Raw genomic sequence first — 94998 nt, forward strand, 5'->3', positions numbered from 1 at the left:
AACAGCAGCTCACTCGCGAGAGGCCGGATACATTTACGCAAACTGCGCCCGACAGAAATCCAAATCCCTTGCAACGCCGGGGCGGACCATACATTTTTTGAGGTGACATCCTTCAGGATCGCATTGTCGAGCATCTGCTCGGCCAAGAGCTTCTTCAGCCGGGCGTTCTCGTCCTCCAGCGCCTTCAGGCGACGGGCGTCGGACACATCCATCCCGCCGAACTTCGCCTTGAACTTGTACAAGGTCGCAGCCGAGATGCCATGCTTGCGGCAGACCTCCGTCGTCTTCGCTCCGGCTTCCTGCTCCTTCAGCATCCCGATGATCTGTTCCTCAGTGAACCGCGAGGCTCGCATCGTCCGTCTCCGTGATCGACGGACTCTACCCAATTCTGGAGGAAGTTCAGGGTCTCAGGTCATCAGCTAGGTCACGATTAGAAAAATTCTGCTCTCGAAAATCTTGACTGCCGACATCGTTCTCCTAATTTTTTCAAAACGAAAGGAGAGAGGAGGACGGATTAGTTTTAGAAATCGTTTCGATCTAGAGCTATTCTAAATATATCCCATTTCCCACCTAATTCTGCGACTGTATGCATACGGAATTAGGCGACGTCTTGGGGGCATTTATGAGCTACTGGCTCGCGCGCTTTGTTCAGCGCTCATTTCTTCTTTCAACGAGCGCCGTGGTCGCGTTTGGCGCCGGAATGTTGGCGGACAGCGGCTCCACGTTTGCACAAGAATCGCGATCGTCCGACACGACATTGCCGAAGGTGACGATTGATGCGCCAACGCAGACACAGCCCCGGCGTCGTCGCGCGTCAACTGCTGCACCGAGAACTGTAAGGTCGAGCCGCCAGGTCGCTGCTTCCGCGCCCACGCCTAAACATATGCCGAGCGTGAACAGCCAGGACGCTAAGACAGGGCAGTCGGGTTACATCACCCAGAGCATGACCACTGCAACGCGGACGAACACACCTCTCATCAACATCCCCCAGTCGGTCTCCGTGCTGACGAAGGAATTCATCAAGGACACAGCCATCCTGTCGATCGGCGAGGCCACGCGGTACGTGCCGGGCGTGATCTACCATCAAGGTGAAGGCCATCGAGACGATCTCGTAATCCGTGGACAGCGGACCAATGCAGATTTCTTCACAAATGGAATTCGGGACGACGTGCAGTATTTCCGCGATGTCTACAATCTCCAGCGGCTTGAGGTTCTGAAGGGCCCCAATGCTATGATCTTCGGACGTGGCGGCGGTGGCGGCGTGGTCAACAGAGTGTTGAAGGAGGCCGATGGCACGTCGGTTCGGGAGTTCACGGTCTGGGGAAATTCCTATCCGGGCGCGCGCATGACGGCCGACATCGGGCAGGCCATCAATGAGAATTGGGCGGCCCGTTTCAATGCAATGTATGAAAACACCAGCAGCTACCGAGATTTTGTCCATCTCGATCGCTGGGCAGTCAATCCGACCGTCACTTTTGCACCAAACGATACCACGACGGTCAAGCTGAGCTATGAGCATCTGCACGATAATCGGACCGTTGATCGTGGCGTCCCTTCGCAGATCCGCCCAGGCAACGCATTTCCGCGATTTCCATACGACACGTCGTCATCGACCTTCTTCGGCAATCCTCTTCTGAGCTATGCAATCGCTGACGTCGATATTGGTATGGCGATTATCGAGCACGATTTCGAAAACGGATTCGCAGTCCGTAACGCTACTCAAGCGGCGAATTACAACAAGTTCTATCAGAACGTTTTTCCGGGTGGCGGCGCCAATGCGGGCGCGGTTAACCTTGCTGGTACATCCAGCAATCTTTCATCTTACAATAACGAAACGGACCGGTCCAACCTCTTCAATCGGACAGACGTAACCTACAAGTTCGATGCCGGTTGGACGCGCCACACGGTCCTGTTCGGAGGAGAGCTCGGTCGTCAGAGCGGTCTGAACTTTCGTCAAAGCGGCTTCTTCAACGGCGTGGATTCGACGATCACTATCGATCCAAGAAATCCTGTTTCCTATGTCCCCGTGACATTCAGAAACAACGGGACTACGGATGCAAACAATACCTACAACCTTAATCTTGGCGCAGCCTTCCTTCAGGATCAGATTGAAATCACCCGCTATCTGCAATTGATCGCTGGCGTGCGGTTCGATCATTTCGACCTCTCGTCACGAGATCGGCGGACCAACGTGGTGCTAGGCCGCGTTGACGATCTTGTGTCGCCGCGTGCGGGCATCGTTTACAAACCGATAGACAATCTGTCGATCTACGGCAGCTATAGTGTATCGTACCTGCCGAGCGCTGGAGACCAATTCAGCGCGCTCAGTCCCGGATTGGTGATCGCACCGCCAGAAAAATTTGTGAACACCGAGATCGGGGTCAAGTACGATATCGTGCCTCGGCTTCAGTTTGCCGCCGCTGTGTATGATCTCGATCGGACCAACCAACGTATCGCGGATCCAGTCAATATTGGGTTCTTTCTCCTCAACGGGCAGACAAAGACACGTGGCTTTGAGGCGTCCCTTGCCGGTTACATCACGGATGCTTGGCAGGTCACTGGTGGGTATTCCTATACGGATGCGCGGATTGCAAACAATCTCTCGGCAACCATTGTTGCCGGAAACCGCGTAGGGCTCGTTCCCTATAATACCTTCTCCGTCTGGAACAAATATCAGTTCGATCCCATGTGGGCCGGCGGTATAGGCGTGATCCATTATTCGAACTTCTTCGCCTCGTCCGACAACACCGTCCGCCTTCCGGAATTTACGCGCGTTGACGCCGCAGTCATCCTGACTTTGAACCCGACGTGGCGCGCTCAGCTGAACATCGAGAACTTGTTCGATCAAAAATACTTCTCGACCGCCGATGGTAACAATAACCTCATGCCCGGATCACCGCGTGTGTTCCGGCTGCAGGCCACAGCGAGGTTCTGAAGCACAAAGTCACCAATCTGAATGTGACGGCGAGCCGATATAATTATCGGCACGGCGGAGACCAGACGCAATTCTCTGCCACTCTCCGAGGTCCGAAAGCCCTTCCTTGATACAGAAGCGCATTTGAGGTCAAGCGTGTTTGACTCAACGCTAACCCCACAAGGTGACGAGAATATCATCCAATATCATCCAATATCATCCTCTATATTCTGTGGCGCAGTCATCATCGCGCATCACCACCAGCCCGCACTCTCACAGTTGCTATTAGCGCATGGAAAAAGGCAGGCGGTCTCTAGCACAGAGCCGGTCATCTGCTCGGCCGGAAAGTCGTCACTTGAGATTCCACAGTTTGGAATTGCTCGAAACAACCGGTTTTCGCTTGCGTTTCACAGGGCCTAACAATATCCAATCGTAGTCGTTATCGTAACGGGTCCCGTTTGATGATCGTTTGTTCCTGTAACGTATTGACCGATCACGACGTTCGCGCTGCCGTCACTGCAACAAATGTTTTGCCGCGCTCCGCGAAGCAGGTTTACGGATGCCTGGGATGCAGCGCTGAATGCGGCCGATGTGCCCGGACCATCAAGACGATTATCAGGGAAGCGCTCGGCGCGTGTGCGCGGGAATGCTGCGCCGGCTGTCCCGCTCCCTAATCCACGCAATCCAGCAGATCCAATCCGAAATCACATGTGACCGCCCATGGCGCTTCGTTACCGCTTCGGCGCCCTGCATCCTGCGGCTTCCGCCTCTTCCTCCGAGCAGAACCCGGGCCGATCCGGCTTATCCATCTTCATTTTCGCGTACCAGCGATCACCGGTCCGGTGATAGATACACTCGCCGTTGTGCACGCCAGCCTTGATGGTGCAGTCAGGATCCGGAGCTTCCAGTGAAGATACCCCGTCCAGCAAGAGCTTTTGAGCAGTCACGGGGACTAAGATGGATCCGAGAATGACGGTCTGTTTATTCCGTGATCGCCAATCCCAAGGGGCGATAAACGCGCCTGACCAAAATCCGGTATGTAAAACACGGGCCCACTTTTCATCGAAGCCGTAGCGATCGGAATACTTCACGAACGCTAGCGCCCATCCACGCTCGATGCTCCGAAGTATGCAGACGAAAGCAGCTGGAATTGGTCTGATCCGACCCGCACCAGAGCAGTCGACGATTATTATACCGGACTGACATAACTCATCTGTTACGGGGCCCTCGAGTCATCGTTCCAGAAGCTCATTGCATTGCAATTCATCGATCGCGCTCTTACACCTGATACAGCGCAATGGCGAAAGGCTTGCAGCATGAGCACGGTAGAGAGCATCTGCGCCGATCTCGGAATAACGATCGCCCAATGTCATGAGCCGACCGGTCCATTGCGCACCAAGGCTGGCCAGACGCTTCGCCGAATGATCCTCGAGCACGGCGAAGGACATGTCATCATCACACTGCGCACCATTGTGGAATCGGCTGGGAATGAACGCGCGCTGACGGCGGCCGGAATTCAGGGCGTCAGTGATATTATCCTTGCGCATCCCTCTTGGTCTGACCGCGGACTGGCCTGGATCGAAGCATTCGACAATATCGATTTGATCGAGCTCGCCAACATGGCGAAGGCAAACCGAGGGGCCGTCCCTAAACGTGAGGCGATGGCGGCGATGCTGTACGAGCGCTTGGCGCCGATTTTTGATCCGCCCTCGAAGCCCCGCAAGCACATCAGAACGACGCCACGACAGGCGCATCCGGAGCCGTCGATTATTGGAACGTGAGAAGCTAGTCCCTCGGGCTTCGATTGGTGGGCCTGAGTGACAATCCTTCGCTGTGCACCTTCCAACGGACCGATGCCTCGGTTCTCTTGAGCTTCATCGCGATCAAACGGGTCGGGGTGTTTTGTTTAATGAGGGTTTTGAGCTGCTTAAGATCGTCCTTCGACCAGGGCCGAGGACTTGAGCGGCCGTCGCTCTTTTTGGCACTGCCTTTTTTCGTCCCCACGGTAGCGGTTTTCTTCGCCGTCTTTTTTACGGGCTTCTTCGACGCCTTCGTCGTCGACTTCTTTGCCTTTTTGGCCATGGTCACTCCTGAGATTTGATGACCCCGTTTAAGTGATTCGCGAGACAGGCGCGAAGCCATCGTCGCGCCGACGGTCACCGGCTCAGGCGGCGAACGCTCCGAACATTCATTCCGGTAGCGACTGTCCGACGTCGACCTCCCTCACCAGGGCGGCACGATGGAACGAACGTGTTACCTGGTGGTTGAGGAATTCCTCGCAGCGGCCGAACGGAGCGTCACAATGAGCATATTTGGAAAGATCATGGGCGCCATCTTCGGCAGCCACGCTGAAGCTGCGACACCGACATCAAAACCCGAGACAGGCGGCGGGTCTGCTGCGACCCCGGCCACCTCTACCTCAAATGGAACGGCCGCCGGCAGCTCTGTTGACGTTGCAGCCATTCTCGACAAGGCTGTAGCGAAGAAAAACGAACAGCTGGCCTGGCGGACTTCGATCGTTGATCTCATGAAGGCTCTCGACGTCGACTCCAGCCTAGAATCTCGCAAGGAGCTGGCGAAGGATCTGGGCTTTCCCGGCGACATGAATGACTCCGCGACGATGAACATTTGGCTGCATAAGCAAATGATGGCACAGCTGGCAGCTAACGGCGGCAAATTACCGTCTGATCTCACCCGCGCAGCTTAGCAGGAGGTTCGCTTCGTTATTCATGCCAACAGGAGTTCGACAAGTGGCGATTGGTACTGTGAAGTGGTTCAACGGGCAGAAGGGCTATGGATTCATCGCGCCCGAGACCGGCGGCAAGGATGTCTTCGTTCACATCTCGGCCGTGGAGAAGGCAGGCCTTAACTCGCTCAACGAAGGAGACAAGGTGAGCTACGAGGTCGTCATGAACCGCGGGAAAGAGAGCGCGGAGAACCTTCGGGTCGGTTGATCATTTGATTTTTGTGAGCTGAGCCGGATGTACGCTGGCTCGCGATGTGAATGGCCCTGAGCAATGCTCCGGGCTATTTGCATTTGGGGATTTTCGGCGTTTTCGTTGAGGGTCGGCGCCCCTAATCCGGTACCCTCACTTCCTTCTCTGGGCAGAATTATCTGAGCCCTATCGTGACCGGGTGCGGTACGCGCGCGGAAGACGTTACCCTTTAACCGAGGTCGTGAGCCATGCCGAAGTCGCAGATTGTTGATGTTGTCGCGGAGACCGGACATGCAATTGAGCCTCCGCCTCCGGAAATTTTGGAACCGGAGGCGGGTCTCTCGCCGGAAGAGATTGAGCAGGCACGCAGGGACTATTTGCTCACGCGATTCTGGATCAGCGCCAAAGGATTTTGGGGTGTCAACGGCGGCAAACTGGCGTGGGTGTTGTCTCTCGGCCTGATCGCCATGATTGTTACCAACGTCGCGTTTCAATACGCCATCAATGTCTGGAACCGCGCGATTTTTGACGCCATCGAGAAACGTGACTCCGCTACGGTTTTCTATTTGACGGGGGTGTTCTTCCCGCTCGCGATCGGTAGCGTGGCGCTCGGCGTTTTTCAGGTGTTCGCACGCATGGGCATCCAGCGCCGCTGGCGCGCGTGGCTGACCGATTCAGTGGTGTCGCGGTGGCTAACCAACGGCCGCTACTATCAACTCAATCTTGTCAGCGGCGATCACGAAAACCCGGAATACCGCATCGCCGAGGATCTGCGAGTCGCCACCGACGCGCCGGTGGATTTCGCCTCTGGCGTGATATCCGCGTTCCTCTCGGCTGCAACCTTTATTGTCGTGCTCTGGACCATCGGTGGCGCTCTAACCCTGACAGTTGGCGGGTCGACATTTACCGTGCCCGGCTTCCTGGTGGTGGCGGCGGTGATCTATGCCGGAGTTACCAGCAGTTCGATGGTCTACATCGGACGTCACTTCGTCGCGGTTTCGGAGAGTAAAAACCAGGCCGAAGCCGAATATCGCTACGCGTTGACGCGCGTTCGCGAGAACGGTGAAAGCATTGCCCTGTTGGGAGGTGAGGAGGAAGAGCGCCACGGAATCGACAAAACGTTCGCCAGCGTGATCAAGCAATGGGCCCTTCTCTGCGGTCAGCACATGCGCACCACCATCGTATCGCAGGGATCGAGCCTGATTGCTCCGGTCATCCCGCTTTTGCTATGCGCGCCGAAATTCCTCGATGGCAGCATGACGTTGGGACAAGTGATGCAGGCGGCATCAGCCTTCACCATTGTGCAGAGCGCGTTCGGCTGGCTTGTCGACAATTATCCTCGTCTGGCTGACTGGAATGCCTGCGCGCGGCGAATTGCGTCGCTCATGATGTCGATCGACGGGCTGGATCGGGCCGAGCGTGGCGACGGGATAGGTCGCATACAGCGCGGCGAGACCGAGGGCGATGCGATGCTCAGCCTCAACGACTTGTCCGTGACGCTCGACGACGGCACCGCCGTGGTGGGAGAAGCGGAGGTGATCATCGAGGCCGGCGAGCGCGTGCTGGTGGCGGGCGAATCAGGGACCGGAAAAAGCACGCTGGTGCGTGCTATCGCTGGTCTGTGGCCATGGGGTGGTGGCAGCGTCAGCTTCCATACCGACCGCCGGTTGTTCATGCTCCCGCAAAAGCCGTACGTGCCCTTTGGCACGTTACGTCGCGCTGCAGCCTACCCCGCGGCCGCGGAAGACTGGACTCTCGAGCAAATTGGCACTGCTCTGGACAAAGTAGGACTTGCTCACCTAAAGGGTCGACTTGAGGAAGAGGCGCCCTGGGACCAAACGCTGTCGGGGGGCGAAAAGCAGCGGCTCGCCTTCGCCCGGCTGTTTTTGCATAACCCCGATATTGTCGTGCTGGACGAAGCAACATCTGCGCTCGACGCAAAGAGCCAGGACAAGATGATGGAGCTCCTCAATAAGGAGCTCCCTAATGCTACAGTCGTCAGCGTGGCGCATCGCGTCGAACTCGAAGCCTTTCATACTCGAAAGGTCGTTCTGGTGCGCCGCAAGGGTGGCGCGAAGCTAGTCAGCGATATCAATCTCATTCCACATAAGGGAAAACGCCGCTTGATGGGTCGTTTCCTGCGCCAGCGCCACCGCAAGGCATCTCGTTGAAATGATGCACGGCGACGTGCGTCCATCGCACCAAATCGTCCCGTAACAGAGTGGCCTGGAAACGCGCGAGCCCAAGCGAGGGGCACTGGCCTGGTGGGTACACGGGTAAAGGGTGCAGTCCCGTCCATGAACCAATGGCTGGGCTCCACATCCGTTCGGGCAATGCCGGTCACAAACTTTGCCGAGTGAAATGTAAAACGGCCCGCCGGCATTGGGCACAGCGCGCTAAAGGTCCGCGCTTGCCGAGTGAGCCACTTACTCAAATGCCATTCACCGACATTTGGGATAGGTTCCAGGCGGAGCCGCGGATAAAGGATTCGCGGTTGCTGAGTTCCAAGCTCATAATTCCGCCAGCACTGAGCGGATCGCGGCTTCTTTCGGTGATGAGAACGCCTGATTGCGCTGCCGCCCTTCCTCTCACGGATAGGAGCAGCGATATGACCCCGCGTAAACAGACCACATCGCTCCAGGACCGCCTTTCGGTATTCGTCGCGGAGTCGCGCGCCGAGGCGGCCCGCACGCCGACCAGGGCGGATCCTTTCCCACTGCTCAAGAAGGTTCGGCAGGCCGAGAAGGCCGCAAACATTGAGAGATGGGCGAATTCGCCGGAATTGCAGCCGCCGAATAGCTGCGACGTTATAACGAGGCTGCTGTAGCAACTAACGCGTCGCGCCCGCGTTGGCGCGCATGCCTCAACTTTTCATCTTTGCAATCGTGGCCGGCCTGCTCGTGCTCATCGCGTTATTACTTTGGGTTTTCTTCTTCCCAGTGGCGGTTTGAGTCGTGCGACCACCAAAAAGGCCCGCCGGATGGGTGTCACGGCGAGCCAATTCGGGTCCGGGAGCCAGGTGCGGTAATATCCCGTTCCGGGCGATTCAATGCTGATCGCGGGAGAGCGTTCCTTAATAGTGAGACGTTCGAGCGTCCGGTTTTTAACCCGCCTAGTTGCGATTATCTTCCGGCTCCTACCATTGCACTTCTTGCAGCTTACCCGACGCGATAAGCGCCTCTAGCAGGCTGTTGAAGAAGTGTTCCGTCTGGCTTTGGGGATGGCTTGATCGCCGTTGTGATAGGCGAATGCGATCTGGATCGAGCCGCCGTCGAGCAGTTTGGCGTGGCCGTGAGACGGCGCGGTCATGCTGGCGCCGCCATGAGCTTCGGCAGTCGCACCAGATTGTAAGCGGCGGCTGCGAAGGTGAAGGCCCATTCGACGCGGTCGCGGCCACGGAAGCGGGTCTTGTCCTGGCGGGCAACCATCTTGATCCAGCCGAACGCTTCCTCAATGCGCTTGCGGATACGCTGGCTGATGGCATAGCCGCGGTGCCGCGTCGTGCGCCCGTCGAACGCCGAGCTTCGGCCGCTTGTGTTCTGCGCCACGTGCGGCGTCACCTTCATCGCGCGCAACTCGTTGACGAAGTCCTCCGTGTCATAGGCCTTATCAGCGCCAAGTGTGATGGCCAGGGGCCGGTCGGCGCGAGGTTCGATCATGTGCAACGCCGCCACCCGCTCGGCATGTCCGCCGGCCAGCGTCAGGCAGGCGTCGACCAACAGGCCATGGCGGTTCTCCATCAGCCCATGACCCATGAAGCATAGCTTCGCCTCCTTGCCCTTGCCCTTCTTGTAGAGCCTTGCGTCCGGATCGGTGATCGAGGCATGCGTGTCGTTGGTCCGCTTCTCGCCGTGGAAGTCGGCTTCGGCATTGCGCCCGACACCGCCGGCCGGCGGCTCGCCAGAGCCGTCCTTCGGTTTGACACTTCTTCATCGAAGCCCAGGCCTCGATCAGCGTGCCGTCGACCGAGAAGTGATCGTTCGACAGCAGCTTCTTCACCTTGGGCTGGGCCAGCACCGCACTCAGGAACTTTGCCGCGATGTCGCCCTCCAGCAGCCGATCGCGGTTCTTCGAGAACACCGAATGGTCCCAGGCTGGATCGTCGACGCCGATGCCCACGAACCAGCGGAACAGAAGGTCGTATTCCAGCCGCTCCATAAGCAGCCGCTCCGAGCGGATCGAGTAGAACGTCTGCAAGAGCATCGCCCTGAGCAACTTCTCGGGTGGGATCGACGGCCGCCCGAGCGGCGAATACAGCGCCGCGAACTCCCGCTCCAAAGCGACAAGCGCTTCATTCACAATGACCCGGATGGCGCGAAGCGGGTGATCGCGCCGAACCCGCGCCTCCAGATCAGTAGCTGAACAACTCGCCAGTCAGATTGTCACCACCGCGCACTCATCATCTCCAAATCGCTTCGGAGCAATAAATCATGCTCACAGCGGTTGCTTCGAAGCTACGATCAAGCACATTTGGTGCGACGCCGGTGGATTGCCGTTCGCCGAGATCAGGCGGCGGCAAATGCAGTATAGAGAGCAGCCCGCCAAGTACTTAAGGCTGCGCCGGGGGCGGGGGTATTGATCGCGCTTGTCCCGATCGCGGTTACGGTGCCTGCCGCGAGGCTCGCTAGAAAGAAATTTAGGGTCCATGCAAATATCCGACCGTTGCGGGCATTATGAGGCGGCGTGAAGTTTTTGAAACTGACCGTAATCAAGGCCAGAGCCGGAGCGAACCCGGGTTTTCGTTTCTGCACTTGGATATCGTCTCGTGTCCTCATTGGGGCATGCGCGCTATTGATTCACCTCAAAGCCATCCTCCGCACGGCTGCATAGCTTTTCGAAAATGATGTGGGCGACTTTGTCAGGAATTCTTCCTTGAGCCACGCGGACGTTGGTACTCACCTCAGGATCGTCGTCACCGCATTGGTTGCAGCCAGCGTCGTAGTTTGGATCGGAATCGCGGCCCGGATTTCGCCAGCACCGCTCATCCAACGGATTGACGGGCCGGCGAAACCGGCAACCGCTCCGGAACCGATGCAGCCTTCGGTGATCGTTCTGGCCGAAAGTCAACGCTTTTGATGGGGATCAATGCGGCGCCCAAATGGGGTCTATTGAATAGAAATGCAAAGCCGTGCTTCAGACGCCAATTTTGCTAGCCGCGATTATTAAAAGAGCTGAGAATGTTTGGTTTCAAGACCGCGGATCAGGGATAGATCAATCAGACTTCCGATAGTGAGCTGTTGTAGAACGTCATGATTTCAGCCGTCGGGCAAGAACCAGAGATCGATTTTCGTCCAGCTGTTGCGGATGATTGCCGGGACATCGCTCGATTCATCTGCATCGCTGGTGGCGGTCTCTATGAGTTTCTCTTCGACGATGTCCTGCCTGTCTTGACCACGGTGGACTTGCTGGCGATCGGTGTCTGGGGCGATCGGTACCCCATTTCATTTCGCAATTGCCAAGTGGCTGTCGATAGAGCGACCGGCGGGGTCGTTGGCGCCGCCAATGCATTTCCGATCAATGATCTCAAAGACGAGCAATATGAGATGGTACCCGCCGCGCGGCGGCAGCATGTCCAGAGAATGCTGGATCTACAGGATTGGGGCAGTATGTTTTTAAATGCCCTGGCGATCAGTAAGGAATGTCGAGGATTTGGCGTCGGCACCGAGTTGCTGCGGTGGGCGCAAGAACGTGCAAAGGCAAACGGCTTCGACCGCCTCAGCCTCCATGTCTGGGCAGACAACAAAGCTGCATTGGAATTCTACGAGACACGCGGTTTCGTCGTGGTAGGAAATGCCCCGGTGGGCACGCATCCGCGGCTGGCGCATAAAGGCGGAAGTATCCTGATGCGGCAAACAATTACGTCGTTTGGCGTTGTTGAGTCGTTTTAGGGTTGGGACCCATAAAGTTATTCCTTCGGCGCTGAGTTTGTGATTCACGGTCTTCGACAGGAGGCCGTTGATGAATCGCGATTGCTTTTGGCTAACGAAGGATCAGTTCGCTGTTCTCAAGCCACTTCTGCCTAACGATACGCGCGGTAAGCCGCGAGTTGATGATCGGCGGGTGATCAGCGGCATTATCCAGGTTCTGAAGTCGGGTGGACGCTGGATCGATGCGCCGGAGGTCTATGGTCCGCGCAAAACACTCTACAATCGCTTCGTCCGCTGGGCAGCGAGGGGCGTATGGGTAGACATATTCCACGCACTCGCAACGGCCGGTGGACCTGCTGCGCAGTCGGCTGAGTTGTCGGCCGAAGCGGGATGAGTCGCGAACCTGGATGGTAGAATCGGGTGAAACGAGCGGTGCCGTGTGGTATCGACCCTAAACAACGTTATTGCGGTTGAGGATATCAGCGCATAGGGACTCGTGACCACGACCATTAACATCAACGCTTATAGCGACGCTCTGGTTGTCCTTGGCACTGCCGGCGTTGTGGTGCCGATTGTGCGCCGTTGGGGTATCAATCACGTTCTGGGCTATCTCGGCGCCGGTGCAATTCTCGGCCCGCTCGGGCTCGGCTCTTTCATCCCGACCTTTCCGTTCCTGCACTGGTTTACAGTCAAAGACGCCCAGAACGTCGATGGAATTGCTAACCTTGGTGTCGTATTCCTGCTGTTCTTGATCGGGCTTGGACTATCCTTCCGGCGGCTTGTAACCATGCGGCGGCTGGTGTTCGGGCTGGGCAGCCTGCAGGTGCTGGTGACATCCGCACTCATTTTCGGTGCAATCATTCTGACGGGCCAGAGCTCCGATGCCGCAGTGATCCTTGGCGTGAGCCTTGCGCTTTCCTCGACCGCGATCGTGCTCGAACTCCTGTCGGGCGAGCGACGTTTGACCACGACCGCCGGCCGCGCTAGCTTCTCCATACTGCTAGCCCAAGATCTCGCGGTGGTCCCGATCCTCGTCTTCATCTCGGTGCTGGAGGCGGGCAACGGCGGCTCGATTGCGATGCAAATCTCAAGCGCGCTGCTCAAGGCGGTGATAGCGGTAGCTCTCCTCACCTTGATCGGACGGCTGCTGCTGCGTCCCCTATTTCAAATAGTCGCTAGCGCGCATTCGACCGAGTTGTTCGTTGCAGCAACCTTGTTCGTCATCGTCGGCGCGGGCCTCGCCGCGCACCAGGCTGGCCTATCGATGACGCTCGGCGCCTTCGTCGCCGGGCTGATGCTAGCCGAGACCGAATATGGCAAGGCGGTCGAGGCTACCGTCGAACCCTTCAAGGGCCTGCTGCTCGGCATTTTCTTTTTCACGGTCGGCATGGCGATAGATTTCCGCGTGTTTGAGCGTGATCTCGGCTGGGTGCTGGCGGCCGTCGTCGGCTTGCTGGCAGGCAAAGCCCTGGTTGTCATCATCCTGGGCCGCCTCTTCAGTCTTTCGTGGCCTGCGGTGATCGAAAGTAGCCTGCTGCTGGGTCCTGTCAGCGAATTCGCCTTCGTTAGCATCGGCATGGCTTCAACGCTGATTGAGCCTCACTTGGCGAGCTTTGCCGTCGCCGTCACGGCAGTGACGATGGCATTGACTCCGCTTCTCGGCAAACTCGGAAAGCGCTTGGCGACGAAACTGTCGGTCAAGCGAATTGTCGACCCCGAGCTTTCCGAGCGTCCGGCCGGTCAGGAGCCGCAAGCCATCGTGGTGGGGTACGGCAGGGTCGGAAAAGTCGTTGGCTCGTTGCTCACCGCCAATGGCCTGAAATACATCGCGATCGATCAGGAGGCTACCGTTGTGGGGCGTCATCGTCGCGACGGCCATAAGGTCTACTATGGCGACGCGACCGAGCCGGGCTTTCTCGAAGCCTGTGGCCTGATGCAGGCGACTGGCGTGATCATCACCATTCCGTCTAGAATCTCGATCGACGCCGTCGTCCGGCGCATCCGCACGGTGCGGCCGGACGCGCTGATCATCTCACGGGCGAGGAATGCCGAACACGCCCGCCAGCTCTACGCGATCGGAGCGACCAATGCGGTCCCGGAAACTGTCGAAGCGAGCTTGCAGCTGTCCGAAGCGGCGCTCATCGGTCTGGGGATTCCAGACGCATGCGCGATTGCCTCGGTACACGCGAAGCGGGATGAATTCCGGCTCACCCTGCAGCAGTCTGCCCTCACGGCGGAACAACAATTGTAAGAATGTACCTTACGGACTTGGGAACTTCCTTGTCCGTTGGCAGAGATTTTGAAGTGCCTGGCGGGATGAGGGGAGGTTCCGGCACAAGGCAGCACGTTCGCTCTGCGGTTGGCGCTTGACAGGAAACGCCGCATCGACACTGCCTTCAATGTCGCCAGCCGCGCGATTCATCATATCCCGGCCTAAATTGGAAAGCGAGCAGCCTGCTCTGTAAAGGGCGATCCCCTAGCGAGACTTTTTCGCACCACCCGACACAAGCGATTGCTTCAGTAATTCGGTGCGCCAGTCTGCGAGGAGGTGAAAAGAAGGTCGAAGGAAGCTCGGCAACGCAAGCACCGGGGATCTTACTTCAGCGAACGAATGTACTTGGCCAAATCGGAAATTTCAGACCTATTTAGCGATAGCTTGGGCATATTCGGGTGTGGAATCAGCAGCAGAAAGGCCAGCTTGTTCTGATCGAAGTCGGGCCTCTTCGCCAGATATGTGAACGGCGGCGCCAGATCGGTGGAGTTCCTTTGCCCGCTCTCGACGAGATGGCAGCTTGCACACCAGCGTTCGGCGATATCCTTGCCGTTGGAAGGATCCGCAGCCCGGCACAGGAAGTTGGCGCGGACGGTCGGATCGTCGCCTCGGCCGTTTGCGTCCGGGCGGACCGATCCCAGAACCCTTTGCCGACATCTACTTTTCGCAGATTCCCCTCGGATTTTCTGGCTCGGGAGAAAATCGCAGTAATGGTAATGGTCCGCGTCCGCGCCCGACCCCTCCGTCGTGAACGCGATATCTATACCGAGCTTGTGTTTGCGCCTTGAGGCTCTCTGCGCGCTGCCGGGCTTCGTTCATCTGTCGGACGCGATGGCTGACGGCCCGACACCTTGCGCCTTCATGGCTCGCATCTTTTCAACATCGATGCTCGGCTCTGTGAGAGCCCATCGCTTTACGAAAAGCGCAGGGCTTCTGGCCCTCGAACGAGCCGCTCGGCTATCGCAAAGTGACGCGCGAGGACGGCCGCAAGATCACATCGCGATCCGCTGCTGAATGATCGGATCGATGAGCTATTGGGCAGCGGGCTGACCATGACCGCGATGCTTCCGCTTCGCGCTCGACGCGCCGAGATCATCCGAGACCTTGACTGGCTTAAGTGGATGCTGGCCATCAACAACCTGTTGCTGCTGGCCGTTCGAAGATCAACGCGGGCGCGCTCTAAGCAGAGCTTTCGGGCATGGCTCTTTTTTGGCATAATTCGGTGCTCAGGGCGGGACCGCGTCGGAGAACTGGGCGGATGATATAGGAGCGCACGTGACCGACATCGAAGCAATCCCGAGCGAGACGATCCCCGAGACTTTAAAGCCGTGTCCGTTCTGCGGCGGGCGAGCCTACTTCGTGCGCACCGGCCATGGCCTAGGCTACGCGATCAGGTGTGGCCAGTGCTCCGCTCGCGTCGAAAGCGACGCGGGCAAGAACGACGCGATCAGGCAGTGGCAGAGCCGTGCGCATGAGCGAGCGCCCTGACGGCGATCGAGAGAGCGCGGCCAGGCGCGGCTATAGCGAAGCTCTCGACCAACGCCAAGACGATTGAACGACAGGATGGCATGAAGGAAGACTTGTTGTTCGCGCTCGACGAGAAGCGGCGCATCGACACCGCGTTCGACGTCTATCTCGGTCTCTATCAGCCGATCATCGGCCGGGAGGAGCGGCAAGCTCTATCGCGAGTTCTCGCCCGGCTTCTTCGAGCGGATCGTCATCGTCTTTAGCGAATAAGTGAAAAACGTCTCGCCAAAGTAGTCGGTGTTGGAAACGTACCCGGTTTCGTTGGGCGTAGCGAAATACAGCGGCCACGATGCTTTTCGGCATTTCTTCACGTCTGGTGTATCAACCGCAAAGTCGATGGCGGCCTCGAACTGCCGGCTAAATTCGTACAGGGTCGGTCGGTCATTCTTTAATTGTCATGACGCTCGACGTTTGCGGCCGTTTGTTTCCTTGCGTGAGTATCTTTAGCGATCTCGTGCGGCTTACCTTTTCCCAGTGACGGCCCTTTTTTGCCTGCTAGCCGTAAAGCTCGCTCCGGCGGTCATCTAATTAGGAGGTGGCAACCGACCATCCAGCCAATCCTGCTCTTCCGCAAGTGCGACCCAAGCTTTCGCCTCATCGGCGAGTTCACCGCATTTGCGGGCGTTCTCTCTGTACTCTTCCGATTTGGTCAACATGACGCGCACTCTGAATCCTCCACTCATTTCGAGCTAAAGCTTCCGCGGTGTCGAGCAAAGAAAACGGCCGGCAAACTTGCCGGCCTTTTCCTCGTCAGTTCTGATTAGATCAATATCCGGGCGCCATTGGGGCAACCGGAGCACCCCAGTTGAAACGATAGTTCAGGCCGACCTTGATGGTGTGCTGGTCGTTGCGGAAGTTAGCAACAACGGGTGCGACCAAGTTCACAGTGCCGAGATCGTAGTACTGGTACTCGACCTTGCCCGACCAGTTCTGGGTGAACAGGTATTCGAGACCGCCGCCGACGGTGTAGCCGTCACGGCCACCATTGCCACCGAAGCCGTTGGTGAAGCGCGAGTCAGCCCAGCCATAGCCGCCCTTGACGTACAGCAGCGCCGGGCCCCAGGTGTAGCCGAGCCGGCCGGTGACCGAGCCGAGGCCGCGGTTGGCGAAGAAGCTGCCGGTGTCGAGGAAGCTGTAGTTGGCTTCGAGGCCGAAGACCCAGTTCGGCGAGAACTGTGTGTCGTAGCCGACCTGCACACCGCCCATGAACACGCCGTCGTTATTGTTGTTGAAACCGACGACACCGGGCGCAAAGATGTTATTGTTGCCACCGAAGGCGCCGCCGATGTGACCACCGAGATAGAAGCCGGTCCAGTTATAGATCGGGGCGGGCGGCGCATAGGGCGGAGCTTTGGTGTACGGACGTGCTGCCAAATCAGCGGCGGAAGCAGCCGATGCACTGATCAGCACAGCTGCAGTGGTTAGCAAAATCTTTTTCATGAGCGGACCCTTTAGGTTGGAATCGATACCTTGTATTATAAAAATAACCTCTGCGGTTGCTGTAGCTGCTCTGCCACACTTCGGGAAATGTCGACGGCGCGCGGTTGCAAAAAAAAGCCCCGCCATTCGTGGGCGGGGCTAAGGATGATTCGATTCCTGGACCGGACGGTTGCCGGCTAAGACAAAAAAACACAGGTCCATTCGATTTCCAAGCAAAATTGCATTGGGCTCAGTGCGATCTGCGACACTCTTCGCTTTCATCCTTAGCCATATCTCAACTAGCCGCCGAATCGCTTCTGATCAGGATGAAAGGGCGAGGTTTCCGTCCGCACCATCCTCACCCCTCCGCAGACTGGGCCGGGCGCTATGATATGATATGATGAATTTGTGGGATGCTTTCAGCACCGGCACAGTCTCGGTTGCAGTCAGGTGGGAAATCTTCCCACCTGCGCCCACCGTTCCGCGCCAGTCATGACTCTCTTCCGAACGGCTTTTCTCACATCCAGCGCCGCACCCTGGCAATGTAATCATCATAAGCCGCTCCGAACTGACGACGCATTTTAGCTTCCTCGAAGGGGATATGGACCCAGTTGGTCGTGGCGAATACGGCGGCGGGCGCGATGAACATCGGCCAAGCACCAATCCAGATGGCGATTCCCAGGGTCAGAGTTATGAGGCCCAGATACATCGGGTTACGGGTGAACTGGTAGGGACCGCTGATAACCAATTTGCGATTGGACGGCGAAGTTGGCTCGATTTCGGTGCGCTCACGCCTGAAAAGAACGAAGGCCCAGACTGCCAGGATGAACGATAGGACTACCAAGGCCATTCCCAGCAGCGGCAACGGCAGGCCGGGAAGGCTCGGCCAGCCGAGCGACCAGCTGAGCGCTACACACAACAGTAGATAGATTAATGCCCAGATTGGTGGAGGAAGCTTGAGCATGTTCGAACCGGCTGAATTGACGGTCTGGATAAAAACAAAATAGCTCGGATTTACGTCGAGAATCGATCACTCAGCGAAATGGATTTTGAAACGACGCCACCGCCGAACCGGCGCGCTCTTTTTATCAGGTTAGTGAAGGCGAGAGCGCAATTGACCGTTTCTCATCTCAGGTAAAAGCCAGCGAGCCATCCGCACAATCTGCATCGCTCGCAAAAAAACACGGGACAGGTTCAACAGGACAAAACATTTTGCAGGTTTGGTGTGGTGTCGCGGACCGTGCGACGGAATTTGCGGTCCTAAGCGCGGTCAGGATCTTCTGCGTCCGCACCGTCCGCATCGGCTGCTTGGCCGCGAGCTGCCGTTCTTGAATAAAAGAACTAGGCGCGTCGCCGCGGAACCTGATTTCCGACGTGTTGACGAAGGGATCCGAGACCACTTGGCCATTAGAATAACTATCCGTAAATCGCTGTTTAGTCGTTTGTTGACAGCAGCTGTTGATTGCGTGTAAACTGAAACCAAAACAGGGCACGGAGCATGAAACCATGAAGACGGGGAGGGAGAAGTTCGGCCCATTCATCCGCCGGGAGCGGGAGGCGAAGGAGATAGGGTTGCGGGAAATGGCCAAGATGATCGGGGTGAGCCCGACCTATCTGTCGAAGGTGGAACGGGACGAGTTCGCGCCACCGGCCGAGGACAGGGTCAAGGCGATCGCGAAGGTCATCGATTGTGACGTGGACGAGCTTCTGGCGCGGGCGGGCCGCGTGTCGAGCGACCTGTCGGATATCATCAAGCGTCACCCGGTCGAACTGGCGGCGCTGCTGCGGACCACGAACGGATTGACGACCGAAGACATCGCCCGACTGGCGCAAAACGCGCAGAGGGCGAAGGACAAATGAGCGCCTGATTGGGGGATGATGGTTTCAAAAATGCAGATGAGGATCGGCGATCAATGACCAGGTTCGTTTCCTATGTGGCCGACGAGGCGATCGAAAAGGACGCGCAGGCGCTCCTGGCCGGGTATGCCTATGCGCGCGGCGTCCCGATCGAACTGCCCATCGCGATCGACGACATCATCGAGAAGTACCTGAAGATCGGTATCGAGTTCGACGATACACACCGTCTGTTCGGCGTACCGCGTTCGGGCATCGGGTTTGACCCCGATATCCTCGGCGCCATGTTCTTCGAGCAGAAGCGGATCGTGATCGACGAAAGCCTCGATCCTGACGCCAATCCGGCGAAGGAGGGGCGCTATCGCTATACGGTGGCGCATGAGGTCGGACATTGGCAGCTTCATCGGGCCTTATTTGGCAAAGACCCGGCGCAAATATCGCTTCTTGAAACCAATTCCGCGCCGAGCGTCGTTTGCCGATCCAGCCAGGCCAAGGAGCGGATCGAATTGCAGGCCGACCTCTATGCCTCCTGCCTGTTGATGCCGCGCAAGCTGGTCTTCGCCGCCTGGGACGAAGTCTTCCCCGACCGCAAGCAGCGGGTGCTTCAGCCATCCGAACCGATTGACCATCCCTTCGTCGAGATCGCACGCTTCGAAAGCCGCATTTCCGATCGTGCCTTCGCCGAAAGCGATGATCAGGCGCTTGAACGCTTCGCCAAGCCTTTCGCCGAGAAATTCCTCGTCTCTCCAATCGCCATGCGCATCCGACTCGAAAAGCTTGGGCTGTTGCACCGCGCCGTGCCACTTCAGGGGCTTCTGTCGGAGGGCGTGTGAACCCATTTTTTTGAGGAGATCGTCAAGTGTTAACTGAACGAGCTATCAGCAAGCAGCCGAACCGGATAGACGCCGCATTTGAAACGCGCGATTTCTATCTCGCCTGTTTCCTGCGTTGCCTCGGCTACGAGCTGGTGAATCTGCGCGACGAGGGCCGGCGCAAGGTGTTCGTCTTTCGCGATCGCGCCACGCGGCGCGCCGATGTGATGGCCTTCTATGGCGACGCCACCACCGTTCGTCCGCTGGCTTTCGCCGCAACCATCAAGGACATGAAAGGACTTCTGCACAATGGCTGAGAAGCTCATCCATTTCAACGCTCGCGAGGCGAACGGATCTCAACTTCGCGAAGCCCTAGAACAAATCTACGAGGTTGTCCTCGATGGTCTGCACCACGGTCACTTCCGCTGCTCTATCTCCAGCGCGATCGGTAAAGGCAGTCGTCGAGACCTGGTGATCGAGGCGGGCAAGTCGCACAAGTTCACGATTCCTGAGGATGAATTGCCGCGCTAACGCGGCGAACAAGCCGGCGATCCCTGAGACGGGGACGCCTCAAGATGCAAATCCCTGTTGGGTCCAGCGTCATCGGTGGGATTCCGAGACCGGAGGCCAGGAGCACGGAGCGGCAGAAACGCCCGTGAGTCTTCGATGAACCGTCTCGACGCTGCAAACGACAATGGCGTGGGCAAGCAGATTGCCCGGGCCCGGCAAGTCTGGCAAACGCGCATGGGGCGCGACCTCATTGACGAGGACGCCCGCCAAATCATGCACAATGTGACTGGCTTCTTCGGCGTGCTACGCGAGTGGTCGCGCGCTGAAACACTCGCTGCCGCCAATGACGAGGCGGCGCCCGCCAAGCCGAACGACGGCGAGGCGCGCCATGACCGCTGAAACCATCGCCAAGGCGCTGGGCGGGCATCGCGCGGGCGCAACATGGATGGCTCGCTGCCCGGTGCATGAAGACCGTAGCCCAAGCCTTGCGATCAGCGCCGGCAAGGATGGAAAGGTGCTCGTACGCTGCCATGCCGGATGCGACCAGCGTGATCTGATCGCCGCGCTTCAAAGGCGCGGCCTTTGGCAAACGAACGAGCGGTCCGGCTTTGCCTTCAATCATCGGCGGCAGATTGCCGAAGAACCCGACGCCGATACCCTGAAGCGCGGCGCGGCAGCGCTGGCGATTTGGCAGGCATCGCACCCGGTCGAGGGAACGCCTGTCGCCAGCTATCTGCGTTCGCGCGGGCTCGACATTCCGGCTTCGCCCGCTCTGCGCTTTCATGCCGGCCTAAAACATCCGTCGGGCGGCGTCTGGCCCGCAATGGTGGCGCTGGTGACGCACGGCCTCACCGGGTCGTCGATCGCTATTCACCGCACATTCCTCGCCCGAAATGGTGGCGGCAAGGCGCCAGCTGAACCGGCGAAGATGATGCTCGGGCCTTGCCGCGGTGGCGTAGTGCGTCTCGGCGAGCTCGGCGGCGTGCTGATGGTCGGCGAAGGCATCGAGACCTGCCTTGCCGCGATGCAGGCGAGCAGCCGTCCGGCTTGGGCGGCGCTCTCGACATCGGGCCTTCGCGCCCTCGACCTGCCGGACGCGGTTCGCGATGTGACCGTGCTCGCCGATGGCGACGACCCCGGCGAAGCGGCAGCGCAGGATTGTGCGCGACGCTGGAAGCGCGAAGGGAGGCTCGTCCTGATCGCCCGCCCGCCGCAAGGCACGGACTTCAACGATCTGCTGATGCGCCGCGCGCCTCGCATCCAGGAGGGCACGCGATGAGCACTTTGGACACAGACTACAATGACGATCCGGTTTGCGCGGCTATCCATGCTGCCGAGGAGGTTCGCGATCCGCTGGAGGGCATCGTCGGACGGACGGGCACCAATCCCGGCGCCGCTTTCGCGCCCGAAGTGCTCGAACGCCTCGCGGCGCTCAAGCGCCATGATCGCGCTGCGTTCGAGGCGGTGCGCGCGCAATTGAAAAATGCCGGATGTCGAGTGACAGCACTTGACGATGCAGTTTCCGAGGAAAGCGCCGAAGCGGGCGGGCGCAGCCCGAAGCAGGCCGATATTTTGATCGGCCTCGCCCAAACCGCCGAGCTGTTTCGCACGCCGGACGGCACCGGTTTCGCCGACCTCGACATCAATGGCCACCGTGAAACCCGGCCGATCCGCGCCAAGGGTTTCCGGCGCTGGCTTGCGCGCCGTTTCTTCGAGGAGACGGGCGGCGCGCCGAGTTCGGAAGCTCTGCAATCGGCGCTGAACGTGATCGAGGCCAAGGCGCATTTCGATGCGCCTGAACGGCAGGTCCATGTCCGCGTCGGCGGGCTCGACGGGCGGCTCTATTTAGACCTCGGCGACGAAACTTGGCGTGCGGTGGAGATCGACGCCACCGGCTGGCGTGTCATCGACAATCCGCCCGTTCGCTTCCGTCGCGCATCCGGCATGAAGCCCCTGCCGGTCCCGTTGCGCGGCGGCTCAATCGAGACCTTGCGATCGTTCCTCAACGTCCAGACCGACGCCGATTTCGTTCTGGTGGTCTCGTGGATGTTGGCTTGTCTCCGCGATCGCGGTCCCTACCCGGTGATCGTCCTCTCTGGCGAGCAGGGTTCGGCGAAGTCCACCTTTTCGGCAATCCTTCGGACGCTGCTTGATCCGAACACCGCGCCGCTGCGGGCCTTGGCGCGCGAGGATCGAGACCTGTTCATTGCTGCCACCAACGGCCATGTGCTCGCCTTCGACAATGTGTCGGGCTTGCCTGCATGGATTTCGGACACGCTTTGCCGCCTTGCCACGGGGGGCGGCTTCGCGGTTCGCCAGCTCTATTCGGACCAGGACGAGGTGCTGTTTGACGCCGCTCGGCCGGTGATCCTGAATGGCATCGAAGATATCGTGACCCGGCCTGACCTCGCCGATCGCGCCATCTTCCTCACGCTTGAACCGATCCCCGAGGAGCGCCGCCGGCCAGAGCAGGAATTGTGGGCAACGTTCGAGCTTGAGCGCCCGCGCATTCTCGGCGTGCTGCTCGACGCCGTGGCGAAGGGCCTCGCCGAATTGCCGCGCACAAAGCTCGACAAACTGCCGCGCATGGCAGATTTCGCCTTGTGGGCGACGGCCTGCGAAACTGCGCTCTGGCCCTCGGGCACATTCTGGTCGGCCTATTGCGGCAATCGTGACGAGGCCGTGGACGGCGTGATCGACGCCGATCCGATCGCCGCCGGCGTGCGCGCTTTGATGACTACGCGGACGGAGTGGACGGGAACCGCCTCGGAGCTTCTGGGCGCCCTTGCCGATATGGCCGGCGAGCGCATCGCCAAGGCGAAGACCTGGCCCGATAGCCCTCGGGCGCTGGCGGGCCGGCTACGCCGGGCGGCGACCTTCCTGCGCAAGATCGGCATCGACATCGACTTCGATCGCGAGGGCCGGGCGCGGACGCGGATCATCCGCATCACCACCCGGCAATCGTTCACGACAGAAACCGGCCGGGCGCGACCGTCCGCATGGTCCGCCCCGTTTGCCGATCGGCCAAAACTCATTCCGGCCAAAGGCTTTGGGTCCCACGGCTTGCGGACGGTCGGCGGCGATGCGGACGGATCGAGGACTGACAGCGGTTCAATCGTCCGCGACAACTCATTGAAAATCAACGCTGAGACCGATGCGGACGGTGCGGACGCAAATTGCCGGCTACGTTCCGAGCCGGAAAAAACGGGTACATTGGCCTGGAGGGCGCGGCTATGAGGGCCGTCCAAGCCCTAAAACTCGCACGAGCGGCAGGCGTTCGGATCGGCATCGATGGTGATGCCCTCACGCTCACCGCCGAGGCCGCGCCGCCTGCGGACGTGCTGGATCTGCTTTCGTGTCACAAGGCCGAGGTGATCGCGCTGCTGCGCACGGGCAACGATGGATGGTCGGACGAGGACTGGCTGGCCTTGTTCGATGAACGCGCGGCCATCGCCGAGTTCGATGGCGGCTTGCCGAGACAAGAAGCTGAGGTGCGTGCCTTCGATTGCTGCGTCGTCGAATGGCTCAACCGCAATCCCGCGCTCTCGCCGTCCGGCCACTGCCTGAACTGCGGCGGAAGCGGAAACGCTCGCGACGTGCTTCTGCCGTTCGGCACCGAACCGGCAGGACATGCCTGGCTGCATTCGCGCTGTTGGCCGGCATGGCACGCCGCGCGCAAAGCCACGGCGATCGCCGCACTGACGAATATGGGAATCGGCCAGCAGAGGACACATCCATGACCGGCAAAAAGATTGCGAAGGAAACCAAAGCTCCGACCTTAGTCGTCAACGATCCCGATGACTTGAAGGGAACGCTTAAGAACATCGGCGGCTCGCGTTCAGACCACTGGAATAACATCCTCGCCAACCAGACCGTGCGGGCTCTTTGGCTAAAGCACTTAGGTCCGGAGGAGAAGGACAGGCAATATGCCGCCACCGTCGCTGCGCTCACCGGAATTGAGCCAAAGGACGAACTCGAAGGGATGATGGAATGCTACCGCCGCGCCATGATCGGTGAGCAGACCTTCGAGGGTCGGCGTGAGAACCTCGCCCAAGCAAACAAGCTATCCCGCACCTATGCCACGCTCCTCGAAGCCCTCAACCGTCATCGCGGCAAAGGCCAGCAGAAGGTCACGGTCGAACACGTCCACGTCCATGCCGGCGGACAGGCAGTGGTGGGGGTGATGGAGCAGGCGGGGGGCGGGGATCGCGCGAAATCGGAGGATCAACCCTATGCAAAGCAGATTGCCTATGCACCACAGCCAACGATGCGGTGCTCGGACGAGGGCCGGGAGCCCCTGCCGGTCGCCGGCGATGCCGAACGGCCGCTGCCGGCTGCACGGCGGCCTGTCGCCGGGCGCGCCGAAGGGCAATAAGCACGCGCTCAAGCACGGCCGCTATACCGCCGAGGCCATCGCCGAGCGACGCCAACTGATGGCCCTTTTGCGGGGCATGAAGGGTCTTGTCGAACAGGTGGATGACCACGAATAGGCCGTTGGGCCATCCTTTCGAGGGCGGGCCGGTTAGGTTCTTCCCCGCACATCCCGATTGCGGGGCGGCTGCGGCTCGATCTGCCGCCGGCGGAGGGCTGCGAACCAGACGCACACTTGTGGTTCGCGAACTCGCACTTGATGCAATCGGCGCGCATCCGTGCCAATACTCAATTTTGACTTGCACGATTGAAGGACTCGCCTGCGGCAATGGATAAACGAAGCCTCACCGAACGCGACATCTGCACGAAGTTCATCCTGCCGGCCATCAAGCGCGCTGGCTGGGACGCGATGGTGCAGGTTCGGGAGGAGGTCTATTTCACCAAGGGTCGGATCATCGTGCGCGGCAAGCTGGTGACACGCGGCAAGGCGAAGAAGGCCGACTTCGTTCTGTACTATAAGCCGAACATCCCAATAGCGCTGATCGAGGCCAAGGACAATGCGCACAGCGTTGGCCACGGCATTCAGCAGGCTCTCGACTACGCCACAACGCTCGATATCCCATTCGTGTTTTCCTCAAACGGCGACGGCTTCGTGTTTCACGACCGCACGGGCCGAAGCGTTCCGATCGAAACGAATCTTGGGCTCAACGCCTTCCCGCCGCCGGCCGACCTGTGGGCACGATATCGCGACTGGAAGGGCCTCGACGCCGAGGCCGAACAGATCGTGCTTCAGGACTATTTCGACGATGGCAGCGGCAAAGCCCCGCGCTATTATCAGGTGAACGCCGTCAACGCGGCGATCGAGGCCATTGCCAAGGGCCGCGACCGCGTGCTGTTGGTCATGGCGACTGGCACCGGCAAGACATACACGGCGTTTCAGATCATTTGGCGCCTGTGGAAGGCCGGCTACAGGAAGCGCATCTTGTTCCTTGCCGACCGCAACGTCCTGATCGACCAAACGATGGTCAACGACTTCCGACCGTTTGGTGCGGCAATGGCGAAGCTTTCAACCGATGCCAAGACCATCGAGCGGCAGGACGGCACCACCGTTGATCTGACGCTGGCCCTTGATAGAAAACGGCGCATCGACACCGCCTTCGAGGTCTATCTCGGGCTCTATCAGGCGATCACCGGGCGGGAGGAACGGCAGAAGCTCTATCGCGAGTTCTCGCCCGGTTTCTTCGACCTGATCGTGATCGACGAATGCCATCGCGGCAGCGCGGCCGAGGATTCGGCCTGGCGTGAAATCCTCACCCATTTTTCCGGCGCAACGCAGATCGGTCTCACCGCCACGCCGAAAGAAACCGAGTACGTCTCTAATACCTGCTATTTCGGTGAGCCAGTTTTCACCTATTCGCTCAGGCAGGGGGTCAGCGACGGCTTCCTTGCGCCCTACAAGGTCATCAAGGTTCATATCGACCGCGATGTGGAAGGTTATCGTCCCGAACTCGGCCAGCTCGACCGCGATGGCAACGAGGTCGAGGACCGCATCTATAACGCCAAGGATTTCGACCGGCACATCGTGCTCGACGATCGAACGGTGCTGACCGCAAAGAAGATCACTGAGTTCCTGAAGGAAAGCGGCGATCGCTTCCAGAAGACCATTGTCTTCTGCGTCGATAGGGAGCACGCGGTGCGGATGCGGCAGGCGCTAATCAACGAGAACGCCGATCTGGTCGCCGAAAACCAGCGCTATGTCATGCGCATCACCGGCGATGATAAGGAAGGGCAGGACCAGCTCGGCAATTTCATTGACCCGGAGTCGAAATGGCCCGTGCTGGTCACCACGTCGCGGCTCTTGTCAACCGGCGTCGATGCACAGACCTGCCGGCTGATCGTGCTCGACCGGGCGGTGGGCTCGATGACCGAGTTCAAGCAGATCGTCGGACGGGGCACCCGCGTTCACGAGGACTCCAAGAAGCTCTTCTTCACGCTGATCGACTTTCGCGGCGCGACGGCGCATTCCCGATTTCGACGGCGACCCGGTGCAGATTTACGAGCCGGGCGACGGCGATCCGATCACGCCGCCAGACGTTGCACCACAGGGTGACGACACCATCCCGCCAAAGCCCGGCGACGACGAAACGGTGGTCGATCAGCCGAGCTTGCCATTGTCGGCCGGTGGACAGATCCGCAAGATTTATGTCGATGGCGTTGGCGCCCGCATCTTGGCCGAGCGCGTCGAATATCTCGACGAGAACGGCAAGCTCGTCACCGAATCCCTGCGAGACTTCACCAAGACGGCGCTGAAGAAGCGTTTCGCCAGCCTCGACGATTTTCTCAAGCGCTGGAAATCGGCCGAGCGCAAGCAGGCGATTATCGAGGAATTGGAGGCCGAGGGTCTGGCGCTCGATGCCCTGGCGGACGCACTCGGCAAGAACCTCGATCCCTTCGATCTGATCTGTCACGTCGCCTTCGACAAGAAGCCGCTCACCCGTCGCGAGCGGGCCGAGAACGTCAAGAAGCGCGATGTTTTCACCAAATATGGGCCGCAAGCTTGCGCCGTGCTCGACGCGCTACTCGAAAAATACCGCGACGAGGGAGTGCTTAATCTGAACGACGCCAACGTCCTGAAGGTGACGCCCTTCGCCGCGATGGGCAGCGTTATCCAACTTATCAATGCGTTCGGCGGCAAGGAGGGCTTCGAGGCGGCCGTTCACGAAATGCAGGATGCGCTTTATCAGCAAACGGCATGAAGAAATGAAGAAGTCATCCTCCGATCGAGACCTGAGAATCCCAGTCCGCTTTGTCGATGATCGTTGGGAATGTGCGTACGGCGGCGTTGTTCCTGTTGTTAACGGTAGCGAGGCTGAACTCGTCATCAACGGTCGGGCGATCAGCGAACAATCGTTTCTCGGGCGAATGAAGGCGAAGGACACCATCCCGGTGCTCGATCAAGACGCGGCGCTGTATGCCTATCTTGCGACGAAGGACCAAAGAGATCTCAGCGAGCAATCGAAAAACCATTTGATTGCATGGGAGACAATGAGCCCGAAGATTGCGATAGAGCGTATCGAAAACTGGAGCACCGGAGGATTGAGCCTCGTTAAGATTACGATCGGAAAGCCGACAGACCAACAAGCAAAAAAATTTCAAACCAGCAAAGGCGGGCTTTGGCTGCTGACTGAAGGACCGAAAGCCGTGGGACTTCAATCGACGACGATTTGCCTTCCCGCGCCCGTATTCAAGAACCCGGTAAACAGCCTAAACCATGCCTTCACAAAACTTTCTGAAATGTATGAGCCTTGGCGCATCTCCCATACTGGAAACGTATACCAGCGCTTTTTGTACGAAGAGAAGGATGGGAGATGGTATCCGCTCGAGCTTCTGCGAAATACGGCTTTAGCCAAGAAGGAACAGGAGATTGCATACCAACTCTGGCAGGATTTCATGGAGCGACTCTCGGCCCAGACCAAGGCCAGGGAGGAATAACCAATGATCGTCCGCACCACCGTCAAATCCATTCAGGACATCATGCGCCAGGACGTGGGCGTTGATGGAGATGCACAGCGTATCAGCCAGCTCACCTGGCTATTCTTTCTAAAAATCATCGACGATCAAGATCAGGAGCTCGAACTGACCAAGGACGGCTATCGCTCGCCTATCCCTAAAAAATTCCAGTGGCGCAAATGGGCGGCCGACCCGGAGGGCATTACCGGGCAGGCGCTACTCGACTTCGTCAACGGCGAGCTGTTCCCAGCATTGAAGGGATTGCAGGTTTCGGCCAAGCCTGGCGACCGCCGCCGGGTCGTGCGCGACGTGTTCGAGGACGCTTATAACTACATGAAATCCGGGCAATTGATGCGGCAGGTGATCAACCGCATCAACGAGGTGGATTTCAACGACCTCAAGGAGCGCCGCGACTTTGGCGAGTTCTATGAGCAATTGCTCAACGATCTTCAATCCGCCGGCAATGCTGGCGAGTATTACACGCCGCGCGCCGTCACAGCCTTCATGGTCGATCGCATGGACCCGCATCCAGGCGAAATCCTGTTCGATCCCGCCTGCGGCACGGGCGGGTTCTTGACCTGCGCGATTCGTTACATGGAGAACAAGGGCTACGTCCGCACGCCGAAACAGCGCGAGAAGATGCAGGCAAGCTTGCGCGCGGTGGAGAAGAAGCAACTTCCGCACATGCTCTGCGTCACCAACATGCTGCTGCACGGCATAGAGGACCCCAGCTTCGTGCGCCACGACAACACGCTGGCCCGGCCGCTGATTTCGTGGAGCAAGGACGAGCGCGTCGATATCGTTGTCACCAATCCGCCCTTCGGTGGCAAGGAGGAAGATGGCATCGAGAACAATTTCCCGACCTTCCGCACCAAGGAGACGGCCGACCTGTTCCTCGCGCTGATTGTGCGCCTGCTCAAGACTGATGGCCGTGCCGCCGTGGTGCAGCCCGATGGCACGCTGTTCGGCGAGGGCATCAAGACGCGACTCAAGGAACATCTGATGGAGGAGTGCAACCTCCACACTATTGTTCGCCTGCCCAATTCGGTGTTCAAGCCTTACGCCTCGATAGGCACCAATCTGCTGTTCTTCGAGAAAGGCGCGCCGACGAAAGACATCTGGTTCTACGAGCACCGCGTGCCCGAGGGCCAAAAAGCCTATTCGATGACCAAGCCCATCCGGCTTGAGCATTTCCGAGGCTGCATAGACTGGTGGGGCGGCAAGGAGCGAAAGGGCCGCAAGGAGACGCCACAGGCGTGGCGTGTCACCGCCGACGAGGTGAAGGTGCGAGGCTACAATCTCGATATCAAGAACCCGCATGCGGTGGCCGGCGATCATGGCGATCCGAAAACGCTGCTGGCGGATCTTGTCCGCGCCGAGGCCGAGACAGCGAGCTATCGCGATCAGTTGAAGGCGATTCTCGCCGAGGCGCTGGCCCGATGAACGCCGAACGCCTGCTGGCGCAGTACGAGAAGATCGCCGAGGCGCCCGACGCCATTGCGCGGCTGCGCCGTTTCATTATCGATCTGGCGGTGCGCGGCAAGCTTGTGCCGCAGGATGCCACCGACGAACCGGCCCCGGAACTACTGAAGCGGATCGCGAAGGAGAAGGCGCGGCTAGTGAAAGCGGGCAAGCTCCGGGATCGACCGGAGCTTTTGGTCGTAGCCGATGACCAAGCGCCATTCGGTGTTCCATCGACTTGGCTGTGGGTTCGTTTTTCAAGCATCGCTGATTTCTCTGCCGGCAGAACACCGTCACGGCATGATCCGTCGTTTTGGAACACAGGCGACCATGCGTGGGTGAGCATCGCCGACATGGAGGACGGACACCTTCTATCTGCGACGAAGGAGACAGTGAGCGACCGAGCGAAAGAACGTGTCTTTGGCTCAGAGCCCGAGGAGCCGGGCACTATCATCATGAGCTTCAAGCTCACAATCGGGAAGATTGCTCGCCTCGGTGTTCCAGCGTTTCACAACGAGGCAATTATTTCGATCCACCCGCATGTGGCAGGCTTTGACGGATACCTGTTTAAGGTTCTCCCGCAATTTGCGCGTCAGGGCGAGATCAAAGGCGCGATTAAGGGTGCAACGCTCAACCGCGATTCGATTTCGAATATCCTGCTTCCCCTCCCACCACTCGCCGAGCAGCACCGCATCGTCGCCAAGGTCGATAAGTTGATGAGCCTGTGCGACCGGCTGGAGGGGGCGCGGGCAAGCCGCGAGAGGTCACGCGACCGGCTCACGGCGGCAAGCCTCGCCCGCCTCAACGCACCCGATCCCGAAACATTCGAGGCCGACGCCCGCTTCGCGCTCCATGCTTTGCCGGCGCTGACCAGGCGCCCCGACCAGATCAAGGCCCTGCGCCAGACCATCCTCAACCTCGCCGTGCGCGGGAAGCTCGTGCCGCAGGACCCGAACGACGAACTGGCGTCGGAATTGTTTGCACGGATGGTCAAGGAACGGAAGGAAATGGTTGCGAGGCGCAAGATCAGAGGAGCGACGCCCCCAAAGCCACCGTCGGCCGAGAAAGAAGGATTTGACCTCCCGGCCTCGTGGCGGCTTTGCGCTCTCGGTCAGATCACGCTGATTACCGATCCAAACCCCAGCCATCGCTACCCTGACTATTCGGGCGGAACAGTTCCGATCCTCTCCACACGAGAATTTCTCGGCGACGACGGATGGAATCCGAAAACCGCTAAGCTCACTACTCAAGCCTTTTGGGAGTTTCAAAAAGAGATATGTGACTTCGCCGAACACGACATCATCTTCGCAAGAAAGGGCCGACTTGGGCTTCCCCGCTTCCTTCCGCCCTTCGAGAAGTTCACGTTCAGTCACACTCTATTTTCTATCAAGCCGATGACAGGGCTCGATCCGGCCTACTTGCTCTGGCTTCTCCGCCGAGACGAGGTAGTGGCTTGGCTGACCAATGAAATGAACCAAAACACCGGCGTGCCTCGCGAAGCCTGCCTTCAACCCGCCGAACTGGCTGTTCGCGCCGGTTTGGACTCTGCTCTACATCCTGATCGCCATCGCCGGCTGGCGTGTCTTTGAGCGGAATCGCGATGGCTTGCCGATGAAACTTTGGTGGCTATCGCTTTTGCTCAATTTCCTTTGGCCGCCAACTTTTTTCTCGGCGCACCAGGTCGGCGCCGCGCTTGTCGTCATCCTGCTGCTGCTGGCCACCATTGTTGCTTTCATCGGGACGGCTTGGCGGCGGGATCGCGTGGCGGCGTGGCTGTTCGCGCCTTACGCCGCCTGGGTGGCGTTTGCCTCGGTGCTGAACGGCTCGATCTGGACGCTGAACTGATGCGCGCGTCACGGCGAGGGCCTCGCCGTCAACATGGAGCGCGTTATGCCCCATCGACTTGCAATAGCGTTTGTTTAGGTTACACTAAATGAAATGAAAAGAGCTGCCAGACTCGCACCCGCCGCTGATCCCGCCCGCAAGCAGGCGGTGATCTATGCCCGCGTCTCCTCGAAGGAGCAGGAGAAGGAAGGCTTCTCAATCCCGGCCCAGCTTAAGCTGCTGAAGGAATACGCCTCCGCGAACGGCTTTGCGGTGGCGCAGGAATACGTTGACGTTGAAACCGCCAAACAGGCCGGCCGCGCCGAATTTGGCGAGATGGTCGCATATCTCAAGGCGCACCCATCCGTTCGTGTGATGCTGGTCGAGAAGACCGACCGGCTCTATCGCAACCTGAAGGATTGGGTGACAGTCGATGAACTCGACGTCGAAATGCACTTCGCTAAGGAAGGCGTTGTGCTGTCGCGCGAGTCGCGTTCCTCGGAAAAATTCATGCACGGCATCAAGGTGCTGATGGCGAAGAACTACATCGACAACCTTTCGGAAGAAACGCGCAAGGGCATGACCGAGAAAGCGGCGCAAGGCTTCTGGCCCTCGAACGCACCGCTCGGCTACCGCAACGTGACGCGCGAAGACGGTCGCAAGATCATCGTGCCCGACGAGGAAGCCGCGCCGATCATCCGCAAGATGTTCGAATGGTATGCGTGGGGCGATATGTCCACGCAGGAGGTGACGAAGAAGGCTAGGGCGGCGGGCCTCGTGTTCAAGAAAAGCGGCGGGCGCATCCCGAAAAGTACCGTCGCCGCGATTCTGCGCAACCGCATCTATACCGGGCGCTTCGATTGGGACGGCAAGACCTATCAGGGCCGTTACGAGGCCATCGTGCCGACCGAACTATGGGAACGGGTGCAGGATGTGATGGACGGCCGCAATGCCCGCGGCGCCAAGAAGGGCAGGCGGGATTTTGCCTTCTCGGGCCTAATCGCCTGTCATGCCTGCGGCTGCGCGGTGGTCGGCGAGATCAAGAAGGAACGCTACGTCTATTACCATTGCACCGGCTACGCCGATAAGTGCCAGGGCAAGCCCGCCGACTGCCGCCGCAAATATGTCCGCGAGGAAGCCATCGAATCACAGTTCACCGAATTGCTCGGCCGGCTACGGTTCGATGACGAGGTTCTGGAATGGGTGCGCGATGCGCTCCACGCCAGCCACGCCGACGAACGCCGCGAGCACGAGGAAGCGATCAGGCGGCTTGAAGCGGAAGCGAAGCGGCTGAACGATCGCATTCACGCCATGTATGTCGATAAGCTCGACGGACTGGTGGATGCGGCCTTCTTCGAAAAAATGTCGAACCAATGGCGCGAAGAGCAGGAACGCTGCCAGCGCGAGATCGAACGGCACCGGAGCGCAGACAAATCTTATCTTTCCGAAGGAGTCGCTCTGCTGGAACTGGCGCGGGACGTCCAAAGGCTGTTCGCGAAGCAGGAGCCGCGCGAAAAACGCCGCTTGCTCAATTTTTTACTATCGAACTGCACTTGGGATCACGGGAAGGTGGTCGCGAACTTTCGCCAACCCTTTGACATGCTTGCGGAAACGGTCATCGAAACCAAAGGCGAACACGCCGCTGGAGCCGCTTCTACGCCCGTTTTGGAGAAATGGCTCCCCGGGCTGGATTCGAACCAGCGACCATTCGATTAACAGTCGAATGCTCTACCACTGAGCTACCAGGGAACACGCGAAGCATCCTTCGCAAGAAGGCAGCCTATAACAAAGCCCCCAACGCTTGCAAAGCAGAAAAGGGCGACCCGGCGCCTCTGGACAAAGGTAAGGTGAATCCGGCGAGGATCGTGCATTTCCTGCGACCGATGGAAAACGCTGCGACAAAATGCGACGGCAAATCAGGCATGCTTAGCAAGGGCTTGCATCGACCATGGGGGTGTCTTAGTCCTCCGAGAACTTTGGCACGGGTTAAGGATCGCTGATGTCTGATTTCTCGACCGCTCGCGGGAAAATGGTTGACGGTCAGGTGCGGACCAGCGACGTCACCGATCCGCGGATTATCGACGCGATGATGGCGCTTCCGCGGGAGATTTTCGTTCCCGAGGATCGCCGCGCGCTGGCTTACCTGGATCTCGATCTGGACGTCAGCGAAAGAGGGGCGCCGAAGCGGTATCTGATCAAGCCCATGGTCGTCGCCAAAATGATCCAGGCAGCTGAGATCAAAAGCACCGACAACGTCCTCGTGGTGGGCTGTGCTACCGGCTATACCGCCGCGTTGGCGGCGAAGCTCGCGGATCGAGTGACGGCGACCGAGAGCGACCCGGCGCTGGCGGCGAAGGCCTCGGACATTCTCGCAAGCCTCGGACTCGGTCACGTGACCATCGTTACGGCGGCGGCGTGCAAAGGAGCGCCCGCCCACGCACCTTACGACGTCATCATTTTGGAGGGTGCGACCGAGATTGCCCCAGATACGCTTTACGGACAGCTCGCTGGCGAGGGTCGCCTGGTTGGCGTGTTTGCCATGAGTGGCGCACCTCGGGCGGTCATCGTTACCCACTCGCATTCCGATTTCGGACGCAGGGCTCTCTTCGATGCGTCGGTTCCGGTCCTGCCGGGCCTCGAACAACCACCAGCCTTCGTATTTTAACGAAGCAGTTCCGACGTCGCGCGCGGTCCGGTCAAAAGTCATAGGGTTATCGGGTTCTTATTGATGCCCGCCGGACCTGGAATCCTTGTTTTTGCCAACCCTCGGGCATACGTTCCGCATAGCTTCGGCCAAACGCCGGCCGCCGACTTGGAGGGTTGCAGATGGGTTCACTGAGCATCTGGCACTGGATCGTGGTGGTCGCGGTGATCCTGCTGCTGTTCGGCCGCGGCAAGATTTCCGACCTGATGGGTGACGTCGCGCAGGGCATCAAGGCCTTCAAAAAGGGCATGAAGGATGATGAGAATACTGCGGAAAAGCCCGAACCCGTGAAGACGATCGATCATAATGCGGATGGGTCCGGTGCGGCACGGTCTAACACCGGCAGCAAGGTCATCTAACGCAGGCTCCGCGCGAGGCCGTTTATCCGCAGTGATACATAATCGAGGCGCGACAACCAGGGATGCGGTACTATCGAAACACGTCGATCCCTGTGCCGGCTTAAAGCAAGATCTGACAAGACGGGACGTCGGCTGCGGTGCGGAAACCGACGCAAGCCTCGCGTGAGCGGAAAGTTTCATGTTCGACATCGGTTGGAGTGAACTGCTCGTCATTGCGGTCGTCGCGCTGATTGCCATCGGCCCCAAGGAGCTGCCTGGCGTGCTGCGCACGATCGGCCAGTGGATGGGCAAGGCGCGCAGGATGGCGGCTGAATTTCAGGGTCATTTCAACGAGGCCATGCGTGAGGCCGAAATGGCCGACCTGAAAAAATCCTTCGACGAGGTGCGCGACGCGACCAGCGGTCTGACCCGTGGCAACCTGATGACCCGTCTAACCGACTCGCTCGGCGAGCCGCCTAAGCTCGAGGACCTCGACAAGCCATCCACAACCGCCAACTCCGCTTCCGTGAGCGGATCGGCCGCGCCGGAAGCCGGAAACCCTGAGACTTTCACGCAGGCGGACACTGGGGAGAGCGCATCCGGGCCGCTGGTGATTACGCCGAAGGTTCAGGATGCGACTCCTGTTGAACCGCCTGCGGCTGCGCCAGAAACGCCGCATGAGGCGGGCAGGGACGAGACGATCAGGGACGCCAAAGCGTCATGAGCGACGAAGACATCGAGGCCAGCAAGGCCCCCCTGATGGATCATCTGATCGAACTGCGCTCGCGGTTGATCAAGGCGCTGGTCGGCTTCGGTGTGGCATTTATCGTCTGCTTCTTCTTCGCCAGGCAGATTTATAACGTCCTGATATGGCCGTTCGTCTGGGTCGCGGGGCCGGAGAACTCGAAATTCATCTACACCGCGCTGCTCGAATATTTCATCACCCAACTCAAGCTCGCGCTGTTCGGCGCCGCCTTCATTTCGTTTCCGGTCGTGGCGACGCAGATCTACAAATTCGTGGCGCCCGGACTCTACAAACATGAGCGCAACGCTTTCCTGCCTTACCTGATTGCGACCCCGGCCTTCTTCGTGTTGGGCGCAACGGTGGTGTATTTCGCGGTGCTGCCGATGCTGGTGCGGTTCTCGCTCGGAATGCAGCAGATGGCTGGTCCCCAAACCGCGGAAATCCAGTTGCTGCCCAAGGTCGGCGAGTTCCTGTCGCTGACGATGTCGTTGATCTTTGCCTTCGGCATCGCCTTCCAGTTGCCGGTGATCCTGACGCTCCTGGGGCGGATCGGCGTCGTCACAGCAAAAATGCTGCGCGCCAAGCGTCGCTATTTCATCGTCGGCGCGTTTGTCATCGCGGCGGTGCTGACGCCGCCAGATGTTCTGAGCCAGATGTCCTTGGCGCTACCGCTGCTCCTGCTTTACGAAGGCTCGATTCTCGCCGTGGCTGTCGTGGAGAAGAAAGCGGCCAAGCCGTCTGCCTCCGCCGCCACCTCGCCGCCAGCGGAAAACCCGGCGGAGTAGAGCGCCACTGTTTCCAATCGCAGCCGTTCAGGCTACTGAATGCCCGTTTTCGCGGGCAAAGACCTTCGTGGACTTCAACCGCTTTCTTTCCGGGGCCGATCTTCCATGCACGACATCAAAGCGATCCGCGACAACCCGCAAGCGTTCGACGCCGCGCTGAGGCGGCGGGGACTTGAGCCGCTGTCGTCGTCGCTGCTCGCGATCGATGAGAAACGCCGCGCGGCAATTTTGGAGTCGGAGCAGGCGCAGGCGCGCCGCAACGCGGCCTCGAAGGAAATCGGCGAGGCCAAGAAGGCCAAGGACGATGCGCGTGCCGCGATTCTGATGGCGGAGGTCGCCGAACTCAAGACCACCATGCCGCAGATGGAAGCGGCGGTGAAAGCGGTAGACGAAGAATTGCGCAAGGAGCTTGCGCAAATTCCGAACCTTCCGCTCGACGAGGTGCCCGACGGCACGGACGAGCATGGCAACATGCGGCGTCATGTGTTCGGCAAGAAGTGCGACTATGCGTTCACGCCGAAAGCACATGACGATCTCGGCGGCGCGCTCGGCGACATGGATTTCGAGGCGGCGGCGAAATTGTCAGGCGCGCGCTTCGTCGTGCTGAAGCGGGGACTGGCGCGGCTCGAACGCGCGATCGGTCAATTTTTCCTCGACGTGCATACGGGCGAGCACGGTTATACCGAGGTCAATCCGCCGCTGCTGGTGCGCGACGATGCGATGTTCGGCACGGCGCAGTTGCCGAAGTTTGAGGAAGATCAGTTTCCCGCGGTACGCAGATATCAAAATCGAGAGAAGACTATCGCACTTCTGGCGTCTATTGCTGCGGAGAAAGCTTTGGTCGGAGCAGGCGTTGATACTTCCGGTGTGAATATTGATGACCGATATCCGAAGCTGATCGCGGCCTTCAAGGCCAATCTGGATGTTGGGCTACCTCTGGATGATCATCTATGGCTCATCCCCACGGCCGAAGTCTCGCTCACAAATCTCGTTCGCGATTCCATCCTCGACGAAAAAGAACTGCCGCTGCGCCTCACTGCGCTGACGCCGTGTTTCCGCGCCGAAGCGGGCGCGGCGGGACGTGATACGCGCGGCATGATCCGACAGCACCAGTTCACCAAGGTGGAGCTGGTCTCGATCACGACGCCGGAAACATCAAAAGACGAGCACGAGCGCATGTTGTCATGCGCGGAAGAAGTGCTGCGCCGGCTCGACCTGCACTACCGCGTGATGACGCTGTGCACGGGCGACATGGGATTCGCTTCGCAAAAAACCTACGACATCGAGGTGTGGATGCCGGGGCAAGGTGAGGGCGGCGCCTATCGCGAGATTTCGTCCTGTTCGGTGTGCGGCGATTTCCAGGCGCGGCGCATGGACGCGCGTTATCGCGCAAGCGACGGCAAGCCGCGCTTCGTGCATACGCTCAACGGCTCAGGCACCGCCGTCGGCCGCGCGCTGATCGCGGTAATGGAAACCTATCAGCAGGCCGATGGCTCCATCGCCGTGCCCGATGTCTTGCAGCCTTACATGGGCGGCCTGAAGGTGATTGCTAAAGGCATGTAGTGCGCGGGACCTTTGGCTCTCGGATTTGCCGGGACGGCGAGTTTGCCAGCCTCGGCCGGGCCGGATATGAGATGTCCCCGAACGGCTAGAGCCTTTCCGCTTCTGATAGAACAGAAGCGGGGCTCTATGGTTTTGATTTGACGCGTTCTCTTCACGCGAACCGCTATCCACTTCGCTCGAAAACGCTCTCGCGGCGGCCGAAAGAGGCAATCTCACGAATGCGGATTCTCTGTACCAATGATGATGGCATCCACGCACCGGGCCTCGAGATCATCGAGCAGATAGCAAAGGAGCTGTCCGACGATGTCTGGGTGGTCGCACCCGAGCACGATCAGTCCGGCGTCTCGCATTCGCTGACGCTCAACGATCCGCTGCGGCTGCGCGAACTCGGACCCCGCCATTTTGCGGTGAAGGGCACACCGACCGACTGCGTGATCATGGGATCGCGGCACATTCTCGGCGACAAAGGGCCGGATCTCGTGCTGTCCGGCGTCAATCGCGGCCGCAACCTCGCCGAGGACGTGGTGTATTCCGGCACCATCGCGGGAGCGCTGGAGGGCACGATGCTTGGGCTGCCGTCTTTCGCGCTGTCGCAGGAGTTCAGCCTGGAGACCGGCGACAGGCCGGTGTGGGAAACCGCGCTTACGTTCGCGCCGCAGATCCTCCGCAAGGTGATCGATATCGGCATCCCGAAGAACACGGTGGTCAACGTCAATTTTCCGGCCTGCGCGCCGGAGGAGGTGGCCGGGGTTCTGGTGACGCGGATGGGGAAGCGCAATCTCGGTTTTCTCAAGATCCATGAACGGCGCGACGGCCGCGGCAATCCGTACTTCTGGATCGGATTCGAGAAGGCCGACGCCGTGGATACGCCCGCGTCGGGCACCGATCTCGCGGCGATCGCGGCGCAGTGTGTCTCGGTGACGCCGCTGCGGTTGGACCGCACCGACGATGCGTTCGGCGAAATCTTGAAGGCGCGCTTCAAGTAGACTTGCTTGGTGTCTTGTCGCTTGCAGAAGATAAAGACGCCCGACTTCAAAGCGGCCGTTCGCCGCCTTGTTCGGCTGGCTCAGGCCGCGGCGCTGCCCTTGAGCGTGCGCTGGATCACGGCGGCAAGACCATCCATCTGGAAGGGTTTCTGCAAGGATGGACGGTTGCGATATTCGGGCGGAAGCCCTTGCGTGCCATAGCCCGTTGCGAAGATGAAGGGCCGGTTGCGGCCCGCGATGACCTCGGCCACGGGGGAAATCAGCTTTCCGTTGACGTTGACGTCGAGAATCGCGACGTCAAAGTTAGTGGTATGCGCGAGCTCCAGAGCTTGCTCGATGTCGCCCGCTTCGGCGGCGATGCTATAGCCGAGTTCCTCCAGCATATCCGCAACCATCATACGGATCATCACCTCGTCTTCGACGAGGAATACCGAGCCGCCGGGCGGCCTTGTTGATACCATGGTAGAAATCTCGATCTTTCGGCCAACGCAGGGTCGCAAATTATGCGGACGAACGCAATCCGTGCCGTTGTCGCGCCCGGGCAGGACGGCCTGAGCCGTCGCGCGGGCTGTTTCCGCCGGAACAAATACTTGTCCCGCCGGATTGACCCGGCGGGTGATCTGCGCAGATTGCGTCAACTTATCGTGGTAATCGTTCGGCGAAGCGCCAGCGCTTGAGAGTTCGCCCATGTCCCCCGCGGATCGTTTGCCGCCCGAAAAGATGATGTTTCAGCTAAACCTGCGGCGACGCGGTATCAGCGATCAGCGCGTGCTTCGCGCGATGGATAACGTCCCGCGCGATGCTTTCGTCGAACAGGACGATCGCGAGGATGCCTGGTGCGATACCGCGCTCGGCATCGCCTGCGGGCAAACCATCAGCCAGCCTTTCGTTGTCGCCTACATGACCGAGCGGCTGGAATTACGTGACGATGACCGGGTGCTGGAGATCGGCACCGGCTCAGGCTATCAGACCGCTATCCTGTCGCGCCTTTGCCGCAAGGTCGTGACTATCGAACGATATCGGGTGCTCGCGGATCGCGCCCGTGTCCGGCTGGAGCAACTCGGTTACGATAATATAGAAGTTCTGCTGGGGGATGGCTTCGACATTCCTGCCGGAGCAGGGCAGTTCGACCGCATCATGGTGACTGCGGCAATGGAGCAGATTCCAGAGGCGCTGACGACCCGGCTTGAGCCGGAGGGGCTTTTGATAGCACCTGTCGGTCCGCAGAATGGACGGCAGACACTGATCCTCCTGCGACGTGCCGCCGCTGGAATTATCCGCAAGGAGCTGATCGACGTCCGCTTCGTGCCGGCGCTGCCGGGTATCGCCCGCGAACTCTAACCCGGCCCCCCGTCCGGCGGCTGCCGCAACACATTGTTCCAGCGATGTTAATTTTGAAGGCCGCGGCGTGTCAGGGTTAAAGGCTTGTTTACTGCCGGGGGTGTTTACTCAATTTGTATCAAGTTGCGTATGAGTGAGTAACATGTCCCGTGTCGTCGAGTTGCTTTACTCGCGTCGCGTACCGCAAGTAGCGGTGCTGGCGCTGGTGTCCATCGGTTTTGCCGGATGCAGCGCGGACATGTCCTCGCGCCTCGCTCAAATCGACCCCCAGCAATCAAATTTCGGATGGCAGCGCGACACGACCGGCGCGGTGCCTGCGGCGCCCGCCGCTCCCGTGGCTCCAATTCAACGCAACGAGTTGCCGCAGTATTCGCGCCCGCAATACCAATCCCAACCGCTGCCTCCGATATCGACGCCAAAATCCTATCCGGTTGCATCGGGCAATGAACGCAGCGTCGTTTCGCATTCGGCTCCCGTGCACCCGATCGAGCCCGCCAGTGCTGTCACAGCGCGGGACGGCTGGAATCATAGCGGCAGCACCCCGATCATTGTCGGCACCAGCGATACGCTGGAAGGATTGTCGCGCCGATATGGCGTATCCACTGCTGAAATCCTGAAGGCCAACGGCTACCACGGTCCTCGCCGGTTGCAACCTGGCCAGCGGCTGATCATTCCGAAGCGCGCGTCAGTGGCGGAGACCCAAACTGCTCCGGCCGCGAAGCCTGTGGGCGCTATGGCTGCGTCCGGTACCCACTACGTCAATCGCGGCGACACGCTGATGAGCATCGCGCGCCGCAATCACGTTTCCGTCGGAGAGCTTGCTCGCGCGAACGGATTACAATCGGGCGCGAAACTGACGACCGGCATGAAGATCACGGTGCCGACGAAGGTTGCTGTGGCGTCCACGCAGCCTGTTGCCGTTTCGACCGCACCTCTTGCTACACCTGCGCCTATGCCGGCAGTTCACGCGGCTGCTGCGCCCGCTGGTCCGGTGCAGAAGGTCAACCTCGCGGTTGCGACGGCGACACCCGAAGCAGCCGTGGTCAAACATGCGGTGAAAGACGCAGAGGCAACCGGCGCTTTGCCGACATTCCGCTGGCCGGTGCGTGGCCGCGTGATCACGGCCTATGGCGCCCGGACCAACGGCAAATCCAATGACGGCATCAACGTCGCCGTACCCGAGGGCACACCGGTAAAGGCTGCCGAGGATGGCGTCGTTGCTTATGCCGGCAACGAACTTAAGGGATACGGCAACCTGGTTCTGGTTCGGCATTCCAACGGCTACGTGACCGCATATGCCCATGCGAGTGACGTGCTGGTGAAGCGCGGAGATTCCATCAAGCGCGGACAGGTCATTGCCAAATCGGGTCAGTCGGGCGAGGCGGGGTCGCCGCAGCTTCACTTTGAGATCCGAAAGGGATCGACACCGGTTGACCCACTGAACTTCCTTAATGGGGCATGAGATTCTAAGCGGTTCCGTTAGTCCAGATTATTATACACCTGAGTTGGCCGCGAAGTCCGCTTCGCGGCCAACTCCGTTTTGATACTCGCTGCAACGATGTTTGCGCGATCGAATCGTGAATTCCGGATAAATATAACGCTTACGGCAGTATAGGTTCAGGATGACGTCAACTGAGACGGATTTGGCGCACGAAGGGTGTCGGGCCGGGGACCATTGAACTTGTGGGAATCAATGCTCATGGCAGGTCCTATCGCATGACGTCCCATGTGCGTGGGGAGCGGCGCGCGGTCGAGGTATTTGCGGCATTTTTGAAGCTCGGCCTGACAGCGTTCGGCGGTCCCGTTGCTCATCTCGGCTACTTCCGCGATGAATTCGTGATCAAGCGGAAATGGCTTGAAGAAAAGGACTTCGCCGATCTTGTCGCGCTGTGCCAGTTCCTGCCGGGCCCTGCATCCAGCCAGGTCGGCATAGCCATCGGTCTGGCGCGCGCCGGTTACGCCGGAGCGGTCGCGGCGTGGACGGCGTTCACGCTGCCGTCGGCTCTGGCACTGGTTACATTCGCCTACGGCATATCCTTGTTCGGGAGCGCGTTGGGTAGCGGGTGGTTGCATGGCCTGAAGGTGGCCGCCGTCGCAGTGGTGGCGCTCGCGATTCTCGGCATGGCGCGAACGCTGACGCCCGATCGCGAGCGCGCCAGCGTCGCGGCGTTGGCAGCCGTCACGGCGCTGGTGATCGATTCAGTCTGGGGGCAGATCGGCGCGATCGTTGTCGGTGCGATCGCCGGCATGACCGTGTTGAAGCGCGAGGCCGTACCGGCGGATCACTTCGGTGCAACACCGCGGACGAACAGGGCGATTGCGATATTCGCGCTGGCGGTATTCGCCATTTTGCTCGTGGGATTGCCTGTCGTGTCGGCCGTCTCGGGCAATGCGGACTTGCGGCTCTTCGATACCTTCTTCCGCACCGGTTCGCTTGTGTTCGGCGGCGGACATGTGGTGCTGCCGCTGCTCCAGGCGCAGGTGGTGCCGCCGGGATGGGTGAGTAACGATGCGTTCCTGGCGGGCTATGGCGCTGCGCAAGCCGTGCCGGGGCCGCTTTTCACGTTTTCCGCCTATCTCGGCGCGGCGATCGGCGGCTGGAAAACGGCTGCGCTGTGTCTTGTTGCGATCTTCCTGCCGTCCTTCCTGCTCGTCATCGGCGTGATGCCGTTCTGGGACGCATTGCGGCGGCGGACCGCGACGAGGGCGATGCTGCGCGGCATCAACGCCGCGGTCGTCGGCCTTTTGTTGGCCGCCTTTTACAATCCGGTCTGGACTTCGGGCATTCTGTCCAAGGGAGACTTCGGGCTGGCTGTGGTTGCCTTTGTGTTGTTGCTCGTGTGGCGAACGCCGCCCTGGCTGGTCGTTGTCGGTTGCGCCGTCTGCGCGGAGCTGCTGGCGGCACTGTGAATTGCAGCAGGTGGATTACGTCGCGATCCGCACGCCAAGCCGGCCTGCGAGCCCTTGTGTAAATTGCCAGGCAACGCGGCCGGAACGCGAGCCGCGCGTGGCCGACCATTCCAGCGCCTCCCGTTTCAGTTCAGCATCGTCGAGCCTGATGCCGAAGTGGGAGCAATACCCGCGCACCATCGCGAGATAGTCATCCTGGCTACATTGATGAAAGCCGAGCCAAAGGCCGAAGCGGTCGGATAGCGAGACCTTTTCCTCGACGGCCTCGCCGGGATTGATCGCGGTCGATCGCTCGTTCTCGATCATGTCGCGCGACAGCAGGTGACGACGGTTTGATGTCGCGTACAGGATGACGTTGCCGGGGCGTCCTTCGATGCCGCCCTCGAGCGCGGCCTTCAGCGACTTGTACGAAGCGTCATTGCCGTCGAACGACAGGTCGTCGCAAAATACGATGAAACGAAACTCAGATGAGCGAAGCAGTTCCATCAGGCCGGGCAGGCTTTCGATGTCCTCGCGGTGAATTTCGATCAGCTTGAGCAGGCCGTCGACTTCGGCATTGACACTGGCATGTGCCGCCTTCACCAGCGACGACTTGCCCATGCCGCGCGCTCCCCAGAGCAGGGCGTTGTTCGCTGGCAGGCCCTTGGCAAAGCGAACAGTGTTCTCCATCAGGATGTCGCGCACTCGGTCGATGCTCTTGAGCAGGCCAAGATCGACGCGGCTGACTCGCGAAACCGGCATCAATCGTCCGTCAGGATGCCAGACGAGTGCGTCGGCGCGCGTCATTGCAGCGCGATTGTCGATCCGTTCAGCGGCGGCAGTCGTGGCGGCGGCGATCACTTCGAGAGCACAGGCGATCCGGTCCGCGGCATCGGATGCAACGGCCGCTTTCCGACCTTTTGTCGCGCCCCCCCGACGACCGGAGTGATCTCCTGGCACCTTAAGAGGGGTCTTTCGAAGGCTTGTTTTCCGAGACTTTTTTGCCATCTTTGCCTTTCCTGAGCGCGCACCCTTAGCGAGGTGACCTGGCTCCTGCAAGCAGCGGAATAATGAGGCCCGATCAAGGGTCTGGTGGCGTTGCAATTGGGACCGTGGCCGTTATAGTCCGCGCGAATTTGCCCTTGATCGGCCTGACTCTGTGCTCGTGCCGGTTTGCTCCCAAGGAATAGCCCGAATGTTTATTACCCCTGCCTTTGCCCAGGCCGCCGGCGCCACCGACACCAACAACTTGTTGATGTCGCTGCTGCCCTTCGCGCTGATCTTCATCATTATGTATTTTCTGATCATCCGGCCCCAGCAAAAGAAGGCGAAAGAGCACAACGAATTGGTGAAAAATATCCGTCGAGGTGACACCGTCATCACGTCAAGCGGTCTCGTCGGAAAGGTCACCAAAGTGGTGGATGACGACCAGATCGAGTTCGAGATCGCGGACGGCGTCCGGGTGCGGCAGATGCGGCAGATGATTTCGATTGTCCGCGCCAAGGGCGAGCCGGCCAAGGGCGAGCCGACAAAAGGTGAATCGGCAAAGGGCGCCGCTAAAGGAGATGGCTCCAAGGACGACGCCGCGGCGAGCTAGGTGGCCCAGGCGATCATTCCTCGAATCTGACGAGTTATCTCGATGTTGTATTTTACACGGTGGAAGGCGCTGGCGATCATCATGACCGCTCTCGCGATCTGCCTGTGCGCCGTGCCTAACTTCTTTCCCGAGGCACAGGTCAAGACATGGCCGAAATGGGCGCAACGCCACATCGTGCTCGGACTCGATCTTCAGGGCGGTTCATATCTGCTGCTTGAGGTCGATTCCAACTACGTCAAAAAAGAGAAGCTTGATCAGGTTCGCGATGACGCCCGCAAGGCGCTACGCGACGCACGGATCGCTTATACCGGCCTTGCCGCCAAGAATGGCGCCGTCGAGGTCCGTATCAGCAAAGAGGAGGAATTCCAGACCGCGCTAGGCAAGTTGCGTGAGTTATCGCAGCCGCTTGGAGGTCTGCTCGGCTCGAACGGCCAGCGTAGCCTCGAAGTCAGCAGCGCGGACGGCGGGCTGGTCCGCCTGACGGTGCCGCAGGCTGCCATCACTGACCGCATCCGCCAGTCGGTTGAACAATCGATTCAGATCATCGAGAAGCGCGTCAACGAGCTCGGCACCGTCGAGCCCCTGATCCAGCGTCAGGGCGCCGACCGCATTCTGGTACAGGTGCCGGGATTGCAGGACCCGACGCGGCTAAAGGAAATCCTCGGCAAGACCGCCAAGATGGACTTCCGCATGGTCGATTCGAGCGTTTCTCCTGATCAGGCCGTGCAGGGCCGGGTGCCTGCCGATTCCGACGTGTTGATGAGTTCGCAGGCGCCCAAGACGCCTTACGTCATCAAGAAGCAGGTGCTCGTCTCCGGCGGCGATTTGACCGATGCTCAGCCAGGATTCGATTCGCGTACCAGCGAGCCGATCGTGACTTTCCGCTTCAACAGCAACGGCGCGCGAAAATTCGCCCAGGCGACAACCGAAAACGTCGGACAGCCGTTCGCCATCATCCTCGACAATGAGGTGATTTCGGCACCGGTCATCCGTGAACCGATCACCGGCGGCTCCGGTCAGATTTCCGGGAATTTTACGGTGCAGGAGGCCAACGATCTTGCGATCCTGCTACGTGCCGGCGCGTTGCCGGCGCCGCTGACAATCATCGAGGAGCGCACAGTCGGACCCGGCCTCGGACAGGATTCGATCGAAAAGGGCGAACTCGCCGCCTATGTCGGATCGATCATGGTGATCCTGTTTATGCTGCTGACTTATCGGCTGTTCGGGGTATTTGCCAACATCGCCGTCGCCATCAACGTTGCCATGATCTTCGGCGTGCTATCGTTGCTGAACGCGACACTGACGCTGCCCGGCATTGCCGGCATCGTGCTGACCGTAGGCATCGCGGTCGATTCCAACGTGTTGATCTATGAACGCATCCGTGAAGAAATCCGGGGCGGTCGTACTGCTATTTCGGCCATCGACGCCGGCTTCAAGCGGGCGCTGGCAACGATTCTGGATTCCAACATCACGACGTTCATCGCTGCCGCCGTGTTGTTTTATATCGGCACCGGCCCGGTGCGCGGGTTCGCCGTAACGCTCGGCATCGGCATCATTACAACGGTGTTCACTGCATTCGAGGTGACCCGGCTGATCGTCGCGACCTGGGTGCGCTGGAAGCGACCGCAAACCGTGCCGATCTGATGACCCGGAGCCGGCTGTGACCCAATGGATCTTAATCGGGCTCGGTGCCCTCATCGTCGTACTGACCATCGTCAGTTGCTTCGGCCTGCTGCCTTCGCTGCGGATCGTTCCCGACGACACGCGTTTCGATTTCACGCGCTTCCGCCGCATCAGCTTTCCGATTTCCGCCGTGCTTTCGATCGTCGCGATCACGTTGTTCTTCACGCATGGCTTGAATTTCGGCATCGACTTCAAGGGCGGCACGCTGCTCGAGGTGCAAGCCAAGTCGGGCGAGGTTGACATCGCGGCGATGCGCTCGACGCTGAACGGTCTCGGCCTCGGCGATGTCCAGCTTCAACAGTTCGGCGGCCCGACGGAAGTTCTGATCCGCGTCGCAGAGCAGCCGGGCGGAGACGCCGCACAGCAGGCTGCGGTGCAGAAGGTGCGCGGCGCGCTGGGCGACAGCGTCAACTATCGCAGAGTCGAGGTGGTCGGGCCGCGCGTGTCCGGCGAACTCCTTGCCTACGGCATGGTCGGCCTGATGCTGGCGATCCTCGGCATCCTGATGTATCTCTGGTTCCGGTTTGAGTGGCAGTTTGCGCTCGGAGCCATGGTCGCGAACGTCCATGACATCGTGCTGACCATCGGCTTTATGTCGATTTCGCAGGTCGACTTCGACCTCACAAGCATCGCGGCGCTTTTGACAATCCTCGGCTACTCGCTCAACGACACCGTCGTTATTTACGACCGGATCCGCGAAATGCTGCGGCGTTACAAGAAAATGCCGATGCCCGAACTGCTCAACGCGTCGATCAACTCGACGCTTTCGCGCTCGATCATCACTCACGTCACGGTGACCCTGGCGCTGGTCGCTTTGCTGCTGTTCGGCGGACCGGCCATCCACAGCTTCACCGCGGTGATGACCTTCGGCGTGGTGCTGGTCGGTACCTACACCTCGATCTTTATCGCGGCTCCGATTTTGATCTACCTTGGCGTCGGTGAGAGCCGTGCCGATGTCGAGGAGAAGCCGGCCAAACCCGAGAAGCCGGCTAAATCGCAGAAGCCAGCAAAGCCGTGAGTGCCGACCCGCCGGGCGTGCCGCATCTTCCGCGGCCGGCCGTCATCGAGGCTTATGGCAACGGTGGCTTTCGCTTCGACACCATGTCGCATCGCGGTTCGCTGCTTTGCCTGCCGGACGGCGTCTGGGCGTGGCCCGTAACGCGCGCGGATGACATCGACCGTCATGCGCTGGCGCGTGTGTTTGCGGGCTCGCCTCTAATCGATACGCTGTTAATCGGTACCGGGACAGAGGTCTGGCTTGTTCCCACCGAGCTGCGTACAGCCCTGCGCCGCGTTAACATCGGAGTGGACACCATGCTCACGGGACCGGCGATCCGGACTTACAACATCATGCTGGGCGAACGGCGCAGGGTCGCGGCGGCGCTGATAGCCGTTCCATGATTTCCTCCCGCCATCGGCAGCGCCTGACGGCGCTGATAGCCGTTCCATGACAAACGCTAAATCAAGGCAGCGCCTGACGGCGTGATCGCCGTATAGTGGCAAGCGTCATGTTGATGAGCTCCCTATAGGTGAAAAACTCTAGCGCGCATGATTGTGGTGTCATGAACGGTACAACGGAGAACACGTCCGCGGCGTTTTGCGCGGAACTCGTGCGAACTCATGACTTCGACAACTATGCGACGACTTTGTTCGCACCGCTCCGGTGTCGTCGTGCTCTGCTGGCTCTCTATGCTTTCAACGTGGAGATCGTCAGGGTACGAGAGCAGATCACCCAGCCGTTGCCGGGCGAAATCCGCCTGCAATGGTGGATCGATATGGTTAGCGGCACTGGACATGGCGGCGTTGAAGGTAATCCAGTCGCGGCAGAACTTTTGCTAGCGATCCGGGATCATGGTCTGCCGGTCGAGCTGTTGTCGCGACTGATCGAAGCGCATCAGTTCGATCTCTACAACGATCCGATGCCGGACATGACGGCGTTAGAACGATACCTCGGCGATACATCGTGCGCGCTGTTTTCGCTCGCCTCGCGCGTCGTCGGACACCGATCAGACGAGACGGATCATCTGGCGCGACACGCTGGTCTCGCGGACGGCATGGCGCGGGTTATCGCCAAGTTCGGTTTTGACGCTTCGCGGCGGCAGTCGTATGTGCCGCTGCCGTTGCTGGAGCAGCACGGCGTCGATCTGGAACAGATGTTCGCGGGCCGGGACACGCCTTCACTTCGCGTGGCCATTGGCAAACTGGCCGATGAAGCACGATCGCATCTGGAGGTGGCGCTGGGTCTACTGCCCAATCTGCCGCCGCAGTCTCGGGGTGTCTATCTTCCACTCGCGCTTGCGCGTCGCGCGCTGAACGATGTCACCGGCCCTGACATCAATCCCTTTGTGCCGCGGCCCGTATCGCGGCTGCGTATCTTGTGGACCATGTGGCGGGCATCGCGCACTCGGCCGTTTCGCGGTTGAACGAGGTCAGGACGGCAACGCCCGGTCGGTCGATTCGAAGTTGAAGCGGTCTCGAAGGTTTTTCCGGCTACCCAGGATGTCGCGGAAGAATTCACGATCTTCCGGACTAGTGATCAACGGCTCAATCAGATCGATCTGATTCATTGCGATGAGTTGCAGGATTTCGGTGCGCACTTTGCCGCCGGCACCGCGTGGCAGGCGCGAAACGACCTGGATGTGCTCGGGGGGTTTCGGCTCGTTTGCAGCGGCGAGCGTGGAACGCAACCGCGCTTCGAGCCCGGGCAGGTCTGCCTCGACAAAGGCGTAAAGTCCGACACCGCTGCGGCGGTCCGCGAAGGCAACAATGGCGGCATCACGGACCGCAGGATTTTCCCTGATGCGCGCGACCAGCACAGGAGCATCGTTGACAAGACGTCGGCCCCCGCCTTCGCGGTCGGTGAAACTGAACAGGCCGCGCGTGACGGCTTGGTAGACCTTTTTGCCGGTCATCAGCCAAATGCGCGCAATGACCGACTTTCGCTCAAGTAACTTACGCTCGCGTGGCGTCAGGGCGTCGGGCGCATAAGTGCGTTTGTGTTTGAGAAGGTGCCGCAGGTCTTCGTAAGCAGCGATGCGAAACAGGCGTGATCGTCGTTTGAAGCACGCGGCGAGCTGGAAGTCCGTCAGATAGGCGTTGCCTTCGTTGCCGCGCAGCCAGTTCTGTTCCTTGGCAAGATCATTGTGGCATATGCCGGCGCGATGCAACTTGCGCAGCGCTGCCTTGGCCGATCGGAAGTAGGATAAGTCACCGTGGGGTCTGGCGAGATGCAGCGCCACGCCATCGATGAAGTCTCGCACCAATGCGCTGCGGCCGCTCCACAAAAGTTTTGGGCCGACGCCGAGATCGCGAGCGAGTGTCAGCGCCTTACGTTCCCGCTCGAACAAATGCCTCGCCACAAGGTGCGACCACCAGGGCACCTGATCGAGGCGCCGCAGCACCGCGTTGATCTCGCCGGAGGCTGTCCGAAGCCGCCCGCGCTCCACGGTCGAAAACACGTCGCGCTTCAGCAGGACTCCTTCAGTCCAGCTCATGGACAGGAATGCTGCGTCCTGCTTTGGAAGTGACATGAATGATCCTGGAGATGGCGTGTTGAACCTATGCCGCTGCTGCCGGACGAAGCGCATTCGCGATCCAGCGATCGAGGTCCGACAGCGCGCGCGCGCAGATCGCCTGTTTTTTTGCGATTGCCTTTTCGTTGCCGCGCAAACGAGTGCCGTCCGGCTTTTTGTTTGGTGGACTAGCGAGCGGGGGAAACAATCCGAAATTGATGTTCATTGGCTGGAACGAGCGTGGTCCCGCGTCAATGGTCTCGATATGGCCGCCCGTGATGTGGCCGAGCAGTGCACCCAACGCTGTGGTCTGCGGCGGGGCTTCAAACGTATGTGTCCGCGCATCCGCGGCGGCATAGAGTCCGGCTATGAGTCCGATAGCGGCGGATTCCACGTAACCTTCGCACCCGGTCATTTGTCCCGCAAAGCGCAGCCGCGGCTCGGCACGCAGCCGTAGCTGGGTGTCAAGGAGCTTCGGCGAGTTCAGAAATGTGTTGCGATGCAAGCCGCCGAGGCGGGCAAACTCCGCGCCTTCAAGACCAGGAATGGTACGGAAGATGCGAGTCTGCGCGCCATGTTTCAGTTTGGTCTGAAAGCCAACGATATTGTAAAGCGTGCCCAGTTTGTTGTCCTGGCGCAGCTGGACGACGGCGTAGGGCTTGGTGGTGGGATCGTGCGGATTGGTAAGGCCTACCGGCTTCATCGGACCGTAGCGCAGAGTTTCGCGGCCGCGTTCGGCCATGATCTCGATCGGCAGGCAGCCGTCGAAGTAGGGGGTATCGGTTTCCCAGTCTTTGAAGTCGACCTTCTCGCCCTCAAGCAGCGCGTCCACAAAGGCGTGATACTGCGCTTCGGTCAGCGGACAATTGATGTAATCGGCGCCGCTGCCGCCCGGACCAGCCTTGTCATAACGAGACTGGAACCAGGCTTTCGACATATCGATGGAGTCGCGATGAACGATTGGCGCGATTGCGTCGAAAAAGGCGAGCGCGGATTCGTCGGTCAATGCGCGGATCGCGGCGGCGAGAGGGGTCGAGGTGAGGGGACCCGTGGCGACGATGACGTTGCTCCAGTCCGCGGGCGGCAAGCTATCGATTTCGGCACGGTCGATCTCGATCAGCGGATGGGCGTCAAGGGTTTCGGTGACCGCAGCGGAAAAGCCATCGCGATCCACTGCGAGCGCGCCGCCTGCCGGGACCTGATTTGCATCGGCGCAGCGCATGATCAGCGACCCTAGCTGGCGCATCTCGGCATGTAAGAGTCCGACCGCATTGTTGGAAGCATCATCGGACCGGAACGAATTTGAACAGACCAGCTCCGCCAGCCCGTCGGTCCGGTGCGCCGCGGTCATTCGGTGCGGTCGCATCTCGTGCAGCATCACTCGAACGCCCTGACTCGCGACCTGCCAAGCGGCTTCCGAACCGGCCAGGCCGGCGCCGACGATATGGACCGTAGCGCGGGAGGATTCAAACTGTGTCATGGGACGAGGGGTAGCGCGTTTTCAAGCCAAAAGGAACGCGTTAGCGCGAGTAGCGGCGACGACACTCTCGTTTCCTTGTATGATCCGCCTTGGATCTGGAACAGAAATGGATGCTGATCCGGCACTTGCAACGCGTGGACGGTATTCGCGTCCGGACTTGGTCTGCCAGGAATGCTGACTGTGGAACGCAGCGGCTGCCTCGGTTGGCCAGCGAGCCAGTTCAAAAGCTCCCGACACCGAGACAGCCTTGCGAGAACGAACGTCTTTCGTCAATCCGAACTATCGAAGAACCGGTGCTTGCGCCCGTATGGGGGCAACAAGACGGACGGGAAATCGGCCGCGTAGCGCTTTTCTTTCTCCGTTTCCGGAGGCTCGTGTGCTGACGACGTTAAAGGGCTCTCGATCGCTTTACGATAGAGATGCCACGTCGCATGACCCAGCAACGGCATGACGATCGTGAGGCCGAGGAAGAAGGGAATCGACCCGAGCGTCAGCAGGACAACAACGATCAGACCCCATTCCGCAGCTGCGATCGGATTCTTCGCAACCACGCGCATTGACGTCAGCATGGCGTCGCTCATGTCGGCGTGTTGATGAAGCATCAGCGGGAACGATACAATGCTGATGCACAGCGCGACGGCCGCGAACAGGAACCCGACGCCGACACCGATCATGATCATGCGCCAGCCCTCGGACGTGGCGAAGACCTGCGTGAAGAAATCGGGCATTGCCGCTGCCGGAGTGTTACCGAAGGTGGACACGTAGATCGCGTGAGCCACTGCCACCCACACGAAGAAAATGACCAGGAGCAAGCCGCCCAGTCCAAGCATCGATCCAAACGACGGCGCCCGTAGCACTCCGAACGCATGCCAGGCGGAGGCTTCTTGGCCGAGTTCGCGCCGATAGCTCAGTTCATAAAGTCCTAGCGCCGCAAATGGCCCAATCAGGGCAAAACCGGCGGCGACCGGAAACAGGAGCGGCAGGACCGAGTAGCCAAGCGCAATTCGCGCTAAAACAATGCCAATTATGGGATAGATAACGCAAAGGACGATGGCGTGGCTGGGAACCGCCTTGAAGTCTTCCCAGCCCAACCTCAACGCATCGAGGAGGTCGGGTAAGCCGATGTGACGGACCACAGGTCTGTCTGCGCCGGCCATTCCCGAGTGTGACGTAATGTCAACAGGATAAGTGGCCATGTTCGTTGTCTCCCTTTCGCGGGTCGATCTCTGGCCGCCGGAAGGCGCGAGTTCGCCCCTTCGGAAACGATCACGATCAAGACCAGACGCAAGGGCAAGCAACCTGGTCTTGCCGCGACCTGTAAGACCATTCTAATTCCGATCTGCGATTTTAGTTGCTCACGGTTGAGTGAATTTTGATGTCACTCTGCGCCGGGTGACCGGCATGCCGGCACACGTTGGTTCAACTGCCTGCCGTTTTTGTTGTTGCAGCGGAGTGTGCAGGTTTGAATACGACTGGTGCCGAATGCGCTGCCAGCATGTCCGCATTGGCAAGCCACAGTGAGCCGGTTACTCTTTTGGCGATCCGGCGGAAATAGACGCGAGGTTCCGCCGCGAATTTGGTTCAAAGACTGAAGCAATTGGGAGCGGCACAATGAGCATATTTGGGAAGATCATGAGCGCCGTCTTCGGCACGCACGCCGAAGCGGCAACACCGACAGGTGAGGCGGGTAGCGGTGCTGCGCCCTCGTCGGAGGGCTCGGCATCGAAGGGCGTCGATGTCGCGGCCATTCTCGACAAAGCCGTCACCGCCAAGAAGGAAAAGCTGGCATGGCGGACCTCGATCGTTGATCTGATGTAGGCGCTTGATGTCGACTCCAGCCTGAGTGCTCGCAAGGAACTGGCGAAGGACCTGAAATACCCGGGCGACACCAACGATTCCGCGGCGATGAACGTCTGGCTGCATAAGCAGATGATGGCTCAACTGGCAGCTAACGGTGGCAAGTTGCCGCCCGACATGAAGCACTGATGGGATAGAAGAGCGCATCTGGACGGTCCGCTGATGGACACGTCGTCTCGATAAGAGAAAGGCGTGCGTTTTGATGAGGCTGCGAACGCATGCGTTAGACGCGGCCTCATTCCACTCGGTTGGCTTCTTCCGGATGCTTGTCGAGATAAGCGGCCACGAACTCGCAGCGGGCTGCGACCTTGAGGCCCTCAGCCCGGATCAGCGTCAGCGCGCCCTTCACCAACGTCGAGGCGATGCCACGGCCACGCAGTTCGCGTGGCACTTCTGTGTGAGTGATCACGACCATACCGGGCGCAAGGCGGTACTTTGCGAAAGCAACGCCGCCTTCGGCTTCAAGTTCAAACCGGCTCAGGGCTTTGTTGTCGTAGACGGCGGTCATGCCTGAGACGGGGCCTCGCGCCTTCTCACAAATTAGGCCTCAGCAGATCGGCATAGTCCGGATGTTTCTCGAGCCACGCCTTCACGAAGGGGCATTGAGCGCTAGCCCTGAATTTATCCGCGCGCACCTGATCCAGCGCGCCCTTCACCAGCTCTGAGCCGATGCCCTTGCCTTCGAGTTCGGGCGGCACCTTGGTGTGCGTGAAGACAAGAACCCCGTCCAGAAATCGATAGTAGGTTGCAGCGATATGCCCGTCCACTTCGAGTTCGTAGCGATGCTTTTCCATGTTGTTGACGACTTCGGACATTTCACAGCCTTTGCTCTTTATGCCTGAGAGGCAACATTCAAAGTTTTAGTGGGCCAGTCAACAGCCGCAGAACACCTGCGGCCCGTCATTTCTGCGCTATTGCTCGCCTTGGATGATGCCAGACCACGCTTGGATGAGGAGGGTTGGGTAAAGGCGTGTCAGCCGAAGTGCAACCCGCAGATTTGGACCCTTTGGTGCTGCCGGCGGACCCCGGGTCGCGCTATTTGGCCGCGGTTGGCTGGACAAGACCTCGGCGGGATGGCATCAAACCAGTCGGAATGCGAACCCTTGCGGAGGGTCCGTGAAACTCCCGCGACGGATTTGCGGCAATGAAGCAGTTTTTCCTCAAACTCTTTACCTGGTGGAACAGCCAGACCTTCGGTACGCAGCTTTGGACCGCGCGATTTGGCGAACTGGTCGGCAAAGACAGCCAGGGTAACTGCTATTACCGGACGCGCGGCGGGAAGATCGACCCGACGCTTGGCTTCGAGCGGCGCTGGGTGATCTACAATGGCCTTGCGGAAGCCAGCCGCATTCCGCCCGAGTGGCATGGCTGGATTCATCACGTCGTGGATGTTCCACCTACCAAAGAGAACTATCAGCCGCACGAATGGCAGAAGCCGCATGTGCCGAACATGACCGGGACGCCGGCAGCCTATCGGCCGTCCGGCTCGACGCTGGCGAGCGGCCGCCGTCCGAAGGCGACCGGCGATTACCAGCCCTGGACACCGGGGCAGTAGAAAAACCGGCATCAACGCGGTGATGCCGGTCTTCCGAGCCGGTTTTGCGAGCAAGCGCTGTCAGCGCTTGGTGCCCGCGAAAATGCCGCTGCCGAAATAATTATTGTCTCCCGAAATCCCAACGCGCCCACCCATTTCGCCGACCGGGCTGCTCGGACCCTGGAAGAAGCTGCCTTGCAGGGTCATGCTACGATTGTTGTTGTTACCGGCGATCGTACCGCCGAAATTGCGTGGGTCGTTGTCAAAATTAACGGTGCCGGAATAGTTGGTGTTGTCGAGATTGGTCACGCTCACCGCACCGGTGCGCGCTCCAAAATCAACGGTGTTCGAGAACCCTCCGGCGACGAAGCCTGCATTATTCACGTTGGCGATGACGTGTCCGGTATAGGTTGCTTGGCCTATCGTTGGGACGTCGCTGATGCTGCCCACTGGCCGGCCGGCGACCCAGGTGCCCACGAGGACTTCGCGCGGGGTTTGGGTGTTCGGATTGGTACTCGTCGATTCAACCGACCAGAAACCCCAGCGCGTATATTCGCACTGACAGGGCGTCAGGTTCGGAATTGCGCCGTTGACGATCTGGCTGGTGGCTGCGCCGTTGGCTGACACCATCACGCCGTTAACCGGTACGCCGTTGACAACACTGTTGTTGGGCGTATTCGCGTAGAAATTGTTGTAGTCTACGTAAGCGCTGTTGGCGGGACCGCTCGATCCCTTCGATCCGAACTCGAACAGCGCGTGAATCGTGCCGGCAAGCTGCGTGAACGGATTTCTCGAGTCGAACGCGTAGATATCCAGGTTTCCCTGTACGCGATTATTGGCGGCGTCGAGGGTGATTTCGGACGTGCCGCTTACCGGTCTCATCGTGGGCTGGTTGTCGTTGATGACGTCCACTCCGCCGACATATCCGCGCAGCGTCACCGACGGCCGGGCGTTGGGCGGGGGCGTGTTGTTGTCCGTCGGTAGAGAGTTGTGATTGTCCGGCGGTGATTTGTCCGTAAGCTGATCCTGTGCGATCTGTTGCACCGCCTCCGCCTGATTGGAGATCTGGATCGACTGGGTGAAAGCTGATGAAATCGCGCTGAGTTGCTCGACAATAGGGGGCGGAGCGGGCGTGGGAGGAGCACCCGATCCGGTCACCATTCCGTTGGAGGATCCTGTCGCTCTTTGCGCAGCCGTCGCAATATTCTTCGCCGATGCCGCGCCTGCGCGTACGCCGCCCGTTTGACCGGCCGCGCTCTGGAAGATAGCGATCTGCTGCTGCACGAACCCTGGCGGCGGTAGGTCGGGCGGCGTTGGGGGGGCACCGGCTTGTGTCTGTGTGAACTCGCCGGCGCCCAGCGCGACGGACCGGCCACCGGACGTGACGGTCATTGTGCCGTAGCCGGAATAGATGCCGCCTTTTCCGTCGGTCATCATCACGCCGCCACGAATGCCGATCAAAGCCGACGCGGTCTTGATCTCGGCATCGCCGTTGTGGCTGATCTGACCACCTACGAAACGCAGCGCGCCCTTGCCGAGAGTTGCCGCCAGCTTGCCGGTGTTGGCTTTCGGGTCATAGACGTATTCATCGATTGTGAGGTCGCTGTTCGGACCGATGGTCATCGAGGTCTTGTCGAGGAACAGCAACTGCACCGAGCCGCTAGATTTGGTCTGGATGTGTTCCTTGTGGGCGATCGATTGGCCGATGACGATGGTCTTCAGGTTGGCGGTTGCCGCGGGGTTGACTGCCGATGCGGTGCCGACCTGCTGAGCCTGCGCCGTTGCGCCCCCGAGCGCCAGTGCAGCCGCCGTCATCGCGATATAAAGCCCCTCCGTCCGGCTCATGGCAATTCCCGACACTCAAAACTGACAAACCCGGGACAAGTATAACCTTGAATAATCGGAATGCGCCAACCCCCGATCCTCTCAAAAACCCTATACGAGCGATTGATCGCGTCTGTTGCTGTAAATCCACGCTGAGCACCTGCATCCTCAGAACCTGCGGAGTGGGGCATGCTACCCGCCTTGCGGGTGGCGCCGATCCGGCACTAAAGGGGACAGCGGTTCGACCCTCGGTGTCGTCTGTATCTGCGTTCCGCGCGACCAGTTACTCGACGGGGATAGCGCGTTGCCGCAGCCGTCAGTGGACGCGGAGCAGGCCGCCCTTTCCCCGCCGCAATCGACGTGTTAACCGGATGCTGCGAGCGGCTCGGAGCCTTTAATCCCTGTACAATGGTCCGGCCCTGATTCGAGCCTCACAAAGCCGCACATGATGTTTCGAACTATTGTTATAGTCGGTTGTGCAGCTTTTGCGAGCGCTGCCCTCGTCGTTGCCGCGCCTTCTGCGCGCGCCCAAATTGGTAATATTTTTTCAGACTCCCCGCCGCGTCCGCCCGGCGCGATTCCACAGGGTCAGGTCGCGCCTGAGGACGACGAGGAAGAAGTGCCCGACTTGCCGCAACAAGGACGGGTGCTGCCGGCGCCCATGCATCCTGCGCCGGGGCAAGGTGCTCCACCGCCCGGCCCGGTTCAGTCCCAGCCACTGCCGCCGCCGCCCGGCACCACCGTGGTTCCGCAGAATTCCCCAAGTGGCAATGCTCCAGGTGGCGTAGCGGTCGCGCCGCCTTCACCTCCTAAGGCTCCCGAACAGAGTTCCACGCGACCGGCGCCGCCAACGCCGGCCACGCTGCAACCCGGCGACGAGGTCGTCACCGAGGCCCCGGCCGAGAAGGTTGTGAACAAGAAGGCGGCATTTTCCGGCCTCGACAAGATCACCGGTCGCATCATCCATTTTGATGAGGATGTCGGAGAAACAGTGCAGTTCGGCGCGCTGCGGGTGAAGACCAACGCTTGCTACACGCGGCCCGCGACCGAGGCCGCTAATACTGACGCCTTTGTCGAGGTCGATGAGATCACGCTTCAGGGCGAGGTGAAGCGGATTTTCTCCGGCTGGATGTTCGCGTCAAGCCCAGGCCTGCATGGCGTTGAGCATCCGATCTATGACGTCTGGTTGACCGACTGCAAGGATCCGGAGACGACTGTTATCGCCGCGCAGCCGGATGAGCCGAAGCCCGCGCCGCCTTCGACCAAGCGCCCACGGCCATCCGCGCGCCAGTCGCGTCAGCCGGCACCGCCATCCCAACCGGCGCCATCGCCTCCGCCACAACGGCAACCGCAGGGCAATCCTTCGTTCCCGCCATTCGGGCGATAGTCCTGAAAGCCTCAACTACGGTTGGCCGGCCGGGAGGCAATTTTGGGTGGCGCTCTCGTGATCCGTCCGTTGCTAACAATTTATTCGCATCTGAGGGCCTATTGCTCCGATCGGCCCGTTATCGTCGGCGATTCGAAACATTGCTAATCAGCCCATACGAGTGCCGCAGCCTAATTTTCTGGAGCTACTTACGATGCGTTTCATCGAGAATCTGCGAATCGGCACAAAGCTCGCGATCACATCGTTGCTCAGTGTCGTCATGGTTGTCGCACTGATCTATGCTCAGATGAGCGGTAGCGATGCGGTGCGCCAAGCTAACGAGAAAGCAGGAAATCAGAATCTGCTCGCAAAGAAAGGCATCGAAGCGAAATCATCGACTCGCGGCATGATAATCGGAGTCCGTGATATTCGTCTCGCAAGCACGCGGGCGCAGCTGCTGGCCGCACAAGAAGATGTCGTTAATCATTACAAGGCTGCACGGGGATTCATCAGTGAAGCCCTTAAGCTTTCGAAGTCGGCCGAAAACCGTGCGAGACTTGAGAAGATGAATCAGCTTGCCGACCAGTATCTGAACAATGCGGCCAAGCCGATTGGCGCAGCTCGCGGCGAATTGCTGGAGATCGAAGCAAAACAGGGTGCCGACATGAAGGCGGATGTCGGCGCAGGGCTTGCCAAGCTTGAGAATGAGGCTGTCCGACTGACGAAGGAAGTCGCCCTACCGACAGCGAAGGAGTTGGCCGAAGTCTCGGAGAAGGTCGTCGAGTTCGCCACGGGGCGCGTTGAAGAGGAAAAAGCAGCGGCGGCACGCGAAGGAGCGTCGGCTGAACGGATCTCGATGATGCTCGGTGCCGCGGTTGCACTGCTGCTAATCGGCGCCTGCGTCTTGTCGATCGTCACTATTGCTAAACCGATCTCGGCGCTGACCAAATCCATGCTGGAACTGGCCGAAGGCAATTTCTCGGTCGTGCTGCCAGGACTTGGCCGCAAGGACGAAGTTGGCGCCGTCGCTGCCGCCGTCGAGAGGTTCAAGGTCGTGTCCGAGCAGAAGGCTCGCGAGGAAGCCGAAGCGAAGAGGAATCAAGACGAGATTGCCACCCAGCAGCGGAAGGCCGACATGATCAAGCTGGCCGATTCGTTCGAAGCTGCCATAGGCGAGATCGTGGAAACAGTCGCGTCCGCCTCGACCGAACTGGAAGCCTCGGCCAGTACGCTGACTTCCACAGCCGAGCGGGCCCAGCACCTGACAACGACGGTTGCGGCTGCTTCCGAGGAAGCATCGACCAACGTTCATTCAGTTGCCGCCGCAACCGAAGAATTGGCATCGTCCGTCACCGAGATCGGCCGTCAGGTGCAGGAATCAGCGCGCATTGCGAATGAAGCAGTCGACCAAGCCCGCAAAACCAATGATCGCGTCGGTGAGCTGTCTCGTGCCGCGGGCCACATAGGAGAGGTCGTTGAGCTGATCAACACAATTGCAGGTCAGACAAACCTGCTTGCCCTCAACGCTACTATCGAGGCGGCTCGGGCGGGCGAGGCTGGCCGGGGCTTTGCGGTGGTTGCTTCCGAGGTGAAGGCGCTCGCCGAGCAGACCTCGAAAGCCACCGGCGAGATCGGCCAGCAAATTTCAGGCATCCAGGCCGCGACGCAGCATTCGGTCGATGCCATCAGGGAGATCGGCGGCACGATCGAGAAGCTTTCGGAGATTGCCTCGATCATCGCGGCAGCGGCGGAAGAACAAGGGGCTGCGACGCAAGAAATCTCGCGGAACGTGCAGCAGGCCTCGCAAGGGACCCAGCAGGTATCTTCCAACATTACTGACGTACGGCGCGGTGCGACGGAAACAGGCACAGCCTCGTCACAGGTGTTATCGGCGGCGCAGTCACTGTCCAGTGACGGAAACCGGCTTAAGCTCGAAGTCGGGAAATTCCTGAATTCAGTTCGAGCTGCGTAAAGACACTGGCACGCGCTGGGCGCGCCAAAGGCGTTCCGGTGCGGTCGATGGCAAGTGCCGAAGATGTCACCCGCGGCTGGCGATGATCCGGAGCGCTTCGGCGCCTGGTACCGGCTGGTCAAGCGGCAGCGTCCCGAAATCGGCGTCGCCTTCCAGCGCAACATCCAATAAGGCCCGATAGCGTCGGCGCGGGATTTCAATTGCACCGAATCCGCGCAGATGGTCGGTCACAAATTGGGTGTCGAGCAAGACGAAGCCTCCCGCGATCAATCGGGCGACCAGATGCACGAGCGCGACCTTCGACGCGTCCCGCACGACATGGAACATGCTCTCCCCAAAAAACGCGCGGCCGAGCCTGACGCCATAGAGGCCGCCCGCGAGTTGGTCATTTTGCCAGACCTCGACACTGTGACAATGGCCGAGTTCGTGCAGACCTACATAGAGTTCGCGAATACGACGGTTGATCCAGGTATTGTCGCGTCCAGGTTGTGGCGCGGCGCAGCCATCGATCACCGCGTCGAAGGCTGTATCGACGGTCACGGTGAAGCTGTCTGATCGGACGGTGCGCGCGAGCCGCGACGGGACTCGGAAGCTCTCGAGCGGAATGACGCCGCGCATCTTCGGCTCGACCCAGAAGAGCGTCGGATCGTCGACACTTTCCGCCATCGGAAAAATGCCGCAGGCATAAGCGCGCAGCAGCAGTTCGGGCGTGATCTCGGACGAGGCGGTCTCGCGGGACATCCAGAGTCTTATAGCAGAGCTCTAAGTCTACCGCGTCGATAATCTGCTAAAGCGCGTCCAAAAGTTCAGACTGTTTGCCAACAGATCCCGCTCGAACAAGCGGATACTGCATAGTGTTTTTGATCGCGCTATTTGCCTTGCCTGCAGTTCGCTTCTAATTCTGTGGAAACGAATTGAGCGCCGTTTTGAATCAGACGCCAGGTGCAGGCGCGTTTGCGGTTTGGTGCTGCCGTGCTCAGGCCGCGGTCGCAGATAAGGGTTCAGTGACTGGTGGAATTCCCCGGCGGAACCGCAACACGATACGCGTGCCTGCATGGGCGGGATCGCGTTCGGCTTGAGCGTCGAGCTTCTGCGCCATTGCGGAGACGATCCGCTGGCCCATCCCGGTCGAGCGCGGATCGGTCTTGGCATTGAGGCCAACACCATCGTCGGCGATTGACAGCACGACATCATCCCCATTGGTCGCGAGTTCGACGTGAATGGGGCCGGGGCCATCGGGATAAGCGTATTTGACTGAATTCATCACCAGTTCGTTGACGATGATTCCGATGGCCACGGCACGGTCGGGATCGATCTCGATCGGTTGGGCCTTCAGGTCGAGACGTGACAGTTGGTTGCCTTCGGTGGAACGTCGGAGATCCTCGAGCAGAGCTTCAAGATACTGGTTGAGCAGGACGCTCTTCAGGTCGTGTGAGGTATAAAGCCGACGATGCACCTGCGCCACTGCTGCCACCCGTCCCATTGCATTCGTAAGGGCGGCCTTGATGTCTTCCTCGGGGCTTGAGCTGGCTTGCAGGTGAAGCAGCGACGCGATGATCTGGAGGCTGTTGCCGATGCGATGATTGACCTCGCGCAGCAGCATCTCGCGCTCGGCGGCTAGCGCCGCATAGCGGTCGCGCGAGGCGCGGACCTCGGCTTCAGCCTCGTCGCGCGCTTTTCGAACGAGCGCTTGCCGGATCGCCACTTCAGCCGCGAGGTGCAACAGCGGAACGAATTCGCCGAGCGTATCTTTGACAAGATAGTCGGCAGCACCCGCTTTGAGCGCGGTCACTGCGATTTTTGAGTCTTGCGAGGCGGTGACGAACACCACGGGGGGCGCGTCGGGAATTGCCAGAATTCGTCTTAGTGTTTCCAACCCGTCCAGGCCAGGCATGTATTGATCGAGCGCTATCACATCGATGCCGCCATGCGCGATGCGTGCGAGCCCGGATTCGCCGTCGGGTGCATGCTCCACGCAAAATCCATGGCGCGTCAGGCCGCGCTCCACCAGGCGAGCCAGCGCCTTGTCGTCATCCACGTACAACAGGGTAGGCTTGAGTTTCATGGAGCGGCCTGAGGTACCTGGATGATGGAGAAAAACAGACCGAGTTGCCGGATCGCGTTGGCGAAACTGTCGTAGTTCACCGGCTTCGTAATGTAGACGCTGCATCCGAGTTCGTAGCAACGCTTGATTTCCTGAGAATCGTCTGTTGTCGTCAGCACGATTACTGGTGCGCACTTTAGAACTTTGTTTTCCTTCACGCGCCGCAGGATATCGATTCCGGTCATGTCAGGCAGATTAAGGTCGAGCAGGATGAGCAGCGCCTCTCCCTTATGAGGCATACCGTTGCCATCCGCCCCAAACAAGTAGTTGACGGCTTCCGTACCGTTGCTGAACGGCTTGATCTCATTATTGACACCGGAACGCCGAATATTGCGCTCAATCAGCCGGGCGTGCCCTTCATCGTCTTCGATCATGATGATGGTGACTGGCGTGGTCATGATTGTTTGTCCCGGTTGGTGCCGATCCATGCGACAGGAAGCGTAACGGTAAATGTGCTGCCGGTATTCAGCTCTGACGAGACCGATATGGTTCCTCCGAGCCTTCGCACCAATGCACGGACGTGTGCGAGACCGATACCCTGGCCCGGCCGGTCCTGCGGTCCCGCCCGGCGGAACAGATCGAAAATACGCTGGTGATCCTTCGGATCGATGCCGCGGCCGTTGTCTGTGATCTCAAAAATCGCGAAACCGAGCTTACGCCGACCGCGGATAGCAATATCACCGGGAACATTAGATTTGAGGTATTTCAAGGCATTGTCGATCAAATTGGAGAAAATCTGTTCGATCGCGATGCGGTCGCTGACAATATCCGGCAATGGTTCGACCCGGATCTGAGCGTTGGCCTCGGCGGCCTGATGCGCCACGGTGGATGCAATGCTCTCGATCAGGTCGCGCATGGTGATCGCAGAGGGATGAAATTCGCGACGGCCCTCGCGGGTGAGGCTGAGGATCGCGCTGATCAGCCGGTCCATCTTGGCGATCGACGACTTGATGAACCCGAGCGCCTCGGTGAAATCCTGCGACAATTGCTTGTCCGGTTCGTCGAGAACCGGTTCGGTGGCGGCCGCTGAATCTTCCGTCGCCGGAGGCGGGAGGCCGCCGGGCCGGCTCAGGTCCGCGATCCGTTTGAAGAGGTCGCCGCGCAGTTCCTCGAGCTCGCTGGTGAAACCCATAATGTTGACCAGCGGCGAGCGCAGGTCGTGGCTGACGATATAGGCGAAACGCTGGATTTCCTCATTGGCCTCGCGGAGGTCGCTGGTGCGTTCCTTGACGATGGACTCGAGATTGAGATTGTTATCGCGCAACTGGGCTTCGGCGACGTCGCGCGCGCGGCTTGAGCGTCGCACCAGGAAGATCGACAGCCCTGCGAACACCACGACCAGTCCCGAACCGATGCTGGTGATCGATGCCGAGAGCGACTGGCTTGCATCGGCCGATGTCACCCGCGCCGAGAACAGGCGACTTTCCTCAGCCCTCATCTCGCTGGCGAGGTTACGGATATGCCCCATGGTGTCACGGCCGGCCTCCTGGCGCGCGATCTCGGCAGCTTCGTTCTGCCGGTTCGCCAGCGTCAGGTCGATGCCCCGCCGCAACTGCTCGATCCGTTGATAGGTCTGCGGGATCATCTGCTGGAGCCGCTGCTGCTGATAGGGATTATCGATCGTCAGCGTCTTGAGCCGCTCGATACTCGGCGAAATCTGGCTGCCCGCTTCCTCGAAGGCGCTGCGGAATTCCGGCCTCTGCGTCAGCAGGAAGCCGCGCTGCGCGCTTTCGGCGCGCCGCATCTGCAACAGGGCCAGCGAGATTTCATTCTCGATTTCCATGCTGTGCAGAACCCAGCGTGCGTCGTGGCGTGCCTTGTTGACAAAATAGACGGACATCGCACTGATCAGCGTCAGAACCACCAGACCTGCCGTCAGCAGGATCAGCTGGCCAAGCGCAGTGCGTGACGATCTGGTGGACGTCACCGTGATCGCATCATGTTCGGATCGAGACAGTCTGAATCGCCCCCGCGCGGTTACCAGCTATTTGCTAAACGTCTCAATCCGCAGTCGGTTCCGCACTTCTGCCCTACATAATCTCAGTCCGGGCGGAGTGGGTTCAGGCTCCTGTCAGACCGCCGCTGGAGAGGTACTGCTCCAGCCAATGGATGTGGTAGTCGCCGTCGATAATGCTCGCCTCGCGAACCAGCGCCCGGAACAGGGGCAAGGTGGTCTCCACACCATCCACAACCATCTCGTCGAGTGCTCTGCGCAACCGCATCAAGCATTCGGCGCGCGTCTTGCCGTGAACGATCAGCTTGCCTACCAGCGAGTCGTAATAGGGCGGGATCACATACCCCTGATAAACGGCGGAATCGATCCGGACGCCGAGTCCGCCCGGTGGATGAAATTGCGTGATTTTGCCGGGGGAGGGACGGAAGGTGACGGGATTCTCTGCGTTGATGCGGCACTCGATCGCGTGGCCGCTCACGACGATTTCCTTCTGGGTGGCGGGAAGGTCGCCGCCGGCGGCGATACGGATCTGCTCCAGCACCAGATCGATGTCGGTGATCATCTCGGTAACAGGGTGCTCGACCTGAATGCGAGTGTTCATCTCGATGAAGTAAAACCTGCCGTCCTCGTAGAGGAATTCGACAGTGCCGGCGCCGCAGTACCTTATCTCGCTCATGGCACGGGCAACGGTTTCGCCGATCTTGTTTCGGGCTGCCGCCGTCAGCGCAGGCGAGGGGCCTTCTTCCCAGACCTTCTGGTGGCGCCGCTGCAGCGAGCAGTCGCGTTCTCCCAGATGAATGGCACCGCCGCGGCCATCGCCAAGCACCTGAATTTCGATGTGACGCGGCTTCTGCAGATATTTCTCCAGATAGACGGAAGCATCGCCGAACGCCGCTCGCGCCTCGTTCCCCGCGGCCGAGATCGCTATCATCAGGTCGTCGGCTGTCTTGACGATCTTCATGCCGCGCCCGCCGCCGCCGGCGGCCGCCTTCACCAGCACGGGAAAGCCGATCGCCTTGGCAATCGCCATGGCGTCGTCGTCGGGACCGATGCCGCCATCGGAGCCCGGGACCACCGGAATGCCGAGCCGCTTCGCGGTCTTCTTGGCTTCGATCTTGTCGCCCATGAGGCGAATGTGCTCGGCCTTGGGACCAATGAAATGCAGGCGATGGTCGGCGAGAATTTCGGCGAAACGGGCGTTCTCAGACAAAAAGCCGTACCCGGGATGTACCGCATCGGCGCCAGTGATCTCGCAGGCTGCCAGCAGCGCCGGGATGTTGAGGTAGCTGTCCTTCGTTGGCGGCGGTCCGATACAAACGCTTTCGTCCGCGAGCCGGACATGCATGGCGTCGGCGTCGGCGGTGGAATGTACCGCCACGGTCGCGATACCGAGCTCCTTGCAGGCGCGCAGGATGCGCAGGGCGATCTCGCCGCGATTGGCTATCAGGATTTTGTCGAACATTACTGCGTCCGCGGTTCGAACGGCGTCATTCAATGATGACCAGCGGCTCGCCGAACTCGACGGGCTGGCCATCCTCGACCAGAATCTGCGTGACGGTGCCCGACCGCGGCGACGGAATCTGGTTCATGGTCTTCATGGCTTCGATAATCAGCAGCGTCTGACCTGCGGCGACCTTGGAGCCGACCTCGATGAAGGGTTTGGCGCCGGGTTCCGATGCCCAATAGACCGTTCCGACCATTGGCGAAGGAACCATGCCCGGATGCTTGCTGATGTCGGCGACGCTCGCAGCCGGCGCGGCGGCAGGGGCGGGCGCAGCCTGATAGGCGGCCGGTACTGCCGCCCCGACGGTGACATTGCGTGCGACACGTACGCGAAGTCCGTCGCGCTCGATTTCAATTTCCGTGAGCCTGGTCTCGTCGAGCAGCGCAGCGAGCTCGCGGATCACATCGCTCTCCTCGCGCGTTTCGTTGCCGGTTTTGATTTTTGTAGGTTCTCCGGGCTGGCGGGACATGATCTCGATCCGAAACTTTCTGGGAAAATGACTGATATGTCAGGGTTACTTTTTCGACGAGCTCACCGCGCCGATTTTGGCGGCAAGGCCATTGATCGCTAGTCGGTAGCCATCAATCCCGAAGCCGGACAGGCTTGCGAACGCGGCTTTTGCCGTGAAGGAATGATGTCGGAAGTCCTCGCGCGCATGGATGTTGCTGATATGAACTTCGACGGTCGGAATTTTGACGGCAACGAGCGCGTCATGAAGTGCAATAGAGGTGTGCGAGTAGCCGCCGGCGTTGATGACGATACCGGCCGCCTGTTTTGCATGAGCCTCATGGATGAAATCGATCAGTTCGCCCTCACGATTTGACTGGCGGCAATCCGCAGCCAGTCCAAAATCGGTGGCCGTTTCGGTGCAAAGCTTTTCGACGTCAGCAAGGGTGGCGCGACCATAGGTGTCCGGCTCTCTCGTCCCTAGCATATTAAGGTTCGGGCCGTTGAGCACGTAAATCGTTTTGGCCATCTGAATTCCCGAAACGGTCTCCGCCGCTGCGCGCCGGGGTTCGGGTCGTTATATGTAACAAGGGAGCTAAGGGGAAGCCTGAACACTCTCGGATTCGGTTTCAATATACCTCACGCTATTCGCGAGGAATCTTTTAGAACATACGGAAATTATTCGTTAACCAACGTGAACCTGGTACGGAGTGGGCGTCGCCCAGTTGAGCGGTCCCCCGCGGCACGGGTCCAGGATGGAGGACCCGCGCCGCCAATAGGAACTTAGATCAGGCATCCAGAACCGCTACGATCTCCAGGGTGCGCGGGTCCACGACAACAATCTCGTTGCGGACCAAGAAGAACTGATAGCCGCTCCAGGCCGGATAAATGTCAACGATTGCCGTTGGCAGAGGGTAGAAATTCACCGTTCGCGGCACCCGAGTTCCAACCGCAATCGAGAAATTGACATTGGTGACTGGCTGAACCCTTTCGTTCCTGATGACCGTTGTGATCTTGCTGCGTTGTTCGGTCGAAAGCTTGGCGCCGGAACTCGCCTGACCCGTGGTCGTGGTTGACTTCCTGTTGCTGTCGCCAGCGCTCTTGGAAGAGTCCGAATCCCTTCCGGTTCGCTCTGCGGAATTCCGATCGCGATCCTTGGACTTTCCGTCTCGGTCCTCAGCCCGCTGGTTTCGGTCGTCCTTTCTATTGCGGTCCTCGCTCCGCATGTTCTTCTCAGATTTGCCGGGATCACTGCTCTGCGACCGCATGGAGTTCGACCTGTCGTGATCCATGTCGCTCCGAGCGCCTCGGTTTTCATGAGAGGACTTTTCGTAAGAGTCCGTCGGCTTCGCCTGCATGTCGGAACTCGGAGATGGCCGATCGGTCGCGCCGGACGTCGACGGTGCACTTTGCGAAGCGGCTGATCCGCCGCCGGCGCCTTGGCTCATACCTTGCGCGTAAGCAAATCCGGTTCCAGCAATCAACACCGCGGCGGTTGATACGAGAAAGTGTTTGGTCATCGCTGTCTCCTCAGTGCGTGGGATGCCTTCAACAACGGCGCGATGAGGAGCGATGTTCCGACGCAAACGTGGGTTTCCGGGGATTGTTTTATGAATGCCCGATGAACGGGCGATGGCGCGCGAACGACAAAGCCCCGTTCTACGGAGAGCACTGCTTTGAAGCAGGAGCAAGCAATCAGCAGGAGGCCTTGCCACAACGCGCCGTGTTTATTTTCTCCTTGAGGTTTTCGAGACCCACGGCGCCCACGACGACTTGCTTGCCGATGACGTAGCTTGGTGTGCCATTCATGCCCATGGACTCGGCAAGCTTGAAGTTCTCCTCGAGCGTGGCGCGCACCTCGGGGCTTGTCATGTCCTTCTCGATCTTGGCGATGTCAAATCCGGCTTCCTTGGCGGCGGCTAACGCTCGCGACTTGTCTGCCTGACCGCGGCCACCCAAAAGCTTCTGATGGAAATCGAGATATTTTTTTCCGGTGGGATCCTGCATTCGCGCCGCCACGGCAACCTGCGCAGCCTCAACCGAACTCTGACCGAGCACGGGAAACTCCTTCAGCACGACCTTGAGCTTCTGATCCGACTTCAGAAGTTCAAGCATGTCGATCATCGCGCGCTTGCAGTAGCCACAGTTGTAATCGAAGAACTCGACGAAGGTGACGTCGCCGTTTTTGTTGCCGAGCGTCACGCCGCGCTGCGAGTTGAAAATGGCGTCCGCGTTCTCCGTGACCGCGGACTCATGCTTTAACGCTTCGGTAGCCGCTTGGCGCTTGCCGAGTTCGGTCGAAACCTCTTCCAGAACTTCAGGATGGGCGAGCAGATAGCGTTTGACGATCTGTTCAATTTCGCCGCGCTGGCTGTCGGAGAAGCTCTGAGCTGACGCGGCGGGCGCTGCACCGAACGTGAGCGCAAGAAGGGCGGGAGCGAGAAAACGGAGAGAGGACATTGTCAAATCCTTTGAAAGGGGCAGCGTGGCGGAGCCGTCTAATCTTTCTTGTCCGGGAGCTTGGCTGAGACGATGTCATCCGCCTTGACCCATCCGGGAGTGCCGATTGCGAAACGGGTTTTTGCGCGTGATGCGAGTTCTCGCGCTGTCTTGTTATCGCCGCGTAGAAACGCGGCCTGAGCCGATGCCAAATCGGCTTGTGCATAGTCGCCCTTGCGACCGTAAGCTATTGCAAGCTGCATATAACCGAGCGGGGCCTCCGGCTCTCGTGCCAGCGCCGCCCGCAAAATTGCAATGGCTTCGTCGGCATTCGCCTTGTTATTGGAGGCCACGAGCGCCTGACCCAGCAACATTTCGATGAGCGGAGCGTTTTGCGAGAGCTTTACGGCTAGCCGCAGCGGCGCAATGGCCTCCGCGGGACGGCCTCCCTCGAGCAGGGCCTGCCCACGCACCTCGTGGAAATAGGGATTTTGGGGTTGCTGCTTGATCAGCGCATCGATTTGCTCGATGGCCGAGCGAAGATCGCCATGCAGATACGTGCTGATAGCATGTGCATAGCGGGCGGGCAGGCTGGTGTCGGACCGCGGATAGCGCCGGTATACCGTATCATCACGTTCCATGAACGCCGATATCTTGGCTCGTACCATGTCGTGGCGCATCTGCAGCGCCGGATCGTCCTTCTTGTCCCAATTGGGACTTGTCTTAACGAGTTCCGCTAGCGCGGCGACGCGGTCGGCCGGCATCGGATGCGACTGCACGTACGGATCAGCGCCGTGCGCAGCAAACAGGCTTTCGTCGGTGAATCGCTTGAAGGTTTCGTACATCCCCCGGGCGGATTGCCCGGTGGCGTTGAGGAATTTCACGCCAGCGCGGTCGGCGTTTTCCTCCTGCTGGCGCTGGTAGCCCAACAGGCTTCGGCGCGCGATCTCCTGAGGTGCGCTGATTGCGGCCGCGCCGATATTGCTGCCGGCGCTGTTGCTTCCGCGGCCGGCCCCGGCGGCGAGAGCGCCGGCGCCGAGAAGCATTGCGATGATGAGTTGAGTCTGGGTCCGAGCAAGCTGCTCGCGAAACTTGGACAGATGGCCACCGGCGAGATGTCCGGTCTCGTGCGCGAGCACGCCGATCAGCTGGTTCGGCGTGATCGATTGCATGATCGCGCCATAGTTCACGAAGATGCGGCGGCCGTCGGCGACGAAGGCATTGAATGACTTGTCGTTGATGATGACCATCTGAATGTTGTGCTTCTGTAACCCCGCCGCGTTCAGGATCGGCCGCGTATAGTCGCGCAGCAGTTGCTCCGTCTCGCTGTCCCGCAACATCGGCAGTCCGCTGGATTGCTGCGCATGGACCGGAATAGAGGTGCTCGCGAGCGCGCAGGCGGTGACCAGCGTAATCAGCTTCGAGACACGACGTCGTGCGGAGGTGAGGGGCCGCCGGGTCATCTCTTCTTTAGTCATTGCCTTCGGAATCATTGGCGCTGGTTCGAATACGTTGTATGTCCTAACAACCCGCCGAATACGGCGGTAACGCGGCCTTCGGTGATCGCCGCAGGCGAAAGCGCATTAACAGATTTCCATGGTCGATGCGACATCGAGAGAGCGGGCCGCCGGCGTGCTGACGGCATCTAGCCGCAGCCAGGTTCCACCCTTCATGGTCATGGACGTCATGGCGGCGGCGGCGCGGATCGAGGCCGGAGGCGGACACGTCATTCACATGGAGGTCGGGCAGCCGTCGGCGCCGGCGCCTCGAACCGCGCTGAACGCGGCTCGTGCCGCGCTGGAGCACGGCCGGATAGATTACACGTCTGCACTCGGTATCCCCTCGCTGCGGCAACGGATCGCGCGACACTACCACGAGTCTTACGGTTGCACGGTCAGTCCTGAGCGGATCGTCGTGACGACGGGATCATCGGGCGGCTTCATTCTTGCATTTCTTTCGATGTTCGAGCCGGGCGACCGCATTGCGGTGACGGTGCCGGGCTATCCGCCGTACCGGCACATCCTGACTGCGCTTGGCTGCGAGCCGGTGCTGATCGAGACATCAAGTGAAAACCGTCACGCACTGAGCGGAGAGGCGCTGTTGTCGGTACACCGCAAGACACCGCTGAAGGGAGTGCTGGTCGGAAGTCCGGCAAATCCGACGGGAACGATGATGTCGCGCGAGGCGCTGACGCATCTGATGACGGCTGCCGAAAGCGAAGGCATCCGCTTTATTTCCGATGAGATCTATCACGGTCTTGATTATGCGTTTCCCGCCGTAACCGCGGCTGAACTGTCACCGCGTGCGCTGGTCATCAACTCATTTTCGAAATATTTCTGCATGACCGGCTGGCGCGTCGGCTGGATGGTCGTACCGGAACAACTGGTGCGGCCGATCGAACGGCTGCAACAGAATCTATCCATTTCGGTGCCGATGCTGTCGCAGATCGCGGCTGAGGCGGCCTTCGCAGGCCGCGAGGAAATGGAGATCGTGAAGCGCGGCTATGAGGAGAATCGCCAAATCCTGATTGCGGGTCTGCCGCAGGCCGGCTTAAGCGAATTCCTGCCTGCGGATGGCGCGTTCTATCTCTATGCTGACGTCTCGAAATTCACGACAGACAGCCATGATTTCGCACGCAAGATGCTGGAGGAGGCACACGTTGCCGTGACACCCGGCGTCGATTTCGATCCAGTCCGCGGCCGCTCGTTCTTACGATTTTCCTACGCCCGTTCGGCCGCCGAGATGCACGACGCTGTCGCGCGCATCAGGCGATGGCTCACTTAGGCTGCCCGAAGCCCCACATCCTGTGGCAATCCGTGATGCTGGCTGACTCCGGTATCATTTGCGTTCGCCTGCATCATGGCTCGGTCGTTGATCCAATCCGCTTATCCGGCGACCACGCCAGGCAACGTTTGAAATCCTTCCGTAAGTCCCGGCATTTTATTGCAATTCCTTACGGAATTCGATCGTTTAGCAGCAAGCCGACGTTGCGCAGGGGGTTCGATTTTGGCATGGTCGCGCCCGATTTGATGTCGCCTTGCGACAAAGCGGACCTCCTTAATACGTCCGTTCGCGGGCTCGCGGCATTGTCGGGGCAACTTCCGGAATTCTGAGGCAAATTCAATGACAGCATTAGTAGTGATTGTGCTCTGCGGAGCGCTTTCGATCATTTATGCCATCTGGGCGACCTCGTCCGTATTGAAGGCGGATGCGGGAAATCCGCGGATGCAGGAAATCGCCGCGGCCGTGCGCGAGGGCGCCCAAGCCTATCTGCGCCGGCAGTACACGACGATCGGAATGGTTGGCGTCGTGATCTTCGCGCTGCTCGCCTACTTCCTCGGGGTGCTGGTGGCTGTCGGTTTCGCGATCGGTGCGATCCTGTCGGGCGCGGCCGGCTTCATCGGCATGAACGTTTCGGTCCGCGCCAACGTGCGCACCGCGCAGGCGGCGACCAAGTCGCTGGCCGGCGGACTGGAGCTTGCCTTCAAGGCCGGCGCGATCACGGGGATGCTGGTCGCCGGTCTGGCGCTGCTCGGCGTGACCATCTATTTCGCCTATCTTACGCACGGCGCGGGTTACGCCGCGAACAGCCGCACGGTTGTCGACGCGATGGTCGCACTCGGATTTGGCGCCTCGCTGATCTCGATCTTCGCCCGTCTCGGCGGCGGCATCTTCACCAAGGGTGCTGACGTCGGCGGCGATCTCGTGGGCAAGGTCGAAGCCGGCATTCCGGAAGATGATCCGCGCAATCCGGCGACGATCGCCGATAATGTGGGCGACAACGTCGGTGACTGCGCAGGCATGGCCGCCGACTTGTTCGAAACCTACGCGGTGACCGCCGTCGCCACCATGGTGCTTGCCGCGATCTTTTTCGCAACCTCGCCGTTGCTGGTGAACATGATGACGCTACCGCTCGCTATCGGCGGCATCTGCATCATCACCTCGATCATCGGGACATTCTTCGTCAAGCTCGGCGCCAGTGAGTCGATCATGGGCGCGCTCTACAAGGGCTTGATCGCCACCGGCATTCTGTCCCTGCTAGGCGTTGGCGGCGTCATCTATTGGCTGATCGGATTCGGTCCTCTGGCGGGCGTCAGCTATACCGGCCTCGAACTGTTCGCGTGCGGCGTGGCTGGCCTTGTCGTCACCGGACTGATCATCTGGATCACCGAATACTACACCGGCACTGACTATCGCCCGGTGAAGTCAATTGCGCAGGCGTCGGTGACAGGACACGGCACCAACGTTATCCAGGGGCTCGCAATCTCGATGGAATCGACCGCGATGCCTGCGATCGTCATTATTGCGGGCATACTGGTGACCTATAGCCTCGCCGGTCTGTTCGGTATCGCGATTGCCACCACCACCATGCTGGCGCTGGCCGGCATGGTCGTCGCGTTGGACGCGTTCGGTCCGGTAACCGACAATGCCGGCGGCATCGCCGAAATGGCGGGCCTACCGAAAGAAGTGCGCAAGTCGACCGACGCACTTGATGCTGTCGGTAACACCACGAAGGCAGTCACCAAAGGGTACGCGATCGGCTCCGCGGGGCTCGGCGCTCTCGTGCTGTTCGCGGCCTACAATCAGGATCTCAAGTTCTTCATTGGTGATGCCGCGAATCACGCCTATTTCCAGGGTGTTAACCCGGACTTCTCCCTGAACAATCCCTATGTCGTGGTCGGCTTGCTGTTCGGCGGCCTGCTGCCGTACCTGTTCGGCGCGATGGGGATGACCGCGGTGGGACGTGCAGCGGGTGCGATTGTCGAGGAAGTCCGTCGCCAGTTCCGCGAGAAGCCCGGCATTATGCGGGGCACCGACAAACCCGACTACGGCAAGGCGGTGGACCTGCTGACAAAAGCGGCAATCAAGGAAATGATCATTCCGTCGCTGTTGCCAGTGTTGTCGCCGATCGTTGTCTACTTCCTGATCTACGCGCTCGCAGGCGGTGGTGCAGCCGGCAAGTCGGCAGCCTTCTCGGCGGTCGGTGCGATGCTGCTTGGCGTGATCGTGACAGGCTTGTTCGTCGCAATCTCGATGACCTCGGGCGGCGGCGCTTGGGATAACGCCAAGAAGTACATTGAGGATGGCCATCATGGCGGCAAGGGCTCCGACGCGCACAAGGCGGCGGTGACCGGCGATACCGTCGGCGATCCCTACAAGGATACGGCCGGACCTGCGGTCAATCCGATGATCAAGATCACCAATATCGTGGCATTACTGCTTCTGGCGGTTCTGGCGCACTGAGACATCACGATGCGAACAATAAAAAAACCCGCGGCGCATGCCGCGGGTTTTTTTATTGTGTACGAGGTGAGGATCGATGAGGACGGACGTCGCTCTTAAGCTGGTCACAGCACGCGAGAAAACGGCAGAACGTCGGATCGCAAATGCCAGCGACCTCCGACTGAAATCCGGTCCGGGGCGGAGTCGCTAAAAAGATAAAGGGCGGGATCGGTCCCGCCCTTTTTGCGTCAAATACAAAACTCAATCCCGCCGAATGCGGGATTGGTGTGTGTCTCACCACCAGGTGCGGCAGACGCGGTGACCCGCACCCCAGTAACGGCATCGGCGGTGCATGGGGCGAACTGCCGGGCGGACCACAACCACGGAACCACCACGGTTCATGCGGCAGCCACCGTTGGGGCCGCGATGGAAGCCACGACCGCAGCCGCCGGCGACCTGAATGACGTCAGGGTTCACGCCTGTCGCTGGCGGAGCCAACGGCATGGCATCGGCAATACCGAAGGTTGCGACAGTGGCAACTAGGAAGGCTGCTGCAAAAATTGATTTCATTAATCGTCCTCTGGTTCGGCCGCGACAGCGCGGCAGCTCTAGTGACTCGCACTGGGAACGTCGGCCATGACTCTGTCCAGAATCTGGCGAAACCTGATTCGCCCGAGTATGCCGGTTGGGCAGTTTATTTACTCATACGTTAATCACAACCCAAGCATCAAGAAGTGAGTATCTACAGGTTCATAGTCGCTTACACCGGTCGGTCATGAACGACATGGGTAGGAGAGTTTGATGCTGTCGACAGAAGAAAAACGAGTCGCATTCCACAAACTGCATGACAGCGGCTGCTTCGTGTTACCCAATCCCTGGGATATCGGCAGCGCCAAGGCGTTGCAGGGATTGGGCTTCAAGGCACTCGCGTCGACCAGCGCCGGGCTTGCATGGTCGATCGGCAAAGCCGACAACCGGGTTACGCTGGACAATCTTTGTGGCCATCTGAGCGCCTTGTGCGCGGCGGTTGATCTGCCAATCAACGCTGATTTCGAAAATGGCTTTGCCGACGAACCGGAAGGAGTTGCAGCCCACGTGTCGCGCGCGGTGAAGACGGGCATCGCCGGCTTATCGATCGAGGATGCCACGGGCGACAAGGCAAAACCGCTTTACGACGTCAATCTGGCGGTCGAGCGCATCCGCGCCGCACGCAAGGCCATCGATACCGATCGCAGCAACGTCCTGCTGGTCGGCCGCTGTGAGGCTTTCCTGTGGGGGATGCCCGATCTCAAGCTGACGATCGGGCGGTTGCATGCCTATGCGGAGGCGGGGGCCGATTGCCTTTATGCACCAGGTTTGAAGTCTAAAGACGACATTGCGGCCACGGTAAAGGCCGTTCACCCCAAACCGCTCAATCTGCTGATAGGCTGGCCGGGTCTCAACGTTACCGAAGCGGCCGATCTCGGCGTGCGGCGTATCAGCGTCGGCGGGGCATTGGCGCGTGTGGCGTGGGCAGGTTTTCTGCGCGCGGCAACGGATATTGCTGACAGCGGCACATTTGACGGACTCGGCTCGGGCTATCCGGCCGGCGAGCTGAACCGGATGTTCTCTGCATAGTCCCTTTTGCTCGGAGCATATTTTGTCGCACGTGCCTCGTCATCCCAAACCGTGGACTTAGAGGCTTGACGATCGGGGGACGGTTTTCAGTCGGCTCGTGGCTACAATAACGTCCTTGCGCCAGACAGCTCTGCAACGACACAAGCCGAAATTGTCCGGGAATTTCTCGTAACGAAATTACGACCCCTTTTTATGCTCGTTTTTATGCTCGTTCCAGCGACCTGATTTTTCTCAAGTGCTTGATTCATGAGATAACAACACTGGTTCTAAAGGATTTGCATCACTAGCTTTAGGAAGGCGGCCAAGGACGAAGAGGGCGCAATGGGTATCAATCAGGGTTCGATCAGCCTCGATCAGAAATACACCCAGGAGTCAGGCCACGTCTTCATGACCGGCCTTCAGGCGCTGGTCAGATTACCGATGGCGCAAATCCGCCGCGACCGCGCCGCTGGCCTCAACACCGCAGGCTTCATTTCCGGTTATCGCGGTTCGCCCCTCGGCGGTTACGATCAGCAACTCCTTGCCGCTCGCAGTCATCTCGAACGCCACGAGATCAAATTCCAGCCTGGTGTGAACGAGGACCTCGCGGCGACAGCGATCTGGGGTTCGCAACAGGTCAATCTGTCCCCGGGTGCGCGCTATGACGGCGTCGTCGGAATTTGGTACGGCAAGGGGCCTGGCGTCGACCGCTGCGGCGACGTATTCCGTCATGGCAATGCTGCGGGTTCGGCGAGACACGGCGGCGTGCTGTGCCTGGCGGGCGATGATCATGGTGCTAAGTCCTCGACCTTGCCGCATCAGTCTGATCATGCGTTCATCGCTGCGCTGATGCCGTATCTCTATCCGTCCAGTCTCCACGAAATGATCGAGATGGGACTGCTCGGCATCGCGATGTCGCGCTATTCGGGCTGCTGGGTCGGGATGAAGGTCATCACCGAGACGGTGGAGACGACGGCCGAAATCGATCTGACCGACGAGATGAAGCCGTTCGTCATTCCGCCCGATTTCGAGATGCCGCCGGGTGGACTGAACCTGCGCTGGCCCGACGACCGTTACGATCAGGACCGGCGTTTACAGGATCACAAAGGTTTTGCCGCGGTCGCGTTTGCGCGCGCGAATAAGATCAATCGCATTACCATGGATTCACCGAACGCGCGGTTCGGGATCATGGCGTCTGGAAAAAGCTACGAGGATATCCGCCAGGCGTTGCGCGAGCTGGGCATTACCGAACAGGTCGCCGCGAAAATTGGTCTGCGGCTTTACAAGATCGGAATGCCATGGCCGCTGGAACCGCAGGGCGTGCGCGAATTCGCCGTCGGCCTCGAGGAAATATTCATCGTCGAGGAGCGCCGTGAGATCGTCGAGAACCAGGTCAAGCAGGAGCTGTTCAACTGGCGCGACGACGTGCGGCCACGCATCATCGGCAAGATGGACGATCACGACAAGCGTTTCCTGCCGTTCGCGCAGGAATTGGGTGTTGCTTCCCTGGCGACATTCCTGACTGAGCGTTTACTGCACTTGAACCTTAATCCCGAAATCGCCGAGATGCTTCGAACCAAGGCTGACTGGTTCAACGGTCGTCAGGCGTCGCAAATGCAGCCGGCGACCCCGGTCACGCGCGTACCGTATTTCTGCTCGGGGTGTCCTCACAACACCTCGACCAAGGTACCCGAAGGCAGCCGGGCCACAGCCGGCATCGGCTGTCACTTCATGGCGATATGGATGGATCGCAACACTGAAACGTATACCCATATGGGCGGCGAGGGTGCGCCCTGGGTCGGTACCGCGCCTTTCACCAACGAGAAGCACATCTTCGCCAATCTTGGCGACGGCACCTATTTCCATTCCGGGAGTCTGGCGATCCGGCAGGCGGTCGCTTCCGGGGCGAACATCACCTACAAGATCCTCTACAATGACGCCGTAGCCATGACCGGCGGCCAGCATATCGACGGCGATTTGTCGCCGCAGCGGATAACCTTTCAGCTTCACGCCGAAGGCATCCGCGACATCTATCTGGTGTCGGAGAACCCCAACAGCTATCGGGCTGCCGACATCGCACCGGGTACCCGGACCGCGCATCGTGATGACCTCGATGCGGTCATGAGAACCTGTCGCGAGATCAAGGGAGCTTCGGCTATCGTGTTCGTGCAGACTTGCGCCGCCGAGAAGCGGCGGCGTCGCAAGCGCGGCACCATGGAAGATCCGCAACGCCGTGTGCTGATCAATCCCGCAGTTTGCGAAGGTTGCGGCGATTGTTCGGTGCAATCGAACTGCATTTCGGTGGAGCCGTTGGAGACCGAGATGGGGCGCAAGCGCACCATCAATCAGTCGTCCTGCAACAAGGACTATTCCTGCCTCAAGGGGTTCTGCCCTTCGTTCGTCACGATCGACGGCGGGCGATTGCGAAAGCGTGCGCCGGCGGACCTCGGCGAGATCGGCGACTTGCCCGAACCGGTTACGCGCCCTTCGCTCGATCGGCCCTACAACATCGGGGTCGGAGGGGTAGGCGGCACCGGCGTGCTGACGATCGGCGCACTGCTTGGTATGGCGGCCCATATCGAAGGCAAGGCCAGCATGATCCTCGACATGTCCGGTCTCGCCCAGAAGGGCGGCGCGGTTTTGAGCCACGTCCGGCTGTCACAAAACCCCGCGGAGGTGACTTGCTCGCGCATCGTCACCGGCACGGCAGATCTCGTCATCGCCGCTGATGAAGTGGTCGCGGCAGCCAAGGAAACGATCACACTCTGCGAATCGAGCCGCACTTACGGTCTTATCAACACTCACCTTATTCCGACCGCCGCTTTCATTCTTGATCGCGATTTCAATTTCCAGAGCGCCAAGGTTGGCCGCGTCCTTGAAACCGCCTTACGCAAGGATTCGACCTTCTTCGACTTTACCAGGCCGGCTGAAATCCTGCTTGGAGACTCCATCGCCACCAATATGATGATGATGGGTTACGCCTATCAGAAGGGTTGGCTGCCGCTGACCGCGACGGCAATCGAGCAGGCGATCGAGGTGAACGGTGTTGCCGTGAAAATGAATGTGGAGGCCTTCCGGCTTGGACGGCTTGCAGTGGTGGACCCTGCGCGCCTTGTCGCGATGATGAAGGGGATCGATGAGACGGTTCCGCCGAAGGTGCTGGAAGACATGTCGCTGGACGAGATCGTTGTACATCGCTCGGCGTACCTTGCCGGATATCAGAATGCGAGACTTGCGGACAAATATCGGGCGATGGTGAGCCGGGTCCGGCAGGCAGCGAGAGACGGCGGTTACGGCGATGCCTTGCCGCGTACGGTTGCGATCAATTACGCCAAATTGCTCGCCTACAAGGACGAGTACGAGGTGGCGCGCCTCTACACTGATGGTCGGTTCGAGAAGCAGCTCAGCGATCAGTTCGAAGGAGACTACAAGATCAGCTTCCATCTCGCGCCGCCGGTGTTCGACAGTAAGAAGGATGCGCTCGGGCGGCCTGCCAAGAGATCCTATAACGGGTCACGGATGACGCCGGTTTTTCGTTTGCTGGCGAAAATGAAGGGCTTGCGTGGCACCGCCCTCGACATCTTCGGATACAGCGCCGAGCGCAGGTTGGAGCGAAACCTGATTGCGGAATACGAAAACGATGTGGTCGCTGTCCTCGACAGACTTTCGCCGGCCAACGTCGAAACCGCGATCGAACTGCTGTCGCTGCCTGATCGTATCCGGGGTTACGGCCCGGTCAAAGAGAAGGCGGTGGCCGACACCAAGGTCCGGCATGCGAAGTTGCTGCGCGACCTCGCGAATCCTCCTCCGGTGCCACGGCAGATGGCGGCGGAATAGGCGGCTAAAACAGCGCTCCTGGCCAATGGGGTAACCCTGTCACAGAGCGACGTTGCCGCCAGATCGATCCTCATGTTCCCTGAAGCGGCGATCCGGCCTATATAGGACCATCGGGAGCCGGTCTAAAACACCATGCCATCTGGGTTCAGAGCACTTTTTCGGCGGATACAATCGTCGTCCCTGTCGATCGGCCAGATTACCTTCGGCGGATTCTTTTTGGTGTTGGCGATCATAGTGACAACCAGCGTGGCCAATGTCGTCGCGACGCGGCATCTCGACAATACCTTCGCCGAACTGCAGCGGCTGGACAGCGTAGGCGACCTGGCCGAGGAACTCGACCGCCGCCTGAACGAATTGCGGCTGGCGGCGCGTGATTACGTCACCGATCCAAAGACTCAGTCCAGCCGGGTGTGGGACGCCACATCGTCATTGAACGAGCTGCTCAAGAAGACACGCATCAAGCTAGCTCCGAAGCAGCAGGAGATGATCGATGGCGTCAAACCACGGCTGGAGACCTACCGCAAGGGTATAGAGCGGGCGGCCAACCTGATTGCAGACCGCGCAAAGCTGATCGAAACGCTGTCGCCGCTTCGCGAAAAACTCGAACTCATAATCGAGCAATCCGCCGATCAGTCTGCATCAAGAACACTGTTTCGAGCGCAAAGCGATGTCGCCGCCGCATTGCTTGGGCATGACCCCATGACCGCGGAACGGGCGGCTGAAAAGATGCGCGCTATTCGTGTCGGGGAGCCCAAGGTGCGTGCCGCTGTTGAGGCCTACGCCGATGCCGTGATTGCGATATCCTTGCGGGAGCAAAAGATCGCAGATCTCGATAGGGACGTGCTGGGTGCGGAAGGACGGCTGATCGGGCGAGTAACGGAACTACTGCGCGAACTCAGCGCAGAGCGCGAGCGGGTATTATCGCGCGATTTTGCGCGGACGCTTGCTGAAACCAAATGGCAGAGCATCGTTCTCGGCGGCGTGGGAATAGTGATTGGCTTGCTTGCGGCGGCGTTCGTGGTCCGCCGGACGGTCCGTCCACTGAAGGCGATCGCAAGGGCGATCCGGAAGCTGGCTGGCGGCCAGAAACAAACGTCGATCCCATCAACCGGTGTAGAAAACGAGATCGGGGATATCGCACGGGCCGCCGAGGTGTTTCGCCGAACGCTCGCTGAAGCGGACTCTGCGCGAGAAGCCGCTGTTCGAGCGCTTGCCGAGCAACGCCTCGCCGAGGAAAGCTATCGTAAGCTATTCGAAGGTTCGGTCGACGGAATCTATGTCATGACGCCGGCCGGTCAACTGCTTGATGCCAACCCGGCGTTGGCGCGAATGATGGGGTATGACACCCCCGACAATCTCATCCGTGGCATTGGTAACAGCGCGCAGACGGTTCACGTCGATCCCGAGGTGCCCGTCAAATACCAACTCCGAATGGAGCGCGATGGGACCGTTCGCGGGTTCGAATATCAGGTGCGTCAGTTCGATGGCGGTATCCTCTGGCTCTCCGATAGCGCGACTGCCATACGCGATGAAAGCGGTCGCATGATCCGTTATGAAGGCGTGGTTCGCGACATCACTGATCAGCGGAGAGCCGAGGAGGCGATTGCAGAAGGGCGGCGGCTGCTGCAATTGGTGATCGATACCGTGCCCGCGGTGATTAACGTCAAGAATGCGGAGTTGCGTTACGTTCTGATGAATCGCTACATGGCAGGCATCTTCGGAATAGAACCCGCCGATGCGATCGGACGAACGACGCACGAGGTTATGTCGCGTTACGATGCGGCAAAGACGGATGAGACTGACAGGAGGGTTCTTGAGAGCGGTAAGGAGCTCGGCTTTTACGAAGAAGAGTATAAGGATGCATCGGGTGAGATGCGGCAATGGCTTGTCAATAAGCTGCCTATCCGCGACGCCGACGGTCACGTCGAAAATATCGTCACGGTCGCGCTCGATATCGGCGACCGCAAGCGGAGCGAACAGGAAATGCGGCGCGCCAAGGACGCGGCCGAGGCGGCGCTACGCAATCTCCGCGAAACACAGAACTCGCTGATCGAGGCGGAAAAACTCGCGGCGCTCGGTCGCCTGGTGGCGGGCGTCGCTCACGAGGTCAACAATCCTGTCGGCATCAGCTTGACGGTGGCCTCTTCGCTGGAACGGAAAATTACCTTGTTCACCGAGGAGGTGGAGCGTGGGCAGTTGCGGCGCTCAAGCCTCAACGATTTCATCGCGGCGAATCGCGATGCCGCGTCTCAGCTTGTCGCAAATCTCAATCGCGCTGCCGAACTGGTGCAGTCATTCAAGCAGGTTGCCGCCGACCGCAATTATTCAGACAAGCGAGCTTTCGATCTCGGCGAACTCACCGAGCAGGTTGTGATGAGTCTGCGTCCCGGCCTGCGCAAGCACAATGTGACGCTGACGGTCGATTGCGAGCCCAACCTCACCATGAACAGTTACCCTGGGCCTTACGGCCAGGTGCTGACGAACCTTTTCCTTAATTCGGTGGCACACGCTTTTCCGGACGGTAAGGGCGGCGCGGTCGATATTGTCGTGCGGCGAGTAGGCGGGGACAATGTCCAGATCCTATTTTCCGACAATGGTTGCGGCATGAGCCCCGATGTGCAGCGCAAGGCATTCGATCCGTTCTTCACGACGCGGCGCGATCAAGGAGGAACGGGTCTGGGTCTGCACATTGTCTACAATATCGTAACGAGCCGTTTGGGAGGGCGTCTCGAACTTGATTCCGGTTCCGGACAAGGCACGCGCATCCACATCGTTTTACCGCAGGTCGCGCCGATGGAACTCGCCGCGGAATAACTCGACTGCACAGCAAATGGCTATAATCAGGAGTTCCCCGGGGTTTCCGTGAAACGGTGAAAGACTCTATCGGTCAATCTGCTTCCGCCAACTTTCGCAGCGTGGCCTCGAAAATCTGACTCGCCTTTCCGACCAGCGCTGTGCCGTTCATCGTGCCGGTCGTATCAGTGAATGTTCCGGTAACGCCGATTCCAACCGATTCCGAATTGCCGAACAGCAGGTTCGCGTCGCGACTTGGCGTATGGCGTTGAATCAGAACTTCGCCCCTGAAAGTGCCATCCTCTTTTGTGAAATAGCTGCCCGTATAGAACAGATAAGCATCACCGCCCAGAATTTTTCCATCGCGAAACATCAACACGCCGCTGCCCTTGCCCACACGCCCATCAAGCAAGGCGATGTGAATCGAATACAGCCCATTTTTCATGGTGATCCGCTCGCAGCCGCAATTTTGTCTTGTCCCGATCTCATTATGTCAAAAAGGGCGCAAGCGCGTCAATGCGACACCCCAAGCCAAGGCGCGCGCCTTTTAAAGGGAACCTTCCAGAGCAAAATCCGAGAACTGGTGCCCGCCGGTTTCCGCGAGACTTGGCGCGCTCGGAGAGATTCGAACTCCCGGCCCTCGGAATCGAAATCCTCAAAACGTAACTTCCAAGACTGTTCAGAGCCATCCAACGTTGTTCAATCAACGCATTGAAATCACGTCGCTTTAATTGACGTGCCGCGAAATCTTGTCTTAAAGAGAAAGGGCGCGTCAACGCCAATCTTGGCGCAAAAGTTTCCCCGGGGAGCCGGGTATCCCCGAGCCTTGGAGTCCGAATCCAATGCCCCGCTTCACCGACCGTTTCATAGACTCGCTGAAGGCTGAAGGGACCCAACGCCTCGAAATCAAGGACGACCGATGCAAGGGGCTGGCTATCAGAGTCACGGCCCGCACCAAGACGTGGTGCTTTCGCTTTAAGCGAAATGGCCGGATGCAGCGGATCAAGCTCGGTGAATATCCCATCATGAAGCTAGGGCAGGCCGTGGTTGCGGCAAACCGACGTGCAGCCGATCTGCACGACGGCCGCAACCCCATCGCGGAGTCACAGCGGGAAGTCCAAGCGGCCGTGTTGGGGGGAGACGAACTGACCTTTAACCGGCTCGCGGATCGCTATTTGGACGAATACGCCAAGCCACGAAAGAAATCGTGGAAGGACGACGAATGGGTCTTGAAGCGGGCGCGCGCCGAGTTCGGCCCCAGGATCATTTCGACCATCAGCCGCAAAGAATTTGTGATCTTCCTGCGGAGGCTCGCGGCGACTTCGGTTCGCAACTGCAACAAAACCCAGGCGTGCTCGCGGATCGCCTTGGCGTTCAGCCATTGGTGGCGGATGACATCGTCAAGAGTTACGTCCGTCCAAACAACCGCAACACGTTCGATAAGCGTTCTGGCATCCTTACGATGCCCGTTGTCGGCGGCCTTGTCCATCGTGGCGATGGCCCTGAAGCGCTATCGGGCCTGCAAAGCTATACGTCGCTACACAACAAATTGCAGGAAGTGTTCGCTGACGACGTTACGCGCGGGATTCTGATCGACGGGGACACAGGCGGGGGCGAGGCGGCAGGGCTTGAAGAGCTAGCGACATGGCTACCGAAGGCATCCGCGCAAGCGGGAAAGCCGGTGTGGTGGGTCGCGAACACGGTGACGGGGAGCGCAGCTTACTGGCTCGCGTCCGCTGCGGATCGTGTCTACGCCGCGCCGAATTCCCGCGTCGGCTCCATTGGCGTCTACGTCCAACACGTAGACATGTCGAAGGCCGTAGAGAAGCGCGGCTTGGTCGTGTCGTTCATCTACGCGGGTGAGCGTAAGCTCGACGGCAATCCTTTCGGGCCTTTGCCGGATGACGTGCGCGCTTCAATACAAACCGGGGTCGACCGGCTCTACGGCGAGTTCGTCAGCGCCGTGGCGACCAACCGAAAACTTGACGAGAAAATTGTTCGAGGAACGCAAGCCAGGGTCTACGGGCCGGAAGATGCTTACGAACTCGGGCTTGTAGATGGGGTTGGCGGTTTGGGCGCTGTGCTCACCGCTTTCTCCGAACACCTCAACCGCCCCTTCGTGGGCTATCAGGGAGACATTGTATCGTGACCACGACTGAAACCTTCACGCTGTCTCGCCCGCTCAAGACTCATAGCGGAGAACTACTAACTCTTACTCTGCAAGAGCCGACAGCCGGGGCATTCATCGATTACGGCGAACCGTTCACGTTGAAGCCGCGCAAGGGGGAGAACGGTGAGCCAGATGGGGTCACCTTCGTATATGACAATAATAAAGTGTTCATGCGCTTTCTCTTGGACATGATCGTAGAGAAAGGCGTTGACGACCTTATCCTGAAGGGTTTGAGCGCAAAAGACTTCCAGCAACTACGTATGGCGGCAACGAATATTATAATGATCGGGGTGCAAGACAAAAACCCTACGTGACCGTTCAACGTATGATCGCGATCATGATCAGCGATTTCGGAGTGCAGCCATCGGAGCTGCACTCTATGCGCGTTGGGCGGCTCGTTACTCATATCAAAATGCAGGCGGACCTCTATAGGGCTCGCAAGAAGACGCAAGGCATGACATAATGTCTAATCCTTCAGTAACGGCAACCATTACCGCCGATGACCGCGCTTCGCCAGCGTTGCGCCAGCTTGTTGAACTGACTCAGCGGCTTGATAAAGCGGCTCGTGCAGCGTTCAACGAAAGCCTTGGCGGCCAAAAATATGCTGATAGCTTTCGGCACGCGAACGCGGCTGCCCTTCAGCACCTTACGACAGTGGAAAAAATCCATAAGGTGCAAACCGCGATAGCCGCAAGCGTGGCGGGCGTCGCTGGCTTCAAGGCCGCTCAGATCGCGAAGCATGCTGTTCTGGATTACATCCCCTACGAGCGGGACGTTCGATATCAGAAGGCGATCCAAGGCTATAGCAATTCCGAAATGGCATTGCTCGAAAAGCAGAGGCTTTATGCGGCCACAGTCTACGGACTCAAGCCTGAGGACACTCTGCACGCCCAACAAGCATTTGTAACCCGGAATTTTAGCGCCGCGATCACCGAGGCTGGGACGAAGCAAGCCATCATTCTTAGCAAGGCGTTGAACGTTCCGGCTGAGCAGGCGGCCAAGATCGTTGAGGGCATGACGTTCGGGCAGGGCATCCACCTGCACAACCGGGCGGACGCCGCGCGGGAGATTGCGCGATCAACTGATACCGCCGCGATAGCTGCGAAGAGCGGCAGCATGACGCCAGAGGATATTTCGCAGTTCGCGAAATTCGGTATCGGTATGTCGACCGCAGCGGGGATCAAGCCCGATCAGGCATTCGCGGCTGCCATGACATTGCGACGTGCGAACGTATCCGGCGACGAGTCAGGCGTCTTTATGCGCCAGATGGCCGCGAGACTCCTTGCGCCGACTAAGCAGGCGTTCGAAGCGTTCGCGCATATGGGAATCGATTATTCCCAATACGCCGCGCAAGGCAACGTCAGTCCAGACGCTATCGACGCATCGCTTCGACGCCGCTATGGCAAGGGTCTATCCGACGCTGGCAAGGCAAGCTTGACTGCCGCGTTCGGCGACGACTCGCGCAACGTGCTGGCCAGCCGCGAAGCCTTCACCGCCGCCGTGCGTGAAGCCGTCGAAGCGGGCGGGGAAAAGCTGTCCCGCACCGATCAAAAGCACCTGATAGATACGTCGCTTCGCCAGTATGACCTCGCGAAGGGCGGCCTGAACGGCAGCGCGCTTTTTGACGCAATCTTGTCGAAGGCCAGCGCGCGAGACTTGCAAGCCATCATCGGCGACAAGCAAGGCGGCCGGGCCGTGATGTTGCTCCAATCGCTCGATCAGTACCACGAGTACCTGGACAAGCTGAGCCATGGCGAGGGCTACGCGCAGAAGATCGCCGAAGAGCGCATGCAGGGCCTTGCGGCGGCAGTCGACCGGCTCAGTAGTTCGCTCGATATCGCCAGCAAGCAAATGGTCGCGGCTAACCAGGGCTGGCTAACCCCGCTTGCGGATGCAGGCGCGAAGCTGGCGGGTTTTGCGGCCGGGCTGTCCGACGCACAGAAACAGACTGTTAGCATCGCGGCCGGTCTCGGTTCGTTGGCCGGTCTCTCAGCCGCAGGCGCTACCGTCGTCTCGGTCATATCCAGCTTCACCGGCTTGGCTGCTAGCGCGAACGTTGCGTCGGCCGCTTTGACGCGTATGGCAGGCGGCAGCGCCGTGGGGACAGCCGCAAGCGCGGCGGGCGGCGTTGCTGGCGCGCGGGCTGCGACGGGTCTTGGTGTGGCCTCGAAGGTGTTGGGATGGGCGGCGGTCGCCACCCTCGTAGGTCCTACGCTTTGGGACCTAACCGGCCAGGAGGCGGCAGGCACCGACAGCACGGGAGGGGGCGGGGCCGCGAATTACCGCCGCCGACTTGCCCGCTTGCGGTCTACCGAGTTCGAAGACCTGATAAACGACAGCGGACCTTTCGACCGCTACCAGCCGAGCACATGGAACGCACGGCGCGGTGCGACCAGCGAGTATCTACGCCAGCTAGGCGTATCGGACGACGGGACTGGCAGCCGTTCAGGCTGGCAGGACTCAACGCGTTCAATCGGGGCGTCGTCAGGTTTCAAAGACGTTTCGGTGAACGGCACGGTCACGGGCAGCGCAGAGTTGCACCAGAGCTTGACCGTCGACGTGCGGCCGACGCCCTATTTTGAAGGCATCGTTCGCCGGGCCGAGAATGTCGCGAGCATGTCGCTTAGCGGGCATCTCGGCACAAGTATGCAAGGTCTTGGCGGTAACGGCGTTAAGCCCGCTCCGGGCGCGCTCACGGCCGTCGCACCATAGGATTGAAGAATGCTTTTTGAACAGAGTTATCGAGAGGTCATGCAGAGCGAAGTTTCTGCGGCCATCGACGATGTATTTGGGGAACGCGTCACTGTGATTCCCGCTAAGCCGCCAGCGGTAAATTTCCAGGCCATCGCGGATCACTCCCGCGCGGTGACGGTCACCGCCGTTTTCACCCAACGCCCGAAAACCACCATCGGGGGCGGTAGTCACGGCGGAAGCAGGGGGAACATACAGGTTAGCCCTCTTATCAGCACAAGCGAGCCGATCTTTTCGTTTGGCTATGGCGTGCTGCCCTGGCCATTGATGCAGGGCTATCAAATCAAGCGCTGCAACGGCGATCTATATGAGGTCACCGACATCAAACCGGATGGAGTCTCTCGCATTGATGTCAACGTCAACTAGATCGGCCGCGAGAGGGCCGTGTAATGACGGGCTTTCATAGTGCGCGCACGGGCGCGCTTGAAGTCGATATGCCGGACGTGCTTGCCGTGGCTTTGGCTCGGCTTCGACTGTGTCGCGTCGACACGCTCGACGTTTTCGTGCTGGCAGACGAACTGCCGGAGTTGATCTTGCCAGCGCTGGCGTGGGTCGCGTCCCGGAAGGCGTACATCCCGCGCGAGTCAGTGCGGGTGCTCGTAAAATATTGCGGGCCGCTTTTCTTAGAGCGTTGCCTTGGGCGGCGACGCGCTCGCGAGTTGATCGCGCGCTATCAGGACGACAAGCAAACTTTGTCCGGTTTGTAATGCGATGTAATGCGATGTAATGCGATAGACATTACAAGAAGTGGCTGTGCCGCAGTCGCTTCTTGAATTTTAGTGCTTGACGAATGTTCGAGGCTGTGAGAACGTTTCACCCTCGAAAGGACAAAACGCCAATACCCGTTAGCGAGTCGACCAGCGAGGGATCACGTCCCGCGCCTCGCGGTCGTGTGTATAGATGCGAGACGGTATTGGAGAAACTACCATGGCTAAGCGACAGGCAAATAAGCAGCGTGAAATCGTCGGCATGTACGAAGTGCTCGACGCTTTAGAAGATGCACTCGACTCAGCATCCCAGGAAAAGCGGAAAGCGCTATCAGATACATTGAATTCCTTCGCCCGAGATTTTCCCGAAGAGTTCTTTTGGGCGGTGGGGCCTCAATCCCCGGCGCTACTCCATCACCTGATGTACGCGATTGACTGCGAACCGGTTGTTTGCCCCGATTGTGCAGGCAAAACGGCGACGGTCGAAACGACGGGCAGGGCGTAAGTTCGGCATTCAATGGTTGGCGAGAAAAGTGGCGTCGACCTTGCACCGGCGTCACTCTCAAGGGGGCACATGATGGGTATCACGATTGCAACACGCCGCTTCACTGACGACCTTGACCTGAATACGACGCTTGTTGACCGCATGGTGCGACGTGGCCGCCGCTTCTATTTGATCGAAGAGCCAGCACGCCCAGGCGAAGCGGCGCGCGAAATACGTTACAAGCGTCGGGAGGTTTTCGAATGGCTGCGCTTGATGCCAGAAGAGATTGAGCGGGCGGTAATCGTCAACGGAACGACTCTTTGAGAACGGGGCGGGCTGGTTACCCACCTGATACATGAGATCGATACCAAGCGGTGATTTTAGGGTCCGAATTCAAAACGCGCCTTAGCCGCAATTGTAGTGCAACGCTGGCTATCTAAGTATGTTTCAATCAACTCGATAGGTTCCTTATCTTTGGGGGTATTTCTCATCCCGTTAAGGTGAAAGCGCCCAGGCCGCCCGCCATAAAGGTCCATCGATTCTGGATACCGACCGTGCACGTAGTACGACAGACTTAGATAAGATTGGGACATGATCTTAGAACTTGGCTTAGGCAGACGATCTTCCGCAAATTCATCAAGGCGTGCTCCTAGCGCATCATGTACGAATGCCTGCTCAAGAGCGATTGCTCGATGCCCTTCTATTCGCCTGTCGTCGGCAAAGAATACATCAAGATACTTTTCGATTTTTGCGATAGGCTCGGAAGATTCAACGCGGCTTAGAAGCACGATGTCGATTTGCGTGCAATATTCCAACATCGTGCGGAGGATGACGCATATCTCTTGTGCAAACCCGGATTCAGCTAGGCATATAGCGGCGTTCAGCGCACTAACAATGCGAGCCGCTCTAACCAAGCAAAAGTGCCGATGGTCGGGATTCAAAAAGCGAAAACCGGCGGCCGTTTCCGTCCGAAAGAATTCAGGTTCTCCCAGGTCGCTTGCAAACTCGTGCACAAATCGCTCTAGCGGAATAACACGAGATCGTAGTTTCTGAATTTCCGCGACGAATGCTCTGCTAGAGAGACGGCCGTCTCTTCGTTCCGACATGATCCCCGCCACCCTGAAATAGCGCTTAAAAAAGTATCCGTGCAGTGTGCCGCGCCCCTCAGAGCGCCGATAGATCGCTCGGCACGTCGCCGAACGCTTTCAACAAAACTGCATCCGAAAATTCACCGCAGCCCGGATCACCACTTCGGCTGAAAGCCACAGCGCCGATATGCCCCTCAGTTCGCGCCATTCGCTCAGCGCTTCGTATCGCAGCATTCGCACTTGTGCATTCGACAGCCTCACGAGGCTCGGGGCCATCGTCGCCAATGCCGAACGGCAATGCCACGTAGTAGGTCACATCGGCCATGATCGTGTCACCTAAAATGACCGGCCGCCATGCAGGCAAATACGATCATTAGCGCCGCAACCCATCCGGCCCGCTGAATGATCTTCCGATCACGCCACGGCAGACGATTGAGGTCCCGTTCGTTTGTCAGTTCGTAATTCTCTTGCGAGCGCCAGCCCATCACTTTCACCCAAGTAGCAATTAAACCGTCCTTACTTCACGCCGCGCAAGTATCCAGCGGATACTTTCGTCGCCAATTCCCATTCCAAAAACTCGTTTGCCAGGATCAGCGCGCGAACCGCGCTTTTCATGTCGCCACCGCAGGCCGCAATCGCTTCGTCCGCCGCCGCTTCCAGTCTGTCGCTTTCAGACTGCGGATACTCTTCAGGCTGAGCGAGCATTGGCAATTTTCCAGCTTGACTGTCTAGGATAACGTTCTCATTTTGTTCTCATGAAGTCAAGCCATCCCCCACGTCGTTTTCCACCGCCTTGGCGTTCAGCACCTCGGTTTCCGCTGACAATCATCTCACGTCAGACGAAGCGCGTCGGATCGTATCCGGATCGGCCGAAGACTTGCCGCAACTTCGCGAGCCAGTTGATATGGGTCGGTTTAGAGCGACCGGGCTAATAGATGCAGTTACCGGGAGGCTGTGAAAAAACGAGCAGAGAAAAGCCAGCGGAATCAATCTATGTAATCCCATAGCGTGACTGTCTCACGTAAAATTGGTTCCGAGGGCTTATTCTTGCTTAAAAATCTTGAATAGCTTTCCCTCAGTTCAAATCCTTGAATCTGTTTTGTAATTCCAAAAACCGAGCAACGAATTTGCAGTGAGCCAAGCGCTGTCACGCTTGCAGCGATTTGGCGGCCGTGCATTCTCAAGAAATCCCCTCCAGGCCGAGTCGGCTCTTCAGATGATTTTTTGTCTGAATGGAGAGCTATGTGATGGACAAACTCGAACTCAACGCTTTGGGGGTTACGCTCCACGCGCAAGGTACGACGGCTATAGTTGCCGCCATTCTCATTGTTGCGCTGGTCGTTCTTAGTCGGCGTTTCAAATAACCTAGGGGGTAAATCGTTGCGCCATGTAGTGCTCGTAACCGTGTTAGCTTTTTCAACCGCTGTCGCCTCCGCCCAAGAGCCAAAAGCCATTAAGACTGTTAAAGTCACACAATCGCTCGACGACACCGCGCTCTACGAAGTGAAGGACGACGGTACAGTGCTGATCGATTGGGCTGAAGTCGAAGCGCTTGCAGCCAGCAAGCAGAACCCCCTGCTATTGCCCCAAGCGCAAGTCATGCTGGCAATTCGCGACGGCAAGTGGAAAGCTATGAATCGTGCAAAGTAAGCAGGGCCTTTGCGCTATGACGCTCGCCTTCTGTCTTGCTTCGCCCGCACTCGCAGAAACAATCACCGGACAGGCCAGTGTCATCGACGGAGACACACTCGAAATCCACGGTCAGCGTATTCGCCTATCTGGCATAGACGCACCCGAGTCCGACCAGCTTTGTCGCGGTGACGACAGCTTGCAATATCGATGTGGGGCCAAATCAGCCAACGAACTGACGACCATATCGCGGGCAGGCCGGTAAGCTGCGAAGGCGTTGGCCGGGATCAGTACGGGCGGGTTGTGGCCATTTGTTCGATTGATGGCGAAGACGTTGCGATGTGGCTTGTACGCAATGGCTTCGCGTTCGATTGGCCGCGATACTCAAAGGGCCGGTATACGGCCGCACAGAAAGAAGCGGAGCGGGTAGGGCGCGGTATATGGGCCGGTAGCTTCGTTGTGCCCTGGGCCTATCGGGCGTGCGTTAATAGCGGCGGGCGGCCTAGCGGGTGTTCGGATGATGCTAACGCTCAATAAGAAGTAAGCGCATTGCTATCGATCTCTTTCAGAGTTCTGTAATTCCGTTGCGAGACACTACCCCGTCTCACAGAGAATATTGCTATGGATGACAAGGTAAAAATACGCTGCCCTGGCTGCACTCGTATTTTCAGAGCGAGCGCCAGTCGCGTCCGCGATGGAGCGGAGGTTAATTGCCTCAACTGCAATAAGCTGATTATTCTGACCAAAGAGACGGAAGACACGTTTCTACGACGGGCGCTCAAAGCCGCACGTGAAATCAGAGCCGCAAAAGACGAGGCGGTTTATAAAACGATATATAGCGGCGTGGCGTCAGCCCCAAAGCGCGAAACGCCTTAAACTCTTCAGGCGTCTGTCGTGCACAACACTCCGATCTGTATTTTTGAGTTAATCGCGTTCACCGCCTCGCGCTTTTCTTCGAACATATGCCAACGAGCATAGACCCCCGTCACGCCTTTAACGTTATGGTTCAATAGCGCTTTAACGAAATCAATCGGCAGCCGCGCCGCCTGCACAATAAACAGCCCATTCCTCCATCAACCGCCGCCGCTTCGCTAACGCGTCCGAACGCCGGTAAGCCGCTTCCGTTTCGTCTGACACGACGTGCGCCAGTGCTTGCTCGCAGACCACTGAAAAGAAGAAGCCCCCAAATCAATGAGGGCCTAAGTTTACCTGACGGGACCGAAGAGGCGAAGCGTCAGGATGAGCGTGCACCGCCAATGTCGTTTCTTCGGCGGCCGTGACGCTTAGGCGAAGAGAAGTGAAGATGCCGCGGGGTGGGAACGGACTTGGGCCGCTCGAATATCCGGCAGTTCGTGAATGATGCCTCGCAGAAGGCAGAGCAAAATGTCTTGCCTTTATAGTGCCGACGCATGAGGCCGAACGCGGATGTATTGCAGAAGTCGCAGGTCTTCTTGATGCGGGGTCGGCGCGTTAATAGGTCCATGAAAAGCCACTCCTTCAGGAGCGGAAGTGCGGGCGGGATTCATAAATTGAGCCCTTCAATATGCTGGGCAGCAAGGCGATATGACCGCGCACTCCAATTACTGAAAGTGCGATTTTCGCATAGTTTTGAGATTAATCTAACAGAACTTCGAACCATAGCGGCAGATGGTTAAATCGCTCGCTCGGTCCGAGACATCAGCCGTGCGCCGCTCGCGCGGGAAGGTCGTCACAACGAAATTGGGGAAATTTCGAGGGGAAGCCCCGCAGCCGTCCTCACACGGTTCGTCCGAACGGGTCTCCCCACAGTTTCCCGAGGGCAAAAAGCTCAAATGGCGAACGCCGCTAAGTATCTGATTTAATTGGCGCGCTCGGAGAGATTCGAACTCCCGACCCTCGGAATTGAAATCCGACTATCTTCTTTGATTTAATTAGATAAAATTGATTTATGTCGCAGATCTGTTGCACATTTTTGGCTAGTGCCGTAAACTAACCTTGAACCAAACATCGCTGTTCGAGGGTTTCAATGTCGATTCGCAAGCGTGCTTGGAAAACCTCGGACGGAACCGTTCGCACGGCGTGGGTCCTCGATTACTTCGACCAACATCGAAAGCGGCGACTGCGAACGTTTGATCGCAAGCAGGATGCGGAGAGGTTTCAGGCGAATACCCGCGTTGAGATCGGCAAGGGCATTCATATCGCCGAGCGGGAATCGATCACGATCAAACAGGCGGGGGATCTGTGGTTGGCCGAATGCAGGGCCGAAAACCTCGAACCGACGACGGTTGAGCAGTACAGCCAACATCTTCGTCTGCACATTGAACCTTTCATGGGAGCGACAAAGCTATCGCAGATCGGTGTCCCGAGAGTCAGTGCGTTCCGAACAACATTGCGAGAGCAAGGCCGATCTGCGGCAATGGTCAAAGGCGTGCTCGGATCGCTTGGTTCTTTGATCTCCGCCGCGCAGGAACGGGGGCAGGCCGCGCACAATCCTGTTCGTGAATTAAGGCGGACCCGGCGAGGCAAACACGGCAAAGCTGTCGAGAAGCGTCATAAGCCGAAGCTACGAGTGGGCGTCGATATTCCCTTGCCGGAGGAGATGCGAGCGCTCGTGGCCAAAGCCAAAGGCCGATGGAAGCCACTCCTGATGACAGCCGTCGTCACAGGATTGCGTGCTTCCGAATTGCGAGGATTACGATGGGAGGACGTTCACCTCGATCTCGAAGGGGAATCGGAAATTCATGTCAATCAGCGCGCCGATAAGTTCCGCCGTATCGGTTCACCGAAGTCAGCGTCCAGCTACCGCACAATTCCGCTGGCAAAGAATGCGGCGAAAGCGCTTGCTGAGTGGAAGCTGATTTGCCCAAGGAAGCGCGAGCATAGCAAGGATGTCGGCAAGCTGTGGCTGGTGTTTCCAAACGGTGCCGGTAACGTCGAATTGTTGGGCAACATTATCAAGCGGGGCTTGATTCCGACGATGATTGCGGCGGGGTTAACCGTTCCGCTGCTCAATGAGCATAAGCGACAGAGGCGCGACAAAGCCGGGAAGCCAATTGTCAAAGCGAAATACACCGGCATGCACGCATTGAGGCACTTTTTTGCGTCGTGGTGCATTAACCGAATAAAAGACGACGGATGTGAATTGCCGCCGAAGGTGGTTCAGGAGCTGCTGGGGCATTCAACAATCGCGATGACAATGGACGTTTACGGTCATCTGTTTCCGCGCAACGACGATAGGGCAGAATTAGAAGCAGCAGCCCAATCGTTGTTCGGAGCATCCTAATGCTTTGCGCCTTAAGCTTAAATAAAAGGAGAGGCAAATGTTAATACCAATCCTTTTGATCGCTTTAGCGGCTGCATTGCCTGTTCGAAAAGATGGTCCGTGCCCCAGCGGCTATTCATCATCGGCAAAGTTCTGCATACCGAGTGCTAACGCAGGAACAGCCGTGCATATCGATCACATGGAAAATTGTCCGTCCGGAATGACGCGATCCGGAAATTACTGCGTCTCGAGGCCCCATCGCTGAAAGGTGATTTTCTCGGCTGATGAGCATTGGAGTAACTCATATGGTCAAACCTTATTACGCAGATTTTGATGGATTGCCCTCGATATCGAACGGGCGTGAGGCTTGGGTGTATGCGGAAGGCCGTGGTTGGTACGAGATCAATGCCGCATCACATGGCATGAACTCGTGGCCAGTTACCAAAGCGGAATTCGACAAGATGTTTCCTGGTACGCCTGAACTTCCACCGGAAGCTTTCACGGAGAAACCGCATCAGGCCGAAGATCAGAAGAAACCCTATTACGCGGACTTCGGCGGACTTCCATCGCGCTTCGTTAAAGGCGAGGCTTGGGCATACACCGAGAGTGCTGGTTGGTATGAGATCAACTCAACCTCACACGGAGCGAATTCATATCCCATAACCAAGGAAGCGTTCGACGAATGCTTCCCCAACACGCCACCGCTGCCTCCTGAAGCCTTCCAGGAAAAGCCACATCCGGTGGAAGATCAGAAGATCCTGGAAAGTCTCCCGCCGGACGAGCGGGAGCCCGTCGAGAGTCCGATGAAGGAGAATCCCGGACTTACAGCCGAAGAGAGGGAACTCGTGCAGAGGCTGATGAAAGACTATCCCGGTCTTACGGCCGAACGAGCGCTCGAGGGACTGAGGGCGGCGGGGATGTAGTTTCGAGACGCGTTCGCGGAACCCGGCCCGTCTCGAGGATGAACCTGCGTCGCCGCCAAGGTGCCAAAAAAGCTGCCCGGTCCACCATAAAAGGCACACTCCGCGACAGTTGCTCGCGTCACGATAGGCATAATGGCAGCTATCTCGCGTGATACGTGCAATATGGCCTTTCTGCCCCAGGAGGCCCCAGGATTGAGTTTCGAAAGGTTGGCCTGCCAAAGGTGGGAGACGGGCAGAAAAAGCATCACAGGCCCGGTAAAGCGGGCAAACGCCGGTCTCAATGGGGCAATCGTTCAGGCTTGACGAGGGCACTCCACGATTGCGATCACGTTGGATGTCTATTCGCGTCTTTTTCCATCGAGTGATGATACGAGCAACGATGCCGCCGTAGACGCGCTGCTGGGGCCTTTTCGCTGGTCAATCTGGTGGGCCTAGGATCTCAGTTATAATTTTCCAATTGCTCTGATAAGGCAGCAAATCCTTGGGCCATACCGCGCAATGGGTCGATTCTGGATTTTTCGGCCGCCGACCGCCCTTGTATCCGCTCAACAAGATAGATTTGTCAACGGCGGAGCAAAACCAAGCCACGGAGGCGGAGTAAAAGCAGGCCAGTCTGGGCGCGGCAGAGGCCGCTCGCGAAGCGCGCTTTTCCCTA

The 94998-nt window shown here is 59.2% G+C and carries 86 protein-coding genes, 1 tRNA gene and 10 pseudogenes; 64 read left to right on the forward strand and 33 right to left on the reverse strand.

What is annotated here, in order from left to right:
* The coding region (locus GGQ85_RS10825) for a transposase (protein ID WP_309774524.1) at nucleotides 1-353 on the reverse strand (353 nt) is incomplete at its 3' end.
* 530 nt (nucleotides 354-883) lie between these two features.
* Here GGQ85_RS10825 and GGQ85_RS10830 point away from each other — a divergent pair.
* Nucleotides 884-2935: a TonB-dependent receptor gene (locus GGQ85_RS10830; RefSeq protein WP_309774525.1), complete on the forward strand. Its 2052-nt coding sequence runs from the start codon at nucleotides 884-886 to the stop codon at nucleotides 2933-2935.
* Between the two features lie 440 nt (nucleotides 2936-3375).
* On the forward strand, nucleotides 3376-3588 hold the full coding sequence (locus tag GGQ85_RS10835; RefSeq protein WP_309774526.1) for a (2Fe-2S)-binding protein: 213 nt from the start codon (nucleotides 3376-3378) through the stop codon (nucleotides 3586-3588).
* 57 nt (nucleotides 3589-3645) lie between these two features.
* On the opposite strand, the gene GGQ85_RS10840 is transcribed toward GGQ85_RS10835, so the two are convergent.
* Nucleotides 3646-4005, reverse strand: coding sequence for a hypothetical protein (locus GGQ85_RS10840; protein ID WP_309774527.1), 360 nt, complete (start codon nucleotides 4003-4005; stop codon nucleotides 3646-3648).
* 225 nt (nucleotides 4006-4230) lie between these two features.
* On the opposite strand from GGQ85_RS10840, the gene GGQ85_RS10845 reads away from it, so the two are divergent.
* Entirely contained in the window at nucleotides 4231-4695 is a 465-nt protein-coding gene (locus tag GGQ85_RS10845) for a hypothetical protein (protein WP_309774528.1), read from the forward strand.
* A gap of 4 nt (nucleotides 4696-4699) precedes the next feature.
* On the opposite strand, the gene GGQ85_RS10850 is transcribed toward GGQ85_RS10845, so the two are convergent.
* Nucleotides 4700-4996: a hypothetical protein gene (locus GGQ85_RS10850; RefSeq protein WP_309774529.1), complete on the reverse strand. Its 297-nt coding sequence runs from the start codon at nucleotides 4994-4996 to the stop codon at nucleotides 4700-4702.
* Between the two features lie 220 nt (nucleotides 4997-5216).
* Here GGQ85_RS10850 and GGQ85_RS10855 point away from each other — a divergent pair, with 220 nt between their 5' ends.
* The 4 genes from GGQ85_RS10855 to GGQ85_RS10870 all read left to right on the forward strand — a co-directional run bounded on the left by GGQ85_RS10855 (nucleotide 5217) and on the right by GGQ85_RS10870 (nucleotide 8677).
* A complete protein-coding gene (locus GGQ85_RS10855) occupies nucleotides 5217-5621 on the forward strand; it encodes a DUF3597 domain-containing protein (RefSeq protein WP_309774530.1) in 405 nt (134 codons plus the stop codon).
* Between the two features lie 22 nt (nucleotides 5622-5643).
* Nucleotides 5644-5868, forward strand: a complete 225-nt coding sequence (locus GGQ85_RS10860; RefSeq protein ID WP_309774531.1) for a cold-shock protein — start codon at nucleotides 5644-5646, stop codon at nucleotides 5866-5868.
* A 230-nt stretch (nucleotides 5869-6098) separates the two neighbouring features.
* A complete protein-coding gene (locus tag GGQ85_RS10865; RefSeq protein ID WP_309774532.1) occupies nucleotides 6099-8021 on the forward strand; it encodes an ABC transporter ATP-binding protein/permease in 1923 nt (640 codons plus the stop codon).
* Nucleotides 8022-8458: 437 nt separating this feature from the next.
* Nucleotides 8459-8677, forward strand: a complete 219-nt coding sequence (locus tag GGQ85_RS10870) for a hypothetical protein (protein ID WP_309774533.1) — start codon at nucleotides 8459-8461, stop codon at nucleotides 8675-8677.
* Nucleotides 8678-9030: 353 nt separating this feature from the next.
* Here the strand turns inward: GGQ85_RS10870 and GGQ85_RS10875 are convergent, their stop codons facing one another.
* Both GGQ85_RS10875 and GGQ85_RS10880 read right to left on the reverse strand, forming a co-directional pair.
* Nucleotides 9031-9159 (reverse strand): hypothetical protein, encoded by a 129-nt coding sequence (locus GGQ85_RS10875; RefSeq protein ID WP_309774534.1) that lies wholly within the window; start codon nucleotides 9157-9159, stop codon nucleotides 9031-9033.
* Nucleotides 9156-10246: pseudogene (locus tag GGQ85_RS10880) on the reverse strand (IS5 family transposase). The gene GGQ85_RS10875 and the pseudogene GGQ85_RS10880 overlap by 4 nt, the downstream one beginning before the upstream one ends.
* An 853-nt stretch (nucleotides 10247-11099) precedes the next feature.
* Between GGQ85_RS10880 and GGQ85_RS10885 the strand changes: the two are divergent.
* From GGQ85_RS10885 to GGQ85_RS10895, 3 genes and pseudogenes are all read left to right on the forward strand, one after another.
* Nucleotides 11100-11738, forward strand: a complete 639-nt coding sequence (locus tag GGQ85_RS10885) for a GNAT family N-acetyltransferase (RefSeq protein ID WP_309774535.1) — start codon at nucleotides 11100-11102, stop codon at nucleotides 11736-11738.
* Between the two features lie 70 nt (nucleotides 11739-11808).
* Nucleotides 11809-12081, forward strand: a pseudogene (locus tag GGQ85_RS10890) (transposase); the annotation flags it as partial.
* 132 nt (nucleotides 12082-12213) lie between these two features.
* Entirely contained in the window at nucleotides 12214-13968 is a 1755-nt protein-coding gene (locus tag GGQ85_RS10895) for a cation:proton antiporter domain-containing protein (RefSeq protein WP_309774536.1), read from the forward strand.
* A gap of 344 nt (nucleotides 13969-14312) precedes the next feature.
* On the opposite strand, the gene GGQ85_RS10900 is transcribed toward GGQ85_RS10895, so the two are convergent.
* Nucleotides 14313-14753: a c-type cytochrome gene (locus GGQ85_RS10900; protein WP_309774597.1), complete on the reverse strand. Its 441-nt coding sequence runs from the start codon at nucleotides 14751-14753 to the stop codon at nucleotides 14313-14315.
* Between the two features lie 511 nt (nucleotides 14754-15264).
* Between GGQ85_RS10900 and GGQ85_RS10905 the strand changes: the two genes are divergently transcribed.
* The 3 genes and pseudogenes from GGQ85_RS10905 to GGQ85_RS10915 all read left to right on the forward strand — a co-directional run.
* Nucleotides 15265-15477, forward strand: a complete 213-nt coding sequence (locus tag GGQ85_RS10905; RefSeq protein ID WP_309774537.1) for a Lar family restriction alleviation protein — start codon at nucleotides 15265-15267, stop codon at nucleotides 15475-15477.
* Nucleotides 15478-15494: 17 nt separating this feature from the next.
* Nucleotides 15495-15711 (forward strand): annotated as a pseudogene (locus GGQ85_RS10910) (hypothetical protein); the annotation flags it as partial.
* 75 nt (nucleotides 15712-15786) lie between these two features.
* Nucleotides 15787-15994 (forward strand): annotated as a pseudogene (locus GGQ85_RS10915) (site-specific integrase); the annotation flags it as partial.
* Nucleotides 15995-16281: 287 nt separating this feature from the next.
* On the opposite strand, the gene GGQ85_RS10920 reads toward GGQ85_RS10915, so the two are convergent.
* Nucleotides 16282-16956, reverse strand: a complete 675-nt coding sequence (locus GGQ85_RS10920; RefSeq protein ID WP_309774539.1) for an outer membrane protein — start codon at nucleotides 16954-16956, stop codon at nucleotides 16282-16284.
* A gap of 496 nt (nucleotides 16957-17452) precedes the next feature.
* Nucleotides 17453-17899: a methyltransferase family protein gene (locus GGQ85_RS10925; RefSeq protein ID WP_309774540.1), complete on the reverse strand. Its 447-nt coding sequence runs from the start codon at nucleotides 17897-17899 to the stop codon at nucleotides 17453-17455.
* 542 nt (nucleotides 17900-18441) lie between these two features.
* Here GGQ85_RS10925 and GGQ85_RS10930 point away from each other — a divergent pair.
* The 16 genes and pseudogenes from GGQ85_RS10930 to GGQ85_RS11010 form a co-directional block, all read left to right on the forward strand.
* Nucleotides 18442-18795, forward strand: a complete 354-nt coding sequence (locus GGQ85_RS10930; RefSeq protein ID WP_309774541.1) for a helix-turn-helix domain-containing protein — start codon at nucleotides 18442-18444, stop codon at nucleotides 18793-18795.
* 53 nt (nucleotides 18796-18848) lie between these two features.
* Nucleotides 18849-19622: an ImmA/IrrE family metallo-endopeptidase gene (locus GGQ85_RS10935; RefSeq protein ID WP_309774542.1), complete on the forward strand. Its 774-nt coding sequence runs from the start codon at nucleotides 18849-18851 to the stop codon at nucleotides 19620-19622.
* Nucleotides 19623-19648: 26 nt separating this feature from the next.
* Nucleotides 19649-19918 (forward strand): DUF5659 domain-containing protein, encoded by a 270-nt coding sequence (locus GGQ85_RS10940; protein WP_309774543.1) that lies wholly within the window; start codon nucleotides 19649-19651, stop codon nucleotides 19916-19918.
* Nucleotides 19911-20132: a hypothetical protein gene (locus GGQ85_RS10945; RefSeq protein WP_309774544.1), complete on the forward strand. Its 222-nt coding sequence runs from the start codon at nucleotides 19911-19913 to the stop codon at nucleotides 20130-20132. Before GGQ85_RS10940 ends, GGQ85_RS10945 begins: the two co-directional genes overlap by 8 nt.
* A gap of 135 nt (nucleotides 20133-20267) precedes the next feature.
* On the forward strand, nucleotides 20268-20510 hold the full coding sequence (locus GGQ85_RS10950) for a hypothetical protein (RefSeq protein ID WP_309774545.1): 243 nt from the start codon (nucleotides 20268-20270) through the stop codon (nucleotides 20508-20510).
* Nucleotides 20500-21390 (forward strand): DUF7146 domain-containing protein, encoded by an 891-nt coding sequence (locus GGQ85_RS10955; RefSeq protein WP_309774546.1) that lies wholly within the window; start codon nucleotides 20500-20502, stop codon nucleotides 21388-21390. Before GGQ85_RS10950 ends, GGQ85_RS10955 begins: the two co-directional genes overlap by 11 nt.
* Entirely contained in the window at nucleotides 21387-23348 is a 1962-nt protein-coding gene (locus GGQ85_RS10960) for an AICE element replication initiation protein (RefSeq protein ID WP_309774547.1), read from the forward strand. Before GGQ85_RS10955 ends, GGQ85_RS10960 begins: the two co-directional genes overlap by 4 nt.
* Nucleotides 23345-23851 carry a hypothetical protein gene (locus GGQ85_RS10965; protein ID WP_309774548.1) on the forward strand — a complete coding sequence of 169 codons (507 nt, stop codon included), beginning with the start codon at nucleotides 23345-23347 and terminating at the stop codon, nucleotides 23849-23851. The genes GGQ85_RS10960 and GGQ85_RS10965 overlap by 4 nt, the downstream gene beginning before the upstream one ends.
* Nucleotides 23848-24486, forward strand: a complete 639-nt coding sequence (locus GGQ85_RS10970; RefSeq protein WP_309774549.1) for a hypothetical protein — start codon at nucleotides 23848-23850, stop codon at nucleotides 24484-24486. Before GGQ85_RS10965 ends, GGQ85_RS10970 begins: the two co-directional genes overlap by 4 nt.
* Nucleotides 24422-24601: pseudogene (locus tag GGQ85_RS10975) on the forward strand (HGGxSTG domain-containing protein); the annotation flags it as partial. The gene GGQ85_RS10970 and the pseudogene GGQ85_RS10975, both read left to right, overlap by 65 nt.
* A gap of 209 nt (nucleotides 24602-24810) precedes the next feature.
* Nucleotides 24811-27238, forward strand: a pseudogene (gene hsdR, locus GGQ85_RS10980) (EcoAI/FtnUII family type I restriction enzme subunit R).
* Nucleotides 27213-27974: a hypothetical protein gene (locus GGQ85_RS10990; protein ID WP_309774553.1), complete on the forward strand. Its 762-nt coding sequence runs from the start codon at nucleotides 27213-27215 to the stop codon at nucleotides 27972-27974. The pseudogene hsdR and the gene GGQ85_RS10990 overlap by 26 nt, the downstream one beginning before the upstream one ends.
* Nucleotides 27975-27977: 3 nt before the next feature.
* On the forward strand, nucleotides 27978-29435 hold the full coding sequence (locus GGQ85_RS10995) for a type I restriction-modification system subunit M (RefSeq protein ID WP_309774554.1): 1458 nt from the start codon (nucleotides 27978-27980) through the stop codon (nucleotides 29433-29435).
* Nucleotides 29432-31042, forward strand: coding sequence for a restriction endonuclease subunit S (locus GGQ85_RS11000; RefSeq protein WP_309774555.1), 1611 nt, complete (start codon nucleotides 29432-29434; stop codon nucleotides 31040-31042). Before GGQ85_RS10995 ends, GGQ85_RS11000 begins: the two co-directional genes overlap by 4 nt.
* Nucleotides 30999-31298 carry a TspO/MBR family protein gene (locus tag GGQ85_RS11005; RefSeq protein ID WP_309774598.1) on the forward strand — a complete coding sequence of 100 codons (300 nt, stop codon included), beginning with the start codon at nucleotides 30999-31001 and terminating at the stop codon, nucleotides 31296-31298. Before GGQ85_RS11000 ends, GGQ85_RS11005 begins: the two co-directional genes overlap by 44 nt.
* A 93-nt stretch (nucleotides 31299-31391) precedes the next feature.
* Nucleotides 31392-32429 (forward strand): annotated as a pseudogene (locus GGQ85_RS11010) (recombinase family protein); the annotation flags it as partial.
* 21 nt (nucleotides 32430-32450) lie between these two features.
* Here the strand turns inward: GGQ85_RS11010 and GGQ85_RS11015 are convergent.
* A complete protein-coding gene (locus tag GGQ85_RS11015) occupies nucleotides 32451-32762 on the reverse strand; it encodes a hypothetical protein (RefSeq protein ID WP_309774556.1) in 312 nt (103 codons plus the stop codon).
* A gap of 189 nt (nucleotides 32763-32951) precedes the next feature.
* Nucleotides 32952-33026: transfer RNA gene (locus GGQ85_RS11020), tRNA-Asn, on the reverse strand.
* 250 nt (nucleotides 33027-33276) lie between these two features.
* On the opposite strand from GGQ85_RS11020, the gene GGQ85_RS11025 reads away from it, so the two are divergent.
* From GGQ85_RS11025 to surE, 6 genes are all read left to right on the forward strand, one after another.
* Nucleotides 33277-33942: a protein-L-isoaspartate O-methyltransferase family protein gene (locus tag GGQ85_RS11025; RefSeq protein ID WP_309774557.1), complete on the forward strand. Its 666-nt coding sequence runs from the start codon at nucleotides 33277-33279 to the stop codon at nucleotides 33940-33942.
* A gap of 161 nt (nucleotides 33943-34103) precedes the next feature.
* Nucleotides 34104-34340: a twin-arginine translocase TatA/TatE family subunit gene (locus tag GGQ85_RS11030; RefSeq protein WP_309774558.1), complete on the forward strand. Its 237-nt coding sequence runs from the start codon at nucleotides 34104-34106 to the stop codon at nucleotides 34338-34340.
* A 178-nt stretch (nucleotides 34341-34518) separates the two neighbouring features.
* Nucleotides 34519-35043, forward strand: coding sequence for a Sec-independent protein translocase protein TatB (tatB, locus tag GGQ85_RS11035; protein WP_309774559.1), 525 nt, complete (start codon nucleotides 34519-34521; stop codon nucleotides 35041-35043).
* Nucleotides 35040-35849, forward strand: coding sequence for a twin-arginine translocase subunit TatC (tatC, locus tag GGQ85_RS11040; RefSeq protein ID WP_309774560.1), 810 nt, complete (start codon nucleotides 35040-35042; stop codon nucleotides 35847-35849). The genes tatB and tatC overlap by 4 nt, the downstream gene beginning before the upstream one ends.
* Nucleotides 35850-35954: 105 nt before the next feature.
* Nucleotides 35955-37412, forward strand: coding sequence for a serine--tRNA ligase (gene serS, locus GGQ85_RS11045; RefSeq protein WP_309774561.1), 1458 nt, complete (start codon nucleotides 35955-35957; stop codon nucleotides 37410-37412).
* Nucleotides 37413-37630: 218 nt separating this feature from the next.
* Complete coding sequence (gene surE, locus GGQ85_RS11050) at nucleotides 37631-38398, forward strand: 5'/3'-nucleotidase SurE (RefSeq protein WP_079447037.1); 768 nt, start codon at nucleotides 37631-37633, stop codon at nucleotides 38396-38398.
* An 80-nt stretch (nucleotides 38399-38478) separates the two neighbouring features.
* Here surE and GGQ85_RS11055 read toward each other — a convergent pair whose 3' ends face one another.
* Nucleotides 38479-38859 carry a response regulator gene (locus GGQ85_RS11055; RefSeq protein ID WP_079446901.1) on the reverse strand — a complete coding sequence of 127 codons (381 nt, stop codon included), beginning with the start codon at nucleotides 38857-38859 and terminating at the stop codon, nucleotides 38479-38481.
* Nucleotides 38860-39085: 226 nt separating this feature from the next.
* Between GGQ85_RS11055 and GGQ85_RS11060 the strand changes: the two genes are divergently transcribed.
* The 3 genes from GGQ85_RS11060 to chrA all read left to right on the forward strand — a co-directional run bounded on the left by GGQ85_RS11060 (nucleotide 39086) and on the right by chrA (nucleotide 42649).
* Entirely contained in the window at nucleotides 39086-39739 is a 654-nt protein-coding gene (locus tag GGQ85_RS11060) for a protein-L-isoaspartate(D-aspartate) O-methyltransferase (protein ID WP_309774562.1), read from the forward strand.
* Nucleotides 39740-39881: 142 nt separating this feature from the next.
* Nucleotides 39882-41201, forward strand: coding sequence for a peptidoglycan DD-metalloendopeptidase family protein (locus GGQ85_RS11065; RefSeq protein WP_309774563.1), 1320 nt, complete (start codon nucleotides 39882-39884; stop codon nucleotides 41199-41201).
* A gap of 254 nt (nucleotides 41202-41455) precedes the next feature.
* Entirely contained in the window at nucleotides 41456-42649 is a 1194-nt protein-coding gene (gene chrA / locus GGQ85_RS11070) for a chromate efflux transporter (RefSeq protein WP_309774564.1), read from the forward strand.
* Between the two features lie 15 nt (nucleotides 42650-42664).
* Here the strand turns inward: chrA and GGQ85_RS11075 are convergent, their stop codons facing one another.
* The gene (locus tag GGQ85_RS11075) at nucleotides 42665-43636 is read right to left on the reverse strand and encodes an ATP-binding protein (protein ID WP_309774565.1); all 972 of its coding nucleotides are present in this window, start codon (nucleotides 43634-43636) and stop codon (nucleotides 42665-42667) included.
* A gap of 187 nt (nucleotides 43637-43823) precedes the next feature.
* On the opposite strand from GGQ85_RS11075, the gene yajC reads away from it, so the two are divergent.
* From yajC to GGQ85_RS11100, 5 genes are all read left to right on the forward strand, one after another.
* Complete coding sequence (gene yajC / locus GGQ85_RS11080) at nucleotides 43824-44225, forward strand: preprotein translocase subunit YajC (protein ID WP_079446897.1); 402 nt, start codon at nucleotides 43824-43826, stop codon at nucleotides 44223-44225.
* 42 nt (nucleotides 44226-44267) lie between these two features.
* On the forward strand, nucleotides 44268-45869 hold the full coding sequence (secD, locus tag GGQ85_RS11085; RefSeq protein ID WP_309774566.1) for a protein translocase subunit SecD: 1602 nt from the start codon (nucleotides 44268-44270) through the stop codon (nucleotides 45867-45869).
* Between the two features lie 16 nt (nucleotides 45870-45885).
* Nucleotides 45886-46926 carry a protein translocase subunit SecF gene (gene secF / locus GGQ85_RS11090; protein ID WP_309774567.1) on the forward strand — a complete coding sequence of 347 codons (1041 nt, stop codon included), beginning with the start codon at nucleotides 45886-45888 and terminating at the stop codon, nucleotides 46924-46926.
* Nucleotides 46923-47309: an Mth938-like domain-containing protein gene (locus GGQ85_RS11095; protein WP_079446894.1), complete on the forward strand. Its 387-nt coding sequence runs from the start codon at nucleotides 46923-46925 to the stop codon at nucleotides 47307-47309. Before secF ends, GGQ85_RS11095 begins: the two co-directional genes overlap by 4 nt.
* Nucleotides 47310-47470: 161 nt before the next feature.
* Nucleotides 47471-48331, forward strand: a complete 861-nt coding sequence (locus GGQ85_RS11100) for a phytoene/squalene synthase family protein (protein ID WP_309774568.1) — start codon at nucleotides 47471-47473, stop codon at nucleotides 48329-48331.
* 6 nt (nucleotides 48332-48337) lie between these two features.
* On the opposite strand, the gene GGQ85_RS11105 is transcribed toward GGQ85_RS11100, so the two are convergent.
* From GGQ85_RS11105 to GGQ85_RS11115, 3 genes are all read right to left on the reverse strand, one after another.
* A complete protein-coding gene (locus GGQ85_RS11105; protein WP_309774569.1) occupies nucleotides 48338-49438 on the reverse strand; it encodes a serine/threonine protein kinase in 1101 nt (366 codons plus the stop codon).
* Between the two features lie 28 nt (nucleotides 49439-49466).
* Nucleotides 49467-50900, reverse strand: a complete 1434-nt coding sequence (trmFO, locus tag GGQ85_RS11110) for a methylenetetrahydrofolate--tRNA-(uracil(54)-C(5))-methyltransferase (FADH(2)-oxidizing) TrmFO (protein WP_309774570.1) — start codon at nucleotides 50898-50900, stop codon at nucleotides 49467-49469.
* Between the two features lie 269 nt (nucleotides 50901-51169).
* The gene (locus tag GGQ85_RS11115; RefSeq protein ID WP_079446891.1) at nucleotides 51170-52096 is read right to left on the reverse strand and encodes a DUF2189 domain-containing protein; all 927 of its coding nucleotides are present in this window, start codon (nucleotides 52094-52096) and stop codon (nucleotides 51170-51172) included.
* Between the two features lie 415 nt (nucleotides 52097-52511).
* On the opposite strand from GGQ85_RS11115, the pseudogene GGQ85_RS11120 reads away from it, so the two are divergent.
* A pseudogene (locus GGQ85_RS11120) lies at nucleotides 52512-52886 on the forward strand (DUF3597 domain-containing protein).
* A 106-nt stretch (nucleotides 52887-52992) separates the two neighbouring features.
* Here the strand turns inward: GGQ85_RS11120 and GGQ85_RS11125 are convergent.
* Both GGQ85_RS11125 and GGQ85_RS11130 read right to left on the reverse strand, forming a co-directional pair.
* A complete protein-coding gene (locus GGQ85_RS11125) occupies nucleotides 52993-53265 on the reverse strand; it encodes a GNAT family N-acetyltransferase (protein WP_309774571.1) in 273 nt (90 codons plus the stop codon).
* Nucleotides 53266-53290: 25 nt separating this feature from the next.
* The gene (locus tag GGQ85_RS11130) at nucleotides 53291-53572 is read right to left on the reverse strand and encodes a GNAT family N-acetyltransferase (RefSeq protein WP_079446888.1); all 282 of its coding nucleotides are present in this window, start codon (nucleotides 53570-53572) and stop codon (nucleotides 53291-53293) included.
* Between the two features lie 329 nt (nucleotides 53573-53901).
* Between GGQ85_RS11130 and GGQ85_RS11135 the strand changes: the two genes are divergently transcribed.
* Nucleotides 53902-54312 (forward strand): NADH:ubiquinone oxidoreductase subunit NDUFA12, encoded by a 411-nt coding sequence (locus GGQ85_RS11135; RefSeq protein WP_309774572.1) that lies wholly within the window; start codon nucleotides 53902-53904, stop codon nucleotides 54310-54312.
* Between the two features lie 60 nt (nucleotides 54313-54372).
* Here GGQ85_RS11135 and GGQ85_RS11140 read toward each other — a convergent pair whose 3' ends face one another.
* On the reverse strand, nucleotides 54373-56136 hold the full coding sequence (locus GGQ85_RS11140) for a FecR family protein (protein ID WP_309774573.1): 1764 nt from the start codon (nucleotides 56134-56136) through the stop codon (nucleotides 54373-54375).
* A gap of 427 nt (nucleotides 56137-56563) precedes the next feature.
* Here GGQ85_RS11140 and GGQ85_RS11145 point away from each other — a divergent pair, with 427 nt between their 5' ends.
* The gene (locus tag GGQ85_RS11145) at nucleotides 56564-57502 is read left to right on the forward strand and encodes a DUF2155 domain-containing protein (RefSeq protein ID WP_309774599.1); all 939 of its coding nucleotides are present in this window, start codon (nucleotides 56564-56566) and stop codon (nucleotides 57500-57502) included.
* Nucleotides 57503-57695: 193 nt separating this feature from the next.
* Complete coding sequence (locus GGQ85_RS11150; RefSeq protein WP_309774574.1) at nucleotides 57696-59453, forward strand: methyl-accepting chemotaxis protein; 1758 nt, start codon at nucleotides 57696-57698, stop codon at nucleotides 59451-59453.
* A gap of 66 nt (nucleotides 59454-59519) precedes the next feature.
* Here the strand turns inward: GGQ85_RS11150 and aat are convergent, their stop codons facing one another.
* From aat to GGQ85_RS11200, 10 genes are all read right to left on the reverse strand, one after another.
* Complete coding sequence (gene aat, locus GGQ85_RS11155) at nucleotides 59520-60194, reverse strand: leucyl/phenylalanyl-tRNA--protein transferase (RefSeq protein ID WP_079446885.1); 675 nt, start codon at nucleotides 60192-60194, stop codon at nucleotides 59520-59522.
* 235 nt (nucleotides 60195-60429) lie between these two features.
* Nucleotides 60430-61518, reverse strand: coding sequence for a sensor histidine kinase (locus tag GGQ85_RS11160; RefSeq protein ID WP_309774575.1), 1089 nt, complete (start codon nucleotides 61516-61518; stop codon nucleotides 60430-60432).
* Nucleotides 61515-61955, reverse strand: coding sequence for a response regulator (locus GGQ85_RS11165; RefSeq protein ID WP_079446883.1), 441 nt, complete (start codon nucleotides 61953-61955; stop codon nucleotides 61515-61517). Before GGQ85_RS11165 ends, GGQ85_RS11160 begins: the two co-directional genes overlap by 4 nt.
* Nucleotides 61952-63484 carry a sensor histidine kinase gene (locus GGQ85_RS11170; RefSeq protein ID WP_087881151.1) on the reverse strand — a complete coding sequence of 511 codons (1533 nt, stop codon included), beginning with the start codon at nucleotides 63482-63484 and terminating at the stop codon, nucleotides 61952-61954. The genes GGQ85_RS11165 and GGQ85_RS11170 overlap by 4 nt, the downstream gene beginning before the upstream one ends.
* Before the next feature lie 133 nt (nucleotides 63485-63617).
* Nucleotides 63618-64973: an acetyl-CoA carboxylase biotin carboxylase subunit gene (gene accC / locus GGQ85_RS11175; protein WP_309774576.1), complete on the reverse strand. Its 1356-nt coding sequence runs from the start codon at nucleotides 64971-64973 to the stop codon at nucleotides 63618-63620.
* Nucleotides 64974-64998: 25 nt separating this feature from the next.
* Nucleotides 64999-65484: an acetyl-CoA carboxylase biotin carboxyl carrier protein gene (gene accB, locus GGQ85_RS11180; protein ID WP_309774577.1), complete on the reverse strand. Its 486-nt coding sequence runs from the start codon at nucleotides 65482-65484 to the stop codon at nucleotides 64999-65001.
* A 45-nt stretch (nucleotides 65485-65529) separates the two neighbouring features.
* Complete coding sequence (aroQ, locus tag GGQ85_RS11185; protein WP_079446879.1) at nucleotides 65530-65991, reverse strand: type II 3-dehydroquinate dehydratase; 462 nt, start codon at nucleotides 65989-65991, stop codon at nucleotides 65530-65532.
* Between the two features lie 259 nt (nucleotides 65992-66250).
* Nucleotides 66251-66982 (reverse strand): DUF1236 domain-containing protein, encoded by a 732-nt coding sequence (locus GGQ85_RS11190; protein ID WP_309774578.1) that lies wholly within the window; start codon nucleotides 66980-66982, stop codon nucleotides 66251-66253.
* 175 nt (nucleotides 66983-67157) lie between these two features.
* Nucleotides 67158-67922, reverse strand: coding sequence for a DsbA family protein (locus GGQ85_RS11195; RefSeq protein WP_079446877.1), 765 nt, complete (start codon nucleotides 67920-67922; stop codon nucleotides 67158-67160).
* Between the two features lie 38 nt (nucleotides 67923-67960).
* On the reverse strand, nucleotides 67961-69379 hold the full coding sequence (locus GGQ85_RS11200) for a M48 family metalloprotease (protein WP_309774579.1): 1419 nt from the start codon (nucleotides 69377-69379) through the stop codon (nucleotides 67961-67963).
* 118 nt (nucleotides 69380-69497) lie between these two features.
* Between GGQ85_RS11200 and GGQ85_RS11205 the strand changes: the two genes are divergently transcribed.
* Both GGQ85_RS11205 and GGQ85_RS11210 read left to right on the forward strand, forming a co-directional pair.
* Entirely contained in the window at nucleotides 69498-70685 is a 1188-nt protein-coding gene (locus GGQ85_RS11205; RefSeq protein WP_309774580.1) for a pyridoxal phosphate-dependent aminotransferase, read from the forward strand.
* A 339-nt stretch (nucleotides 70686-71024) separates the two neighbouring features.
* On the forward strand, nucleotides 71025-73145 hold the full coding sequence (locus GGQ85_RS11210; RefSeq protein ID WP_079446873.1) for a sodium-translocating pyrophosphatase: 2121 nt from the start codon (nucleotides 71025-71027) through the stop codon (nucleotides 73143-73145).
* 273 nt (nucleotides 73146-73418) lie between these two features.
* Here GGQ85_RS11210 and GGQ85_RS11215 read toward each other — a convergent pair whose 3' ends face one another.
* Nucleotides 73419-73694: a GCG_CRPN prefix-to-repeats domain-containing protein gene (locus GGQ85_RS11215; protein WP_309774581.1), complete on the reverse strand. Its 276-nt coding sequence runs from the start codon at nucleotides 73692-73694 to the stop codon at nucleotides 73419-73421.
* Nucleotides 73695-73925: 231 nt separating this feature from the next.
* Between GGQ85_RS11215 and GGQ85_RS11220 the strand changes: the two genes are divergently transcribed.
* The 3 genes from GGQ85_RS11220 (at nucleotide 73926) to GGQ85_RS11230 (ending at nucleotide 81371) form a co-directional block, all read left to right on the forward strand.
* Nucleotides 73926-74741 carry an isocitrate lyase/PEP mutase family protein gene (locus GGQ85_RS11220; protein WP_374708878.1) on the forward strand — a complete coding sequence of 272 codons (816 nt, stop codon included), beginning with the start codon at nucleotides 73926-73928 and terminating at the stop codon, nucleotides 74739-74741.
* Between the two features lie 321 nt (nucleotides 74742-75062).
* Nucleotides 75063-78557: an indolepyruvate ferredoxin oxidoreductase family protein gene (locus tag GGQ85_RS11225; RefSeq protein WP_309774583.1), complete on the forward strand. Its 3495-nt coding sequence runs from the start codon at nucleotides 75063-75065 to the stop codon at nucleotides 78555-78557.
* A gap of 132 nt (nucleotides 78558-78689) precedes the next feature.
* A complete protein-coding gene (locus GGQ85_RS11230; RefSeq protein ID WP_079446869.1) occupies nucleotides 78690-81371 on the forward strand; it encodes a PAS domain S-box protein in 2682 nt (893 codons plus the stop codon).
* Between the two features lie 73 nt (nucleotides 81372-81444).
* Here the strand turns inward: GGQ85_RS11230 and GGQ85_RS11235 are convergent, their stop codons facing one another.
* Nucleotides 81445-81795, reverse strand: a complete 351-nt coding sequence (locus GGQ85_RS11235; RefSeq protein ID WP_079446868.1) for a GrlR family regulatory protein — start codon at nucleotides 81793-81795, stop codon at nucleotides 81445-81447.
* A 397-nt stretch (nucleotides 81796-82192) separates the two neighbouring features.
* On the opposite strand from GGQ85_RS11235, the pseudogene GGQ85_RS20845 reads away from it, so the two are divergent.
* The 8 genes and pseudogenes from GGQ85_RS20845 to GGQ85_RS11270 form a co-directional block, all read left to right on the forward strand.
* Nucleotides 82193-82450, forward strand: a pseudogene (locus GGQ85_RS20845) (Arm DNA-binding domain-containing protein); the annotation flags it as partial.
* A 122-nt stretch (nucleotides 82451-82572) separates the two neighbouring features.
* Nucleotides 82573-83499, forward strand: coding sequence for a S49 family peptidase (locus tag GGQ85_RS11240; protein WP_309774584.1), 927 nt, complete (start codon nucleotides 82573-82575; stop codon nucleotides 83497-83499).
* Nucleotides 83496-83834 carry a hypothetical protein gene (locus GGQ85_RS11245; RefSeq protein WP_309774585.1) on the forward strand — a complete coding sequence of 113 codons (339 nt, stop codon included), beginning with the start codon at nucleotides 83496-83498 and terminating at the stop codon, nucleotides 83832-83834. The genes GGQ85_RS11240 and GGQ85_RS11245 overlap by 4 nt, the downstream gene beginning before the upstream one ends.
* A 148-nt stretch (nucleotides 83835-83982) precedes the next feature.
* Nucleotides 83983-86232, forward strand: coding sequence for a phage tail tape measure protein (locus GGQ85_RS11250; protein WP_309774586.1), 2250 nt, complete (start codon nucleotides 83983-83985; stop codon nucleotides 86230-86232).
* Between the two features lie 9 nt (nucleotides 86233-86241).
* Nucleotides 86242-86637, forward strand: a complete 396-nt coding sequence (locus tag GGQ85_RS11255; protein WP_309774587.1) for a hypothetical protein — start codon at nucleotides 86242-86244, stop codon at nucleotides 86635-86637.
* 23 nt (nucleotides 86638-86660) lie between these two features.
* Nucleotides 86661-86978, forward strand: coding sequence for a hypothetical protein (locus GGQ85_RS11260; protein WP_309774588.1), 318 nt, complete (start codon nucleotides 86661-86663; stop codon nucleotides 86976-86978).
* Between the two features lie 220 nt (nucleotides 86979-87198).
* Complete coding sequence (locus GGQ85_RS11265; RefSeq protein ID WP_309774589.1) at nucleotides 87199-87483, forward strand: hypothetical protein; 285 nt, start codon at nucleotides 87199-87201, stop codon at nucleotides 87481-87483.
* 72 nt (nucleotides 87484-87555) lie between these two features.
* Complete coding sequence (locus GGQ85_RS11270) at nucleotides 87556-87786, forward strand: hypothetical protein (protein WP_309774590.1); 231 nt, start codon at nucleotides 87556-87558, stop codon at nucleotides 87784-87786.
* Between the two features lie 56 nt (nucleotides 87787-87842).
* Here GGQ85_RS11270 and GGQ85_RS11275 read toward each other — a convergent pair whose 3' ends face one another.
* The 3 genes from GGQ85_RS11275 to GGQ85_RS11285 all read right to left on the reverse strand — a co-directional run bounded on the left by GGQ85_RS11275 (nucleotide 87843) and on the right by GGQ85_RS11285 (nucleotide 89255).
* Entirely contained in the window at nucleotides 87843-88475 is a 633-nt protein-coding gene (locus tag GGQ85_RS11275) for a hypothetical protein (protein ID WP_309774591.1), read from the reverse strand.
* Nucleotides 88476-88626: 151 nt separating this feature from the next.
* Nucleotides 88627-88875 (reverse strand): hypothetical protein, encoded by a 249-nt coding sequence (locus GGQ85_RS11280; RefSeq protein ID WP_309774592.1) that lies wholly within the window; start codon nucleotides 88873-88875, stop codon nucleotides 88627-88629.
* A 191-nt stretch (nucleotides 88876-89066) separates the two neighbouring features.
* Complete coding sequence (locus GGQ85_RS11285; protein WP_309774593.1) at nucleotides 89067-89255, reverse strand: hypothetical protein; 189 nt, start codon at nucleotides 89253-89255, stop codon at nucleotides 89067-89069.
* Between the two features lie 606 nt (nucleotides 89256-89861).
* Between GGQ85_RS11285 and GGQ85_RS11290 the strand changes: the two genes are divergently transcribed.
* The 4 genes and pseudogenes from GGQ85_RS11290 to GGQ85_RS11310 all read left to right on the forward strand — a co-directional run bounded on the left by GGQ85_RS11290 (nucleotide 89862) and on the right by GGQ85_RS11310 (nucleotide 94343).
* The gene (locus tag GGQ85_RS11290) at nucleotides 89862-90200 is read left to right on the forward strand and encodes a hypothetical protein (RefSeq protein ID WP_309774594.1); all 339 of its coding nucleotides are present in this window, start codon (nucleotides 89862-89864) and stop codon (nucleotides 90198-90200) included.
* A gap of 16 nt (nucleotides 90201-90216) precedes the next feature.
* Nucleotides 90217-90716: pseudogene (locus tag GGQ85_RS11295) on the forward strand (thermonuclease family protein).
* Between the two features lie 1468 nt (nucleotides 90717-92184).
* Complete coding sequence (locus GGQ85_RS11305; protein ID WP_309774595.1) at nucleotides 92185-93441, forward strand: tyrosine-type recombinase/integrase; 1257 nt, start codon at nucleotides 92185-92187, stop codon at nucleotides 93439-93441.
* A 284-nt stretch (nucleotides 93442-93725) separates the two neighbouring features.
* On the forward strand, nucleotides 93726-94343 hold the full coding sequence (locus tag GGQ85_RS11310; RefSeq protein WP_309774596.1) for a hypothetical protein: 618 nt from the start codon (nucleotides 93726-93728) through the stop codon (nucleotides 94341-94343).
* The last annotated feature ends 655 nt before the right edge of the window (nucleotides 94344-94998 follow it).

Origin of the sequence: Nitrobacter vulgaris, from assembly GCF_031453995.1 — a bacterium.
Classification (GTDB): Bacteria; Pseudomonadota; Alphaproteobacteria; order Rhizobiales; family Xanthobacteraceae; genus Nitrobacter; species Nitrobacter vulgaris.

Bases quoted from the DNA above. Each gene is read 5' to 3' on its own strand.
- GGQ85_RS11305 (WP_309774595.1), top strand. From the start codon at position 92,185: ATGTCGATTCGCAAGCGTGCTTGGAAAACCTCGGACGGAACCGTTCGC.
- GGQ85_RS11115 (WP_079446891.1), bottom strand. From the start codon at position 52,096: ATGGCCACTTATCCTGTTGACATTACGTCACACTCGGGAATGGCCGGC.
- tatC (WP_309774560.1), top strand. From the start codon at position 35,040: ATGAGCGACGAAGACATCGAGGCCAGCAAGGCCCCCCTGATGGATCAT.
- GGQ85_RS10875 (WP_309774534.1), bottom strand. From the start codon at position 9,159: ATGACCGCGCCGTCTCACGGCCACGCCAAACTGCTCGACGGCGGCTCG.
- GGQ85_RS11240 (WP_309774584.1), top strand. From the start codon at position 82,573: ATGGGTCTTGAAGCGGGCGCGCGCCGAGTTCGGCCCCAGGATCATTTC.
- GGQ85_RS10920 (WP_309774539.1), bottom strand. From the start codon at position 16,956: ATGAAAAAGATTTTGCTAACCACTGCAGCTGTGCTGATCAGTGCATCG.
- accB (WP_309774577.1), bottom strand. From the start codon at position 65,484: ATGTCCCGCCAGCCCGGAGAACCTACAAAAATCAAAACCGGCAACGAA.
- GGQ85_RS11225 (WP_309774583.1), top strand. From the start codon at position 75,063: ATGGGTATCAATCAGGGTTCGATCAGCCTCGATCAGAAATACACCCAG.
- GGQ85_RS11025 (WP_309774557.1), top strand. From the start codon at position 33,277: ATGTCTGATTTCTCGACCGCTCGCGGGAAAATGGTTGACGGTCAGGTG.
- GGQ85_RS10995 (WP_309774554.1), top strand. From the start codon at position 27,978: ATGATCGTCCGCACCACCGTCAAATCCATTCAGGACATCATGCGCCAG.
- GGQ85_RS10855 (WP_309774530.1), top strand. From the start codon at position 5,217: ATGAGCATATTTGGAAAGATCATGGGCGCCATCTTCGGCAGCCACGCT.
- GGQ85_RS11150 (WP_309774574.1), top strand. From the start codon at position 57,696: ATGCGTTTCATCGAGAATCTGCGAATCGGCACAAAGCTCGCGATCACA.
- GGQ85_RS11000 (WP_309774555.1), top strand. From the start codon at position 29,432: ATGAACGCCGAACGCCTGCTGGCGCAGTACGAGAAGATCGCCGAGGCG.
- GGQ85_RS10925 (WP_309774540.1), bottom strand. From the start codon at position 17,899: ATGCTCAAGCTTCCTCCACCAATCTGGGCATTAATCTATCTACTGTTG.
- GGQ85_RS11270 (WP_309774590.1), top strand. From the start codon at position 87,556: ATGGGTATCACGATTGCAACACGCCGCTTCACTGACGACCTTGACCTG.
- GGQ85_RS10990 (WP_309774553.1), top strand. From the start codon at position 27,213: ATGCGCTTTATCAGCAAACGGCATGAAGAAATGAAGAAGTCATCCTCC.
- GGQ85_RS10930 (WP_309774541.1), top strand. From the start codon at position 18,442: ATGAAGACGGGGAGGGAGAAGTTCGGCCCATTCATCCGCCGGGAGCGG.
- GGQ85_RS11125 (WP_309774571.1), bottom strand. From the start codon at position 53,265: ATGACCGCCGTCTACGACAACAAAGCCCTGAGCCGGTTTGAACTTGAA.
- GGQ85_RS11060 (WP_309774562.1), top strand. From the start codon at position 39,086: ATGTCCCCCGCGGATCGTTTGCCGCCCGAAAAGATGATGTTTCAGCTA.
- trmFO (WP_309774570.1), bottom strand. From the start codon at position 50,900: ATGACACAGTTTGAATCCTCCCGCGCTACGGTCCATATCGTCGGCGCC.
- GGQ85_RS11255 (WP_309774587.1), top strand. From the start codon at position 86,242: ATGCTTTTTGAACAGAGTTATCGAGAGGTCATGCAGAGCGAAGTTTCT.
- aat (WP_079446885.1), bottom strand. From the start codon at position 60,194: ATGTCCCGCGAGACCGCCTCGTCCGAGATCACGCCCGAACTGCTGCTG.
- GGQ85_RS10830 (WP_309774525.1), top strand. From the start codon at position 884: ATGCCGAGCGTGAACAGCCAGGACGCTAAGACAGGGCAGTCGGGTTAC.
- GGQ85_RS11065 (WP_309774563.1), top strand. From the start codon at position 39,882: ATGTCCCGTGTCGTCGAGTTGCTTTACTCGCGTCGCGTACCGCAAGTA.
- GGQ85_RS11165 (WP_079446883.1), bottom strand. From the start codon at position 61,955: ATGACCACGCCAGTCACCATCATCATGATCGAAGACGATGAAGGGCAC.
- aroQ (WP_079446879.1), bottom strand. From the start codon at position 65,991: ATGGCCAAAACGATTTACGTGCTCAACGGCCCGAACCTTAATATGCTA.
- GGQ85_RS11200 (WP_309774579.1), bottom strand. From the start codon at position 69,379: ATGACTAAAGAAGAGATGACCCGGCGGCCCCTCACCTCCGCACGACGT.
- GGQ85_RS11210 (WP_079446873.1), top strand. From the start codon at position 71,025: ATGACAGCATTAGTAGTGATTGTGCTCTGCGGAGCGCTTTCGATCATT.
- GGQ85_RS10935 (WP_309774542.1), top strand. From the start codon at position 18,849: ATGACCAGGTTCGTTTCCTATGTGGCCGACGAGGCGATCGAAAAGGAC.
- GGQ85_RS10945 (WP_309774544.1), top strand. From the start codon at position 19,911: ATGGCTGAGAAGCTCATCCATTTCAACGCTCGCGAGGCGAACGGATCT.
- GGQ85_RS11230 (WP_079446869.1), top strand. From the start codon at position 78,690: ATGCCATCTGGGTTCAGAGCACTTTTTCGGCGGATACAATCGTCGTCC.
- GGQ85_RS11280 (WP_309774592.1), bottom strand. From the start codon at position 88,875: ATGGCCGATGTGACCTACTACGTGGCATTGCCGTTCGGCATTGGCGAC.
- GGQ85_RS11135 (WP_309774572.1), top strand. From the start codon at position 53,902: ATGAAGCAGTTTTTCCTCAAACTCTTTACCTGGTGGAACAGCCAGACC.
- GGQ85_RS11145 (WP_309774599.1), top strand. From the start codon at position 56,564: ATGTTTCGAACTATTGTTATAGTCGGTTGTGCAGCTTTTGCGAGCGCT.
- GGQ85_RS10965 (WP_309774548.1), top strand. From the start codon at position 23,345: ATGAGGGCCGTCCAAGCCCTAAAACTCGCACGAGCGGCAGGCGTTCGG.
- GGQ85_RS11235 (WP_079446868.1), bottom strand. From the start codon at position 81,795: ATGAAAAATGGGCTGTATTCGATTCACATCGCCTTGCTTGATGGGCGT.
- GGQ85_RS10865 (WP_309774532.1), top strand. From the start codon at position 6,099: ATGCCGAAGTCGCAGATTGTTGATGTTGTCGCGGAGACCGGACATGCA.
- GGQ85_RS11100 (WP_309774568.1), top strand. From the start codon at position 47,471: ATGAACGGTACAACGGAGAACACGTCCGCGGCGTTTTGCGCGGAACTC.
- GGQ85_RS11260 (WP_309774588.1), top strand. From the start codon at position 86,661: ATGACGGGCTTTCATAGTGCGCGCACGGGCGCGCTTGAAGTCGATATG.
- GGQ85_RS10960 (WP_309774547.1), top strand. From the start codon at position 21,387: ATGAGCACTTTGGACACAGACTACAATGACGATCCGGTTTGCGCGGCT.
- GGQ85_RS11310 (WP_309774596.1), top strand. From the start codon at position 93,726: ATGGTCAAACCTTATTACGCAGATTTTGATGGATTGCCCTCGATATCG.
- GGQ85_RS10835 (WP_309774526.1), top strand. From the start codon at position 3,376: ATGATCGTTTGTTCCTGTAACGTATTGACCGATCACGACGTTCGCGCT.
- GGQ85_RS11285 (WP_309774593.1), bottom strand. From the start codon at position 89,255: ATGCTCGCTCAGCCTGAAGAGTATCCGCAGTCTGAAAGCGACAGACTG.
- yajC (WP_079446897.1), top strand. From the start codon at position 43,824: ATGTTTATTACCCCTGCCTTTGCCCAGGCCGCCGGCGCCACCGACACC.
- GGQ85_RS11055 (WP_079446901.1), bottom strand. From the start codon at position 38,859: ATGGTATCAACAAGGCCGCCCGGCGGCTCGGTATTCCTCGTCGAAGAC.
- serS (WP_309774561.1), top strand. From the start codon at position 35,955: ATGCACGACATCAAAGCGATCCGCGACAACCCGCAAGCGTTCGACGCC.
- GGQ85_RS10885 (WP_309774535.1), top strand. From the start codon at position 11,100: ATGATTTCAGCCGTCGGGCAAGAACCAGAGATCGATTTTCGTCCAGCT.
- GGQ85_RS11030 (WP_309774558.1), top strand. From the start codon at position 34,104: ATGGGTTCACTGAGCATCTGGCACTGGATCGTGGTGGTCGCGGTGATC.
- GGQ85_RS11190 (WP_309774578.1), bottom strand. From the start codon at position 66,982: ATGACCAAACACTTTCTCGTATCAACCGCCGCGGTGTTGATTGCTGGA.
- GGQ85_RS10870 (WP_309774533.1), top strand. From the start codon at position 8,459: ATGACCCCGCGTAAACAGACCACATCGCTCCAGGACCGCCTTTCGGTA.
- GGQ85_RS11140 (WP_309774573.1), bottom strand. From the start codon at position 56,136: ATGAGCCGGACGGAGGGGCTTTATATCGCGATGACGGCGGCTGCACTG.
- GGQ85_RS11105 (WP_309774569.1), bottom strand. From the start codon at position 49,438: ATGTCACTTCCAAAGCAGGACGCAGCATTCCTGTCCATGAGCTGGACT.
- GGQ85_RS10950 (WP_309774545.1), top strand. From the start codon at position 20,268: ATGAACCGTCTCGACGCTGCAAACGACAATGGCGTGGGCAAGCAGATT.
- chrA (WP_309774564.1), top strand. From the start codon at position 41,456: ATGACGTCCCATGTGCGTGGGGAGCGGCGCGCGGTCGAGGTATTTGCG.
- GGQ85_RS10970 (WP_309774549.1), top strand. From the start codon at position 23,848: ATGACCGGCAAAAAGATTGCGAAGGAAACCAAAGCTCCGACCTTAGTC.
- accC (WP_309774576.1), bottom strand. From the start codon at position 64,973: ATGTTCGACAAAATCCTGATAGCCAATCGCGGCGAGATCGCCCTGCGC.
- GGQ85_RS10845 (WP_309774528.1), top strand. From the start codon at position 4,231: ATGAGCACGGTAGAGAGCATCTGCGCCGATCTCGGAATAACGATCGCC.
- surE (WP_079447037.1), top strand. From the start codon at position 37,631: ATGCGGATTCTCTGTACCAATGATGATGGCATCCACGCACCGGGCCTC.
- GGQ85_RS10850 (WP_309774529.1), bottom strand. From the start codon at position 4,996: ATGGCCAAAAAGGCAAAGAAGTCGACGACGAAGGCGTCGAAGAAGCCC.
- GGQ85_RS11265 (WP_309774589.1), top strand. From the start codon at position 87,199: ATGGCTAAGCGACAGGCAAATAAGCAGCGTGAAATCGTCGGCATGTAC.
- GGQ85_RS11215 (WP_309774581.1), bottom strand. From the start codon at position 73,694: ATGAAATCAATTTTTGCAGCAGCCTTCCTAGTTGCCACTGTCGCAACC.
- GGQ85_RS11130 (WP_079446888.1), bottom strand. From the start codon at position 53,572: ATGTCCGAAGTCGTCAACAACATGGAAAAGCATCGCTACGAACTCGAA.
- GGQ85_RS10860 (WP_309774531.1), top strand. From the start codon at position 5,644: ATGCCAACAGGAGTTCGACAAGTGGCGATTGGTACTGTGAAGTGGTTC.
- GGQ85_RS11220 (WP_374708878.1), top strand. From the start codon at position 73,926: ATGCTGTCGACAGAAGAAAAACGAGTCGCATTCCACAAACTGCATGAC.
- GGQ85_RS10955 (WP_309774546.1), top strand. From the start codon at position 20,500: ATGACCGCTGAAACCATCGCCAAGGCGCTGGGCGGGCATCGCGCGGGC.
- GGQ85_RS11195 (WP_079446877.1), bottom strand. From the start codon at position 67,922: ATGTCCTCTCTCCGTTTTCTCGCTCCCGCCCTTCTTGCGCTCACGTTC.
- tatB (WP_309774559.1), top strand. From the start codon at position 34,519: ATGTTCGACATCGGTTGGAGTGAACTGCTCGTCATTGCGGTCGTCGCG.
- secD (WP_309774566.1), top strand. From the start codon at position 44,268: ATGTTGTATTTTACACGGTGGAAGGCGCTGGCGATCATCATGACCGCT.
- GGQ85_RS11205 (WP_309774580.1), top strand. From the start codon at position 69,498: ATGGTCGATGCGACATCGAGAGAGCGGGCCGCCGGCGTGCTGACGGCA.
- GGQ85_RS11075 (WP_309774565.1), bottom strand. From the start codon at position 43,636: ATGGCAAAAAAGTCTCGGAAAACAAGCCTTCGAAAGACCCCTCTTAAG.
- GGQ85_RS11250 (WP_309774586.1), top strand. From the start codon at position 83,983: ATGTCTAATCCTTCAGTAACGGCAACCATTACCGCCGATGACCGCGCT.
- GGQ85_RS11160 (WP_309774575.1), bottom strand. From the start codon at position 61,518: ATGAAACTCAAGCCTACCCTGTTGTACGTGGATGACGACAAGGCGCTG.